The sequence below is a fragment of the Stenotrophomonas sp. genome, from assembly GCF_050737575.1.
GTDB lineage: Bacteria > Pseudomonadota > Gammaproteobacteria > Xanthomonadales > Xanthomonadaceae > Stenotrophomonas.
This window is the reverse complement of sequence record NZ_JBOHXW010000002.1, coordinates 1-115,343: the sequence shown is the minus strand read 5'-3', so window position 1 is coordinate 115,343 and position 115,343 is coordinate 1. Positions and strand designations below refer to the sequence as shown.

101 protein-coding genes, 1 pseudogene and 1 riboswitch (1 of these 103 running past the window's edge) are annotated in these 115,343 nt (G+C 62.9%); of the genes and pseudogenes, 44 read left to right on the top strand and 58 right to left on the bottom strand.

The genetic code is table 11. The features are described from left to right. Positions 1 to 154: the 5' end (the start) of a CDP-diacylglycerol--serine O-phosphatidyltransferase gene (gene pssA, locus ACREP4_RS03760; RefSeq protein ID WP_431594877.1), read on the bottom strand. The gene continues 626 nt to the left of window position 1, outside the view; the window shows 154 of its 780 coding nt (coding positions 1-154); the start codon lies at positions 152 to 154; the stop codon falls past the left edge of the window. Between the two features lie 84 nt (positions 155 to 238). On the opposite strand from pssA, the gene ACREP4_RS03755 reads away from it, so the two are divergent. From ACREP4_RS03755 to ACREP4_RS03745, 3 genes and pseudogenes are all read left to right on the top strand, one after another. Next, positions 239 to 622, top strand: a complete 384-nt coding sequence (locus tag ACREP4_RS03755; RefSeq protein ID WP_431594876.1) for a DUF4124 domain-containing protein — start codon at positions 239 to 241, stop codon at positions 620 to 622. Positions 623 to 931: 309 nt separating this feature from the next. Further along, positions 932 to 2,626, top strand: coding sequence for a proline--tRNA ligase (locus tag ACREP4_RS03750; RefSeq protein ID WP_431594875.1), 1,695 nt, complete (start codon positions 932 to 934; stop codon positions 2,624 to 2,626). Between the two features lie 152 nt (positions 2,627 to 2,778). Beyond that, a pseudogene (locus tag ACREP4_RS03745) lies at positions 2,779 to 3,153 on the top strand (H-NS family nucleoid-associated regulatory protein); the annotation flags it as partial. A 60-nt stretch (positions 3,154 to 3,213) separates the two neighbouring features. Here ACREP4_RS03745 and ACREP4_RS03740 read toward each other — a convergent pair. Further along, entirely contained in the window at positions 3,214 to 4,482 is a 1,269-nt protein-coding gene (locus ACREP4_RS03740; RefSeq protein ID WP_431594874.1) for a threonine/serine ThrE exporter family protein, read from the bottom strand. A gap of 84 nt (positions 4,483 to 4,566) precedes the next feature. On the opposite strand from ACREP4_RS03740, the gene ACREP4_RS03735 reads away from it, so the two are divergent. The 4 genes from ACREP4_RS03735 to ACREP4_RS03720 are packed head-to-tail and all read left to right on the top strand — an operon-like array spanning position 4,567 to position 8,093. After that, a complete protein-coding gene (locus ACREP4_RS03735; RefSeq protein WP_431594873.1) occupies positions 4,567 to 5,679 on the top strand; it encodes an MlaE family lipid ABC transporter permease subunit in 1,113 nt (370 codons plus the stop codon). A gap of 19 nt (positions 5,680 to 5,698) precedes the next feature. Then, positions 5,699 to 6,511 (top strand): ABC transporter ATP-binding protein, encoded by an 813-nt coding sequence (locus ACREP4_RS03730; RefSeq protein ID WP_431594872.1) that lies wholly within the window; start codon positions 5,699 to 5,701, stop codon positions 6,509 to 6,511. Positions 6,512 to 6,513: 2 nt separating this feature from the next. After that, entirely contained in the window at positions 6,514 to 7,440 is a 927-nt protein-coding gene (locus ACREP4_RS03725) for an MlaD family protein (RefSeq protein WP_431594871.1), read from the top strand. Continuing rightward, entirely contained in the window at positions 7,437 to 8,093 is a 657-nt protein-coding gene (locus ACREP4_RS03720; RefSeq protein ID WP_431594870.1) for an ABC-type transport auxiliary lipoprotein family protein, read from the top strand. The genes ACREP4_RS03725 and ACREP4_RS03720 overlap by 4 nt, the downstream gene beginning before the upstream one ends. Here ACREP4_RS03720 and ACREP4_RS03715 read toward each other — a convergent pair. After that, entirely contained in the window at positions 8,038 to 8,676 is a 639-nt protein-coding gene (locus tag ACREP4_RS03715; protein WP_431594869.1) for an alpha-ketoglutarate-dependent dioxygenase AlkB family protein, read from the bottom strand. The genes ACREP4_RS03720 and ACREP4_RS03715 overlap by 56 nt on opposite strands. Positions 8,677 to 8,757: 81 nt before the next feature. On the opposite strand from ACREP4_RS03715, the gene ACREP4_RS03710 reads away from it, so the two are divergent. After that, positions 8,758 to 10,044, top strand: coding sequence for a glycosyltransferase (locus ACREP4_RS03710; RefSeq protein WP_431594868.1), 1,287 nt, complete (start codon positions 8,758 to 8,760; stop codon positions 10,042 to 10,044). Positions 10,045 to 10,083: 39 nt separating this feature from the next. Here ACREP4_RS03710 and ACREP4_RS03705 read toward each other — a convergent pair whose 3' ends face one another. Further along, entirely contained in the window at positions 10,084 to 10,713 is a 630-nt protein-coding gene (locus ACREP4_RS03705) for a CoA transferase subunit B (protein ID WP_431594867.1), read from the bottom strand. 1 nt (position 10,714) lies between these two features. Beyond that, complete coding sequence (locus tag ACREP4_RS03700; RefSeq protein ID WP_431594866.1) at positions 10,715 to 11,449, bottom strand: CoA transferase subunit A; 735 nt, start codon at positions 11,447 to 11,449, stop codon at positions 10,715 to 10,717. Between the two features lie 142 nt (positions 11,450 to 11,591). On the opposite strand from ACREP4_RS03700, the gene ACREP4_RS03695 reads away from it, so the two are divergent. Both ACREP4_RS03695 and ACREP4_RS03690 read left to right on the top strand, forming a co-directional pair. Next, positions 11,592 to 12,938 carry a phosphomannomutase gene (locus ACREP4_RS03695; protein ID WP_431594865.1) on the top strand — a complete coding sequence of 449 codons (1,347 nt, stop codon included), beginning with the start codon at positions 11,592 to 11,594 and terminating at the stop codon, positions 12,936 to 12,938. A gap of 8 nt (positions 12,939 to 12,946) precedes the next feature. Next, positions 12,947 to 14,350, top strand: coding sequence for a mannose-1-phosphate guanylyltransferase/mannose-6-phosphate isomerase (locus tag ACREP4_RS03690; protein WP_431594864.1), 1,404 nt, complete (start codon positions 12,947 to 12,949; stop codon positions 14,348 to 14,350). A 59-nt stretch (positions 14,351 to 14,409) separates the two neighbouring features. Here ACREP4_RS03690 and rfbD read toward each other — a convergent pair whose 3' ends face one another. The 4 genes from rfbD to rfbB form a co-directional block, all read right to left on the bottom strand. Continuing rightward, positions 14,410 to 15,315 carry a dTDP-4-dehydrorhamnose reductase gene (rfbD, locus tag ACREP4_RS03685; RefSeq protein WP_431594863.1) on the bottom strand — a complete coding sequence of 302 codons (906 nt, stop codon included), beginning with the start codon at positions 15,313 to 15,315 and terminating at the stop codon, positions 14,410 to 14,412. Beyond that, a complete protein-coding gene (gene rfbC, locus ACREP4_RS03680; protein ID WP_431594862.1) occupies positions 15,312 to 15,869 on the bottom strand; it encodes a dTDP-4-dehydrorhamnose 3,5-epimerase in 558 nt (185 codons plus the stop codon). The genes rfbD and rfbC overlap by 4 nt, the downstream gene beginning before the upstream one ends. Next, positions 15,866 to 16,753, bottom strand: coding sequence for a glucose-1-phosphate thymidylyltransferase RfbA (gene rfbA / locus ACREP4_RS03675; protein ID WP_431594861.1), 888 nt, complete (start codon positions 16,751 to 16,753; stop codon positions 15,866 to 15,868). Before rfbA ends, rfbC begins: the two co-directional genes overlap by 4 nt. 77 nt (positions 16,754 to 16,830) lie before the next feature. Continuing rightward, entirely contained in the window at positions 16,831 to 17,886 is a 1,056-nt protein-coding gene (rfbB, locus tag ACREP4_RS03670; protein ID WP_431594860.1) for a dTDP-glucose 4,6-dehydratase, read from the bottom strand. A gap of 250 nt (positions 17,887 to 18,136) precedes the next feature. Between rfbB and ACREP4_RS03665 the strand changes: the two genes are divergently transcribed. The 4 genes from ACREP4_RS03665 to ACREP4_RS03650 all read left to right on the top strand — a co-directional run bounded on the left by ACREP4_RS03665 (position 18,137) and on the right by ACREP4_RS03650 (position 21,602). Further along, positions 18,137 to 18,883 carry an electron transfer flavoprotein subunit beta/FixA family protein gene (locus tag ACREP4_RS03665; protein WP_431594859.1) on the top strand — a complete coding sequence of 249 codons (747 nt, stop codon included), beginning with the start codon at positions 18,137 to 18,139 and terminating at the stop codon, positions 18,881 to 18,883. Further along, positions 18,883 to 19,821 (top strand): electron transfer flavoprotein subunit alpha/FixB family protein, encoded by a 939-nt coding sequence (locus ACREP4_RS03660; RefSeq protein ID WP_431594858.1) that lies wholly within the window; start codon positions 18,883 to 18,885, stop codon positions 19,819 to 19,821. The genes ACREP4_RS03665 and ACREP4_RS03660 overlap by 1 nt, the downstream gene beginning before the upstream one ends. Positions 19,822 to 19,956: 135 nt before the next feature. Then, on the top strand, positions 19,957 to 20,643 hold the full coding sequence (locus ACREP4_RS03655) for an NAD-dependent epimerase/dehydratase family protein (RefSeq protein WP_431594857.1): 687 nt from the start codon (positions 19,957 to 19,959) through the stop codon (positions 20,641 to 20,643). Beyond that, on the top strand, positions 20,643 to 21,602 hold the full coding sequence (locus ACREP4_RS03650; protein ID WP_431594856.1) for a glycosyltransferase: 960 nt from the start codon (positions 20,643 to 20,645) through the stop codon (positions 21,600 to 21,602). The genes ACREP4_RS03655 and ACREP4_RS03650 overlap by 1 nt, the downstream gene beginning before the upstream one ends. 12 nt (positions 21,603 to 21,614) lie before the next feature. On the opposite strand, the gene ACREP4_RS03645 is transcribed toward ACREP4_RS03650, so the two are convergent. From ACREP4_RS03645 to ACREP4_RS03635, 3 genes are read right to left on the bottom strand one after another with little or no spacing between them, the layout of a single operon-like run. Then, positions 21,615 to 22,460: a glycosyltransferase family 2 protein gene (locus ACREP4_RS03645; protein ID WP_431594855.1), complete on the bottom strand. Its 846-nt coding sequence runs from the start codon at positions 22,458 to 22,460 to the stop codon at positions 21,615 to 21,617. After that, on the bottom strand, positions 22,460 to 22,924 hold the full coding sequence (locus ACREP4_RS03640) for a GtrA family protein (protein WP_431594854.1): 465 nt from the start codon (positions 22,922 to 22,924) through the stop codon (positions 22,460 to 22,462). Before ACREP4_RS03640 ends, ACREP4_RS03645 begins: the two co-directional genes overlap by 1 nt. Then, positions 22,921 to 24,726, bottom strand: a complete 1,806-nt coding sequence (locus ACREP4_RS03635) for a hypothetical protein (RefSeq protein ID WP_431594853.1) — start codon at positions 24,724 to 24,726, stop codon at positions 22,921 to 22,923. Before ACREP4_RS03635 ends, ACREP4_RS03640 begins: the two co-directional genes overlap by 4 nt. Before the next feature lie 254 nt (positions 24,727 to 24,980). On the opposite strand from ACREP4_RS03635, the gene ACREP4_RS03630 reads away from it, so the two are divergent. Beyond that, entirely contained in the window at positions 24,981 to 25,388 is a 408-nt protein-coding gene (locus ACREP4_RS03630; protein ID WP_431594852.1) for a hypothetical protein, read from the top strand. 115 nt (positions 25,389 to 25,503) lie between these two features. Here ACREP4_RS03630 and ACREP4_RS03625 read toward each other — a convergent pair whose 3' ends face one another. From ACREP4_RS03625 to ACREP4_RS03545, 17 genes are all read right to left on the bottom strand, one after another. Continuing rightward, the gene (locus tag ACREP4_RS03625) at positions 25,504 to 25,878 is read right to left on the bottom strand and encodes a hypothetical protein (protein WP_431594851.1); all 375 of its coding nucleotides are present in this window, start codon (positions 25,876 to 25,878) and stop codon (positions 25,504 to 25,506) included. Then, complete coding sequence (locus ACREP4_RS03620; protein ID WP_431594850.1) at positions 25,868 to 27,619, bottom strand: LTA synthase family protein; 1,752 nt, start codon at positions 27,617 to 27,619, stop codon at positions 25,868 to 25,870. The genes ACREP4_RS03625 and ACREP4_RS03620 overlap by 11 nt, the downstream gene beginning before the upstream one ends. A gap of 35 nt (positions 27,620 to 27,654) precedes the next feature. Further along, entirely contained in the window at positions 27,655 to 28,680 is a 1,026-nt protein-coding gene (locus ACREP4_RS03615) for an acyltransferase family protein (RefSeq protein WP_431594849.1), read from the bottom strand. Between the two features lie 5 nt (positions 28,681 to 28,685). Continuing rightward, entirely contained in the window at positions 28,686 to 29,159 is a 474-nt protein-coding gene (locus tag ACREP4_RS03610) for a hypothetical protein (RefSeq protein ID WP_431594848.1), read from the bottom strand. An 84-nt stretch (positions 29,160 to 29,243) separates the two neighbouring features. Then, entirely contained in the window at positions 29,244 to 29,834 is a 591-nt protein-coding gene (locus ACREP4_RS03605) for a D-glycero-alpha-D-manno-heptose-1,7-bisphosphate 7-phosphatase (RefSeq protein ID WP_431594847.1), read from the bottom strand. Next, positions 29,827 to 30,543 carry a nucleotidyltransferase family protein gene (locus ACREP4_RS03600; RefSeq protein ID WP_431594846.1) on the bottom strand — a complete coding sequence of 239 codons (717 nt, stop codon included), beginning with the start codon at positions 30,541 to 30,543 and terminating at the stop codon, positions 29,827 to 29,829. The genes ACREP4_RS03605 and ACREP4_RS03600 overlap by 8 nt, the downstream gene beginning before the upstream one ends. Next, positions 30,530 to 31,129 (bottom strand): D-sedoheptulose-7-phosphate isomerase, encoded by a 600-nt coding sequence (locus ACREP4_RS03595; protein ID WP_431594845.1) that lies wholly within the window; start codon positions 31,127 to 31,129, stop codon positions 30,530 to 30,532. Before ACREP4_RS03595 ends, ACREP4_RS03600 begins: the two co-directional genes overlap by 14 nt. Beyond that, positions 31,114 to 32,049 carry a dehydrogenase gene (locus ACREP4_RS03590; RefSeq protein ID WP_431594844.1) on the bottom strand — a complete coding sequence of 312 codons (936 nt, stop codon included), beginning with the start codon at positions 32,047 to 32,049 and terminating at the stop codon, positions 31,114 to 31,116. Before ACREP4_RS03590 ends, ACREP4_RS03595 begins: the two co-directional genes overlap by 16 nt. A gap of 89 nt (positions 32,050 to 32,138) precedes the next feature. Continuing rightward, positions 32,139 to 33,092 carry a GDP-mannose 4,6-dehydratase gene (locus ACREP4_RS03585; RefSeq protein WP_431594843.1) on the bottom strand — a complete coding sequence of 318 codons (954 nt, stop codon included), beginning with the start codon at positions 33,090 to 33,092 and terminating at the stop codon, positions 32,139 to 32,141. 26 nt (positions 33,093 to 33,118) lie between these two features. Further along, the gene (locus ACREP4_RS03580; RefSeq protein ID WP_431594842.1) at positions 33,119 to 37,186 is read right to left on the bottom strand and encodes a glycosyltransferase; all 4,068 of its coding nucleotides are present in this window, start codon (positions 37,184 to 37,186) and stop codon (positions 33,119 to 33,121) included. Further along, positions 37,183 to 38,541 (bottom strand): ABC transporter ATP-binding protein, encoded by a 1,359-nt coding sequence (locus tag ACREP4_RS03575; protein WP_431594841.1) that lies wholly within the window; start codon positions 38,539 to 38,541, stop codon positions 37,183 to 37,185. The genes ACREP4_RS03580 and ACREP4_RS03575 overlap by 4 nt, the downstream gene beginning before the upstream one ends. Then, positions 38,531 to 39,325: an ABC transporter permease gene (locus tag ACREP4_RS03570; RefSeq protein WP_431594840.1), complete on the bottom strand. Its 795-nt coding sequence runs from the start codon at positions 39,323 to 39,325 to the stop codon at positions 38,531 to 38,533. The genes ACREP4_RS03575 and ACREP4_RS03570 overlap by 11 nt, the downstream gene beginning before the upstream one ends. A 1-nt stretch (position 39,326) precedes the next feature. Continuing rightward, a complete protein-coding gene (locus tag ACREP4_RS03565; protein ID WP_431594839.1) occupies positions 39,327 to 40,523 on the bottom strand; it encodes a cystathionine gamma-synthase in 1,197 nt (398 codons plus the stop codon). Between the two features lie 88 nt (positions 40,524 to 40,611). After that, complete coding sequence (locus ACREP4_RS03560; RefSeq protein WP_431594838.1) at positions 40,612 to 41,982, bottom strand: pyridoxal-phosphate dependent enzyme; 1,371 nt, start codon at positions 41,980 to 41,982, stop codon at positions 40,612 to 40,614. 203 nt (positions 41,983 to 42,185) lie between these two features. Then, complete coding sequence (locus ACREP4_RS03555; protein WP_057631703.1) at positions 42,186 to 42,404, bottom strand: YdcH family protein; 219 nt, start codon at positions 42,402 to 42,404, stop codon at positions 42,186 to 42,188. A 330-nt stretch (positions 42,405 to 42,734) separates the two neighbouring features. After that, positions 42,735 to 43,616, bottom strand: coding sequence for a hypothetical protein (locus tag ACREP4_RS03550; protein ID WP_431594837.1), 882 nt, complete (start codon positions 43,614 to 43,616; stop codon positions 42,735 to 42,737). Then, positions 43,616 to 44,002, bottom strand: coding sequence for a DUF4398 domain-containing protein (locus tag ACREP4_RS03545; RefSeq protein WP_431594836.1), 387 nt, complete (start codon positions 44,000 to 44,002; stop codon positions 43,616 to 43,618). The genes ACREP4_RS03550 and ACREP4_RS03545 overlap by 1 nt, the downstream gene beginning before the upstream one ends. A 98-nt stretch (positions 44,003 to 44,100) precedes the next feature. On the opposite strand from ACREP4_RS03545, the gene ACREP4_RS03540 reads away from it, so the two are divergent. Further along, a complete protein-coding gene (locus tag ACREP4_RS03540; protein WP_431594835.1) occupies positions 44,101 to 45,234 on the top strand; it encodes a PilT/PilU family type 4a pilus ATPase in 1,134 nt (377 codons plus the stop codon). A 230-nt stretch (positions 45,235 to 45,464) separates the two neighbouring features. Here ACREP4_RS03540 and maiA read toward each other — a convergent pair whose 3' ends face one another. Together maiA and ACREP4_RS03530 are read right to left on the bottom strand one after the other, a co-directional pair. Beyond that, entirely contained in the window at positions 45,465 to 46,121 is a 657-nt protein-coding gene (gene maiA / locus ACREP4_RS03535) for a maleylacetoacetate isomerase (RefSeq protein WP_431594834.1), read from the bottom strand. Between the two features lie 237 nt (positions 46,122 to 46,358). Next, positions 46,359 to 47,348: a fumarylacetoacetate hydrolase family protein gene (locus ACREP4_RS03530; RefSeq protein ID WP_431594833.1), complete on the bottom strand. Its 990-nt coding sequence runs from the start codon at positions 47,346 to 47,348 to the stop codon at positions 46,359 to 46,361. 373 nt (positions 47,349 to 47,721) lie between these two features. Between ACREP4_RS03530 and ACREP4_RS03525 the strand changes: the two genes are divergently transcribed. Next, complete coding sequence (locus tag ACREP4_RS03525) at positions 47,722 to 49,122, top strand: DEAD/DEAH box helicase (RefSeq protein ID WP_431594832.1); 1,401 nt, start codon at positions 47,722 to 47,724, stop codon at positions 49,120 to 49,122. A gap of 383 nt (positions 49,123 to 49,505) precedes the next feature. Here the strand turns inward: ACREP4_RS03525 and ACREP4_RS03520 are convergent, their stop codons facing one another. Continuing rightward, entirely contained in the window at positions 49,506 to 52,082 is a 2,577-nt protein-coding gene (locus tag ACREP4_RS03520; protein ID WP_431594831.1) for a M14 family zinc carboxypeptidase, read from the bottom strand. Between the two features lie 226 nt (positions 52,083 to 52,308). Continuing rightward, the gene (locus tag ACREP4_RS03515) at positions 52,309 to 54,936 is read right to left on the bottom strand and encodes a TonB-dependent receptor plug domain-containing protein (RefSeq protein ID WP_431594830.1); all 2,628 of its coding nucleotides are present in this window, start codon (positions 54,934 to 54,936) and stop codon (positions 52,309 to 52,311) included. A 197-nt stretch (positions 54,937 to 55,133) separates the two neighbouring features. On the opposite strand from ACREP4_RS03515, the gene queD reads away from it, so the two are divergent. The 4 genes from queD (at position 55,134) to ACREP4_RS03495 (ending at position 57,292) form a co-directional block, all read left to right on the top strand. Continuing rightward, positions 55,134 to 55,490: a 6-carboxytetrahydropterin synthase QueD gene (gene queD / locus ACREP4_RS03510; RefSeq protein ID WP_431594829.1), complete on the top strand. Its 357-nt coding sequence runs from the start codon at positions 55,134 to 55,136 to the stop codon at positions 55,488 to 55,490. A 239-nt stretch (positions 55,491 to 55,729) separates the two neighbouring features. Continuing rightward, entirely contained in the window at positions 55,730 to 56,092 is a 363-nt protein-coding gene (locus ACREP4_RS03505; protein ID WP_431594828.1) for a phasin family protein, read from the top strand. A gap of 358 nt (positions 56,093 to 56,450) precedes the next feature. Further along, on the top strand, positions 56,451 to 56,933 hold the full coding sequence (locus tag ACREP4_RS03500) for a GAF domain-containing protein (protein WP_431594827.1): 483 nt from the start codon (positions 56,451 to 56,453) through the stop codon (positions 56,931 to 56,933). Continuing rightward, on the top strand, positions 56,930 to 57,292 hold the full coding sequence (locus ACREP4_RS03495) for a TfoX/Sxy family protein (RefSeq protein ID WP_431594826.1): 363 nt from the start codon (positions 56,930 to 56,932) through the stop codon (positions 57,290 to 57,292). Before ACREP4_RS03500 ends, ACREP4_RS03495 begins: the two co-directional genes overlap by 4 nt. 231 nt (positions 57,293 to 57,523) lie before the next feature. Here the strand turns inward: ACREP4_RS03495 and cobS are convergent, their stop codons facing one another. The 3 genes from cobS to cobT are packed head-to-tail and all read right to left on the bottom strand — an operon-like array spanning position 57,524 to position 59,918. Beyond that, positions 57,524 to 58,267 (bottom strand): adenosylcobinamide-GDP ribazoletransferase, encoded by a 744-nt coding sequence (gene cobS, locus ACREP4_RS03490; protein ID WP_431594825.1) that lies wholly within the window; start codon positions 58,265 to 58,267, stop codon positions 57,524 to 57,526. Further along, on the bottom strand, positions 58,264 to 58,851 hold the full coding sequence (locus ACREP4_RS03485; RefSeq protein WP_431594824.1) for a histidine phosphatase family protein: 588 nt from the start codon (positions 58,849 to 58,851) through the stop codon (positions 58,264 to 58,266). The genes cobS and ACREP4_RS03485 overlap by 4 nt, the downstream gene beginning before the upstream one ends. Continuing rightward, positions 58,848 to 59,918 carry a nicotinate-nucleotide--dimethylbenzimidazole phosphoribosyltransferase gene (gene cobT / locus ACREP4_RS03480; RefSeq protein ID WP_431594823.1) on the bottom strand — a complete coding sequence of 357 codons (1,071 nt, stop codon included), beginning with the start codon at positions 59,916 to 59,918 and terminating at the stop codon, positions 58,848 to 58,850. Before cobT ends, ACREP4_RS03485 begins: the two co-directional genes overlap by 4 nt. A 265-nt stretch (positions 59,919 to 60,183) precedes the next feature. Next, positions 60,184 to 60,421: riboswitch (cobalamin riboswitch) on the top strand. Positions 60,422 to 60,536: 115 nt separating this feature from the next. On the opposite strand from cobT, the gene btuB reads away from it, so the two are divergent. Next, positions 60,537 to 62,396, top strand: coding sequence for a TonB-dependent vitamin B12 receptor (gene btuB / locus ACREP4_RS03475; RefSeq protein WP_431594822.1), 1,860 nt, complete (start codon positions 60,537 to 60,539; stop codon positions 62,394 to 62,396). A 433-nt stretch (positions 62,397 to 62,829) separates the two neighbouring features. On the opposite strand, the gene ACREP4_RS03470 is transcribed toward btuB, so the two are convergent. From ACREP4_RS03470 to dinB, 8 genes are all read right to left on the bottom strand, one after another. Beyond that, a complete protein-coding gene (locus ACREP4_RS03470) occupies positions 62,830 to 63,600 on the bottom strand; it encodes a heme ABC transporter ATP-binding protein (protein WP_431594821.1) in 771 nt (256 codons plus the stop codon). Next, positions 63,597 to 64,637 carry a FecCD family ABC transporter permease gene (locus ACREP4_RS03465; protein WP_431594820.1) on the bottom strand — a complete coding sequence of 347 codons (1,041 nt, stop codon included), beginning with the start codon at positions 64,635 to 64,637 and terminating at the stop codon, positions 63,597 to 63,599. Before ACREP4_RS03465 ends, ACREP4_RS03470 begins: the two co-directional genes overlap by 4 nt. Next, on the bottom strand, positions 64,637 to 65,674 hold the full coding sequence (locus ACREP4_RS03460) for a heme/hemin ABC transporter substrate-binding protein (protein WP_431594819.1): 1,038 nt from the start codon (positions 65,672 to 65,674) through the stop codon (positions 64,637 to 64,639). The genes ACREP4_RS03465 and ACREP4_RS03460 overlap by 1 nt, the downstream gene beginning before the upstream one ends. A 136-nt stretch (positions 65,675 to 65,810) precedes the next feature. After that, positions 65,811 to 67,211 carry a YncE family protein gene (locus ACREP4_RS03455; RefSeq protein ID WP_431594818.1) on the bottom strand — a complete coding sequence of 467 codons (1,401 nt, stop codon included), beginning with the start codon at positions 67,209 to 67,211 and terminating at the stop codon, positions 65,811 to 65,813. 125 nt (positions 67,212 to 67,336) lie between these two features. Continuing rightward, positions 67,337 to 68,323, bottom strand: coding sequence for an alpha/beta hydrolase (locus tag ACREP4_RS03450; protein ID WP_431594817.1), 987 nt, complete (start codon positions 68,321 to 68,323; stop codon positions 67,337 to 67,339). Positions 68,324 to 68,336: 13 nt separating this feature from the next. Beyond that, the gene (locus ACREP4_RS03445; protein WP_431595306.1) at positions 68,337 to 70,553 is read right to left on the bottom strand and encodes a TonB-dependent siderophore receptor; all 2,217 of its coding nucleotides are present in this window, start codon (positions 70,551 to 70,553) and stop codon (positions 68,337 to 68,339) included. Positions 70,554 to 70,907: 354 nt separating this feature from the next. Continuing rightward, on the bottom strand, positions 70,908 to 71,555 hold the full coding sequence (locus ACREP4_RS03440; RefSeq protein WP_431594816.1) for a phosphoglycolate phosphatase: 648 nt from the start codon (positions 71,553 to 71,555) through the stop codon (positions 70,908 to 70,910). Positions 71,556 to 71,653: 98 nt separating this feature from the next. Further along, entirely contained in the window at positions 71,654 to 72,742 is a 1,089-nt protein-coding gene (gene dinB, locus ACREP4_RS03435; protein ID WP_431594815.1) for a DNA polymerase IV, read from the bottom strand. Positions 72,743 to 72,953: 211 nt separating this feature from the next. Here dinB and fabA point away from each other — a divergent pair, with 211 nt between their 5' ends. Together fabA and fabB are read left to right on the top strand one after the other, a co-directional pair. Continuing rightward, positions 72,954 to 73,469, top strand: coding sequence for a 3-hydroxyacyl-[acyl-carrier-protein] dehydratase FabA (gene fabA / locus ACREP4_RS03430; protein WP_269791148.1), 516 nt, complete (start codon positions 72,954 to 72,956; stop codon positions 73,467 to 73,469). Further along, entirely contained in the window at positions 73,469 to 74,677 is a 1,209-nt protein-coding gene (fabB, locus tag ACREP4_RS03425) for a beta-ketoacyl-ACP synthase I (protein WP_431594814.1), read from the top strand. Before fabA ends, fabB begins: the two co-directional genes overlap by 1 nt. Positions 74,678 to 74,861: 184 nt before the next feature. Here fabB and ACREP4_RS03420 read toward each other — a convergent pair whose 3' ends face one another. The 3 genes from ACREP4_RS03420 to ACREP4_RS03410 form a co-directional block, all read right to left on the bottom strand. Beyond that, positions 74,862 to 75,209, bottom strand: a complete 348-nt coding sequence (locus ACREP4_RS03420; RefSeq protein ID WP_431594813.1) for an SH3 domain-containing protein — start codon at positions 75,207 to 75,209, stop codon at positions 74,862 to 74,864. Positions 75,210 to 75,287: 78 nt separating this feature from the next. Continuing rightward, positions 75,288 to 77,315 (bottom strand): M3 family metallopeptidase, encoded by a 2,028-nt coding sequence (locus tag ACREP4_RS03415; protein WP_431594812.1) that lies wholly within the window; start codon positions 77,313 to 77,315, stop codon positions 75,288 to 75,290. Positions 77,316 to 77,352: 37 nt separating this feature from the next. Next, positions 77,353 to 78,474, bottom strand: a complete 1,122-nt coding sequence (locus tag ACREP4_RS03410; RefSeq protein ID WP_431594811.1) for a PLP-dependent cysteine synthase family protein — start codon at positions 78,472 to 78,474, stop codon at positions 77,353 to 77,355. Positions 78,475 to 78,798: 324 nt separating this feature from the next. On the opposite strand from ACREP4_RS03410, the gene ACREP4_RS03405 reads away from it, so the two are divergent. From ACREP4_RS03405 to ACREP4_RS03385, 5 genes are all read left to right on the top strand, one after another. Continuing rightward, complete coding sequence (locus ACREP4_RS03405; RefSeq protein ID WP_431594810.1) at positions 78,799 to 79,161, top strand: CopL family metal-binding regulatory protein; 363 nt, start codon at positions 78,799 to 78,801, stop codon at positions 79,159 to 79,161. A gap of 126 nt (positions 79,162 to 79,287) precedes the next feature. Continuing rightward, on the top strand, positions 79,288 to 81,093 hold the full coding sequence (locus tag ACREP4_RS03400; RefSeq protein ID WP_431594809.1) for a copper resistance system multicopper oxidase: 1,806 nt from the start codon (positions 79,288 to 79,290) through the stop codon (positions 81,091 to 81,093). A gap of 125 nt (positions 81,094 to 81,218) precedes the next feature. After that, positions 81,219 to 82,298, top strand: a complete 1,080-nt coding sequence (locus ACREP4_RS03395) for a copper resistance protein B (RefSeq protein ID WP_431595305.1) — start codon at positions 81,219 to 81,221, stop codon at positions 82,296 to 82,298. Between the two features lie 60 nt (positions 82,299 to 82,358). Continuing rightward, positions 82,359 to 82,655: an EF-hand domain-containing protein gene (locus tag ACREP4_RS03390; RefSeq protein WP_431594808.1), complete on the top strand. Its 297-nt coding sequence runs from the start codon at positions 82,359 to 82,361 to the stop codon at positions 82,653 to 82,655. Positions 82,656 to 82,712: 57 nt separating this feature from the next. After that, complete coding sequence (locus ACREP4_RS03385) at positions 82,713 to 83,255, top strand: DUF411 domain-containing protein (protein ID WP_431594807.1); 543 nt, start codon at positions 82,713 to 82,715, stop codon at positions 83,253 to 83,255. Between the two features lie 543 nt (positions 83,256 to 83,798). On the opposite strand, the gene ACREP4_RS03380 is transcribed toward ACREP4_RS03385, so the two are convergent. The 4 genes from ACREP4_RS03380 to ACREP4_RS03365 form a co-directional block, all read right to left on the bottom strand. Then, positions 83,799 to 85,619, bottom strand: coding sequence for a 2Fe-2S iron-sulfur cluster-binding protein (locus ACREP4_RS03380; protein WP_431594806.1), 1,821 nt, complete (start codon positions 85,617 to 85,619; stop codon positions 83,799 to 83,801). Next, on the bottom strand, positions 85,616 to 86,308 hold the full coding sequence (locus ACREP4_RS03375) for a PepSY domain-containing protein (RefSeq protein ID WP_431594805.1): 693 nt from the start codon (positions 86,306 to 86,308) through the stop codon (positions 85,616 to 85,618). Before ACREP4_RS03375 ends, ACREP4_RS03380 begins: the two co-directional genes overlap by 4 nt. A gap of 57 nt (positions 86,309 to 86,365) precedes the next feature. Then, positions 86,366 to 89,083 (bottom strand): TonB-dependent receptor, encoded by a 2,718-nt coding sequence (locus tag ACREP4_RS03370; RefSeq protein WP_431594804.1) that lies wholly within the window; start codon positions 89,081 to 89,083, stop codon positions 86,366 to 86,368. 101 nt (positions 89,084 to 89,184) lie between these two features. Next, the gene (locus ACREP4_RS03365; protein WP_431594803.1) at positions 89,185 to 89,586 is read right to left on the bottom strand and encodes a CopL family metal-binding regulatory protein; all 402 of its coding nucleotides are present in this window, start codon (positions 89,584 to 89,586) and stop codon (positions 89,185 to 89,187) included. Between the two features lie 429 nt (positions 89,587 to 90,015). Between ACREP4_RS03365 and gloA the strand changes: the two genes are divergently transcribed. Further along, positions 90,016 to 90,543, top strand: coding sequence for a lactoylglutathione lyase (gloA, locus tag ACREP4_RS03360; RefSeq protein WP_431594802.1), 528 nt, complete (start codon positions 90,016 to 90,018; stop codon positions 90,541 to 90,543). A gap of 540 nt (positions 90,544 to 91,083) precedes the next feature. On the opposite strand, the gene ACREP4_RS03355 is transcribed toward gloA, so the two are convergent. Together ACREP4_RS03355 and glmS are read right to left on the bottom strand one after the other, a co-directional pair. Further along, a complete protein-coding gene (locus tag ACREP4_RS03355) occupies positions 91,084 to 91,515 on the bottom strand; it encodes a CBS domain-containing protein (protein WP_431594801.1) in 432 nt (143 codons plus the stop codon). A 459-nt stretch (positions 91,516 to 91,974) separates the two neighbouring features. Next, a complete protein-coding gene (gene glmS, locus ACREP4_RS03350; RefSeq protein WP_431594800.1) occupies positions 91,975 to 93,807 on the bottom strand; it encodes a glutamine--fructose-6-phosphate transaminase (isomerizing) in 1,833 nt (610 codons plus the stop codon). Between the two features lie 215 nt (positions 93,808 to 94,022). Here glmS and ACREP4_RS03345 point away from each other — a divergent pair, with 215 nt between their 5' ends. The 13 genes from ACREP4_RS03345 (at position 94,023) to ACREP4_RS03285 (ending at position 110,136) form a co-directional block, all read left to right on the top strand. Beyond that, positions 94,023 to 95,291 (top strand): efflux RND transporter periplasmic adaptor subunit, encoded by a 1,269-nt coding sequence (locus ACREP4_RS03345; protein ID WP_431594799.1) that lies wholly within the window; start codon positions 94,023 to 94,025, stop codon positions 95,289 to 95,291. Positions 95,292 to 95,454: 163 nt separating this feature from the next. After that, entirely contained in the window at positions 95,455 to 96,180 is a 726-nt protein-coding gene (locus ACREP4_RS03340) for an ABC transporter ATP-binding protein (protein WP_431594798.1), read from the top strand. 17 nt (positions 96,181 to 96,197) lie between these two features. After that, the gene (locus ACREP4_RS03335; RefSeq protein WP_431595304.1) at positions 96,198 to 97,523 is read left to right on the top strand and encodes an ABC transporter permease; all 1,326 of its coding nucleotides are present in this window, start codon (positions 96,198 to 96,200) and stop codon (positions 97,521 to 97,523) included. Between the two features lie 4 nt (positions 97,524 to 97,527). Further along, positions 97,528 to 98,745, top strand: coding sequence for an ABC transporter permease (locus tag ACREP4_RS03330; RefSeq protein ID WP_431594797.1), 1,218 nt, complete (start codon positions 97,528 to 97,530; stop codon positions 98,743 to 98,745). Between the two features lie 17 nt (positions 98,746 to 98,762). Continuing rightward, positions 98,763 to 100,067, top strand: coding sequence for an ABC transporter permease (locus tag ACREP4_RS03325; protein ID WP_431594796.1), 1,305 nt, complete (start codon positions 98,763 to 98,765; stop codon positions 100,065 to 100,067). Between the two features lie 124 nt (positions 100,068 to 100,191). Next, complete coding sequence (locus ACREP4_RS03320; RefSeq protein WP_431594795.1) at positions 100,192 to 101,415, top strand: ABC transporter permease; 1,224 nt, start codon at positions 100,192 to 100,194, stop codon at positions 101,413 to 101,415. Positions 101,416 to 101,438: 23 nt separating this feature from the next. Next, positions 101,439 to 102,752 carry an ABC transporter permease gene (locus ACREP4_RS03315; RefSeq protein ID WP_431594794.1) on the top strand — a complete coding sequence of 438 codons (1,314 nt, stop codon included), beginning with the start codon at positions 101,439 to 101,441 and terminating at the stop codon, positions 102,750 to 102,752. 301 nt (positions 102,753 to 103,053) lie between these two features. Then, entirely contained in the window at positions 103,054 to 104,277 is a 1,224-nt protein-coding gene (locus ACREP4_RS03310; RefSeq protein ID WP_431595303.1) for an ABC transporter permease, read from the top strand. Positions 104,278 to 104,315: 38 nt separating this feature from the next. Next, positions 104,316 to 104,810 carry a nuclear transport factor 2 family protein gene (locus tag ACREP4_RS03305; RefSeq protein WP_431594793.1) on the top strand — a complete coding sequence of 165 codons (495 nt, stop codon included), beginning with the start codon at positions 104,316 to 104,318 and terminating at the stop codon, positions 104,808 to 104,810. Beyond that, complete coding sequence (locus ACREP4_RS03300; RefSeq protein WP_431594792.1) at positions 104,807 to 106,138, top strand: ABC transporter permease; 1,332 nt, start codon at positions 104,807 to 104,809, stop codon at positions 106,136 to 106,138. Before ACREP4_RS03305 ends, ACREP4_RS03300 begins: the two co-directional genes overlap by 4 nt. A 13-nt stretch (positions 106,139 to 106,151) precedes the next feature. Next, complete coding sequence (locus ACREP4_RS03295; protein ID WP_431594791.1) at positions 106,152 to 107,375, top strand: ABC transporter permease; 1,224 nt, start codon at positions 106,152 to 106,154, stop codon at positions 107,373 to 107,375. Positions 107,376 to 107,429: 54 nt separating this feature from the next. Continuing rightward, entirely contained in the window at positions 107,430 to 108,773 is a 1,344-nt protein-coding gene (locus ACREP4_RS03290; RefSeq protein ID WP_431594790.1) for a sigma-54-dependent transcriptional regulator, read from the top strand. A gap of 10 nt (positions 108,774 to 108,783) precedes the next feature. Further along, positions 108,784 to 110,136, top strand: coding sequence for a sensor histidine kinase (locus tag ACREP4_RS03285; protein ID WP_431594789.1), 1,353 nt, complete (start codon positions 108,784 to 108,786; stop codon positions 110,134 to 110,136). A 143-nt stretch (positions 110,137 to 110,279) separates the two neighbouring features. On the opposite strand, the gene ACREP4_RS03280 is transcribed toward ACREP4_RS03285, so the two are convergent. Together ACREP4_RS03280 and glmU are read right to left on the bottom strand one after the other, a co-directional pair. Beyond that, complete coding sequence (locus ACREP4_RS03280; protein WP_431594788.1) at positions 110,280 to 110,813, bottom strand: GNAT family N-acetyltransferase; 534 nt, start codon at positions 110,811 to 110,813, stop codon at positions 110,280 to 110,282. Next, the gene (gene glmU, locus ACREP4_RS03275) at positions 110,782 to 112,149 is read right to left on the bottom strand and encodes a bifunctional UDP-N-acetylglucosamine diphosphorylase/glucosamine-1-phosphate N-acetyltransferase GlmU (protein ID WP_431594787.1); all 1,368 of its coding nucleotides are present in this window, start codon (positions 112,147 to 112,149) and stop codon (positions 110,782 to 110,784) included. The genes ACREP4_RS03280 and glmU overlap by 32 nt, the downstream gene beginning before the upstream one ends. A gap of 85 nt (positions 112,150 to 112,234) precedes the next feature. On the opposite strand from glmU, the gene ACREP4_RS03270 reads away from it, so the two are divergent. Next, positions 112,235 to 112,618, top strand: coding sequence for a GtrA family protein (locus ACREP4_RS03270; RefSeq protein WP_431594786.1), 384 nt, complete (start codon positions 112,235 to 112,237; stop codon positions 112,616 to 112,618). Between the two features lie 206 nt (positions 112,619 to 112,824). Here the strand turns inward: ACREP4_RS03270 and ACREP4_RS03265 are convergent, their stop codons facing one another. The 3 genes from ACREP4_RS03265 to atpG form a co-directional block, all read right to left on the bottom strand. Further along, positions 112,825 to 113,250 (bottom strand): F0F1 ATP synthase subunit epsilon, encoded by a 426-nt coding sequence (locus ACREP4_RS03265; RefSeq protein WP_269789997.1) that lies wholly within the window; start codon positions 113,248 to 113,250, stop codon positions 112,825 to 112,827. Positions 113,251 to 113,375: 125 nt separating this feature from the next. After that, complete coding sequence (gene atpD, locus ACREP4_RS03260; RefSeq protein WP_431594785.1) at positions 113,376 to 114,782, bottom strand: F0F1 ATP synthase subunit beta; 1,407 nt, start codon at positions 114,780 to 114,782, stop codon at positions 113,376 to 113,378. Between the two features lie 38 nt (positions 114,783 to 114,820). Continuing rightward, positions 114,821 to 115,343 (bottom strand): ATP synthase F1 subunit gamma (atpG, locus tag ACREP4_RS03255; RefSeq protein ID WP_431594784.1); only part of this gene is annotated, 523 nt, incomplete at its 5' end.

Genomic DNA, 115,343 nt, shown 5'->3' with positions numbered 1-115,343 from the left:
CGGCAGCCACGAACACCGCGATGCTGGCGTTGACGAAGTCCCCGTTGGATGCGGCGATGATGGCGTAGAAGCCGGCAAACAGCCCGGCGGTGGTGAACAGGTTCGGCAGCAGGTAGATGCTGCGCGAACGCGGCTTGGGTCTCATTTCGTCCATACCGGGGAGTTTAATCGACTTGCCAGCCACGTCACCGGGTGCTGCAATCACCGCCTGCCCAGTTTCACTGTCCCCGGAGACGCCATGCGTGCCCTGCCCCGCCTCTGCTGCCTGCTCGCGCTGGCCACCGCCAGCGTCTCTGCCGGCAACCTGTACAAGTGGAAAGACGCCAACGGGGTCACCCAGTACTCCGAGCGCCCGCCGACCGGCCAGCAGTACGAAACCCGCCGCATCGCCGCCAGCGGCGTCCCGGTGGCCGAGGCCCCACCGGCCGAAGCTGGCGAATCCGAGCAGTGTCTGGGCGCCCGCAAGAACCTTGAGATTCTGGCCGGCAACAACCGGGTAATGCGCGACAGCGATGGCGACGGCAAGCCGGACACCGAACTGGACGACACCCAGCGCGCCGCGCAGAAGCAGCTGGCCGAGTCGGCCGCCGCGGTCTATTGCAAGCCCGTCGACAAGACTTGAGCCTCCGCGCGGGCTTGCTTGATCTCGGACGGAATATTGGGTTCGCGGCCAAGGCCGCTCCTACAGCCATCCGTTGATTTCCACGACCGGCATTTGCAGGAGCAGCCTCGGCCGTGAGCCCAATGACGTGGACAAACGCCCCGCGACACCCTGCAATCACCAGCGCGCCAACCTAGGACAGAACCCCGGCTTCGCGGCCAAGGCCGCTCCGACAGCCGCCCGCTGATGTCGACCGGCGCCCAAACGGGCACCCCAGCGGGCGACAAGGCTGGCAAAATAGGCGATTCCGCCGTTTTGCGAAGCCCTCCCATGCGCCTGTCCCGCTTCCACCTGCACACCACCAAGGAAACTCCCGCCGACGCCGAGCTGATCAGCCACAAGCTGATGCTGCGCGCGGGCATGATCCGCAAGCTGGCCTCGGGCCTGTACACCTGGTCGCCACTGGGCCTGCGGGTGCTGCGCAAGGTGGAAGGCATCGTGCGCGAGGAAATGAACCGCGCCGGCGCAGTGGAGCTGCAGTTGCCGACCATCCAGCCCAAGGAGCTGTGGGAAGAAACCGGGCGCTGGGAGAAATTCGGCGGCCAGCTGCTGAAGATCAAGGACCGCAAGGAGCAGGAGTACTGCTACAGCCCGACCGCCGAGGAAGCGATCACCGACTTCGCGCGTCAGGAGCTGGCCAGCTACAAGCAGCTGCCGGTCAATTTCTACCAGGTGCAGACCAAGTTCCGTGACGAAATCCGCCCGCGCTTCGGCGTGATGCGTGCGCGCGAGTTCCTGATGAAGGATGCCTACTCCTTCCATCTGGACGACGCCAGCCTGGTCGCCGAATACGAAAACATGAAGGCCGCCTACACCCGCATCTTCACCCGTCTGGGCCTGGAGTTCCGCGCGGTACAGGCCGATTCGGGCGCCATCGGTGGTGACGCCTCGCAGGAATTCCACGTGATCGCCGATTCGGGCGAGGACGCGCTGGTGTTCTCCACCGGCTCGGATTACGCAGCCAATGTGGAAGCGGCCATCGCCGCCGACCCGGCACCGCGCGCGGCCGCCAGCGAGGAACTGCGCAAGATCGACACGCCCACGCAGAAGACCTGCGAAGACGTGGCCGCGCTGATGGGCGTTGCGCTGCTGCGCACGGTCAAGTCGATTGCGGTGATGACCAGCGAGAACGCATTCGTGCTGGCGCTGGTGCGCGGCGACCACGAGGTCAACGAGATCAAGCTGGGCAAGGTCACCGGTTTGGCCGATTACCGCATGGCCAGCGAAGCAGAAATTGCCGAACACCTGGGCAGCGAGCCGGGCTTCCTTGGCCCGCTCAATCCGCGCAAGGCAATCCGCGTGGTGGCTGACCGCGACGTGGCGGCAATGGCGGACTTTGTCATCGGCGCCAACGAAAAGGGCTTCCACATTGCCGGCGTCAACTGGGGCCGCGATCTGGCCGAGCCGGAAGTGGCCGATATCCGCAACGTCAAAGCCGGCGACCGCGCCCGCGATGGCGGCGAGTTGAAGATCACCCGCGGCATCGAAGTGGGCCATGTATTCCAGCTGGGCCGCCAGTACGCGCAGGCGCTCAAGGCCACCGTGCTCGACGAAAACGGCAAGGCCGCCGTGATGGCGATGGGCTGCTACGGCATTGGCGTGTCGCGCATCGTCGCCGCCGCCATCGAGCAGAACCACGACGACGCCGGCATCCTCTGGCCGGCCGCGATGGCGCCGTGGCAGGCCGTGGTGTGCATGATCAACCCGAAGCAGGATGCCAACGTCACCGCCGCCGCCGAAGCCTTGCTGGCCGACCTGCAGGCCGCCGGTGTGGACGCGGCGCTGGACGACCGTGGCCTGCGCCCGGGCGCGATGTTTGCCGATATGGAACTGATCGGCATCCCGCACCGCATCGTGGTTTCCGAGCGTGGCTTGGCTGCCGGTACGTTTGAATATCGCGCGCGCAATGCCAGCGAAGCTGAGAACCTTGACCAGTCCACGGTTTTGCAGAAAATCATCGGGTAATCTAAAAAGGCCGGGGAATATCCCGGCCTTTTCATTTGCACATAACACCTAAAACGGTATTTGGTTTGTCATCCACCCCGCGCGCCCGTATTCTTGCGGCGCTGCCACGGATCGGCTTTCCCCTGAACCCATTATCCGGAGTAGTCCATTAGATGAGTATTGATCTGAGCAACCTGTCGGCCAAAGAACTGGCCGCACTGATCCGCGACGCCCAGAAGCGCAAAACCGTTGTTGCCAAGCGCCAGCCGATCACCAAGGTTCGGGCTCAGCTGACCGCTGCAGCCAAGAAGGCGGGTTACACCATCGAAGAACTGTTCGGCGCCGGCGCTCCTGTCGCCAAGGCCGTTCGTGGCACCAAGGCTGCCAAGGGCGCTGCCAAGACCGGCCGCACGCTGCCGAAGGTGGCCCCGAAGTACCGCAACCCGGCCAACCCGGCTGAAACCTGGACCGGCCGTGGCAAGCAGCCGCGCTGGCTGGCCGAGTTCACCAAGCAGGGTGGCAAGGTTGAAGATTTCCTGATTCAAAAGTAATCAGCGTTACAAAATGAAAACGCCGGCAGATTGCCGGCGTTTTTTTATTGTCTGTCGTTACAGATTCTTGCGTGCGGGCACCAGCAGGTTGCCAAACAGCAAGCCGGCCACCAGCGCCATGACCACGTTCACCACGGTCAGCAGGGCGGACTCGCCAGCATTTACGTTCTGCTGCTGCGCCAGGTTCAATACGCCGCGCAGGCTGATGCTGCCGGGCACCAGCATGATGATGCCGGGCAGGCGGATGATCGCCCCAGGCCGCTGCACCAGCCGTCCAAACAGGTTGCCGGCCGCGGTAAGCAGCATCGCCGCCAGGAAGATCCCGGCTGGCCCGCCCCACTGCTGCCCGGCATAACGGGAAATGGCATAACCGGCCAGCGAGGCCGCCATCACCCACGGATAATCCCGCCTGCTGGCGCGGAACAGCATGGCGAACGCGAACGAGGCCACCAGCACCGAGCCCCACTCCACCCAGTCCGATTGCGGCCGCGATGCCTTTACCACCGGCTCCAGCCCAATGAAACTGGCGATGGTGACCGCGATCATCGCGCCCACGGTGAGTTTCATGATGGTGGTCAGCGCACCGGCAAACCGCGCTGTGCCCGATACCCAATGTTGGCTGGCCAGTTCGTTGACCGCATTGGTCAGCGACATACCCGGCAGCAGAATCACCAGCGAGGCGATGATGGTGGAATTCAAGTTCAGCGGCCCGATGAACGAGGCCACCAACACCGCGACAAAACCGGCCAGCAGCGCCGCCAGCGCATCGGCCGCCTCGCGTGTGGCGACCCGCCGGTCGGTATAGAACAACAGCAGGCCAATCAGCAGCCCGGTGACACCGGCCGTTGCGATATCCAGCCACGGCAACCGCCACAGCCCGGCCACGCCGGCCGAGCCGAGGGTAAAGGACAGCAGCATCTGGATCTTGCCGCGCAGGCCCGGGTCTTTATCCAACTGACGCAGCGCGGTGTGCCCTTGGGCGATACTCATGCGCGCGGTCGACACCGCATCGGCGATCTCATCGGCCATGGCCAGTTTATGCAGATCGGTATCGCCGGGCCCGAGCCGGATCACGCGGGTGATGTCGCTGGAACCGATGGCCTGGGTCGGGTCGCTGAAACTCAATATCAAACCGGTGGGGTTTGACCAGGGTTCGCAATCCAGATCCAACTGCTGCGCCAGCGCCACTACCGCCGCTTCAAGCCGCTGCGCGGTGGTGCCATAACGGTGCAGTCGCCCGGCCATTTCTGAAACAAAGGCCACGCGCTGTGCGTAAGTCGCCCGACTGGGGGCGGTGACAGGAATGGATGCGAGGTCGGCGGACATGCTCGCTAGTATCGCCCGAAGCGGAAGCAATGCATCATCCGCGCTCCACGGATGACAGGTTATTCTCGGCAACGGATGCCAACGATGACAAACACCTCCCCGCCCAGCTGCACGATGGACCCCAGCACCGAAGGCCAGCTAAGGCTTTCCGGCAGTTGGACGCTGTCCACCGCGCTGAGTGCGGTCAAAGCGCTGGATACCAGCGGCATGCCGGTCACGGCGATTGATGCGCGCGGAATCGATCAGCTCGATTCGGCCGGCGTACTGCTGCTGCTGCGCTTCGTGCACAAGGCCGGCCTGGCCGATGACACCTTGATGTTCCGTCAGGAACATCAAGCGCTGGTCTGCACCATCGAAGAAGTCGCCGACGAACGCCCCAAGCCGCAGCGCGACTACGGCGTGGCGGCAGCGTTGGAACGGCTGGGCCGCTCGGTGCAGGCGATCGGCCGCAACGTGGTGGTGCTGCTCAATTTCCTGGGCGAAAACCTTTCAAAGATGGCGCGCCTGGTGCGCGAACCACGCCGCCTGCGCCTGACCGCCACCGTCAACCAGATGGAACAGGTGGGCTTGGATGCGGTGCCGCTGGTGGCGCTGCTGTCGTATCTGGTGGGCGCGGTGATTGCCTTCCTCGGCTCGACGATCCTGCGCGACTTTGGCGCCGAAATTTACGTGGTGGAACTGGTCAACATCGCCTTCCTGCGCGAATTCGCCGTGCTGCTGACCGCCATCGTGCTGGCCGGGCGCACCGCCAGCGCTTTCACCGCGCAGATCGGTGCGATGAAGGCGCGCGAGGAAATCGACGCCATCCAGACGCTCGGTCTGGACCCCATCGACCTGCTGGTACTGCCGCGCGTGCTCGCCCTGCTGGTGATGCTGCCCTTGCTCACCTTCATCGCGATGCTGGCCGGTTTGGCCGGCGGCATCACCGTCGGCGCGTTCGACCTTGGCATCCCGCCGCAGATGTACCTGGCGCGCATGCACGACACCATGGAAGTACGTCACTTCCTCGTCGGTTTGTCGAAGGCGCCGGTGTTTGCGCTGATCATCGGCCTGATCGGCTGCCTGGAAGGCCTGAAAGTCGAAGGCACCGCGCAGTCCGTGGGCGAGCGCACCACCTCCAGCGTGGTGCAGACCATCTCGCTGGTCATCATCCTCGACGCGATGGCGGCGTTGTGGTTCATGCACATGGACTGGTAGGCGAAGCACGCAAACGATGATGGCAATCCCTTCCAACGCAAACGACAACACCGCAGCGAACATGGCCATCCGCGTGCGCGGGCTGGTCAACCGTTTCGGCAGCCAGGTCGTGCATGAAGACCTGGACCTGGACGTGCGGCGCGGCGAGATCCTCGGCGTGGTCGGCGGCTCGGGCACCGGCAAATCGGTGTTGATGCGCTCCATCCTCGGGCTGCGCAAACCCGATGCCGGGCAGATGGAAGTGCTGGGCATCGACGCGCGCTCGGACAACCCGGCCGACCGCCTGCAGATTGAACGCCACACCGGCGTGCTGTTTCAGGATGGCGCCCTGTTCTCCTCGCTCACCGTCGGCGAAAACGTGCAGGTGCCGCTCAAGGAGCATCACCCGGAATTGAACGAGCGTTGGCACTACGAGCTGGCGCTGTTGAAGGTGAAGCTGGCCGGGTTGCCGGCGGATGCCATCAACAAGCTGCCGTCACAGTTGTCCGGCGGCATGCGCAAACGCGCCGGCCTGGCCCGCGCACTCGCATTGGACCCGCCGCTGTTGTTCCTGGACGAGCCCACCGCCGGCCTGGACCCGATTGGCGCAGCGGCGTTCGACCACCTCATCAAGACCTTGCAGGAAGCACTGGGTTTGACCGTATTTCTCATCACACACGATCTGGACACGCTCTACGCCATCTGTGACCGGGTGGCGGTACTGGCCGACCGCAAGGTGGTGGCCTGCGCGCCGCTGCCGGAGATCGAACAACTCGACCATCCGTGGATACGCGACTATTTCCACGGCCCCCGCGCCCGCGCAGCGCGCGGCATTCAGTCCGAGAACGCCTGACCATGGAAACCAAAGCCAATTACGTCCTGATCGGCGCCTTCACCCTTGTTGTGGCGATGGCACTACTGGTGTTCGGCCTGTGGGCGGCCAAGTACTCTTCCGACCGCACCTGGCAGGAATACCGGGTGGTATTCAACGAAGCCGTCACCGGCCTGTCGGTGGGCAGCCCGGTGCAGTACAACGGCATCGCGGTGGGCTCGATCACCGAGCTGACGTTGGCCCCGGACGACCCGCGCAAAGTCATCGCCAAATTGCGCCTCAACTCGACCACGCCGGTGAAAACCGACACCCGCGCCAAGCTGGCCATCACCAGCCTGACCGGGCCATCCATCATCCAGCTCAGCGGCGGCACGCCAAAGGCACCGGCGTTGACAGCCTCCAGCCGTGAGGCCATTCCGACCATCATCGCCGCGCCCTCTGCGCTGCAGAACATCACCGATGTCGCGAACCGTGTGGTCGAGCGCATGGACCAGCTGCTCAGCGACAAGAACGTGGACCGCATCTCGACCACGCTCGCCAATCTGGAAACCATCAGCGGCGGTCTGGCCGACCGCGACGCCGGCACGCAGGCCTTGCTGGTCGAAGCGCGCGACGCCGCGCGCAACCTCAACGCCACGCTCAACACCGCCAATGGCGCCATCGCCCACCTGGACCAGAACGTGCTGCGGCAGCTGCCGGCCACGCTGGACAAGCTCGACACCAGCCTCAGCAAGCTCGACTCGGCTGCGGGCAATGCCGACGCCATCCTTGGCGAGAACCGCGCCGCCATCAACAGCTTCGCCAACGACGGTCTTGCCCAGCTCGGCCCAACCCTGACCGAACTGCGCGGCCTGATCCGCGACCTGCGCCGCGTCAGCGACCGGCTGGAGAACAACCCGGCCCGTTACCTGCTCGGCCGCGATGCCCCGAAGGAGTTTGACCCCAAATGAAGCGCGCCCTGTCGATCAAACTGCTCGCCCCGCTGTGCCTGCTGATGCTGTCCGGCTGCTCGGTCCTTGCCGGCGGCGACCGTCAATCCACCACCATCTATGCGCCGCAAGTGCGCGTCAGCGCCGACCCAAGCTGGCCGCAAGTGAGCTGGCAGTTGTCCATTGCCAAGCCCAGCGCCGCACGCCTGATCGACAGCCCGCGCATCAACGTGCGGCCCACGCCGGGTGAGTTGGAGGTTTACCGCGGCGCCACCTGGTCGCAGCCGGCCACCGACATGCTGGAAGACACGCTGCTACGCGGCTTCGAGGATTCAGGCCGGATCGGCGCGGTCGCGCGCATCGCCACCGGCATCCGCTCGGACTACAAACTGACCACCGACCTGCGTCGCTTCGAGGCCGACTATCGCGGCGGTGACGTACCTGCGGCCACCATCGAACTCAACGCCAAGCTGATCCACAGCGTCGATCAGCGCGTGGTTGCTTCGCGCACGTTCCTGGTCAGCGAGCCGGCAACGTCCACCGAGCTGCCCAGCGTCGCCAATGCCTTTGAAGACGCGCTGGACAAGATTGCAACCGAGTTGATCGGCTGGACGCTGGTCAGCGGCCAGCAGGATGTGGCCCCGCCGACCGGCCTGCAATCAAACGGAAAGTAAGGTTGATGCGCTCGCCCATCGGGCGGGCCGTCTTCGGCAACGAATGCTGATAGAAACGCTGGGTATCACCAGCCATCAGCAACAGATCGCCATGACCGAGCAGGAATTCAGTGCTCAACGAATGATCGTCGCGATGGCGCAGCAGGAAGCGCCGTGCCGCCCCCAGGCTCAACGACGCAATCAACGGCCGCTCGCCCAGCTCCGGCTCGTCATCGCTATGCCAGCCCATGCTGTCGCGGCCATCCCGGTAACGATTGATCAACACGCTATTGAACGGCGCCGCACAGGCCTGTTGCAGACGCTCGCGCAACGGCAGCAATGACGACGGCCAAGGCTGCGGCACGAAATCAGCACCGGAATAGCGGTAGTGCGCCTGCGGATCACCGATCCAGCAACTCAAGCGCGGCGAATCCACCCACCGCCCAAACATGCGGATACGGTGGATATCCCACGGCACCTCGTCTTGCAACGTTGAGAACAGAACGTCGGCTTCGGCGGGCGACAGCCAGCCGGGAAGGTGGTGGATGTCGGCCTGTATCGTATTTCCTCTGCCAACAGGCCACAGTCCGGTTTGCTCGTTCATGCCGCACCCCTCAGAATCGCGAATTGGCACTTGGCTCCGGAGTTTCTGAACCATGCGCTTTCGTCCGTCGTTGATAGTGCCATGACCTTCTCCCTGCACCGATTCCTCATCCAGCAACGCTGGCGTCTGGCGCGCCAAACCGCATTGGCTACGGGCCTGCTCCGCAGTCTGGGTAACCGCGGACTGACCGGCACGCTGGATGCCATCCGCAAGCGTGTGCAACCGTCGCCCGGCACACCGCAAGGCCTGCCAGCCAAACCCAAACCACGCGCCAACGGCAAACTGCTGTTGTTCATTGATACCGCCGCACCCACTCCCAGCCGCGATTCGGGATCGGTGCGTGCGCACCGCATGCTGCAATTGTGCAGCGAGCAGGGTTGGTCATTGGCGTTCATGCCGGACAACGGGCAACTGCCTGCCGAGAGTGCCCAACTACTTGCAGAACTGAACACCGAACTTGTCGGCGCGCCGGGCCATCCACGACTGGATCGCTGGTTGCAGCACAACGGCGGTGATGTGCAGGCGGTATTTTTGTGCCGGCACCCCGTTGCCCATCGCCACCTGCAGCTGCTGCGCGCTTTTACCACCGCCAAGATCATTTTCGACACCGTGGACCTGCATCATGTCCGCCTGCTGCGTGCAGCTGAGTTGCATGGCGATGCTTCGCTGTACAAGCAAGCCGAGCGTGCGCGCGCAGAAGAGTTCGAGCTGATGAACAGCACCGATGCCACCATTGTGGTCAGCCATGCGGAGCTGGACTACCTGCGCCAAACCGGTATCACGGCGCCGGTGGAAGTGCTGTCAAACGTACATGACGTGGTGGCGACGGAACGTCACTTCGACGCTACCGCAGACCTGCTGTTCGTCGGTGGTTATCAGCATCATCCGAACCAGGAAGCCATTGCCTGGCTGAGCGAAAAAATCATGCCATTGCTGCGCAAGCGCTTGCCCGGCGTCGTGCTGCATCTTGTCGGCGAAATGCCAGAACCCGATGCCGCACGCCTGCGCGCCGATGACATCGTGGTGCACGGCCATGTGCCGTCGATTGAACCATTCCTGCAACGTAGCCGCATCAACCTTGCCCCGCTTCTCAGTGGCGCAGGCGTCAAAGGCAAGATCAACCAGGCCATGAGCCACGGCTTGCCCGTGGTAGCCACGACCATTGCCGCTGAAGGCATGTTTCTGCAGCACAGGGAGAACGCGCTTATCGCCGACAGCGCGGAAGACTTCGCCACACAAGTGGTTGAGCTTTATCAAGATGCAGCGCTATGGCAGCGGCTGTCGCGCAACGGCTACCGGAACATCGAGGCGCACTTCTCCTCGAACCTGGCCCGCCGCACGCTGGAGGCATTGCTGCCTCCCGCATGACCACCGGCAGCACCTGCGCTGCCGGCTCCTGCAAACAACTCAGCGGCGAAACGCCACGCCCGTCTTTTCTTTCAACTCGTCATCACTGACGCCCGGTGCGGCCTCCACCAGCAACAAGCCATCGGCGGTGACATCGAACACCGCCAGGTCGGTGATGATGCGGTTGACCACGCCCACGCCGGTCAGCGGCAGCGTGCATTCGGGCAGGATCTTGTGCTCGCCGTTCTTGGCGGTGTGCTCCATCAGCACCACCACGCGCTGCACGCCAGCCACCAGATCCATCGCGCCGCCCATGCCCTTGACCATCTTGCCGGGCACCATCCAGTTGGCCAGGTCGCCCTTGTCGGTGACCTGCATCGCGCCGAGGATGGCCAGGTTGATGTGGCCGCCGCGAATCATCGCGAACGAATCATGGCTGCCGAAGTAGCTGGCGCCGGCACGCGCGGTGACGGTCTGCTTGCCGGCGTTGATCAGGTCAGCGTCCACTTCGTTTTCGGTCGGGAACGGTCCGATGCCGAGCAGGCCGTTTTCGGACTGCAGCCAGACATCCACGCCTTCCGGGATGTGGTTGGCGACCAGCGTCGGCAGGCCGATGCCCAGGTTCACATAGGCGCCATCGGTCAGCTCGCGGGCAGCGCGCGCGGCCATTTCGTCACGGTTCCAGGCCATTTCAGTTCCCCTCCTGACGCACGGTGCGCTGTTCGATGCGCTTCTCCGGCGTTGCGTTCAATACGATGCGGTCCACATAGATGCCCGGCAGGTGCACCTGATCCGGGTCGATGGCGCCCAGCGCCACGATCTCTTCCACTTCGACCACGCAGACTTTGCCGGCCATGGCGCAGGCCGGGTTGAAGTTGCGCGCGGTCTTGCGGAACAGCAGGTTGCCGGAGGTATCGGCTTTCCATGCCTTGACCAGCGAGACGTCGGCCTTCAGCGCGGTCTCCAGCACATAGTGCTTGCCGTCGAACTCTCGGGTTTCCTTGCCTTCGGCCACGATCGTGCCGTAGCCGGTCGCGGTGAAGAACGCCGGAATCCCCGCGCCGCCAGCACGCAGGCGCTCGGCCAGGGTGCCCTGCGGGTTGAACTCCAGCTCCAGCTCGCCGGCCAGATACTGCCGCTCGAATTCCTTGTTCTCGCCCACATAGGACGAAATCATCTTCTTGATCTGGCGGGTTTCCAGCAGTTGGCCCAAGCCGAAGCCATCGACACCGGCATTGTTGGAAATGGCGGTCAGGCCTTTGACCCCGCTGTCACGCAGCGCAGCAATCAGCGCCTCGGGAATGCCGCACAGTCCGAAACCGCCCACGGCCAAGGTCTGGCCATCGGCCACGATGCCTTCCAAGGCCTGCGCGGCGCTGGCAAATACCTTGCCGCGCTGCTTGGTCGGGTTTGAGAGATCGCTCATCGCTTCACGCCCACAGTAGTAATGATTCCCGCATTCTAGCCATTGTCTGCGGCAAGCCACCTTGGACGTTCGTCCAGTCCACAGACAGCTTCGCGCGCCCGGGCCGACTAAACTACGCATCTTTCACCTGCAGGACGCTTGCATGCCCCTTCCCGCCTTCAAGGCTTATGACATCCGCGGCCGCGTGCCCGGCGAACTCAACGAAGACATGGCCCGCAAGATCGGCAAGGCGCTTGCTGCCCAACTCGGCGCTGGTCCAGTAGTGCTGGGCCACGATGTGCGCCTGACCAGCCCGGGCCTGCAGGACGCGCTGGCGAACGGCCTGCGTGGCGAAGGCCGCGAGGTCATCGACATCGGTCTGTGCGGCACCGAGGAAGTCTATTTTCAGACTGGTCATCTGCAGGCGGCCGGCGGGGTGATGGTCACCGCCAGCCACAATCCGATGGATTACAACGGCATGAAACTGGTGCGCGAGCAGGCCAAGCCGATCAGCTCCGACACCGGCCTGTTTGCCATTTCCGACGCGGTTGCCGCAGACGACTCACAGCCGCAGCCGCTCCGCGCCGGCCAGGTCGCCGTGCACGACAAGAGCGCTTACATCCAGCATCTGCTGAGCTACGTGGACGTGTCCGCATTGAAGCCGCTGAAACTGGTGGTCAACGCTGGCAACGGTGGCGCGGGCAGCATCATCGATCTGCTGGCGCCGCACCTGCCGCTCGAATTCGTGCGCATCTGCCATGAGCCCGATGGCAACTTCCCGAACGGCATTCCGAATCCGTTGCTGCCGGAAAACCGCGCCGCCACCGCCAACGCGGTGCGCGAGCATGGTGCGGACTTCGGCATCGCGTGGGATGGCGATTTCGACCGCTGCTTCTTCTTCGACCATGAAGGCCGTTTCATCGAAGGCTATTACCTGGTCGGCCTGCTGGCCAAGGCCATTCTGTCGCGCAATCCGGGCGGCAAGGTTGTCCACGATCCGCGCCTGACCTGGAACACCCTGGAGATGGTGGAAGCGGCCGGTGGCGTGCCGGTGCTGTGCAAGAGCGGCCACGCCTTCATCAAGGAAAAAATGCGCGCCGAAAATGCCGTGTACGGCGGCGAGATGAGCGCGCACCATTACTTCCGCGAGTTCGCCTATGCCGACTCGGGCATGATTCCGTGGCTGCTGATCGCCGCGCTGGTTTCGAGCAGCGGCCAGTCGCTTGCCGAACTGGTCGAAGACCGCATCGCGCGCTTCCCCTGCAGCGGTGAAATCAACTTCAAGGTCAGCGATGCCAAGGCCGCCGTCGCGCGCGTCATGGCGCACTTCGCCGCGCAGTCGCCCGCACTGGATCACACCGATGGCATCAGCGCCGACTTCGGCCAGTGGCGCTTCAACCTGCGCAGCTCCAACACCGAGCCGCTGCTGCGCTTGAATGTGGAAACCCGGGGCGATGCCGCGTTGCTGGCTGAGCGCACCGCCGAAATCTCCCAACTGATCACTGCCTGAGAAATGCCATGAGCCCGATCCTGCCCGTCATCCTCTCTGGTGGTTCCGGCACGCGGCTGTGGCCGCTGTCGCGCGAAGCCTATCCCAAGCAGTTCCTGCAGTTGTCCGGGACGCACAGCATGTTGCAATCCACCTGGTTGCGCGTGGCCGGTGTGGCTGCGCTGCCGCCAATCGTGGTCGCCAATGAAACGCACCGCTTTGTCGCCGCCGAGCAGCTGCAACAAGTCGGCACGACGCCGTCGGCGATTCTGCTGGAACCGATCGGTCGCAACACCGCCCCGGCCATCGCTGCAGCGGCATTGGAAGCACGCCGCAATGGGGATGACCCGTTGTTGCTGGTGCTGCCGTCGGATCATTTGATTCGCGACGTCGAGCACTTCCATCAAGCCATTGTTGAAGCCGCCACGATTGCCGAACAAGGCAAGCTGGTCACGTTCGGCATTCAACCGACCGCGCCGGAAACCGGCTATGGCTACATCAAAGCGGCCTCAGGGGAAGGCGCGCGCGCTATCGAGCGTTTCGTCGAGAAGCCCGACCTGGCCACCGCCGAAGCCTATGTCGCCTCGGGCGAGTACTACTGGAACAGCGGCATGTTCCTGTTCCGTGCATCGCGCTACCTGGAAGAACTCGAACGCCTGCAGCCACAGATCCTCGCTGCCTGCCGCGCATCGTGGGACAAGGCACGCCGTGACAGCGACTTCATCCGCCTGGATGCCGAAGCATTCACCGCCAGCCCGTCCGACTCCATCGACTACGCGGTGATGGAGAAGACCAGCGATGCCGCCGTGGTGCCACTGGATGCGGGTTGGAGCGATGTCGGCTCGTGGACTGCGCTGCGTGATGTGTCCGAACAGGATGCAGACGGCAATGCGCACCGCGGCGACGTCATCGCCATCGATTGCCACAACACGTTTGCCTATGGCGAGCGCCTGATCGCGATGGTGGGGCTGGACGACATCATCGTGGTCGAAACCGATGACGCGGTGCTGGTCGGCAAATCCGACCGCATGCAGGAAGTGAAGGATGTCGTCGCACGCCTGAAGGCCGATGGCCGCAGCGAAGCCACCTGGCACCGCAAGGTCTACCGTCCGTGGGGCGCCTACGATTCCATCGACAACGGCGAGCGCTTCCAGGTCAAGCGCATCACGGTCAAGCCCGGCGGTACGCTGAGCCTGCAGATGCATCACCACCGCGCCGAGCATTGGATCGTGGTCAGCGGCACGGCCGAAGTCACCCGCGGTGATGAAGTGCTGCTGCTTGCCGAGAACCAGAGCACCTACATCCCGCTCGGCGTGACCCATCGCCTGCGCAACCCGGGCAAGCTGCCGCTGGAACTGATTGAAGTGCAGTCAGGCAGCTACCTGGGCGAAGACGATATCGTGCGCTTCGAGGACACTTACGGTCGCGCGTAAATCCGCAGCATCGTCTCCATGAAAAACCCCGGGCTTGCCCGGGGTTTTTCTTTGTCCGCTTACGCCTTGATAGAAGCCAGCTCAGCAATGACGTGGCGCAAGCCGTGCTCCCACGGCAGGAGCACGATGCCGAAGTCCTGCTGCAATTTGCGGTTGTCCAGCACAGACCACGACGGACGCTTGGCCGGCGTCGGGTACTCGGCGCTGCTGATCGCTTGCACCGTGGGCACTTTCACCAGCAATCCCGCACGCGTTGCCTCGTTGAAGATCGCCTCGGCAAAGCCGTGCCAACTTGTCTGCCCGGAAGCCGTCAGGTGCCAGGTACCAGAGAGTCCTCCCGGATGCTGCAACACCTGCGCGGTAACGTCGGCAATCAGCGCGGCCGATGTCGGTGTGCCGATCTGATCCGCCACCACGCGCAGCTCATCGCGATCCGCACCCACGCGCAACATCGTGCGCAGGAAGTTGCCGCCGTGCGAAGCGTAGACCCAGGCGGTACGGAAAATCAGGTGACGTCCACCCGCTGCACGCACCGCTTCTTCACCATCGCGCTTACTGGTGCCATATACGCCCAACGGCGCGGTGGCTTCCTCTTCGCGATACGGCGCAGTGCCTTCACCGTTGAACACATAGTCGGTGGAGTAATGCACCATCGGAACGTCATGCGCAGTGCACCAGCGCGCGATCACGCCTGGCGCCTGTGCATTGGCCAGGAACGCCGCTTCCGGCTCCTGCTCGGCACGATCCACTGCCGTGTAAGCAGCCGCATTGACGACTGCTGAGGGCTGCAGACGATCCAGCAATGCCGGCAGGCTTTCGGGCTGAGCGAAATCGGCAACTTCGCAGGCACTACCGTCCGGCAGCTTTCCGCTGCGCGTGGTTGCCACCACATTGCCCAACGGCGCCAGTGCTCGCAGCAGTTCCTGGCCGACCTGGCCGTTGCCACCGAAAACCAGAACCGTCACGGCAAGTAGACCGGCAAGCGATCTTCGGCGATGTCTTTCAGGAACGGCGCATTCTCGTCCTTGGCGGACAAGGTCGGGCCGCTGATCGGCCAATCCACGCCGATATCGGCATCGTTCCAGCGCACGCCAGCATCCACTTCCTTCAGGTACACCTCGGTGCACAGATAGCTGAACACCGCGCGCTCGGACAACACGGCAAAGCCATGCGCAAAGCCTTCCGGAATCCAGAACTGGCGCTTGTTTTCCGCGCTCAGCACGACCGCTTCCCAGCGACCAAAGGTCGGCGAGCCACGACGGATATCCACCGCCACGTCATACACCTCGCCTTCCAGCACGCTGACCAGCTTCCCCTGCGGACGCGGCCACTGATAATGCAGGCCACGCAGCACACCCTTGCTCGACGCGGACACATTGCTCTGCACGAACTTCTCGGGCAGGCCCAAGGCCTTGAAGCGCTCGGCGTTCCAGGTCTCGAAGAAAAAGCCACGCTCGTCGCCGAAAACTGCTGGCTCAATGACGACGCAGCCGGGCAATGCGGTTTCAATTACTTTCACGGAACAATTCCTCGTTCGACCAACTTCTGCAGGTATTGGCCATAACCGTTCTTGGACAAGGGTGCAGCCAATGCCAGCAACTGCTCACTATTGATCCACCCCTGACCGTAGGCAATTTCTTCCGGACAGCAGACCTGAAGGCCCTGACGCGTCTGGATGGTTTCAATGAAATTGGACGCTTCCAGCAGTGACTGATGTGTGCCGGTATCCAGCCATGCGAAACCACGGCCCAACGCCTCAAGTTGAAGGGAACCTTCGTCCAGATAGCGCTGGTTGAGATCGGTGATTTCCAACTCGCCACGCGGCGACGGTTTCAGCGCAGCCGCGTAGTCGCTGGCGTTGCCGTCATAGAAGTACAAGCCGGTCACCGCATAATTGGAGCGCGGCTTCTCCGGCTTCTCGACCAGACCGACAACCTTGCCATCCGTGTCGAACTCGGCCACGCCATAGCGCTCCGGATCATTGACCCAGTAACCAAACACGGTTGCCCCCTGTTGCTGGGTATCAGCACGTTTGAGCACTTCGCGCAGACCATGACCGTGGAAGATATTGTCGCCCAGCACCAGGCAGCTCGGCTTACCGCCCACGAAGTCACGACCGATCAGGTATGCCTGCGCCAGACCATCGGGACTGGGCTGCACGGCATACTCAATGCTCATCCCCCACTGCGAACCATCACCCAGCAGCTGCTGGAACAAGGCTTGTTCGTGCGGCGTATTGATGATCAGCACTTCACGGATACCGGCCAGCATCAACACGCTGAGCGGGTAATAGATCATCGGCTTGTCATACACCGGCAGCAGCTGCTTGCTGACGCCTTTGGTGATCGGATACAGCCGGGTGCCGGAGCCACCAGCCAGAATGATGCCTTTGCGTTGCGTCATTTTCAGATTCCTTGTTTCAAAGCGCCGCGGCGTACGCCGTCAGCCTGTAGGACAGGTGCGATGGCGCTGCGGAGAGATCAGACTGCGGTACCAATGCGTTGCAGCCGGTAGCTGCCATCCAGCACGCCCTGTACCCACGACTGGTTGTCCAAGTACCAGTCAACGGTGAAGGCGATGCCCTGATCAAAGGTGTATTTCGGCTCCCAGCCCAGTTCATTCTTCAGCTTGGACGCATCAATGGCGTAGCGACGGTCATGACCCGGGCGGTCAGTCACATATGTGATCTGACTGGCGCGCGACTGTCCATCGTCACGCGGGCGACGGGCATCCAGCAGTGCACAGATCGCCTGCACCACTTCGATATTCTGCTTTTCGGAATTGCCACCAACGTTGTAGACCTCGCCGATCTTGCCTTTGGCAAGCACGGTACGGATGGCCTCGCAATGGTCGGCGACGAACAACCAGTCACGCACCTGCTTGCCATCGCCATACACCGGCAGCGGCTCGCCAGCCAGGGCCTTGGCGATCACCAACGGGATAAGCTTTTCCGGGAAATGGTACGGACCGTAATTGTTGGAACAATTGGTGGTCAGCACCGGCAGGCCGTAAGTGTGATGGAACGCGCGTACGAGATGATCCGACGCCGCCTTTGACGCGGAGTACGGTGAGTTGGGCGCATACGGCGTGGTTTCGGTGAACTTGCCGGTCTCACCCAGCGTGCCGTAGACCTCGTCAGTGGACACATGCAGGAAACGGAACGCCTGCGCCTTGTCGGCCGGCAGTGCCTTCCAATAGTCGCGCACCGCCTCAAGCAACCCCAACGTGCCGACCACATTGGTCTGGATGAAGGCGCCCGGACCATCGATTGAGCGATCGACGTGGCTCTCAGCAGCGAAGTTCAGCACCGCATCGGGTTGATGCTCCGCCAACACACGTGCGACCAGCTCACGATCTCCGATATCGCCCTGCACGAACACATGGTCAGAATTGCCGTCCAAACCAGCCAATGTCTTCAGGTTGCCGGCATAGGTCAGCGCATCCAGATTGATGACACGGATACCCTTGCTCACCGCCTCCAAAACAAAATTTCCGCCGATAAAGCCGGCGCCGCCGGTCACAAGCCATGTGGTCACGCGAATGTTCTCCTGATGTTCGGCTGCCAAATGCAGCGTGCGATTTGTACAAGGATATAACGAGCCTCCTTTCCATAGGCTGCAACATTGACAGTCAACTTAATTTTTGCGAGAAATTGTCCGGACAAATGGCGCAACACCACACCACCATACGCATTCGCACGGAACCATCAAGCCAGCTAGAATCGCGAACAACCTTAATCCCCCGGCTTGCGTCGGCCCCCTCAGCAATCGAAGGACCCTGCAGCACATGAAAATCCTCGTCGCGTACAAGCGCGTGGTGGACTACAACGTCCGCATTCAGGTCAAGCCGGATGGTTCCGGCGTGGTCACCGATGGCGTCAAGCTCTCGCCCAATCCGTTCGATGAAATCGCATTGGAAGAAGCCCTTCGCCTGCGTGACAAGGGCATCGCCACCGAAGTCGTGGTCGCCACGATCGCACCTGCCGACGCTCAGGCGCATCTGCGTAATGGTCTGGCCATGGGCGCCAACCGCGCCATCCACGTGGTCACTGACCAGGCCATCCAGCCGCTGACCGCAGCCCGCACCCTGCTCAAGCTGGTGGAAAAGGAACAGCCGGACCTGGTGATCCTCGGCAAGCAGGCCATCGACGACGACGCCAACCAGACCGGCCAGATGCTGGCCACGCTGTGGGCGCGTCCGCAGGCCACCTTCGCCTCCAAGGTCGAGATCGCCGACGGCATGGCCACGGTCACCCGCGAAGTGGACGCCGGTTTGGAAACGCTGGAAGTCGACCTTCCGGCCGTCATCACCACCGACCTGCGCCTGAACGAGCCGCGCTTCATCAAGCTGCCGGACATCATGAAGGCCAAGGCCAAACCGCTGGAAACCCTGCAGTTGGCCGACCTCGGCGTTGAAGCCGCCGACACGTTCAAGACCACCCACTACGCCGCCCCGGCCAAGCGCAGCAAGGGTGTGATGGTGAAGGATGCTGCCGAACTGGTAGCCGCACTCAAGCAGAAGGGGTTGCTGTAATGGCCAAGATTCTCGTCATCGCCGAACACCTGGACGGCAAGCTCAACAGCGCCGTCGCCAAGACCGTCTCGGCCGCCACAGCCATCGGTGGTGACATCGACGTGCTGGTGCTGGCCGCCGACCCGGCGGCCATCGCCACCGAAGCCGCGCAGATCGCCGGCGTCAGCAAGGTGCTGACGCTCGCCAACCCGGCCAACGAACATGCACTGGCCCAGGTGCAGGCACCGCAGATCGCCAAGGCCGCTGCCGGCTACAGCCATGTGTTCGGCGCCTCGACCACCACCGGCAAGGACCTGATGCCGGCCGTGGCCGCGCTGCTGGGCGTCAACCAGGTTTCCGACCTGATGGCCGTGGATGGCGCGCATACGTTCAAGCGTCCGATCTACGCCGGCAACGCCATCATCACCGTTGAAGTGCCGGCCGATCAGGTGGTCGTGGCCACCGTCCGCGCCGCCTCGTGGCCGGAAGCGGCCAAGGGCAACAACGCGCCGGTCGAAGCCATCAGCGTCGATGCCGCCCTGCCCTCGCACACCCGCTTCGTCGGCCTGGCGGCCGGCAAGAGCGACCGCCCGGACCTGCAGAGCGCCAAGCGCGTTGTGTCTGGTGGCCGCGGCGTTGGTTCGGAAGAGAACTTCAAGGTGATCTATCAGCTGGCCGACAAGCTCGGCGCCGGCGTCGGTGCCTCGCGCGCCGCGGTGGATGCCGGTTATGTGCCCAGCGACATGCAGGTCGGCCAGACCGGCAAGATCATCGCCCCGGAGCTGTACATCGCCGTGGGCATCTCCGGCGCTATCCAGCACCTGACCGGCATCAAGGACGCCGGCACCATCGTCGCCATCAACAAGGACGGCGATGCGCCGATCTTTGAGATTGCTGACATTGGGTTGGTGGGGGATCTGTTTGCCTTGTTGCCGGAGCTTGAAGCGGCGCTGGGATGATCGTGGATTGAAACGGGGGCCTCAGCCCCCGTTTCACCTCAGGTATAAACGCTTTCGCGCTCAGCCGGTGGTTCATGGGATGATCTGCACCCTGCAGGCCATACATGCAGCCCTACCCACCCGCTTGGATCATAGATGATTGTCGGCTCCGGACTGATTGCTCGTGCATTTGCGCCCCAGTATGGCAGCGATCCGACGACGATCATCTTCGCCTCAGGCGTCTCCAATTCATCCGAAACCGATACCGCAGCGTTCGACCGCGAGCGCATGATGGTTCTGAAGCAACTCGCGTCCAACCCGGAACGCCTGTTGTACTTCGGCAGTTGTAACGTCAACAACCCAGAACAGCAGTCGCCCTATTTTGCACACAAGCGTGCAATGGAAGCCCTTGTCAGTAGCAGCGGCGTGGGCTTGGTTATCCGACTGCCACAAGTGGTAGGCGCAACGCCGAACCCGAACACACTCACCAACCATCTGCACCGGCAGATCGTCGACGGGGCAAGGGTTACGATATGGAAACGCGCCGAGCGTAATCTGATCGACATCGATGACGTTGCCGCAATTACCCATCACGTGTTGACCTCAACAGAAGCTCTGCCGCCCGTCATTTCCGTGGCTTCTCCATGGACACTGCCAATGGGCGAGATCGTCCGCATCTTCGAAAGTGTGCTCGGCCGCACAGCCAAAGTGGCCGAGCTCGAGCGCGGCGAGCGCATGCACATCGACACAAGCCTCGCCGAACGCGCCGCCGCCGAGATCGGAATCGATTTTGGCCCGGACTATCCGCAACGCGTGATCAACAAGTACTACGGTAACCGCTGATGAGCATTGAAGTCTCTATTGTCATTCCCGTTTACGGCAGCGCTGGCATCCTGCCCATGCTCGCCACGCGGCTGGAGTCGGCATTGCAGGCATGCGCACCCGATGCTTTCGAAGTGATCCTGGTACATGACCACGGCCCCGACAATGCATGGCAGGTTATCCGCTCATTGGCCGCCGACAGGCCCTGGCTGAAGGGCATAAACCTCCGCCGCAATGCCGGTCAACATAATGCAGTGATGGCTGGTTTTTCCCATGCCAGCGGTCGCTTCGTGGTCACCATGGACGACGATCTGCAACATGACCCGGATGATATCCCGCGCATCCTGCAGACCCTGCACGATGGCGCCGATCTTTGCTATGTGAGTTTCGAGGATCGCAAGCACGCTCTCTGGAAGAAGGCCGGCAGTGCCTTCAACGACTTTGTTGCCAGCAAGCTGCTCAACAAACCACGCAACCTGTACTTGTCGCCATTCCGGGGCATACGCCGCGAGATCTGTGAGTCGGCGATGGAGTATCGCGGCCCGTTCGTCTACGTCGACGGCCTGCTGCTTCAAGCCACGTCCAACTACGCCACCATCAGTGGAAAACACCACGCGCGACAGGACGGGAAATCGGGCTACAGCCTACGCAAGTCGATCTCGCTGTGGCTGCAGATGGCAACCAGCTTCTCGATCGTGCCGCTGCGTCTGGTATCACTTGCCGGAGTGTTTGCTTCGTTGCTGGCATTCCTGCTGGCGCTGGCTGTGATCTGGCGCAAACTGATCGACCCTGCCATGGCCGTCGGCTGGCCGTCACTGATCGTCGCAGTTCTGTTCATGGGCGGCTTGCAGCTGCTGGCATTGGGTGCCATTGGGGAGTACACCGGGCGTATCCTTCTCAACGTCAATCGCCGGCCACAATATGTGATTGGCCAGCGCGTAAACCTCGACCCGGAAAATAGCGCAACTCCCACGAGCTGAAGACGCTGACTGTTACATCCGTCGCCGCAACCACATGTAGGCGAAACGGCGCACGTGGGCCATCCAGCGGGCGCGCCGGTTTCCCCGGCGCAATTCGGCAGCACTCAGCAAACCAGGGTGGCTGGCTGCGAAGTCTTCATGAAACGCGGTCGCCTGCTGCGACTGCTGTTTTGTCAGACGTACGCTCCATTGCCCCGCACTGATGCGAAAACTGGCCAATACCTCAGGCAAAGCCACCACATTGCCGTGCACCATCACCCGGCTGTAAGTAGCCTGATCAATCAGGTACGGGAAGCGACTGTCCCAGCCACCTTCGGCCACAAGCAGTTCACGCCGCAGCATTACGCAGCCCGGCTCCCCAAAGATATTCGTACCGGCCAGGATGCTCGCTTTTGCTGCCACGCGTCCATCAACGCAACCGGAGAGACCGCCCAACCCACGCGCTGCCATTAACTGCTTGCCATTGGCATCGATCAGATTCCGACGCGCTGCGACCAGCACCACGTCGGGATGCGCGTCGAAAGCTCCAACCTGCCTACGCAAAGCGTCCGGCGCGATCAGGTCATCACCGCAAACCAGCTTGAGCAGTTCACCGCGCGCATGCTCGCTCACCCGATTCCAATTCGCCAACGCGCCGCCACCGGCCGGGGTCGGCGGCAACACCCGCACTTTTGGCACGTCACGATAGCGCTCCAGCAGCGCGCCTGTGCCGTCAACCGAGGCGTGGTCTGCCACGACCAATTCGAAGTCTTCGTAGTCCTGCGCAAGTACCGAGTTGATCGCCGCGTCTATGTCACGCGCATTGTTATAGGCGGGAATGACCACCGAAACACGGGGCACCCTACTTTGCTCGGTCATTACTGCTTCCTGCGGAATGAAAAGTACTTGTGGCCAAAATAGTTGAAAACCACCACGGCGATTGTGATGACAATCTGTACGGGAATGGCAGGCAGTCCTGCCACTTCCACCAGCAGGGTCAGTGCACCGACGTTGAACAGGAACGACATGAGGTTGACGCTGACGAAGCGCAGGAAGTCGCGCAGCGTGTTGCCGCTGACCCGGAACACCAGGTGCCGGTACACATTGAACACCAGCAGCAGCGACACCACCCAGGCGATCGTCAGACTCACCGCCGACGGCACAGCCGGCCCCAGCAGCAGTACAAGAGCGGCGAAAAGCGCCGTGCTGAAGGCGGTGTTGGCACCGCCCACCAGCAGGAACAACACCCGCTGATCACGGATCAGGCGTTGCAGCGGACCCGGCGGACGTGCCTGGCCGTCGGCACCGACACCGGCGAGGCCATCGTCGCGCGGTTCACTCATCCGTCAACGCCGTCGCAGGCGACCGAGATGCTGTCGACCATCACACCAAGAACGCGCTGATCTGAGCTCCCATGCAGATCGCGGCTCGGTACGGTGGACGGGGAGACCTGCATGCGCACTCCACCTTCGGCGACGCTTGGCCCCAGCTCGATGCGGGTCGATCGGCCAGGCTGTACATGGGCAACGCGTTGGACACCGTCACTACCGATAATCCGCACCTCGCGGGACGTCATCTGTGCAGGCAAATATACGTCGGCGACAAAACTGCATTCACAACGCGGAAGGAAGATTTCGGCCGCATCGGTGCTCCAGCGTCCCTGCGGCTCCTCGTTGTTCCAGCCAGCCCCGTACTTGACCTTGCTTGCCTGACAATAGCCGGCCGGAACAGCTCCATAGAGCGCCAATCGCCGCTCCCGCATCACATCGATACCACGCCGCGCATCAGCAAGGGGAGACTGAAGCAAGCGTGCCGACTCCTCATCGGGTACACCCTTCAAGCTTGCCTCATTCATCGCATCGAAGATCAACGCGCGGAAGGGCCCAGCGCGCCATTCATGCAAGTATGTCCACGCATGACCCAGCGCAACGATGGACAGTAGTCCCCCAAGGGCTACATTGGCCCATCCATGTATCGGCCGTGGCGCTGCGGCGACTTCACGGGAAGCCAGCCAGAGCACACCTACCATCAACAGGACGAAATCCATGTAGTAGCGGGAAGCAATCACCGCACCTGGCCCGTCGACACCACGGGCTACCGCTACCGCCACGGCAACCAGGCCGCCATACAGCACCAGGTAAACAGGGAGACGGGATCCAGGTGCGCCTCGACGTAGCCAGCTCCACAGCGCAATGCTACCTGCAGCAATGACGATAACGCCAAGCATCAGAAGCAGCTCATAAGGCTTTCCGCCGCGCAGAAGTGCCTCGTGACCACCAAACGTCGTCCCCAATGCGTAGAACGGAAGCAACGCGGTCGAACTGGTCAGGGAAATGCGTGCCGAGTCCATGTCGGTACTCACAACTTGCCCAGATCCCACATACAGCGCGATCGAGACCAGCAGCGCAGCAACCGGCAACAGGCCCCGCCAACGACCAGGCTGCTGCCACTGTGGCAGGAAAGCAAAGAGTTGTACCAATGCCGTGGACAGCACAAACGCGTGGTTCCAGCCCATTCCGACCAGCAGAACGATGAGCGGAGCCGCCACGGACAGGGCCAGCTGCAGAACACCTGCGCGGCTGCAGGTTCCACTCAGCAACCACGCGTGGCCGATGAAGAACAGGACAAAGCACAGGTTCTTAATCCAGAGTGGCAGCCCGAGGTCCAGGGTAAGGACCTCAACGCCCGCCCAGCTGAAGCACAGCGCAGCGAACGCCAGCGTGATCACCAGCTGAAGCATTCCGATCGGTCGCTGGGTCGACAGCGCCTGCTCGCGGGCATCACGATTCCAAGCGACCACCAGCAGTACCGAAACGACGAGTATGACCAGCGTTGTCAGACGCGTCGCGAGCATGACATCCAGGCCAAACCATTCCACATTGGCAAGCAGGAATGCCTGATTGATGAAACCACGGTGAGCAGACGCTTGGCCCCAGAACGCCAACGTCGACAGCTTTCCCTGCTCCCAGTCCTGCAACTGCGCCAGAAGCCGCAATGAGTCCATGTAGAGCGCGTCCGGCTCGGCTCGCGAAAGCAAAACCTGCTGGATGATGAAAATAACCAGAACCGCGATCAGGCCAATGGCAAGCTGGGTACGGCTGCTTCTTACATCGATTGTCTCTGCAATGTCGCCGATCCTGCCCAAGCCAAGCTCCTCGTCACGTCATGTTTATGGGGAAACGCAGATGGCGCCCCAACGGGGCGGCCCGTGTATGTTAGCAGTACGCTGACGCATGCCGGACCGGACTGGAACCGACAGGAGGCGCCCTTTTACGCCCATTCGCCCCCTGCCTGCGATGGCGTCTGTGCGGGCCATTCCGTTCGCCCCCGCACTGACTATAATGGCGCTGAAAGCAGCACCCATCAGCAGCACCCATCCCTCTAGATAATCACTGACCCATGAAGAAGATCACCCTCATTGCTGTCCCGTTTGCCTTGCTGCTGGGCGCTTGCAGCGGCCCGGCGCCTAGCGACCAGACTGACGGTAGCGCTCCGGCTCCGACGGCTGCACCGGCGACTGCCCAGGTTGAAGCGCCGGCCACCACCCTGATTCGCGCTGAACCGGCCGTCCTGCCGGACTGCAATCCTGCGGTCGTCACACTGCACTGGAACGTGTTCACCACGCATCCGGAGATCAAGACCGTGAAGGTTTACAGCGGTGATCGCGTGTTTGTCCACAGTGCCGCCACCGGCAAGCAGGCCACCGGCCCGTGGGTACGCCCGGGCGCGGTTTTCACCCTGAAGAATGGTGCCGACGACACCGAACTGGAAAAGGTCACCATCGGCGGCCCGGCCTGCAGCCCGTAATACATTCAGATCATGCTTGGTTACAGAAGAGGGAGCGTGAGAACGCTCCCTCTTCTGTTTCACACATGCGCCGACACGTCTTCGGCACATCAGGTGGACACAGTAACCTGGCTGATCAGTCGTTGCTGTCGCAGGGCACGGTGGTCAATGTACGGCGGGCAAGCTCAACACCATTCATTGCCCTCAAGGTCACCGTGAATCCGTCTTCGGCCCATGCTCCCGTCTGCTGCGAACCTTTGCTCGGTCCGGCCGTCCAAACCTTGGGCTTTAGTCCGACCCCGTTGACCTCGATCTGAGCCCAGGCCAGCCCAAGCGGCGATGCATCCCAACTGACCGTGACCGGCACCGGAACATCACAACGACGTGCCACCGCAGGTTCGATCTCAAGCGTGGCCGATGGCCGCTGGCTGCACCCTGCGAGCGCGATCAGGCAGCACAACCCGATCGTCCTGGAACAGCTTCTACGTGCTGCAACGTGTTTACTTGACATGATCGGACAACCTCTTTCCGCTGATGCGGGCATTGGCTGCGGAAGAAAGACCGTCATGTAGTCGTTGCCGCACAGCCGGATCTGCTTCACCTTCAATGCGACGCCCCAACGCAAATACCAGATCAAAGTAGTCATCACCTTTCAGGCCGGCAATGTCGAGGACTTCCGCGGGCAACTGCCAGGAATGGATTACACGCCCCTGGCCAGAAGAACGCCCATTGGAGCTGACAAGCAACCAAGGTGTGGACTGCTGCCATGCAGCCTTGCCGTCGACAAACTGCAGTTGCTCCCAGGTACTGGCCATGGCCGGCAGGTGATCGCCGAAGAATGCCAGAACATAGGGGCGCTTTCGATCATCCAGCGCATGTACCAAGCGCTGCAATTGATCATCCCCCTGTTCAAGGTGATACAGGTAGTTCTGCAATTCCACGCGACCGTTGCCAGTCAGTACCGGCGGCAGGTCAACCGCGTCACGCCGCTGAGGGTTGGCGAACGGAATTCCCGGGTCGCCGTGATTATATGGGCCATGATTCTCCATGCTGACCGCCATGACGAATGTCGGGACAGTGGCATCCTCGAGTTCTTCAATAATCGAATCGGTCATGCCCTGGTCCGAGAACCACATACCATCTTTAGGGCGATTTTTTTCGCGGAAATCGCGCGAATCCAGGAATCTGTTGATACCCATCGCCGCGTAGGTCTTGGTGCGCTCCCAGAAAGAACCCGAATTCCCGTGGATTGCCAGCGTATCGTAGCCGAGTCCCTTCAGGTAGCCCGGCAGACTCGGCAAGGGTTTAACATCCAGATCCACATACGGGAAACTCACTTCGGGGAAGGCTGCAACAGGCATGCCGGTCAGCACCTCGAACTCCGTGCGGACGGTACCACCACCATAGGTAGGTACCCTCAAGGCACCGCCTTGGCCCGACTCCAGATAACGACGCGTCGCAGGTATCGGATCCCTGACGCTACCCATCTCCGCAATGATGCGTGGGTCCATGAAGGACTCACTCAGAATCACGATGACGTCCGGCCGTTGTCCAGCAGCCGGAGCCTGCGGCTCCAGCTTGGGCGGCAGCAGCGCGACTGCCTCATTCAATGCGGCAGCATCGACCGTGAAGTGCATATTGCTCTTCTGCAGATACTTGAACACCAGCGTGCTGAACAAGCCCGAGCGAAGAACCGCAGGAACCGCAGGAGCCTTGCTCAACGGAGACGGGCGCATTTCCTCGGAGTTATACACCCTGGTCCATGGCCATCCGGCTGCATAGAGCGAAACAAGCGCAAGAAGCGATATGGCGAACAGCCCCCCCTGTCGTCGCCCGAGCCAACGCATGCGAGGACGCTCCAGGACCGCGGCGATAACCAGTCCCAGTACAACCGCAACGGCAATCGCCAATGCCGCCCCAGGCTTATCAAGGTAGACCGAGAAAAGCTCAATGGACGCTTTGTTGATGGCGGTGAGGAAATAGAAGTCCTGTAGCTCGAATGGACTCCCAAGGATGGAGAGCTTCAGCTTCGAGGCGATATAGATGACCAGCTGCAGCAAACCAACCAGCAGAATCGGGAACACGAAGCGACGGGTTATCGCCGCGATCAGCAACGCTACAGCCAAACCCGGCAATGCATTGACGAAAGCGTTGGAGAGGCTAGTGTACGTATCGGCAGCCACCATCAATGCGCCACGATCGAGCCACCACAAAACGGCCGGATACGAACACCAGAGCAGAACGGCCAACACGACCATTGACCAGGACAGGTATATGTTCCGCAGCATTACCTGCTCTCCGGTGCTGGGCCTGAGTGTCCGACCACCGCGCGGTCGCGGGGAGCCTTCAACTTCAGCTTGGCCAATGGGCGGTCAATCACGTAGACGATCACCAACGACAACACCAGTGTCACTGCGAACGCCTTGAAGAAGAAATCCAGCGGACGTGAGCTGTCGCAGGGGCAGAGGAACCAAGCTGCCACCGTCGTGTGGAACAGATAAACGGGATAGCTCATGTCACCAAGCAGCCGGTCAGCCGCACTAGAGGGCTGACGGTGTAGAGAGACCACCATCCAGACAGACAGAAGGACAGAAACGTAGAGCCCAAAGGTCCAAGGCCAGTTCGGTGCGACCAGCCAGGTCAAGCCATACAGCAGCCACACCAACACGCTGGTCAGCGGCATGCTGAAGCGCGATAGCGCTTCACGATAGTGACAGGCAAGCGCACCCGCAGCAAAGGGCAGGATGCAGGGAAGGAATGTTGCGTAGCGCTCGCCGAACGTGTCACCGACAATGCCAATACGCAGATTCAAAATGATACCTACCAGCAATGCCAACCAGGCCGTACTGCGTGCGCGCGCCATGAACGGCAGCAACATGTAGAAGCCCACCTCGATTGCCAGAGCATTCGAGACCGGCACGGGCAATCCACCGCGCTGGAAGCCTGGAAACAGGCTGACGACATGAAGCCATTGCTCGGCGCTGCCGGGCCAGTAGAACTCCGCATTGATCTGTCGTAGATCAATGCCTCGCTGAAATGAAAACCAGAGCGTCACCAGGCCGACTGCCGCAGCGATCCAGTACAGCGGGAAAATACGCATGAAACGATTGAAAGCGTATGCGCGCAGCCCCACGCCGTCGAACCCGTATCGCGTGGTAAGCACAAGGGTCATCAGGAAGCCACTGAGCACGAAAAATGCCCAGACCGCGTACGCAGCATAGCCTTGAATCATTCCGTCCCAGAGGTGGGACATGGCAACCATCGACGCCAGAATCAGGCGGCAGGTACCAAAGCCAAGTTTGGGCAGCTTCACAGCGCTCACCCTCCCTTGCAGGGCAGAGAACTGCCGATCACTTCAGCGAGCACTTCGCCGGTCTTCTGGTCTTCGAAGATAAGGCGTGATCCTTCATCGATCCATGGCCCTGTCACACCCTCGCCAGCTGCGCCCGACTCCATCCAGACTTTGGGCTCCGCGCCGGCGCTGCCGACTTTGATTCGGACCCCTGTTATCTCAGGATCAATGACCTGCCAGGTCAGCTTTACTTCCGCATTGCGCGATCTGCCACCGTGGCAACGCGCGGTCTGGACATCGCTATTGATATCGACTCGCGACCCGCCATTTACTTCGGCAAGAAATGGTGTGATTCCGGCAGCCTCCATGGCAGCGGCTTGCCGCTCCTGCTTCCGGCATTCATCAATGGCATTTTGGTCACAGCAGCCCGCGACGACCAACGCAGCGGCAATGCCAACGCTGACGTGACGTACGGCACGCCAACGGCAAAAATCACTCATAGAACCACCTCAATATGCATTGCAAAACGCCAGCTTCTGACTTGCCCCGAATCCCGGGCACGGAGCGGCCTCATGCTGGTCAATTCAGAAACAACGGCGCATCCACGCCGCTACGTCGGTAAACGAACTTTCATCAACACGGAACGCCCTTCCAAGCCCCGCACGCCGCGCCGCCTCGATATCCGTGGGCTGGTCGCCGACAAGCACAGAACCCGGCAAGTCCAACTGCCAATCCCGCGCGGCCTGCAGCAACATCCCCGGCTGCGGCTTACGATACCCGCTGTCAGTCCGGTAAACAGGCAACGTTGCATCCGGATGCTCTGGACAATAGTAGGTCGCCAGAATCGACGCACCCCGCTCCTGAAACTGCCTGTGCACCCATGTCGTGTACCCACGGAACTGTGCATCACTGTAGTAACCACGACCGATTCCGGCCTGATTGGTTACAACCACCAGAGCAAACCCCATCTCCTGTGCAGCGCGACATAGTTCAAAGATTCCCGGCACCCATTCTGTCTTTCCCGGCGTATGCACATAGCCGTGATCGGTGTTTATCACACCATCGCGGTCCAGGAACAACGCCCTGCGAAGTTCAACAACAACTCCTGACGTCACAGCGCCCGGCCCGACAACGACCCAATCCCCCGGGGCTCGAACATCCGGGGAATCAGACACGGGGCGTCTCGAACCAGGTCTGCGCCAGCGCATAATCTTCCGGCACGCCGATGTCGATGAAACCGGACGTATCCACGGTTGCGGCCAGACCACCTGCGCTGGCCAACGGATGCAAAAATGCCGTTTCCAACGAGAAAGCCCCAGCACTGGCATGTTCATGCAATGCCGCCAGACCTTCCCTGGACAGGTAATAGCTGCCAGCGTTGATGTAGCCTGGACCAACCTGTCCCTTCTCCTGGAAGGAGAGCACACGCCCTTGCTGTACCGTCACCGCGCCATAGCGCGCAGTATCTGCGACGCTGGCCAGCGCCATGCCGGCCAACGCCCCCTGGGCTTCGGTGACCTGCTGCAGGTCGCGCAACGAATAATGCAGATAGGTGTCCCCATTGCTGACGTGCACAACCTGCCCTTGCAGGTGCTTGACCGCCTGCATCAACGCCCCGCCCGTGCCCAGTGGCTCATGCTCGACGGAATAAGCGATGTCCATACCCTGCCAGTTTTTGCCGATCGCCGCTTCTATTTTTTGCGACAGATAGCCCGTGGCAAGAACGGTACGTCGTACTCCCTGCTCAGCCAGGCGATCAAGCAGCCAAGCCAAGAATGGCCGGCCGGCAACCGGCGCCAGCGGCTTGGGAACATCACTGACCACCGATCGCAGGCGGGTACCCAACCCGCCTGCGAGAATCACAGCTTCTTCAATTGGCTTCACGTGGGAACATCTCGCTTTCGATCAACGCACACAAAAGGTGGCCGATGAACTCGTGTCCTTCCTGGATGCGTGGCGTTTCATCCGACGGAATGCGGAAGCAAATGCGGGATTGAGCCAACATATCTCCGCCACCTTGGCCTGTGAAGCCAATCACGGCAATGTCACGATCGTTGGCCACCTGAATTGCACGCATGATGTTCTTGGAGCGGCCAGAGGTGGAGATGGCGACAAACACATCACCGGCCTGGCCCAAGGCCTCAATCTGGCGCGCGAACGTGTAGTCGTAACCGTAGTCGTTGCCGATCGCCGTGAGGATCGATGTATCGGTCGTCAACGCGATCGCTGCGAGACCAGGGCGGTCGTAGTAGAAACGCGACACCAGTTCGCCAGCCCAATGCTGGGCATCTGCGGCGCTGCCACCATTGCCGGCGAAAAAGATCTTCTTGCCTGCACGCAACGCGGCAACGCACAACTGAACCGCATCGACGATCTGCTGCTGCAGGGCGGCATCCTCAGCCATCCTGCGGAAATTTTCCTGTGCCTTGGCGAATTCGGTGCCAATGAATTGGTTCATCCCAGTTTCCATGATGAAGCTCCGTGGTGCGTAAAGTGAGTATCGTAGACAGTTCCGCCGGCGCCACTGAGTGCGCGTACCAGACGGAGTCGATCGGCCGGATCGCAGACAAACATCATGAAGCCACCGCCGCCGGCACCGGAAACCTTGGCTGCTCGTGCGCCGTTGGCGAATGCGAGTTCCTCGATCTCATCGATCATCGGATTGGTGATGCTCGAAGCGCTCTGCTTCTTGGCCTGCCAGCCGGACTGCATGACCTCGGCGAACCGTCCGAGATCGCCTCGCAGCAACGACTCCTTCATTTGCGTTGCCTCGACCTTCAAACGATGCATCGCATCCAGCGAGTCGCTGCGGCCTTCCTTGATGTTGCGCGACTGCTCATCAATGATCTTCGCCGAAGCCCGCGATACGCCGGTGAAGTACAGGACCAGGCTCGATTCCAGCTCTGCCCAGATCCAGTCCTTGATACGCAGTGGATTGACGATGACTCGATCCTCCGCGTAGAACTCCATGAAATTGAAACCACCAAAGGCAGCTGCGTACTGATCCTGCTTGCCGCCGGACAAACCCAGGTCGTTGCGCTCGATCTGGTAAGCCAATTGCGCAATCTCGTACTCACCAAACGGCAACGACAAGTACTCGGCAAATGCTGCAACCAATGCCACAACCATGGTCGAAGACGAGCCAAGCCCAGAACCCGGAGGGGCGTCCGAATGCGTGCGCACGCGCACAAGGGGACGCTCACCGCCCAGGTGATGCTCACACAGGTGCAGATACACACCCTTCATCAGTTGCAGCGGGCCCGGTGAAGCTACCACCTCGGAAGCCACGCAACTCTCGCTTACATCAGCATCAAGGGCCTGGAACTCGACCAGCTCTCCGCAGGAGGGATCAATCGTGGCATAGGCATACTTGTCGATCGTCACGTTCATGACGAAGCCACCATGCTGGTCACAGAATGGCGAAACGTCGGTACCACCTCCCGCCAGACCAAGCCGCAATGGTGCGCGCGAGCGGACGATCACGAAGCCTGCTCCTGTGCTACGCCAAGGGTTCTGCGCCAGTAAGCCAGCATGTCGGCAAGAGTTTCATCCAGCCCCACCTGCTGAGACCAGCCAGTACGCTCCACCAGACGACTGGAATCACCGAAGATCACCTTCTCGTCGCTGGGTCGCAGCAGTGCCTGGTCGGTTTCGACACTGACCGGCACGCGGGCTGCACCCACCACGCGCTCCACGATGTCGCGGATCTGGTAAGTACGCGCACCACTGATGTTGTAGACCTCACCCGGCTCGCCCTTGGCGGCAAGCAATTCCAACGCTGTCGCCAAATCGCGAACATCGGTGATCGCGCGCCACGTATCCTGGTTACCGACTTTGAGCACCGGCGCGATCTGACCTGCTTCGATCCGCGCCACGCGCTGGGTAAGATCAGCACAGACATCACCGGACTTGCGTGCACCCGTCGTATTGAAGATACGGGCACAGACACTACGAATACGCCAGTTGGCCCAGTACTGCAGGGCAAGCATCTCGGTAGCCACCTTGCTGATGCCATAGGGATGCAAGGGGCGCAGCGGATGCGATTCCTTGACCGGAATATCCTCGGCAGCAACTTCGCCATATTGCGCGCTGGAACAGGCAACAACGACCACCGGGTCAATCCCTGCGGCACGGATCGACTCGAATACATTGGTGGTACCCACCACATTGGTATCCAGCGTCTCGGCCGGCGCTGTCCAGGACAAGGCCGGATAGCTCTGTGCCGACAACAGGTACACCACGTCCGGCCGGAACGATTCAATCACTTGCGAAGTCTGCTCGCGATAGCGGATATCACAGCGGACAACGCGGTCCTGGAAGGCGGCCCAATCACGCGGCTCGATCGTTGGGTTGTAGCTGGTACCCAGGACCTCATGACCTTCGGCGATGGCGCGTTCCATCAGGTAGCTACCGACGAATCCGGTTGCACCCATCACAAGTATTTTCACTACTTACCCCCTCAACTTCCGTTTGACTGGTTTTGGCGCACGCGCTCTCGGCGTGCCTCCACATCTTGGTACTGACTGGCATCGACGTCTTCGGCGACCACGCGCCACAGAGCATCCTCGGAGAAATTGTCGCGCGCGAACTGCTGGGCACTACTGGAGACCCGTGCCCAATGGGCATCGTCCTCCATCAGCCTGAGCACCTCGTCGGCAAATGCCTGCGCGTCATCGCATACGGCTATGAAATCCGATGCTGCTGCCAACCCCTGCGCGCCTGCCGCGGAAGTAACCACCGGCAAACCGAACCGCATTGCCTCGACCACTTTCCCCTTCATGCCACCACCGTAGCGCAGCGGCGCTACCACCACACGGCTGTGGCTATAGTGCGAGGCCAACTCTTCATCGGTGACATAACCTGTCACGTGAACCGAAGGTGCCTCCAAAGCCAACACTTCCGGTTTCGGATTTGAACCAACCAGATTGATGTGCGCAGTTGGTTCCTTGGCATGAATCAGCGGCAGCACTTCATTTACGAACCATACCGCTGCGTCAGCATTGGGGCCGTGGTTGAAACCGGCGACGAACAGCAGCTCACGCCGGTGGGATATCTCACTACGCTCGATCTTCGGGAAGGTATCGAAAGCATAGACCGGAATGGTGAATGCCTTTTTCTGCACGCCATGATCGCCGAGCCACTGCACCACCCTTGAGGTTTCAAGGTCCGATGGGTAGTAGATGGTGTCCACTTCCTTCCACAGCCTTTCCTCGAAGGAACGCATCGACTCCATTTCTGCCTGTACACCCGCATCAGGAGCCAGCTTGAGCTGATCGGCCAAGCGCTGATGATGAATGTCGTGTCCGTAATAAAGCAGCGGCGCGCGAGTATGGCGACGCAGCGCCTCGATGTACTTCACCGAAACGTGAGGGCGACTCAACAGCACATAATCAACGCAGGCTCCATTTTCCTGGATCCAACGCTCGAAGCCATCGACATACTCCGCCCCATAGATGACTTCAACGCCGCGCTGCTGAAGACGTGGTGTGTATATGGGGTCATACCACAGGTTGTCGGGCCAGAATTTGACTGACATTCCCTGCTTCTGGAACAGGTTCATGAACTGCCACATGGTCCGCGAACCCGCGTCGCGATCAGCCTGCGGGACGTAATGATCGATGACGAGTACAGTTTTACGCAGTTGGGAACGGTCACGCGCAAGGAAAGGCAGCTCGGCATTGGCAAAGTGGCCTTCCGACAACGTGCGCTCCCAACGCACACGGAGCTTTTCCTGGTTGGCCACCTGATAGGCCTTGATGCCCGATGAGGTATCCGTACCGTGGGAAATGCCCTCATGGTGTACCACCGTAGCCTGAGGCTGGTAATAGACCTTGTAGCCGGCCTGGCGCACTCTGAACGCCAGATCCGTATCTTCGCAGTAGGCCGGCAGATAATGCGGATCGAAACACCCCAGCCTGGCCAGCAAATCCGTGGGCAGCATGATGGCCGCACCGGAAATGTAGTCGGCCTCATGCAGATAGTTGAACGGGGCCAGCGATGGATCCTGAAGGCGGCCGCAGTTCCACGCCGTCGCGTCGCTCCAGACAATTCCGCCGGCTTCCTGCAGCCGTCCGTCCGGATACACCAGTTTGGCACCGACCATTCCTGCGTCGGGAACATCACGGAACACTCGAAGCAGTGCTTCCAGCCAACCCGCAGTGACTTCAGTATCGTTGTTCAGGAAGCAGGTATAGCGACCACGGGCCATTGTCGATGCGTTATTGCACGACATCAGGAATCCGAGGTTTTTATCGTTCTCGTGGTAACGGAGACCCGGTACCTGGGCGAGCCTGCCGATCTCTGGATCGCCAGAGGCGTCCTCCACCACAAGCACTTCAAATGGCACCTGGCTACCTGCAACTGCAATCGAATTCAGGCAGGCCAGACTATAGGGATAGTTGCCATAGGTCGGCACAATGATGGTGACCAACGGCGACTCAAAGTGCTCAAACGACAGGCCAGCAAGAACATTGCCGCTGTCCTCGATCACCTGTGGCAACGATAGCTCTTCCACCGGCCGGACGGGAACACGGCTGCGCTGCATCAACCAACGCTTGACCGGTACAACCAGCGGCGCGACCAACGGCCACTGCGCCACGCCCGAGGCACGCAGCGAAGCGGTGACACCGGCCCAATCCCCACGCAGCAACCGTGATCCGAAGCGCAAAGGCCGGGTCATCACCCATGAATTGGATGCCAGCAATTGGTCGACCAGTTTCCGATTGGTCAGCAGTTCCTGTCGGCACGCCTCCAGCTGGCTTTCCAGCTCGACACGTGCTGCGCCGATCACCCTCAGCCGCGAAACCTCGGCATGACTTTGACCGAGTTTGCCTTTGAGCTCAGCCACATCCAGCTCACTCGCCAGCAGGCTTCGGCCCATGCTTTCCTGACGCTGCAACGCCGCTGCAGCATCATCTCTTGCTGCGAGTACCTGGCTGGCGCGCAACTGCTCGCTGGCGTCAGATGCCAGTTGCAGTTGCTCCCTTTCAGCCTCAAGCCTCGTCTGGCCTTCCTGCAGCTGTGCCACTACCTCGGCACGTTGCGCGGCATTCTCTTCCTCCGCCTCGTGCAAAGTCTCTCGTAGCTGCTCCCGTTCGGCGGCCATCTTCAGCTGGGCCTCCTGCAGAGTGGTTGCCATCTGCTCCCGTTCGGCGGCCATCTTCAGCTGGGCCTCCTGCAGAGTGGCTGCCATCTGCTCCCGTTCGGCGGCCATCTTCAGCTGGGCCTCCTGCAGAGCGGCTGCCATCTGCTCCCGTTCGGCCACCACTTTCAACTCAGCGTCGCGAAGCTCGGCCAAGGCTTGCTCGCGCGCAGCCACCAGTTCTTCAGACTTCACGAAAGCAGCGTCGCGTGCGGTATCGGCGTTCCGCACCATCTCATGCGTCTGGGCCAACTCCGCACGTACCGCGTCCAACGTCCGCACCAGCGTCGCACTGATCAGATTGCCTGCACGCAGGGCTTCCGTGGACGCTTCAATATCTGTTCGCAGCGAATCTGCAGTTGCGGTCAGCGACAGGTTGGTCTCCTGACTGGCCTTCAAAGCAACGCGTGAAAGATCCAATTCCTGACGGATTGCTTCCAAGCTGGTAATCAGGCTCGCGTTGGCCTGACCACAAACTTCCAGTGCATGACGTGAGGACTCAAGTTCGCCACGCAGCATCCCTACACTTTCTTCGGACGCACGCGGAGTACTTTCCAGTTCCTGCTGCAGACTGGAAACATGACGCCGCAGTGAGGCGATCTCGTCGTCCTGGGCTTTTGCCCAGCGCGCCACCTCACTATGTCGCTCGTACAGGTCTTCAGCCTCGGCCAACATCACGGACGGCGCTTCGTCTGGCAGCAAGGCTTCCTCTGCTGCGGCCACGGCAATGAAATACACGGCCTCAGGCAACACCGCCACACGGGGCTCGACGCCAACGGCCGTCTCGGTTACGGCCTGATATTCCGAGTGCATGCGCACATTGTCGATGGGGGTGATTGTCGAAGCTACCGACATGCGGTGCCCGATAATGCGCACGGCAGGAAACTGCTCGTGCAGCAGTTCCCGAAACTCGCCAAGGTACAACTCCTTGACGTGAAAATCGTTGTGGTAACCGGCCTTGTCCGAGTAAACCTCCTTATTCGGAGAAGACATCACCAGAATGCCTTGAGGGCGCAGCACGCGGCGAATCTCGACCATCATCTCGCGCTGTTCCAGCAAATGCTCGATTGTCTCGAAAGAGACCACCAGATCGAAACTATTGTCGGCAAAGGGAATCGCTGCCGCCGAGCCCTGTACGTAACCCAGGTCCTTGCCGCCCACATACAGGTCGGTTGCGTGTTTGACCGCCTCCCGTGAGATGTCCACACCACGCACTGACTTCGCACGCGCCGAGAGCATTGCGCTGCCATAGCCTTCGCCGCTGGCCACGTCCAGCACATCCTTCCCTTCCGCCAGCGGTAAGCACCAGGCATAACGATGCAGGTGCTCCTGCCGGATCACTCCGTGCTCGGTAGGAACGAAGCGCTCTCCCGTAAACTCGATCATTCCTGCTCCTTGCAGACTTCAATTTCCAACATTGGAATTCCAACGAGGCCGAAGCGCATGGTTTCATCCATTGCCCTGAACTCCAGCGCATCGTGGATCCAATGCTGTTGCGTGTGATCGTGTTGATCGCCCGAAGCTACGGCGGCGTCGATCATGTATGAGCCAGATGGCATCACCGGCATACGGAACACGAAGCTTGCTGACAACCGCTCCCCGGCGTCGCCACCCACAGGGCTTTCCCTGCAGGCAATATAACTGTTGTCACCAAACAAACGCTGGCCAAGGCGGTCTTTCACATAGAAACCAACGATGACGTTACCCAAAGATTGTTTGAGTTCCACGCGGACCTGCAGGCGCACAATCTCACCACCCTCGAGGATGGATACGCGCTCACCGCGCTCATTCTGCAACTGCACGTCAAAAATACTCGCGCCCTGCGCACCAAACTCCTGGCCTACGTTGTCAGGATTGAATTCGAACACTGCCAAGCGGTTCTCGACCCCACCCTCACGCATCACCTGACGGCGAAAATCCGGCAGGTCCTCGGCGCGACTGCGCACCTTGCGTGTAACCACTACGTCCTGCTCACCGGAACCCTTGCGGTCCAGAACGTGCTGCTCGGTCATATAGGCTTCCACCACTTCCTGTGAAGTGCCGGATAGCCGCATGCGCCCATTTTCCAACCACACCGCCCGCTCGCACAGGTTGGTCACCGCAGCGGCATCGTGACTAACGAACAGCAACGTACCTTTTTTCTGAAAGTCGCGCAGGAAACGCATGCACTTCTGCGAGAAAAACGCATCACCCACGGCCAATGCTTCGTCGATGATCAGAATGTCGGCGTCCACATGGACGATAACGGCAAACGCCAAGCGCACGGACATACCACTGGAATAGCTGCGTACCGGCTGATCGATGAACTCACCGATGTCAGCAAACTCCAGGATGCTCTGCATCCGCTGTTCGATCTGGCTTCGGCTCAAGCCAAGGATCGTCGCATTCAGATAAACGTTCTCACGGCCTGTGAATTCGGGATTGAAGCCGCTCCCCAGCTCAAGCAATGCTGCGACACGGCCACGTACTTTTATGTCGCCTTCGCTCGGCGCCAAAGTGCCGGCGATCATCTGCAGCAAGGTCGACTTACCAGAACCATTGCGTCCGACGATACCCATCGTCTGCCCACGCTGGACCGAAAAATCAACGTCACGCAGCGCCCAGAAATCCTTGTAGAACGAGGTACGCTTGCCAAGCAGTGCTTGCCACAGACGGTGCGAGGGGCGCTCGTACATGTGGTACGACTTGCCAACCCCGTTGACCTCGATTACTGCCTCAGTGGTAGTCAACTCAGAGGACATCCGCGAACCCCCTGCGCAACTTCTTGAAAACCGCATAGCCCAGAACAGCGATGGTGCAGGCGATGACGGTGTAAACACCCAAACCCACCCAGTCCGGCATGCGCCCCCAGATCACCACTTCGCGGACCTGGTTGATGATGAAGGTCAACGGATTGAGCTCGAACACAATGCGGTAACTCGCTGGAACCGACTCCACGGGGATGATTGCCGAAGACAGGAACAACATGGCCGCTGCGATGACGCCTGCAATCTGGCCAACATCACGCAGGTAAACACCCAGCGCGGAAACCATCCAACATACCCCCACCGTGAGAATCACCAGCGGAACAAGTATTAATGGCAACAACGCCGCCGTCGGGTATATGACGCCCTTCACGAGAAAGAACAGCAGCAACAGCACCATCATGTTCATCAAGAGATGAAACAACGCTGAGAAGGTCATGCTCCAGACCAGAATGTCCAGCGGAAAGACCACACGCTTGACGTAACCCGTATTGCTGATGATCAGTTGCGGCGCACGGGTAAAACACTCCGCAAAGAAGCCATGCACAGTCAGGCCAGCAAACAGAATAAGAGCGAAGTCCGTAGTCGAACCGGAAGAGCCCGGCCACCGGCCTTTCATAATAAAGCCGAACGCAAGGGTATAGACCAACAGCATCAGGAATGGGCTGATCAGTGACCAGAGCAGACCGAAACTCGCCCCTCGATACCGACCAAGCACTTCACGCTGGGTCAATTCATATGCAAGCGAACGATTGCTGCCAAAAACAGAGAGGATTCCCATCTCAGCCCACCGCTCGTGCAAGTGCACCTTCCAGATCCGCACGCAGATCCTCCACATCCTCAACCCCCACACTCAGCCGCACCAGCGCATCGCTGATACCCAATTGCGCGCGGCGTTCGACGGGAATCGAGGCGTGGGTCATCACCGCCGGGTGATTGACCAGGCTTTCAACGCCGCCGAGTGACTCGGCCAGCGTGAACAGTTCGGTCTTTTCGCAGAAGCGCTTGGCTGCGGCGAAACCACCCTTGAGCACAATGGAGACGATGCCGCCGTAGCCGGCCATCTGCTTGCCCGCCAGTTCGTGCTGGGGGTGCGAAGCCAAGCCCGGGTAAATCACTTTTTCAATTGCCGGATGCGTTTCCAGCCACTGGGCCAGTTCCATTGCATTGGCGCAATGCGCCTTCATGCGCAGCGGCAGCGTCTTCAGGCCGCGCAGGGCCAGGAAGCTGTCGAACGGGCCTTGCACGCCGCCAATGGAGTTCTGCAGGAACGCCATCTGCTCGGCCAACTCGGTGTTGCCACCGACCACGACCATGCCGCCGACCATGTCCGAGTGACCATTGAGGTACTTGGTGGCCGAATGCAGCACGAGGTCTGCGCCCAGCTCCAGCGGGCGCTGCAACATCGGCGAGGCGAAGGTGTTGTCCACCACCACGATCAGGCCGTGACGCTTGGCAACCGCGGCCACCGCGGCGATGTCCACGATCTTCAGCATCGGGTTGGTGGGGGTTTCGATCCACACCATTTTGGTCTTCGGCGTGATCGCCGCTTCAAACGCAGCCAGGTCGGTCAGGTCAATGAAGCTGAAATCCAGTGCAGCGGTGCGGCGACGCACACGCTCGAACAGGCGGAAGCTGCCGCCGTAGATATCGTCCATCGCCACGACATGACTGCCAGCGTCCAGCAGCTCAATGACAGTGGAACTTGCGGCCATACCCGAAGCAAAAGCGAAACCACGCGAACCGCCCTCCAACGACGCCACACACCGCTCGTAGGCGAAGCGGGTCGGGTTGTGGGTGCGCGAATACTCAAAACCCTGATGCTCGCCCGGGCTGGACTGTGCATAGGTCGAGGTGGCGTAGATCGGCGGCATCACAGCGCCGGTGCTGGGGTCAGGCGACTGCCCACCATGAATAGCCAAGGTGGCAAGCGACAAGCTGCGCTCGCCATCCTGGCTGCGTGAATGCTGATCCGTCATATAGGGCTCCAGCTTATGAAGGGGCGGAATTCTATCAGCCTGGGCTGAATCCGACCGGGTTGGCGCCCCTCGGGGCGCCACGGGAAACTCACTGAACCCTGCGACGCAGGTAGTTCAGCAGATCGATGCGGGTGATCAAACCGAGAAACGCGTCACCATCGGTGATGATCGCCACTTGGCCGCGGTCAAATACCGGCAGCAGCGCCTCGATCGGCGACTTGACGTCCAGCCGGTCCAGCTTGCTGACCATCGCCACCGACACCGGGTCGCGGAAACGGGCTTCGTCGCCATAGACATGCAGCAGCACGTCGCTTTCGTCGATGATGCCGACCAACTGGCTGCCTTCCATCACCGGCAGCTGCGACACGTCGTACAGCTTCATGCGCTGATACGCGGTGGTCAGCAGGTCGTTCGGGCCGACCACCACGGTGTCGCGCTGGCTGTACGGGCGCAGGATCAAGTCACGCAGATCGCCGTACTGCGGGCGCTCCAGGAAGCCGTTGTCCAGCATCCAGTAGTCGTTGTACATCTTGGACAGGTACTTGTTGCCTGTATCCGGCACCAACACCAACACCTTCTTCGGCGTGGTCTGCTCCTGGCAGTACTTCAATGCCGCTGCCAGCAAGGTGCCGGTGGACGAGCCACCGAGGATGCCTTCTTTGGCCAGCAGTTCGCGCGCGGTGTGGAAGCTCTCGGCATCGCTGATGGAATACGCCTTCTTGACCCGGCTGAAGTCGGAAATGCCCGGCAGGAAATCCTCGCCGATGCCTTCCACCAGCCAGCTGCCGGACTTCTCGCTCAGCGTGCCTTCGTTGATGTACTGGGTCAGGATCGAACCCACCGGGTCGGCCAACACCAGCTCGGTTTTCGGCGACAGCTTGGCGAAGGCGCGCGACAGACCGGTCATGGTGCCGGAGCTGCCGCAACCGAACACGATGGCATCCAGGTCGCCGCCCATCTGCTCGATGATCTCCGGACCGGTGCCGAACTCATGCGCGGCCGGGTTGTCCGGATTGCCGAACTGGTTGATGAAGTACGCGCCCGGGGTCCGCTCGGCCACGGCCTGCGCCAGATCCTGGTAATACTCCGGATGGCCCTTGGCGACGTCCGAGCGGGTCAGCACCACTTCGGCGCCCATCGCCTTCAGGTTGAAGATCTTCTCCCGGCTCATCTTGTCCGGCACCACCAGGATCAGCTTGTAACCCTTCTGCTGCGCCACCAGCGCAAGGCCCAGGCCGGTATTGCCGGCGGTGCCTTCCACCAGCGTCGCGCCGGGCTTGAGATCGCCGCGCTTTTCGGCAGCCTCGATCATCGACAAACCGATGCGATCCTTGATCGACCCGCCCGGGTTGGCGCTTTCGAGCTTCAAGTACAGCTCGCACACACCGGCATCCAGGCGCTGTGCCTTGACGATGGGCGTGTTGCCAATGAGTTCGAGGACGGAGGAGTGGATTGACATGGTCAGATTCGGATCACGCCGCAAAGCGGCTGGACTTCCGATTATCCGACGGATGCTGCCGAAAGTCAGGCGCGCACCTCTTATTGCATCAGTACTGATCAGCATCAGTGCGGGCGCATCGGCCCGCAATGGCGCGGACAATGACGGCCGACGAGGGGACCGTCACCGTCCGCGACGGTAACTTCAACGCGTGGGGAAGGATTTTAGTTGATCGTGCTTTCGTACATTCGCAGGAGCCGCTGTTTGGCCAGCAATTTCTCCCGCTTCATCTGTCCCAGAGTGACATCGTCAATAGGGAGCACCCCAAGCTGGGCATCCATGCATTTCTTGTTCAACTTCCGGTGCTGCTGGTACAGCAGCCTGAACTCGGGATTGGCCTTCATCAAGGCGTCGATTTCACTCTGCGGCTGCCCTTCAAACATGACTGAACCTCCTTCATGCAGAAACAAGAACGCCCCGGCCGGTTGGCACGGGGCGTTGCAGGATGGAACGCCGGAACCGTGAACGACGGAACCCACCGGCCTTCTCCCGACGAACCTGCCGGGAGCCTTCGGAAACTGGTTCGCGCCTCTGTTGCACTGGCTCGGCCTCCTCTGTCCGGATGGCGAATTTGCCACCCGGACAATTGACCCTACGCCTGCAAAAAGGTTCCGGCAAGTGCTCCCCACAAGCAATTTTCAGAAGCCAGTTTAAAGCCGCATTCAGTCGTTCAAAACAAACAAAAACATAACGGCATCAGCCATTTAAGAAGATCAAGGCGCGATGATGACTTCCGCCGAACGCGCACGGGTGGAGGCCGCCTTCTTGCCGGCAATCTGGATACGGCTGGCGCCGACACCAGCAGCGACCAGCGCATCCTTCAATGCCTGCGCGCGGCGTTGACCCACGCCAGTGGCGCTGTCGTATGCCTCGATGGTCACCCGCCCCTTCTTGCCGATGTTCAGGTACTCGGCCAGTGCCTTGGCCTGATTGGCCGCACCGGCCGACAGGCTGGCCTGGCCGGCAGCGAACGCATCGGCGGTCAGGGTGAACACTTCGCCACGATTGTCGAACTTCGAGGCCGGCAAGCGGTGACCGGAAACCAGCTCGGCTTCCTCACGGGCCAACTTGGCGGCGTTCTGCTGGGCAGCACTCAAGCGCTGCTGTTGACGGCCAGCCACGCTGGTCAGCGCGGTCTCGGCATCCTGGCGGGCCAGCGTTTCGGTTTCGGCCGCCAGACGCAGGCGCTCGGCTTCCTCGGCCTGGATCTGCGATTGCATCCGCAGGCGTTCGGCTTCCTGACGGGCCTTGGCGACTTCGCGGCGGCTGGCTTCGATCAGCAACTCGCTGCGGGTGCGCTCCAACTGATCAACTTCCCGAGCGGCCACGGCAGTACGTGCAGCGGTCTCGGCGATGGCGACCCGGCGCTCGGCCAGGTAGCGCGCATTGTCCAGTTCCTTGCGTTTGGCCTTGGCCAGCGCGGCAATCGCCTGCTGGGCCTGCAGTTTCTCGAACGAGGCCGCATCGGCGGTCTGCACGTCTGCCTGCAAGGCAACCAGACGCTGGCTCAATGACGCCACTGCAGGGTCTTCTGCGGCAACAGCCATCAACGGCAGCGCAAGCAGACCCACCATCACTAGATTCCTGACCAACATCAGCGGCCCTCCCCTGTCGCCAATTGGCGTTGCAATTGCTCAACCTCAGCGCGGCGCTGGGCCAGCTGGGCTTGTGCCACGGATTCCTCGCTCTGCGCGCGCGCCAGGTCGGCGTCGGCCGCGGCACGCTGGGCCAGCGCCGGCGCCTGCTTGCGCTGGCTGCGGTCGGCAGCGGCACGCTGGGCCTGTTCCAGCTGCTGGCGCGCCATCGCCATCATGTCCGGGGCGTATTGGTCGGCGTCGGCGCGGTCGGCGCGCTCCACTGCCTGTTGTGCGACGAGCAGGTCGGCGGCGGCTGGATCTTGCGCAAAAGCGCTACCAGACAGCGCTGTTGCGCACGCCGTCACATACAGGAGACGTCGTAATTGTGCGAAGCTTGCTTTCATTGGGGAGCCGTTGCCTGAGTGACTGAGCGCGGCCATTGTGGTCAAGGCTATGGCGTGCTTGCAACGGCAAGTCGCCGTCTGTTGGGGAAATATTGCGTATGGATATCGGCTACTTCCTGAAGCTGATGACCGAAAAGAACGCTTCGGACATGTTTTTGACCACCGGAGCGCCGGTCTATATCAAGATCGAGGGCAAGCTGTATCCGCTGGGGAGCACCGGCCTGCCACCGGGGATGGTCAAGAAAATCGCGTACTCGCTGATGGACGAAGGCCAGGTGCCGCAGTTCGAGCGCGACCTGGAACTCAACATGGCCATCGCGCTGACCGATGCCGGGCGTTTCCGCGTCAACGTGTTCAAGCAGCGCGGTGAAGTGGGCATGGTGATCCGTGCGATCAAGAGCCACATCCCGAGCATCGAAGAGCTGCATCTGCCGCAGGTGCTGAAGGACGTCATCATGACCCCGCGTGGGCTGGTGCTGGTGGTGGGCTCGACCGGCTCGGGCAAGTCCACCTCGCTGGCGTCGATGATCGACCACCGCAACAGCACCTCGACCGGGCACATCCTCACCATCGAGGACCCGATCGAGTTCCTGCACAAGCACAAGATGTCCATCGTCAACCAGCGTGAGGTTGGCCTGGATACACACGCCTTCCACAACGCGCTGAAGAACGCGATGCGTGAGGCGCCGGACGTGATCCTGATCGGCGAGATCCTGGACGCCGAGACGATGGAGGCCGCCATTGCCTTCGCCGAAACCGGCCACCTGTGCCTGGCCACGCTGCACTCCAACAATGCCGACCAGACCATCGAGCGCATCCTCAACTTCTTCCCGGAAAGCGCGCATAAGAACGTGTTGATGAACCTGTCGTTGAACCTGCGTGCAGTGGTTTCGCAGCGTTTGGTCAAGGGTGTGGATGGCCGTCGCCGGCCGGCCAGCGAAGTGTTGATCAACACACCGATGATCCGCGACCTGCTGCGTCGTGGTGAAGTGCATTCAATCAAGCAGGCGATGGAAGAGTCGCTGGAAGAAGGCATGCAGACGTTCGACCAATGCCTGTTCCGCATGGTCAAGGAAGGTCTCATCGAGCAGGAGGAAGCGCTGCGCGCAGCCGATTCACGCGATGGCCTTGCGCTGAAATTCCGGCTGTCGGAAGGCTCCAGCGGCGAGCATGATCCGTACGGTGATTTCTCCGCGACGACTGCGCCGGCGACGATCAGCCACGGATTTTAAGTGCAGGGAGCCGGGAACGGGGGCTGGGGAATGACAGTTCGGTGCGAGCGAGTGGCTCTGCGTGCTGTCGATTTCCGCCCCTTCTTCTGCGCTTGCATGCGTGATGTTTGGGCGATGAAGTAATTCACTGTCACAGGGCTTGCCTCACGCATCGTTCCCACTGGCATCGCTGATAGCTGCTTGACCTACACAAACCATCATTCCCTGCTCCCTATTCCCTGCTTCCCGCCTCAAATTGCGTCCGGCTGATTTTCCGGGCGGGCGGCGTCGAAGGCTGGCAGGGCGAGGCAGGCGTCTTCGATCCGGCACAAGGTTGGGTACGGGGCGAGATCCAGGTGGAAACGGCGGGCGTTGTATAGCTGCGGGACGAGGCAGCAATCGGCCAGACCGGGTTCGGCGCCGTGGCAGAAGCGGCCGGTGTCGAAGGAGCCGACCAGCATGGCTTCCAGTGCGGCAAAGCCGGTGCGCATCCAGTGCAGCACCCACTCGTCGCGCTCAGGTTGCGGCACGTTCCACTCACGGTCGAAGAACTGCAGCACGCGCAGATTGTTGAGCGGGTGGATATCGCAGGCCACCAGTTGCGACAGCGCGCGCACGCGCGCACGGCCACCGGCGTCGGCCGGCAACAGCGGCGACTGCGGATACACGTCGTCCAGGTATTCCAGAATGGCCAACGATTGGGTCAGCACACGCTCGCCGTGACGCAGCGTTGGCACCAACTCCTGCGGGTTGAGCGCGGCATAGTCCGGCGCATGTTGCTGGCCGCCGTCGCGCACCAGGTGCACGGGCACGATGCTGTACTCCAAACCCTTCAGGTTCAGGCCGATACGCACGCGATACGCCGCGCTGGATCGCCAGTAACTATAGAGTTTCAGGCCATCTTCCATGGGGGAACTTCTCCTGTCGCCTGGACGACACAGTAACCGGTGGCGGTGAGGATTCCTTCACCATCGGTCAGACAAGCAGGCCGTTAGTCGGACGATGCAGTCGCGCTGATTTGGCAGCTGGAAAACCGTGATGTTGTGCGCATATCGCGCGCCTCCAGCGCGCGGCAAAACCGCGCTGGGGCGCTATCGACTACCCCGACGCGGCTCCGCCTCGGCGCTGCGCTGCAGCGCCCTGTTTCAGGGACGCTGCGCTTGCTCGATGCGCTGTTCGATGGCGCCGAAAATGCTGTTGCCGTCGCGGTCGAACATCTCGATCCGCACCACGTCGCCGAAGCTCATGAACGGCGTGGACGGCTTGCCGTCACGCAGGGCTTCCACGGTGCGCTGCTCGGCAAAGCACGATGCGCCCAACGAGGTGTCTTCGTTGGCGATGGTGCCCGAGCCAACAATGGCGCCGGCCGACAGCGGACGGGTCTTGGCCGCGTGCGCCACCAGTTGGGCGAAGTCGAACTGCATGTCCACGCCGGCTTCGGGGGCGCCGAACCACTTGTCGTTGATGTGGGTCACCAGCGGCAGGTGCACCTTGCTGCCCTGCCAGGCATCGCCGAGTTCATCCGGGGTCACGAACACCGGGCTCAGCGCCGAACGCGGCTTGGACTGCAGGAAGCCGAAGCCCTTGGCCAGCTCGCCGGGAATCAGGTTACGCAGGCTGACATCGTTGACCAGGCCAACCAGCTGGATATGGCCGGCGGCCTGTTCCGGCGTCGGCGCCATCGGCACGTCGTCGGTGATGACCACGATTTCGGCTTCCAGATCGATGCCGTAGTCCTCGCTGATCACCTTCACCGCGTCGCGCGGGCCGTAGAAGCCGGCGCTGGTGGCTTGGTACATCAGCGGATCGGTGTAGAACGATTCGGGCACTTCGGCACCACGCGCCTTGCGCACACGGGCCACGTGCGGCAGATAGGCGCTGCCATCGACGAATTCGTAGGCGCGCGGCAACGGCGCGGCCAGTTCTTCCATTTCCAGCACAAAGCTGCCTTCGACGTCACCGGCATTGAGCTGCTCGGACAGGGCGTTCAGGCGCGGGGCCAGGTTGGACCAGTCCTCCAGCGCCAGCTGCAGGGTGGCGGCAATGCCGCTGGCACGCACGGCGCGGGTCAGGTCACGCGAAACCACGATAAGGGTGCCGTCGCGGCCGCCTTCCTTCAGGGAACCAAGCTTCATGGGAACGTCCAGTCTGCAGAAGAAACAAGTTTCAATTGTAATGAATATGCCGGCTACGAGCAGCTTTCCCGTCGGAATGCTGAACGGGCGTTTTTGTACCGATCCGGACAATCCCCTAGACTAGCGCGGTCTGCCAGCGGCCGTCCGTTTCCCTCAGGGACCGCCGGCGGTGCAGGACACCGGCCTTTCAGGCCTGTCCGCCCGCCCGCCCCCACTCCGACAGCTATCGTTACGCATACCGACCAGCGCACCGCTCTGGTTGCATCCAGATCTTGCAGCGCGGTTTACGGGAACGCTCCGAGATCAGCTGGTCTTCAATGACCAGCAACGCATGCCCTGTCGGGCGCGCGTTATTCATGTTTCGGAGTACTCCATGTCGTTTGAAAACCTGGGCCTTGCGCCCTTCCTGCTGCGCGCGCTCGCCGAGCAGGGCTACGAAAACCCGACCCCGATCCAGGAGCAGGCCATTCCGCTTGCGCTGGCAGGTCACGACCTGCTGGCCGGCGCTCAGACCGGTACCGGCAAAACCGCCGCGTTCGGCCTGCCGCTGCTGCAGCACCTGGGCACCGCACCGCAGAGCGTGGGCAATGGCCCGCGCAAGCCGCGTGCGCTGATCCTGGCCCCGACCCGCGAGCTGGCCACCCAGGTGCATGACAGCCTGCGCGGCTACAGCAAGTACCTGCGCATCCCCAGCGCCTGCATCTATGGCGGTGTCGGCATGGGCAACCAGCTGGACGTGCTGCGCCGTGGCGTGGACCTGCTGGTGGCCTGCCCGGGCCGTCTGATCGATCACCTGGAGCGTCGCAGCGTCGACCTGTCCGGCGTTGAGATCCTGGTGCTGGACGAAGCCGACCGCATGCTCGACATGGGCTTCCTGCCGTCGATCAACCGCATCCTGGCCAAGTTGCCGCGCCAGAACCGTCAGACGCTGCTGTTCTCGGCCACGTTCGAGGAAAGCATCAAGCAGCTGGCGCTGGAGTTCATGCGCGATCCCAAGCAGATCCAGGTCACGCCGAAGAACACCGTGGCGGAGACCATCACCCACCGCGTGCACCCGGTGGATGGCGCCCGCAAGCGCGAACTGCTGCTGCACCTGCTGGCCGAAGATTCCCGCGTGCAGACGCTGGTGTTCGGCCGCACCAAGCATGGTTGCGACAAGCTGGCGATGTTCCTGGAAAAGTCCGGCATCAAGACCGCGGCGATCCACGGCAACAAGAGCCAGGGCCAGCGCCTGCGTGCACTGGCTGACTTCAAGGCCGGCCGCGTGACCGTGCTGGTGGCTACCGATATCGCCGCGCGCGGCATTGATATCAACGAGCTGCCGAAGGTCATCAACTACGACCTGCCGATGGTGCCGGAAGACTACGTGCATCGTATCGGCCGTACCGGCCGTAACGGTTCCACCGGTGAGGCCGTCTCGCTGGTGGCACAGGACGAAGCCAAGCTGCTGCGTCAGATCGTGCGCCTGCTCGACCGCGACATGGACATCCGTGACGTGCCGGGCTTCGAGCCGCAGACCCCCATCCGTTGGGGCAACAGCGCGCCGGGTAAGGCGGAGCATCCGGGCGGCCACAAGGCCCCGCGTCGCGGCAACGGCGGTCATCCCGCACGTCGCCCGAACAGCGATGCGCCGCGTGGTGGCCGTGGTGGCCAGCCGCAGAAGCCGGGTGGTCAGCGCAGTGCCGGCAACGGACAGCAGCGTCGTGATGCACACCCGGGTGGTGGTCAGCGTCGTGGCGGTGGCGGTCGTAGCCAGAGCCGTACCAGCGCGTAATTGATGCTGGTGGTTTGAGGTAACAAAAAGGCCGACGCATTGCGTCGGCCTTTTTGGTTTTTTTGGGGGGGGCTTTTGGGGTTTGGCTTTGGGCTTTGGCTTGAACTTTGGCTTGAGCTTTGCTTGAGTCCTTTATCCCTTCTCCCGCTTGCGGGAGAAGGTGCCCCGCAAGGGGCGGATGAGGGGGCTTTTGCTTTGGCTTCGGGTGGATATTGCAGCGACCATTCTCGCCGCTCTGTTCTGCCCTCACCCCAACCCCCGCTCCGCGCCCCGGCCCTTGCGCTGGCGCAAGGGCGTTCGATGGGCAGCGAACCGGTGGTTCGCAAACTGCCCCTCTCACCCCGCTTGCGGGAGAGGGGCTTTTTCATCATTGGGGCTCTGTTTTATTCCCCGCGTTGCCGTGGTGTGTTCAGGTGGTTGGACTGCAGCAGTGCGTTGAGCAGCAGGCGCTCGGTGCCGTGCCAGTATTTGCGGTGTGCTGGGTCGTCGGCGAATAGCACCACGTTGCCGCTGCCGGTCGGCACTACTTGCAGGTAACTGGAACCGGCGACGCGTGCACGGTTGGCATCGGAGAGGTAGCCGTTCACGACCGGCTCGCGATCAATGCTGACTACGTTGAGGAACGCATTCTTCACCGGTTCAAATACCAGCCCGCCTTCCTTGTTCACCCAGATGCGGCGTTGTTGCACACCGAAGCCCAGCGGGTGGGTCGGGTCGATGTCGGCGCTGAGGATGTTGCCGCTGACACGCCCCAGCGCGAACACGTCACGCACGGTGCCGAAGTCCTGGCGCTCGTTGTCGTCCTTCTTGTCGCCGTCACGCAGCTTGGCCTCGGCCAGGCCCTTGTCGATGGCCCAGCGCGCGCCACCGCCGTACACCACCAATGAACCACCAGCGGCAATCCAGCGCTTGAGCGCGGCCACGCCGGCATCGTTCACCGTGCCGTAGGTGCCGCCGGACAGCACGATGGAGGTGTAGCGCGACAGATCCACCGTGGCCAGCTGCGCCGGATCGAGCTTGGTTGATGGCAGGCCGAGTGAGGTATCCAGCGCGAACCAGGTCGAGCCGATTTCGGTAGCGGATACGCCCTCGCCCATTACCAAGGCGATGCTCGGAACGCGCAGCACACGCACGTTGTCGCTGCCCAGGTCGATGCCGCTGGCGGCGCGGCCACTGGCCAACGCATGCACGGTGACACCGGCCTCCTGTGCGCGTGCCAATACTTTGGCCTGCAATGCCTCCGCGTCCAGCGTCTGCCCGGCCACCGGAATCACCACTGCGCCGTGACCGAAGCTCACATCGCCAGCAGTCGTTGCCGCCGTGAACGGCTGGTGTGCGGTGCGGATGCGCACACCATCTCGCAGCAGACCGCCGAGCAAGCGGTAACTGCCGAAGTCGCGCGCATCGGCGACATAGGCAAAACCCGCACGTCCGCCGCTGATACCGCCCTGCGTGGCCGGCACTGCGCTCACCTGAGTGCCACTGGGCAAGGCGCTGCGACTGCCTGCATAACGCAGGCCATACGCCGGTGCCACCGCGTAGGAGGTGCCGCTGTAGAACACATCGCCCTTTACCGGCGGGGTGAATTCGAAGATGGAATGCGCCAGCCGGAACTGCGGCTGCCGCGCCGGCACCACATAGGCGGAACCGGCGAGGAAGCGCTTGCCATCCACCTCGACATCACGCGTCAGCGCATGTACTTCGATGCGATGGTGCAGCAACACGGCCAACAATTTGTGGGTGAGCGTGGCATCGGCGGCGTCGCCGAATACCCAGTCGTGTACCGGATACGCCGCCGCCTGCTTCAAGGCACTGCGGAAGAAATCCTTCTGCAGCGCAAGCAGGCGCACGCGGTCTTCCACCGCGCCACGCACGCTGGCCAGACCGGTCGCCACCTGGTTGCGGATTGTGAAGTTGAAATGCAGCGGACCGTTGACCGACTCCTGCACCAAGCCGCGCGAACTGGCCTGCTCCACGGTCACGCCAACCGCACCGTGGAAGTCCGGATACGTGGAGCCATAGATCGGCGAGAAATTGTCGAAGTTCTCACCGGTGTAATACAGCGAGCCCAGCGCATCCAATGCCTGTGCATGAAAGCGCGCCAGCCATTGGTTGGCTTCATACGATGACTTGGGCAACAGCGGGCTTTCCATGCTCTTCGGCGAGGGCTCGAAGTAGTAGGTGCTGTCCTTGCCCATCTCGTGGAAATCGATCTGGATGTTGGGATACCAGCGATGGAACTGCGCCACCTTTGGCCAGCTGTCGGCCTGCGCCAACGCGAGCCAATCGCGATTGAGATCGGTGAAGTAGTGATTGACGCGGCCACTGGGGAACGGCTCGACATGCTCCTTGTCGGCGGGATCAGCCGATGGCGGGCGCGAGCCCCAACCGTTGTGCCAATTGGCGACGCGGTCGCGGCCATCCGGGTTCTGCGCGGGGTCGATGACGACGACAGATTGATCCAGCCAGCGCGTGGTTTCCGCGTCCTGGTTGGCGGCCAGATAGTAGGCCGTCAGCATTGCCGCTTCGCCGCTGGACGTTTCATTGCCGTGCACGCTGTAACCGAGCCAGACCACCGCTGGTGCGTCGTCTTCTGGTGCAGGTTGTGCAGGATCGACCAGCGCCTGCCGTTGCGCGGCGATCTCCGCGCTGCGTGCGTGATTGCGTGGAGACGTGATGGTTACCAACAGCAGCGGACGATGCTCGTAGCTCTGGCCGATGACTTCGACCTTGACCCGATCCGACACGCGCGCCAGTTCATTGAAGTACGCCACCAGTTGATCGTGGCGCGTGTAGCGGCTGCCGATGTCGTAACCGAGAAATTGCTGCGGCGATGGCACCTTCGCATCGAACTGCTGCGCGGCGGGGAAGTAGTAGCTGTTCTGGGCGTGGGCCGGTGACAGGCTTGCGAGCAGTGCCAGCAGCAGGACTGGCAGCAGCCGCGATATGCGAAACGACATGGGTGTAGCTCTCCCCCGGCCGTGAGGCCTTTGTTGCGGAATTCAGTGATGAAAAGCGGGACGGCGGTAGTGCTGAGCCATGCTCGGCAGAGGCGTTACCGGGAATGCTTCAGCGCAGCTGCGGTAATGCCCCAGTGCAGCTTGGCTGCGCTCTACAGGAGCTGCCCTCACCCCAACCCCTCTCCCGCAGGCGGGAGAGGGGCTTTGATTGCTGCGCGCCGGGTGGTCAGAAGCGATAGTCGAAGCCGACCGTGTAATAGCGACCGCGCAGGTCGTACTGGCTGAAGTCATACGGTGCGCGCACACCCGGGAAGGTAGCGTCGTACGGCGGCTGGCGGTCGCCGATGTTCTGCACCTTGGCGTAGACGGTGAGCTTATCGATGCCGGTGTATCCCAGGTACAGATCGAACTGGCTGAAACTGGCGACCTCCGACTGCACGGCCTTGGCCGCGACGCTGCCCTGCTGGTCGTAGCTGCTGGTGTAGTACCAGGTCAGCGCGGTGCGCCAATCACCCAGCGCCCAGTCCAGCGTGGTGGTGGCCTTGGTGTCGGGCAGTGACGGGCCGAGGTTTGAGCCGGCGTAATCCACCAGCGGGCCGTTGGTCACCTGCGGACGCTTGTAGTCGATGACGTAGGTCAACGCACTCGACAGACCGAAGTCACCGGCGCGTGCGGTGGACCAGCGCTGGCGCAGTTCCACATCGATGCCCGAGGTCTGCAGCTCGCTCAGGTTCTGGTAGCGGTTGTAGACCGCCAGCAGCTTGCCGCGTGAATCACGCACGACGTTGGCCGGGTCGTTCTCCTGAACCAACGTGGTGGTGTTGCCGCTGCCGATCAGGTTGTCCAGTTTGATGCGGTAGTAATCGACGCTCAGGCTGGTGTTTTCCCACGGCGACAGCACGAAGCCGGCGTTGACGCTGCGGGTGCGTTCCGGGTCCAGATTGTTATTGCCGACGGTGAAGAAGGTCGGGTTCTGGCGCGAGCCCGGCACGTCCGGATCGTGCGGGTCCACCACCGAGCCGTAGGCGATGCTGGTGGACGCCGAATTCTCCGACAACGACGGCGCACGGAAGCCACGCGACGCCGATGCGCGCACCAGCAGCCAATCCTGCGGCTGCCAGCGCAGGCCCAACTTGGGCGAGAACGCATCACCGAAGTCGCTGTAATGATCCGCGCGCGCCGCCGCCTGCAGTTCCAGCGTACTGTGCAGCGGCACGTTTACTTCCGCATACGCTGCCGTGACCTGACGTTGACCGTGCACCTCGGCGATGGCCGGGCGCACCTGCAGACCGGCATCGATCTGCCACGGGTTGTTGGAGTCGAGCTTTTCCTGGCGCCACTCAACACCGCCGGCGAAACCAATCGCGCCGGCCCAGGTTTCACCCAGCGTGCCGGATACCTTGGCATCCAGCCCCTTGAGCACCGAGTTTGCCGGGCGCAGCGTACTCAGGCCGATTGCGGCCAACACGGCGGGATCGGTCGCGGATGGATTGAGCAGGTTGTAGCTGCCCGAAGCCAATGCGTCATACAGCGTCCAACGATTGGCGAAGCCACCGGCGACGGTTTCGCGCTGCTTGCTGGCCGCCTGGAATGCGCCCACTTCCCAATCCCACTTCTCGCCCTGCCCGCGCAGGCCAAGCACGCCGCGATAGGAACGCGAACGGTTGGTCTTGATGGTGCCGCCCAGGTTGAAGAACGTGTACTCGATCGGCACGTCCACGCCATACGGGTTGTACGGATTGCCGGCCGGCAGGTTGGAGCTGACCGGCTCGGCCAGACCGGTGTCGGCGTTGAGCGCGAAACGGCCGCTCTCCAGCGTGAAGAACGGGCTGGAACCAAACCACGACACGCCCTTGATGTCGCTGTAGATCACCTCAGCAAAGGCCTCCACCGAGTCGCTCACCCGCAGCGTGCCGTTGACGTAGGCCTGCCAGCGTTTGGTCGAGGGAATCAGCGTGGTGTACGGCGCCTGGTTGAAGGCGCAGGTGTCGCCGGCCAGGCCGTCGATGGGGCCGCTGGCGGTGAGCACAGTGCCTTCCGGGCAGTTGCCGGCAGCATCAAGCATCGGCACCGACTTTCCGCCGATCAGGAAACGCGCGCCTTTGGCCGACCACCCATTCCAGCGGCCACCGGCCTTGTCGGTGTAGATGCCCGAGCGGGTGAGATCGCGTTCGTCCTGGTCCAACCGATCACGGTTGTAGCCCTCCAGCGACACCAGGATGTTGTAGCCATCGCTGGCCAGATCACCGATGCCACCGACGAACTTGAGGTTCTGCTGGTCCAGCCCGCCTGCATCGGCGGTGCCGCCACTGACGCCGACTTCCGCGCCTTCAAACCCTTGGCGGGTGATGACGTTGACCACGCCAGCCACCGCATCGGAGCCGTACACCGCCGACGCACCGTCCTTCAGTACTTCGATGCGTTCCACCGCCACCAGCGGCAAGGCGTTGAGGTCGACGAAGGTGTCCGACAACCCACCCGACGGGAAGCCATAGTTGGCCAGGCGGCGGCCGTTGAGCAGCACCAGCGTGTTCTTCTGCGACAAGCCACGCAGGCCGATACCTGCCGAGCCCGAGGCCCAACCGCTGTTGCTGGTTTCGTTGGCGGCATTGCCGGTGTTGGCCGAGATGGAGCGCAGCAGATCGGCGACGGTGGCCTTGCCGGATTGCTCCAGCTGCTGGCGTTCGATCACCTGCACCGGGTTGGCGGTTTCGGTATCGGTGCGCTTGATGTTGGAGCCGGTCACGCGCACCGCATCCAGCGTTTTGCTGTCGTTGGCGGCTTCGGCCGAGGCGAGGGACGGCGTGGCGACGATGGCCGCGACGGCCAACGCAAGCAAGGAGCGATTGAGCATGGAATTCTTGGGGGAGAGTGGGAGCGACTGCGGCAGTAGCGCATGCACGGCAAATGTCCGGCCAATAACATCCCTTCATGCGGACATAACAAGTTGTTACATCTCTCTATCAAGATGAATGAATATATGAAACCCATCCTTCCGCCTTGCGCTGCAATCCAGCCGCTTCACGCCATGCGCGCCCTACAATTGCGCCCATGGATATTTTCAAGGTTTTCACCCTCGAGGCCGCCCACCGGCTGCCCAACGTCCCGCCCGGCCACAAGTGCGCACGGCTGCACGGCCATTCGTTCCGGATCGAGCTGAAGGTCAGCGGCGAGCCGGGCGAAGACACCGGCTGGATCATGGATTTCAGCGATCTGAAGGCCGCCTTCCAGCCGCTGTACGACCAGCTCGACCACAACTACCTCAACGACATCGCCGGCCTGGAGAACCCCACCAGCGAGCGCCTGTCGATGTGGATCTGGGAACGCCTGAAGCCCACCCTGCCGCTGTTGAGCGAAGTGGTGGTGCACGAAACCTGCACGTCGGGCTGCAGCTACCGCGGGCCGTAACGGCGCGGACGGCATCTTCTGCACCCGCCCTTGGGCGTGCGCCCAGGGGAGGGTTGAGGAGGGGGGGCTCTTGCAAGTCCGCTCAAAAGGCACCCCTCCCCGGCCCTCTCCACTACCAGCGCCGAAAGGGAGGCGCGACGTTTGAAATCTGAACGACCATCAGAATTTGCCAGCGGATGCTTGCACCTCGCCACAATCGAGCTATGCTGCATCGCAACAAACGTGCTCCGGAATTTCTGATGTCCGCCCAAGCCAACGATTTCAGCAGCTATACCCAGCAGCTCGCCGCAGCGGCCAATCGCGCCAACCGGCTGACGCTGGAGAATGCTGAAAGCGTGTTCGGCGTGCAGCTGCGCACCTTGGAACGCAACACCAACGCTGCAGCCAGCTTCTTCGGTGAACTGACCCAAGGCGGCGCACAGGTGGATCTGCAGGCGCTGTTGCCCAAGGGGCTGCAGGTGGCGCGCGACAACCTTGAGCGTCTGGCCACGGCCAACCAGGAAACCATTGGGCTGAGCTTGAAGACCGGCGAGGCACTCGGCGCGTTGGTACGCCAACCATTTGCGGCCAGCCAAACCTCGGCAGGCCGCAAGCCGCGTTGATCACCTAACGAATTTGCGCGGTCCCTCCCCCGCGCAATCCGGACCCGGCAGCTCCCTCCCGCTGCCGGGTCTTTTTTTGTCCGAAATTCGCCAACGGGTAATCGCTGCGCAGACGCATCGTCCTCTGCAAACGCAGCCCATTGCTGCTGCGCTCCCGTGCCCGGCCAAGCGGTCAGCGCGACCGGGTTCGGATCGCCAAGAACACGCACCGTCGCTCGATGTGAGCGTTCCCATGCGGGTGTCGCAGGACCTTGCACACCGCCGCGGCTGCGCTTGCGCATAGCCGGGCTACAGGTGTTGGCGGAACCCCGCTGGATCTGGCAGATTCGGCAGCCCCGGCAAGCGGTAGACTCTTACGATGTTCAATGCCAATACGCTCACCGGCAGCAAGCCGGAACAGTACGCCCAGCTGCTGGCCCAAGCCCGCGCATTGGTGCATGGCGAAGTCGATCGCATTGCCAATGCCGCCAACCTGTCCGCGCTGGTCTATCACGCACTGCCGCAGCTCAACTGGGTGGGTTTCTATTTCTACGACGGTAAAGAACTCGTCGTCGGCCCGTTCCAGGGCTTGCCCGCGTGCGTGCGCATTCCGTTGCACAAGGGCGTTTGCGGCGCGGCGGCAAGCAGCCGCCAGACGCAACGGATCGAAGATGTGGATGCTTTCCCCGGCCACATCGCCTGTGATTCGGCATCGCGTTCAGAGCTGGTTGTGCCGCTGCTGCGCGACGGCGAATTGATCGGCGTGTTCGATATCGACAGCCCGGTGGTTGCGCGCTTTGATGCCGACGATCAAGCCGGGCTGGAAGCGATTGCCCAGGTGTTCGTCGAGGCGCTGCGGTGAGCACCACCAAGCTGCGCAATATCGGCCCCAAGAGTGCGGCCTGGCTGCGTCAGGTTGGCCTGCGCAGCGAGCAGGATTTGATCATGGTCGGTGCGGTGGGCGCTTTCATGAAAGTGAAGCGCGCGGGCTTCAAGCCCAGCCTCAACCTGCTGTATTCGCTGGAAGGCGCGCTGGTCGGCTGCCATTGGCAGGAAGTACCCGAAGCACGTCGGCAGCAGTTGGTCAGTGAGTACGAAACCGCCGTGGGCGAACTGCCTGCCGCGCGTGGTGCGCAGGTCGCCGGGCCGGTGCATGAAACCCGCATGCAGCAGGATGCGGACGACGAAGAAACCGACGAGATCCGCTTCAGCGAAGATTGATGCGGAGCGTATTGCAGGGCTTCGCTCGCACCCTCATCCGCCCCTTCGGGGCACCTTCTCCCGGTGGGAGAAGGAAGATTGCGTGCACTTCGCAGTTCTAGGAGCGGCGTTCGCCGCGAAGCTATGGATGCGGATCGTACTGCGAGGCTTTGTCCATGCCCTCATCCGCCCCTGCGGGGCACCTTCTCCCATACATGGGAGAAGGGACAGCGGGCAAGGCAGTGCCTTCGCTCAGCCAAGCGGCAACTCAATCCCACCCAACAACACCAGCGCCAACAGCAGCAGGCTCTCGCTGACCTCAACGCTTGCACCCAGGCAGTCGCCGGAAATGCCGCCGAGCGTACGCCGCCAATACATCGCAACCAGCGGCACCAGCAACAACGCCAGCAACAGCGGCCAGGCGACGAAGGCGGTGATCAGCGTCAACGCCGCGGCCCACAGCCACATCGACCGCAGGCTCAACTGCCAGGAAAAACGCTCGGCCATGCCGGCGCCATGCAATGACGGCAGCAGGCGGCTCCACCACAACGTGCCCCAGCGCGCCCACACCGGCACCAGCACGATGCCGTACCAGAGCGGGCTCACTGCCAACTCGGTGAGCAGCACGAATTTCAGCAGCAACTGCATGATCAGCGTGACCACGCCGAACACGCCCATGTGCGGGTCTTTCAACACTTCAAGGAAGCGTTGTGGATCGCGATGCGCGGCACCGAATGCGTCGGCCACATCGCCCAGTCCGTCCAGGTGCAGCGCGCCAGTCACCCACACCCACACCAGCAACGTCAGCACGCCGGCCAGCCACGGGCGTTCGCCAAAACCGTACAGCGGCAACGCCAGCAACACGCCGATGATCGCGCCCACCAGCGGGTAATACACCGCCGAGCGACTGAGATCGTCCTGACGGAACTCCTTCACCTGCGGTGTCGGCAGGCGGGTCAGGAACTGGATGGCGAGGATCAGCCGGCGCGCGATCATGGTTGCCGCAACTCCAGCAGCTCGCCCCACAGGCGTCCGTCTTCATCGCGCTCGACACGCAGGCGCACGCGGGTGCCGTAATCAATGCGTATTGCCCACAACATCGACAACGGCATGCCGCAGATGCGTGAGATGGCCATGCGCAACACGCCGGCATGGCTGACCACCAACACCGGCAGACCATCGCCGTCGTCTTCGTCCACCAAGCGGTGCAGTTGTTCTTCCACGCGCGCCTGGAACTGTTGCCACGATTCGCCGTTGGGCGGCACCACGTCATGCGGTTCTTCGTAGAACGCGGCCAATTGTTCGGCCGGCAGTTCGTCGAAATGCAGGCCGTCCCAATCGCCGAAATCCAGTTCGGCCCAATCCGGATGGATCTCGCAGAACTGATTGCTGCCTGCCACCAGCGCGTGCGCGGTATCCAGCGCGCGACGACGTGGCGAGGTGATCACGCGGCTCCAGCCAATGCCGGCGTGGCAGCGGTACAGCGCGTCCATCGCGCCGTCGATCAATGGTGGATCGGTGCGGCCATCCAGATGCCCCTGGCGACCGGTGGATGCGTGACGCATCAAATCCAGAATCATTGCAGGCCACCGCGATCAGCCACCGATGCTTCGGCAAAGGTCGCCATCTGGTTGTGCAAGGCGCAGGCCATGCGCACCAGCGGCAATGCCAACGCAGCGCCCGAACCTTCCCCCAGGCGCAGATCCAGCGAAAGCAGCGGCTGCGCCTGCAGCGCTTCCAGCAAACGGACATGGCCGCGCTCGGCCGACTGATGCGAAAACAGCAACCATGGCCGCACGCCGGGATTGATGCGCACTGCGGCAAGTGCGGCAGCGCTGACGATGAAGCCATCCACCAGCACCGGCACCTTGCGTTGCGCGACTGCGATCATGGCCGCGCTGATTGCGGCGATTTCCAGACCACCGACGCGCTGCAGGGCTTCGCAGCCGGGCAACGCCGCGCGGTTGATCGCATCACCATGCAGCGTCAACGCGCGGGCAATGATGTTTTTCTTCTGCACCATGCGCACCGCATCCAAGCCGGTGCCGGCGCCGACCAGTTCGTCCAGCGGCAACGGACCAAGCACGGCGGCGAGCGCGCTGGCAGCCGTGGTATTGCCGATGCCCATTTCGCCGAACACCAACAGCTCGGCGCCATCGACACAGGCCGCTTCCACCGCGCGACGACCGGCGGCGAATGCGGCGTCCAGATCGGTGGCCGACATCGCCGGGCCGGTGCTGAAGTCATCCGTGCCTGCGCGGGCTTTATCGCTGACCACGCCGGTGATGGGCGCGCTGGCACGACTGCCGACATCCCACACATGCAGCGGCAGGCCCAGTTCGCGCGCCAGCACGGCAATGGCGGCGCCGCCACCGGCGAAGTTGCGCAACATCTGCACGGTGACTTCGGCCGGGTACGCCGACACACCCTGCCCGGTCACGCCATGGTCAGCGGCAAACACCACCACCGGCACGCGTTGCGCCTGTGGCGTATCGGTGGCCTGCAAGGCGGCCAACTCGATGGCCAGCGTTTCCAATCGACCCAGCGCACCTTCGGGCTTGGTCAGCTGGCGCTGGCGGACGATGGCACGCTGGCGGTGTTCCTGCGACGGCAGCCCACAGGCTTGCTCGAACCATGTTTCTGTCACGACTGTTCCAAATACTGCGACTGCGGTGCGCATTCTAGCCGGACGGCCGGAAACAGGACGGCGGACGCGCGCAGGAACGACCGTGGCCGCGAAGCTGACGATGCAACCGCTACAGACAACATGCCTGCAATTGCGGATTGGTCCGCAGGTGGTGGCTCTGTTTGCTTCGCGGCCAAGCCCGCTCCCACGGCTCGGGTGCTGGGTCTCCGGCACTTGATCGTGCGGCTCCTGACATTCGTTCAGTACCGTCCCTGCGTCATGGCATAGAATGCGCGCACTTTCGGGTGACCGACCGGCATACGCCGGCCGGTTGAAACGGGAAGCCGGTGCCGCACACGGTTGGAATTCCAGCCGCTCGCCATTCCGGCACTGCCCCCGCAACGGTAAGCAGGACAAGATCAGGCAATACCGCCACTGTGCAAGGCACGGGAAGGCGCCTGGTCGGAAGCAGCCACGCTGCTTCGCCTGCGAGTCCGGAGACCGGCCCGAAAGCCGACTGGTTGCGATGCGGAGGGCATGGCGGCGGCTGTGGCGCCGTGTGCGCGACCTCCGTCACTTCCCTCTCATGGCAGCCCAACCCATCCGCCTGCGCGGGAGCGTGCAGGTCCAGGAGCCTCCATGAAACTGCATTACCACACCCTTTCCCTCGCCCTGGCGCTGGCATTGCCGGCCGTTGCCGCTGCCCAGAACGCACCGACCGAGCTGGACGACGTCACCGTCACCGCTACCCGTACCCCGGTTGTCCTCAAGGACAGCGTGGTGCCGGTACAGCTGATCAACCGTGACCAGATCGACCGCAGCCAGGCCAACACCGTGCTGGAACTGCTGCGCGGCCGCGCCGGTCTGGATTTCGTCAACCAGGGCGGCACCGGCAAGATCACCTCGCTGTTCCTGCGTGGCAGCAACTCCAACCAGGTGCTGGTGCTGGTGGACGGCGTGCGCGTGGGCTCGGCCACCAGCGGCATGGCTGCGCTGCAGGACCTGCCGGTCGACCAGATCGAGCGCGTTGAGATCGTGCGCGGCCCGCGTTCCAGCCTGTACGGCTCTGAAGCCATTGGCGGCGTGATCCAGATCTTCACCCGCACCGCTGGCAAGGGCCTGCAGCAGAACCTGTCGCTGACCGCAGGCAGCAACAACCTGCGCCAGGCCAGCGCCGGCTTCAGCAATCGTGGTGAGCGCGGCTGGATCTCGGCCCAGGGCGGCTACCAGAAGACCGATGGCATCAATGCCTGCAACGGCTCGTCCGCCCTGTTCCAGGGCTGCTATGTGGAAGAGCCCGACCGCGATGGCTACCGCAACACCTCCATCAACGTGCGCGCCGGCTATGCGTTGACCGACACGCTGAGCCTGGAAGGCCACGTACTCAACGCCGACAGCTTCAACGAATACGACGGCAGCATCTTCGGTGGCAATGAAGCCGAGAATCTGCAGCAGGTTTACGGCGGCAAGCTGGCATGGGCGGCATCCGATGCGTTCCAGTTGATCGCACAGGTCGGCCGCAACCGTGACCAGGCCGACAACTACTTTGCTGCCGACGGCAGCCGCACCTTCGCCAGCAACTTCGACACGCGTCGCGATACCGCCAGCGTGCAGGGCGACATCCAGCTCGCTGAAGGCCAGCAGCTGACCGCCGGTGTCGATTGGCAGAACGACAAGGTCACCAGCTCCACCGCATTCAACATCAACGACCGCGACAACACCGGCGTGTTCGTCGAGTACCAGGGCCAGTTCGGCGCGCACTCGCTGCAGGCCAGCGTGCGCAATGACGACAACGAACAGTTCGGCAACCACACCACCGGCAGCCTGGGTTACGGCTTCGCCTTCGGCAACGGCTTCCGCCTGACCGCCAGCGCCGGCACCGGCTTCAAGGCACCGACCTTCAACGACCTGTACTACCCGGGCTTCAGCAACCCGGACCTGAAGCCGGAAGAATCCAAGAGCCTGAACCTCGGCATCGCGCAGTACGCCGACAACTGGAACTGGACCTTCAACGCCTACGAAACCCGCATCGATCAGCTGATCGGCTACGACAGCAACTTCGATCTGGTCAACGTGGCCGAAGCCCGCATCCGTGGTGCCGAGCTGACCGGTTACCTGTCGCTGGCAGGGTTCGACATCAACGCGCAGGCCAGCTTCACCGACCCGCGTGACCACACCTCCGGTGCTGCTACCTACGACAACCTGCTGGCTCGCCGCGCGCGCACCAGCGGTCGTCTGGATGTGGACAAGCGCTTCGGCCCGCTGCGTCTTGGCGTGACCGCTGCGGGCAGCGGCCACCGCTTCGACAACGCCGCCAACACGGTGCGTCTGGCCGGTTACGGCACCCTGGATGTGCGCGTTGAGTACGCCATCAACGATGCATGGAGCGTGCAGGCCAAGGCCGCCAACGTGTTCGACCGCGAGTACGAAACCATTGCCTGGTACAACCAGCCGGGCCGTGAGTACCAGCTGACCCTGCGTTACCGCTCCGCCAACTGAGCCCAAGGGGTTCGATGGTGAGGCAATGCCCCGGTGTGATCGCCGGGGCATTTTTTTGGGCGCACGAATGTCGGTGGAGCGGAGTCGTGCTCCGCTGGGGCGTTATCGGTGGAGCATCTGCCGAGCATGGCTCGGCACTACGGTGATTCCTTTTGAACGGCCAGGCGTCGCGCGACCCCTCTCCCCAACCCCTCTCCCGCAAGGGGAGAGGGGCTTGAATGCTGCGATCTGTGCAAACCGGCGCAGAGCGGAGCTATGGTCCGTCGGAGCTTTGCTTGAAGCCCCTCTCCCCTCGCGGGGCGACGGAGAGCAGCTTGCGAATCACTGATTCGCTGCGCTCCTAGCGCCTTCGCGTCTAGCGAAGGCTGGGGCGCGGAGCGGGGGTTGGGGAGAGGGGGCAGCGCGAACACTGATTCACCACGCGTGGTGCCGCTCACTCGTCGCAAGGCACCACCAGCGGCACGCCGCGTGTGGGGTGCTCGATCACCTGCACCGGCTGTGCGTAGACCTGTGCGATGGTCTCGCGGGTGAGTACCTCGCGTGGCGTGCCATCGGCGGCGATGCGGCCTTCGCACAGCATCACGATGCGGTCTGCGTAGGCCGAGGCGAGATTGAGGTCATGCAGCACCACCACCACACAACGCCCTTGCCGGGCGAATTCGCGAGCGCTGTGCAGGGTGCGTTCCTGATGGCGCAGGTCGAGCGCGGCGGTGGGTTCGTCCAGCAGCAGTACCGGCGTGCGCTGCACCAGCGCGCGGGCCAGCGAGGTGCGGGCCGCTTCGCCGCCGGACAAGGTCTGCACGTCGCGCGCAGCCAATGCGCTGACATCCACTTCAGTCAGTGCTTCGTCAACGATGCGGGTGTCTTCCGCAGGATCGGCCGGATGCGGCAAGCGCCCCATCGCCACCACTTCGCGCACGCTGAAGGCAAAATGTACGGCGTGATCCTGCGCCATCACCGCACGCTGCAATGCCAGCTCGCGCACCGGCCATTCGGCTAACGCGCGACCGTGCAGCAGCGCATCGCCGTGATCCGGCGCGATGTCACCGGCAAGCACGGCCAACAGCGTGGATTTTCCGGCACCGTTGGGGCCAACCAGCGCGATAAGGCTGCCCGCCTGCAGGTGGAGGCTGACATCGGCAAGCACGTGCCGGTTGCCACGTCGCACGCTGGCATTGCGCAGCGCCAGCAAGGGTGTGCTCATGCCTGCCCCCTGCCACGCTTGCGCAGCACCAGCCACAGGAAGAACGGTGCGCCCAGCGCGGCGGAAAACAGCCCCAGTGGAATTTCCGACGGCGGATCCAGCGTGCGTGCCGCCGTGTCGGCCACCACGATCAGCAAGGCACCGGTCACGCCCGACAACGGCAATAGCCAGCGATGGCCCGGGCCCGCCAGCATGCGCACCAGGTGCGGCACCACCAGACCCACAAAACTGACGCTGCCGGCGAAGGCCACTGCCGCGCCTACCAGCAACGCACTGAAGGCCACCAACAACAGTCGCGTGCGGGCGACGTCCAGACCAATGTGGCGCGCTTGTCGCTCGCCCAGCGCCAGCATGTCCAGCGCCGTCGCCAACCGGCACAGCGCCAACAGGCCGATGACGAACACCGGCGCGGCGGCCACCACATCACTCCAGCTGGCCTGGGCCAGCGAGCCCATCTGCCAGAACACCAGCGACTGCAACTCGCTCTCGCTGGCGATGTAGGTCAAAAAGCCCACCGCCGCCGAACAGCCTGCGCCAATGGCGATGCCGACCAGCAGCAAGGTGGCGGTGCCCTCGCCGCGCCCGGGCCGCGCCAACAGATAAATCAACGTGGTGGCCGCTGCGCCGCCGGCAAACGCCGCCAACGGAATCAGCCACACGCCGAGCGCACCGGCACCCAGCACGATGGCAGCGACCGCGCCCAGCGCTGCGCCCTGACTGACGCCGACAATGCCGGGGTCCGCCAGCGGATTACCAAACAGGCCTTGCAAGGCAACGCCGGCCATCGCCAGCGATGCGCCCACCAGCGCACCCAGCAGCGCGCGCGGAATACGCAACTGCCAGACCACGCCCATGTCGCGCGCACCCACCGCGTGCGGATCGGCCAAACCAAACTTTGCCGCGATGGCCTGCAGCACATCGGCCGGCGGCAACTTCAATGGCCCAGTGCCGAACGACAACAGCACCGCGCCCAGCAGCACCGCCAGCACTATCCACAACAACAGCGCGCCGTTGGGCCGCCGGACCTGCCCGGACATCATCCGCGCGAGAGTTCCGCCAAGGCCTGCGCCAACGCCAGCGCACCGGCACCGGAACCCACACTGGTGGACTTCAGTTCAACATCGGGCATCACCCAGACACGATTGGCGGCGCCAGCCGGTGTGTGCTTCAAGGTTGGATACGCCTTCCACAGACCGGCTTCGCCACCGAACAGACGCAGATCGTTCTCCGTCACCAGAATCACCTCCGGTGCCGCCGCAACAACACCCTCGTTGCTGAGCTGCGAATAGTTGGCCACGCCGGCCTCCTCGCCAATGTTGATGCCGCCGGCAATGGTGATCAGCTGATTGGCCGCGCTGTCGGCACCGGCAACCGTTGGCAACCCGCCCGCGCCACTGGCCGACAAGGCAATCACGCGTGGACGCGTTGCATTACCCGCTGCGATGGCCACTGCCTGATCGAGTTGTGCCTGCACCTTGTCGGCCAACTCACGGCCCGGCTGCGACAGGCCCAGTGCATCGGCCACCTTGCGCACTTTGTCGGCCGGCGGCTGCAGATCATCAATCACCACGGCGGCATGATCGGTCGCACGCAGGCGCTCGGCCAACACGGCGTGACGACGCAGACTGTTGCCAAGGAACACGCTGCCGCCCAGGCTCAACACGCCTTCCACGCCGGTGGTGCGGTTGAACAGGAAGTGCTTCTCCGCCGCGATGCCCGCGGCCGTTGCCGAGCGCTCCGGCGCGGCATAGACATTGGCACCAAGGCCCAGCGCTTCGATCACTGCGATCACATCATCGCCACCGGCAACAATCCGGCGGATGTCGCTGACCTCGACCTCAGCGCCATCATCCGAACGCACCTTGGTCGGCAACTGCGGTGCAACGGCGGCGACGTGCGGCACATCCTTGCCGGCGACGCGCTTCCAGCCCTGCGGCAATGCGTCGGCTTCAGCGCTTTCATTCGCAGGCACGATGACGCCAGCGTCAGGCGGTGTCGGGCTGCGGTCGCAACCGGCAAGCAACACGGCAAGCAACAGGCCAAGGGCCGTCGGCACTGCAGTAGATGTCTTCATCTTCGTATCCTCGGCGATTGTGCTGGCGCACGTTCCATCAAGCCGCCAGCCAATCCTTGATGACAATGCGGGAGATGCCGCTGCTGGCATCTCCCGCGTACGTACTGCGCGGCCACGCACGCGGCGTGGCCGTTGTTCAGCGCTGCTGCGGCACGAAGCGGGTGATGCGATCACCCTTTGCGTCGTCCGCGCCCTTGGACTTGTTGACCGCGAACATCACCGTCTCCGGCCCTTTGCTGACGTGGTTCGGATAGGTGCCGCCGTCGAGATTGGCAACGATCTTGCCGGCCTCATCCACCACGGTCACGGTGCCGGCGGCGCGGTTGCTCACGTAGGCCAGGCGCGTGCTCGGGCTGTAGGACACATTCAACGAACCGGCGCCGACGTAGACGTCGTGCTCGACCTTGGCAGTGGCCGGGTCAACGATCAGCAGGTTGTCACTGCCCTGCGATACCACCAGCAGGCGCTTGGCAACCGGGTTCCATGCAACGCCGATCGCATCACGCGCGCCAACCAACGGGAACACTTTCTCGACCTTGCCGCTTGCGCCGTCGATGATGGCCGCTTCGGCCGCGGCCAGGCTGACGGTGTAGACCTTGCCGGTCGCCGGATCGATATCCAGGCTGCCCGGGGTGAAGGTTTCGCCGCGCTTGCCGGAAGCGATGGTGATGTGGTCCAACTGCTGCAGCGTGCGCGTGTCGAACACGCTGATGTAGTCCGCGCCAGTGGCCGACACATACGCGCGGTTGCGCTGTGCATCCACCACCACGTCTCGCGCATGCGTCACCGCACCAACCGGGAATTGCTTGACCAGCGCCAGATCCGACTGGCGATACACCGCCACCGTGTCCTGGCGGGTGTTGGTCACCCACACCGTGCCGTTGGCGTCGTCCACGCCCACGCCGTACACGGCGTAGAGATTGCCGTCATTGCCGGGTGCCGCCTGCGGCGATACGCGGGCGATGACCTGCAGCGTTTCCGGATCGACCTTGAGCAGCTCGGACTGCTTCACCGGCGGGCGGCCGACCGCGCTGGTCACGAACGCAGCCTTGCTGGCCGGGCTGTAGGCCACTTGATACAAACCCTGCGCCAGTTTGTTGCTGACCGCCTGGATGCGTTCCTGACCAGACAACGGCACCTCGCGCGATACCTGCAATGCGAACACCGACGCCGCATCCGGGCCGGCAGCACGCACCACGATGGGTTGCGCGCCGGCCACGGCGTCGGCCGGAATCGCCAGCGTGCCACTGAACTTGCCTTCGCCATCGACGATGTAAGGCTGCGGATTGAGCACGGTGTCACCGCGCAGCAACGTTACCTTTTGTCCCGGCGTGAAGTCCTTGCCTTCGATACCGGTTTCGCCGCCCGGCAATACCACCGGTGCGGTGGCACGCACGCTCCCGGTGAAATGTTTGTCCGGCTGCGCGAACACCTGGGCACCGGCCACGCCGGTTGCCAGCATCAGAGCCAACCCAAGCAACTGCGGACGCGCAGCGCGGGCGGTGTGTGGAAGAGCATGTGAGCGAACGTTTGCCATGGGGCAGTACCTATTGGGTTGCTGCATGCGTTGCATGCGACGGGGTTTCTGCCTGGGCTATCACGCTGCCTGGGTAATGGATTGTTCCGCGGCCCGCGCCGATTGGCGGCTACAGGCCGATCAGGTCACGGGCGCGGCTCACCACTGCGATCACGCACACCGGTAATTTCATGCAGCGCGCGCATCAACGAGGCGCGGAACATCGGGCCGTGGCCCAGTCCTTCAAACTGGTGATACTCGACATTCAAACCGGGCACCTGCCGCAGTCGCGCCGACAGCTGCTCGGCCGCGTCGGACGGCGCACCGGAAACGCGTTTGAGATGCGCCAGCACACGCGGGTTGTTCATGTCGCGTTTGCTGGTGTCGCGGTCACGCTCACCGCCGCCGAGCATCATCAAGACGCGCGCACGGTGGCCGGCGTTGTTGCCGATGAACTGCTGCTCCGGCGCGCCCAACATCATTCCCTGCTGCCACCACAGCGACGGACTGGCCGGTACGTAGGTCTGGAACGCGCCACCGCGTGTGTACAAGGCATGCAGCACGAACAGGCCGCCGAGCGAATGGCCCCACAGCGCTTGCTGATCGGCGTCCACCGCCACCCGCTGTGCCACCTGCGGACGAATGCGACGCTCCAGCACTTCCAGGAACGCATCGGCGCCGCCGCCAACTGCCGCGCCGCCTTCGTCCGGTGCTTCGGCCGACGGCGTGTAGTCACGGGTACGCGCAGGAGAATCGATGCGCTGCTGATTGTCGTAGCCGACAAACACCAGCACCGTCGGCTGGGTCTGCGCCAGCTCTTCCAACAACGGCGCATCGAACTCCATCAACGCACCGTTGCCGTCCAGCATCCACAGCGCCGGGAAGCCCGCCTTGGGCACCTTGCCGGCCGGGATGCCGAGGTTGACCCGCCACGTCCGCAGGCCGTCATCACTGCACACCACAAACCGCTCGAAGCGATAGTGCGCCGAGCCGGTATCGGCCACGGTCTGGCCGATCAACTGTGCCGGGTTGCGCTGCTGTGCCATTGCCGGCGGGCAGAACAGCGATGCCAGCAGCAGCGCCGGCAAGGCAATGAGCAGGAAGTGGATGCGCGAGCGTATGCGGTTGTTCATCGCAGTGCCTGGGTCAGAAACCAACGGTCAGGTTGACCCAGTAGCTGCGACCGGGCTCGTTGTAGGTATCGGCGCCGGCACCGGTTGCACTGGTGCTGGTGGTGCCTTCGCGGAACAGCTGCTTGTCGAACAGATTGTTGATGCCGGCCCCCACACGCACCTTCGGCGTGATCCGGTACTGGCCGCCCAGGCTCCACAGGTCATACGCCGCACGCGTGTCCGGCGGCAGCAACGCACCGGTGGTGCTCGCCTGCGTGGCCGACTCCTGCTTGCCGTAGAAGGTGCCGATCAACATGAACGACAACTGCGCGTTGACCTGCCAATCCAGGAAGGTATTGACGGTGTATTCGGGAATGATCGACAGCGGCTGATCGGTGGTCTTGTCGACGTTCTCGATCATCCAGGTGACGTTGGTATTCCACGACAACACATCGCCGCCACCGATCAGCGGCACCTTCACGTTGCCTTCGACGCCACGGATGATCGCCTCCGGCGCGTTGGTCCACTGGAACACCTGGCCCTTGGTGTCGTTGGTGATGCCGATGCGCTCCTGGCCAGCAACGATCTTGTTCTTGTAGTCGTTGTGGAAATAGGTGACAGACGCATGCCAGCCATTGTCCGGCGCCCACTCGATGCCGATTTCCTTGTTGATGCTGGTTTCCGGATCAAGATCGGCGTTGCCCATCACATAGCACCCCGAGCCCATGTTCGGGCTCAGCACCGGGCAGCCATTGCCGCGCGTGTAGTACAGGTAATCCGGGTTGGCCTGGTACAGATTCGGCGCCTTGAACGCACGCGCGATGCCGCCCTTGATCGCCCAGTCCTGCGCCAGCTTGAACTGCACGTTGAGGCTGGGGCTGACGTTGTTGCCGAACTGCGAGTGGTGGTCGAAGCGCACGCCCGGTGTCACCGTCCAGCGGTCGCCGATGTACAGGTTGTCTTCGACGAACACGGCCGCGAACTGCTGGTCGGTCTTGCCGGTACGGGTGCCGGTGTAACCCGGGATGCCGCCGCCGGTGCTGGAACTCTGCGTGACCGAGTACGGGTCATCCAACTGCAGGTCACGGTACTCAAAACCGAGCGTCGCCACCTGGTCGATACCGCCCCAGTTCAACGGAACGTTGATTTCGCCATCCACACGCGCCGAGGTCAGCTCGGAGGTGGAGAACGTCGCGCCTTCGTTGATCGAACCTTCCGGGCCGCCGGCCAGGCCTTCGTTGAGACGCGTGTTGTCGGTGTCTTCGTAAGCCGCGGTGATGCGTGAGGTGCCCCAGTCGTAGCTGCCGCGATGGGTCAGACCGAACGAGCGACGCAGCATCACGTTGGTTTCGGCGCCGAACAGATCATTCAAACGCTGGAAGCCGTCGCCACTGACGCCGCGCTCGCCGGAATAGATATTGCCCTGACGGCTGACGCTGGCATCCAGCTCCAGCACATGGTTGTCGTTGATGTCGTAACGCAGCAGGCCGCTGATGTCGCGGTTACGCACGCCTTCACGGCCGGCCGGCGGGGTGACGCCGGTTGCGAAATCCTGGTTGAGTTCCAGCGAATCGGGCTCGGTCTTGTTGACGTTGCCGAACAGGCGGAACGACAGCTGGTCGCTCAACGGGCCGGACAACTGGAAGCCGACGCGCTCGCTGTCGCCTTCGGCGCTGTGCTCGGCCTGGCTGCCATACAGCGTGAGCGAGCCGGTGAGATCGCCGGTCGGCTTCTTGGTGATGATGTTGACCACGCCGCCGGATGCACCGGAGCCGTAACGCGCCGCCGCCGGGCCGCGCAGCACTTCGATGCGTTCCACCGCTTCGGCCGGCACCCAGTTGCTGTCGCCACGGCTGTTGCGCTCACCGCTGCGGCCCATGCGCACCGAATCGCGCGAGCTCACCGGACGGCCGTCGATCAGGATCAAGGTGTTTTCCGGGCCCATGCCACGGATGTCGATCTGGCGGAAATTGCCGTAGGAACCCGATGCGGTATTGCCGGTGAGATTGATGCCCGGCATGCGGCGGATCACGTCAGACAGATCGTTGGCCGGCGGCATGCGCTCCAGATCCACCGAGGTGATGACCGACGTACCCAATGCCTGTCGCGCGATCTGCTCCGCGGTGACGTGCACCGTGTCGATATCGGTGGCATCCGGCGCGCCTTCGGCAGCAGCGGAGCCAGCAACCAATACGGACAGGGTCAGCGCAACGGCAAGCGGACGACGGGGCAACAGAGCACGCGCGGACAACCGCGACGAAGAACGACGGGACATGGGGGAAGCCTCTCGACAGTGGGGTGCGAACCTCTGGCGAACGGCTTGAGGTACGGCAGGATCGATTGCAGCTGCCGGAAAAAGACGCCAGGCGACTGCGTGATGGCCGTCATTCTACATCAAATGATAATGATTATTACTAACTTTAAGGAATGACATTCCACTCCTTCGATAGAGCGCAGCTATGCGCCACACGGGTGCCCACACCGAGAAAAGCTTAACGCCCCGTTTCCCGCCACTCCGCAACAGGGCGGTGACGCAAGACCGTGCACCGCTGCGGCTTCCCGTGAAAGCCTGCTGCGGCGCATGGCCCGGCGTTACCGGAGTGGCTCAGATGATCTGCAGCAACGCCGGCATGTCATCGATCACCGCGATTGCATCGGCCGCGTCCAGATCCAGATCGCGCGTATAGCCATAGCGCACCAGCACGATGGGCATGCCAGCATTGTTGGCCGCATGCAGGTCGGTCGCCGAATCGCCCACCATCACGCAGTGCGGAACCGGCTGGCCCAACAGCTGCGCCACATGCTGCAACGGCTCCGGCGCCGGCTTGCGCTGCGGCAGCGAATCGCCGCCGATGATGTGCGCGAAGAATCCATCAATCCCCAGGTGCTTCAACAACGGCGGCACCAAGGCCACCGGCTTGTTGGTGCAGATAGCCATCGGCAAGCCGCGTTGCTGCAGGGCTTCCAGCGTTTCGGTCACACCGTCATACAGACGCGGGCTGCGCAACAGACACGCGTGGTAATGACGCATGAAGCCGGGCATCACCTCATCCAGCGCGCGATCACACCCGGCATCGCGCAATGCAGTCGTCACAAGCTTGCGCACGCCTTCCCCGATCCAACTGCGCACCGTGGCTTCACTCACACGCGGCAACGACAGGTCCTCAAGCATGCGGTTCACCGCTTCAGCGATATCACTCGCGCTGTCCACCAGCGTGCCATCCAGATCAAACACCACCGCCGACGTTGCCACGTGCACGCACTCCACTACGGAAAGCGGGTGATTGTAGCGGCGGCGGACGAAATGGCCTGGGCGTTATGCGACGCCCCCTCTCCCCAACACAGCGCCACTCAATCATCCAACTCCACATCCCGGAACAAATCCCCCTGCACCACCACGTCCTCGCGATCACGAAAACCCGACAAGCCCACGCCCACCAACCGATACAAGGTGTCCGCCGGCAGCTGCACGCGCTGGCACAGCGCCAGGGCGATATCGCGCAGCTCTTCCACTGACATCGGCGGCGTGTCCGGGGTGAAGCTGCGGGTCAGGATGCGGAACTGTGCGGTCTTGAGCTTGAGCACCACCGTGTGCCCTACCCGTTCGGTGCGTCCGGTGGCGCGCCAGGTTTTTTCTGCCAGCTGGGTGATCACTTCATCGAAGCTGCCCAGCGGCACATCTTCGGCGAAGGTGTCTTCCGAGGAGATCGATTGCACCGGCTGATCCGGTTCCACCGGTCGCTCATCAATGCCACGCGCACGGCGATACAAACTGCCGCCGAAGCTGCCGAACAACGCTTCCAACTGTTCCAGCGGCAGTTCTCTGAGATCGCCGACGGTGGCAATGCCCAATGCCGACAACTTGCCCGCCATCACTTTGCCCACGCCCGGGATGCGGTTGACCGGCAGCGGCGTCAGGAACTGTTCGACGCGTGATGGCGGCACCACGAACTGGCCGTCAGGCTTGCGCCAGTCCGAGGCGACCTTGGCCAGGAACTTGTTCGGCGCGATGCCCGCCGATGCGGTGAGCCCGGTCACTTCACGGATCTGCGCGCGGATGGTGCGGGCAATTTCGGTGGCGATGCCGCCGCAGGTCGGCGACGCGGTCACATCCAAATAGGCCTCGTCCAGTGACAGCGGCTCCACCAGCGGCGTGTGCTGCAGGAAGATTTCCCGGATCTGCCGGGACACCGCCTTGTAGCGGGCGAAGTCCGGCGGCACGAACACCGCGTCCGGGCACAGCCGCTCGGCACGCAGCGCCGGCATCGCCGAGCGCACCCCGAAAGTGCGGGCTTCATAGGAGGCGGCGCAGACCACCGATCGGGCGCCTTTCCAGGCCACCACCACCGGCCGTCCGCGCAAATTGGGGTCATCACGCTGCTCCACGGACGCGTAGAAGGCGTCCATGTCGACATGGATGATCTTGCGAAGCTGGGCCACGACAACAGTCCGAAACGGTCGTCAACATGATAGCTGTTGTCGCTAAATGCACACTTGTCCTCACAATTGTGCAATTCAATATCGTCGATAACAGCCGCCGAACGGCTGCTAACTGCGGCGAACATACGCAACCGTCCAGTTAAAACATTTGATTGAACGCAGGGGCTGCCGCATGCTCGGCGGCTCGTTCCTGGCTTTGGATTACCCCCGGATGACCCGTCTGCATACGTTCTCGCGTGACCAGTTGCTGGCCAGTGCGCGCGGCGAACTCTTCGGCCCCAACAAGGGCCGCCTGCCCAACGACCCGATGCTGATGTTCGACCGCATCACCGATATCCGCGAGGACGGTGGCGCGCACGGCAAGGGCCTGATCCGGGCCGAGCTCGACATCAAACCGGACCTGTGGTTCTTCGGCTGCCACTTCATCGGCGACCCGGTGATGCCCGGCTGCCTGGGCCTGGATGCCATGTGGCAGCTGACCGGCTTCTTCCTCACCTGGCTGGGCGCCGAAGGCCGTGGCCGTGCGCTGGGCTGTGGCGAGGTCAAGTTCACCGGCCAGGTGCTGCCCAGCGCCAAGCTGGTGCAGTACGAAATCGATGTCTCCCGCGTCATCAACCGCAAGCTGGTGATGGCACAGACCGACGCCCGCATGCTGGTCGACGGCCGCGAGATCTATTCCGCCAAGGACCTGCGCGTGGGCCTGTTCACTTCAACCGAGAGCTTCTGATGCGTCGTGTCGTCATTACCGGCATGGGCATCACGTCCTGCCTTGGCAACGATCTGGATACCGTTTCCAGCGCCCTGCGCGATGGCCGTCCCGGCATCGTCGCTGCACCGGACCACGCCGAAGCCGGCCTGCGTAGCCACGTCACCGGCAAGGTCGATATCGACCTGGACGCCCAGGTGGACCGCAAGCTCAAGCGCTTCATGAGCGATGCGGCGGCGTACAGCTATGTCGCCATGCGCGACGCCATCGCCGATGCCGGCCTGGAAGAAACGCAGGTGAGCAATCCGCGTACCGGCCTGATCGCCGGCTCCGGCGGCGGTTCCAGCGAATGGCAGGTGGAAGCGGCCGATCTGCTGCGCAACCGCGGCGTGCGCAAAGTGGGCCCGTACATGGTGCCGCGCACGATGTGCTCGACGGTGTCGGCCAACCTGGCTACCGCCTTCAGCATCAAGGGCCTGAGCTACTCGCTGTCGGCCGCATGTGCCACCTCGGCGCATTGCATCGGCGCGGCGGCGGATTTGATCCGTCACGGCGCGCAGGACGTCATGTTCGCCGGCGGCGGTGAAGACCTGCATTGGTCGATGAGCGTGATGTTCGACGCCATGGGCGCGTTGTCCACCAGCTTCAACGAAACCCCGGCCAGCGCTTCGCGTCCGTACGACGCCAACCGCGATGGCTTCGTCATCGCTGGCGGCGGCGGCATGCTGGTGCTGGAAGATTACGACCATGCCGTTGCACGCGGTGCCAAGATCTATGCCGAACTGGTGGGTTACGGCGTGACCTCCGACGGCGCCGACATGGTTGCCCCGTCCGGTGAAGGCGCGGTGCGTTGCATGAAGATGGCCATGGCCACCGTGGATCGCCCGATCGATTACCTCAACACCCACGGCACCTCCACGCCGCTGGGCGATGTGACCGAACTGGGTGCGGTGCGTGCGGTGTTCGGCGACGCGGTGCCGCCGCTGTCTTCGACCAAGGCGCTGTCCGGCCACTCGCTGGGTGCCGCCAGCGTGCATGAAGCGATCTTCTGCCTGCTGATGATGCGCGATGGTTTCATGGCCGGCTCGGCCAACATCGAAACGCTGGACGAACGCGCAGAAGGCTTCCCGATCCTGCGCCAGACGCAGGACGCCAAGCTGGACACCGTGATGTCCAACAGCTTCGGTTTCGGCGGCACCAACGCCACGCTGATCTTCGGCCGGGTGTAATGCCCCGATTGAACTGATGCAAAGAAAAACAGCCGCGAAAGCGGCTGTTTTTTTGTGGGCCCTCGTTACGGCAAATGCGTAGGAGCGACCTCGGCCGCGAAGCGCCTGCCTCGTCTGATCGCCGAAAAGCTTACCCCTCCCCAGCCCTCCCTTGCCTGCGGCAAAGGGAGGGAGCAATCACTGCTCAACCACCCGGTCGTGCGGTCTCGATCACCACACCAAGTTCCTTGCCGGCATCGGCCAGGCGCACGCGCTTGCCGTCGCTCTTGGCGATCAGGTAGTCGGCGGACACCCAGCCGTTCTTGCCGCCGGCGCGGACGTTGCACCATTGCAGGTCGTCCAGGCAACGCTGTACTTCCACCGTGGTGCCCACCGGCAACACCGCCAGGCGCTCGGCGCGCTGGTCGGGTGCACTGCGGAGGTTCAAGCCATTGCTGACCTGTGCGGCGGGCTCGTTGATGCGCGGCTGAAACCACAACACCGCACCGACAATCGCCACACAGGCTGCAACGCGGGTAATAAGCCGGGGCATCGCGTCAACGCCAGGAGAAATCGCTGCCTAGCTTGACCCTGTCCACCCCGGCTTACCAGCCCTGCGCGCCGCTGGCGTTCAGGCGGCCATGCCGTTGTGGCGCAGCAAGGCGTCGATCTGCGGATCGCGGCCACGGAAGGCTCGGAAATTCTCCGCAGCGCTGCGGCTGCCGCCACGCGACAGCACTTCGTTGCGGAAACGTGCGCCGGTTTCCTGCAGCTTGTCCGGCGCTTCCTCGAAGGCGGCGTAAGCATCGGCGCTCAGCACTTCAGCCCATTTGTAGCTGTAGTAACCGGCTGCATAACCACCGGCAAAAATATGACTGAACTGATGGGGGAAGCGGTTCCAGACCGGCGGAATGTTCACCGCCACTTCGTCTCGCACGCGCTCCAGCACCTGCAACACGCCCTCCTGCTGCGGCTGGTACTGGCTGTGCAGCAGCATGTCGAACAGGCCGAATTCCAGCTGACGCACGGTGAACATGCCGCTCTGGTAATTCTTGGCGGCCAGCATCTTGTCGAACAACGGGCGCGGCAACGCGGCGCCGGTGCTGACGTGCGCGGTCATCGCCTGCACCTGCTCCCACTCCCAGCAGAAGTTCTCCATGAACTGGCTGGGCAGCTCCACCGCGTCCCATTCCACGCCATTGATGCCGGCCACCGCCAACTCGCCGATGCGGGTCAGCAGCTGGTGCAGGCCGTGGCCCATTTCGTGGAAAATCGTGGTGACTTCGTCGTGACTGAAGGTCGCCGGCTTGCCGTCGCTGCCGCGACCGAAGTTGCAGACCAGATACACCAGCGGTGTCTGCACACCGGCCGCGGTGACGCGACGGTTGCGGCAGTCGTCCATCCACGCACCGCCACGCTTGCCCTCGCGTGCGTACAGATCCATGTAGAACTGGCCAACCAGCGCGCCGTCAGCGTCCACCAGTCGATAGAAGCGCACGTCTTCGTGCCACACCGGTGCGCTGTCGGGCAGCACCTTCAAGCCGTACAGCCGCTCGATCACGCCGAACAGACCGGCCAGCACATTCGGCTCGGTGAAGTACTGCTTCACTTCCTGCTCGGAGTAGCTGTAACGCGCCTGCTTGAGCTTCTCGCCGACATACGAAAGATCCCACGCCTGCAGGTCTTGCAGGCCCAGCTCGTCGCGGGCGAAGGCTTCCAGTTCGACGCGGTCACGCTGTGCATACGGCTTGGCGCGTGCGGCAAGATCGCGCAGGAAACCCAGCACCTGCGGCGCGTCGGCAGCCATCTTGGTGGCGATGGAATACTCGCCGTAATTGGCGAAACCGAGCAGCGCAGCCAACTCGCCGCGCACCGCAAGAATGCGGTCGATGTTGCCGCTGTTGTCCAACGCGGCATCGCCAAACTCGGACGCGCGCACGGCATTGGCGTGATACAGCTGCTCGCGCAACGCACGGTTGTCGGCGTAGGTCAGCACCGGCAGATAACACGGCATCTGCAGGGTCAGCTTCCAGCCTTCCTTTTCATCTTTCTGTGCAGCCGCACGCGCGTTGGCAATCACATCGGCCGGCAAACCGGCCAGCTCGCTTTCGTTGTCCACGTACAGCGCGAACGCGTCGGTGGCATCCAGCACGTTCTGCGAGAACTTCGCCTGCAGGCCGGACAGTTCTTCCTGCAGCTGCGCCAAGCGCGCCTTGTCAGCGTCGTTCAACTCGGCGCCGCCCAGACGGAAATCACGCAGCGCATTGGCCAGCACCTTGGCGCGCACCTCGTCATACGCCGACGCTTCCGGCGATGCGGCCAGCGCCTTGTACTGCGCGTACAGCGCCGGGTTCTGTGCGAGCGCGCTGCCGAAGCGGCTGATCTTCGGCAGGTTGGCGTTGTAGACCTCACGCAGCTCCGGCGTGTTGACCACCGACTGCAGGTGCGACACCTGGCCCCACGCGCGGTACAGGCGCTCGGTGGCGTCGTCCAGCGGCGTCACGAACGTTTCCCAGCTGATCGGCGTCACCGTCTCGGCGGTCTTCACCGCGGCTTCGGCTTCGGCCAGCAGCGCATCGATGGCCGGGGTGACGTGCTCCGGGCGGATCTCGTCAAAACGCGGCAGGCCGGAGAAATCGAGCAGGGGATTGGTGTTCATGGGGGTCCTGGAAAAACGAGCGCCGGCCAGGCCGGCATCACACCTGATATGGCGACGCTTCCAGCCAGGCACAAGGCAGCGTCAACGCGCCCTGCCCTGCGACCGCAGCGGCAAGCATGGCATCGGCATTGATCACATCGATGCCCTGCTGTTCATACCAGGCCGGGTTGTAATAGCTGTGCGCGTAACGCTCGCCGGCATCGCACAGGATGGTGACGATGGAACCGCTGCGGCCGGCATCACGCATCTGCTGTGCGGCGTACAGCACGCCAATGAAGTTGGTGCCGGTGGAACCACCGACGCGGCGACCGAGCGTGGCGCTGACGTGACGCATCGCGGCCAGGCTCAGTGCATCGGGCACCTTGACCATCGCATCGACACTGGTCGGGATGAAGCTGCGCTCCACGCGCGGTCGGCCAATGCCTTCCACGCGCGAGCCGCCTTCGCAGGTCATCTCGCGCCAATCGGTGCCGGCCAGTGCCGCGCAGTAACCGTCGTAGAAAATCGACACTTCCGGATCGGCACACAGGATCAGTGTGTCGTGCTGGCGATAGCTGACGTAGCGGCCCAGCGTGGCGGCGGTGCCGCCGGTGCCCGGGCTGCAGACGATCCACTCCGGCACCGGATGCGGCTCTTCGGCCATCTGCTTGAAGATGGATTCGGCGATGTTGTTGTTGGCACGCCAATCGGTGGCGCGCTCGGCGTAGGTGAACTGATCCATGAAGTGGCCGCCGGTTTCGCTGGCCAACCGTTCGGATTCGCAGTTCAGGTCGCAGGCACGTTGCACCAGATGGCAGCGGCCACCGTGGAATTCGATGGCGGCGATTTTTTCCGGCGAGGTGCTGGCCGGCATCACCGCGATGAACGGCAGGCCGAGCAGCCGCGCGAAGTAGGCTTCGGACACCGCCGTTGAACCGCTGGATGCCTCGATCACCGGGCCACCTTCACGCAGCCAGCCATTGGCCAGCGCGTACAGGAACAGCGAACGCGCCAAACGGTGCTTGAGGCTGCCGGTGGGATGGCTGGATTCGTCCTTCAGGTACAGATCAATACCGGGGAAGCCCGGCAGATCCATCGGAATCAGGTGAGTGTCAGCCGAACGGTTGTAGTCGGCCTCGATCTTGCGGATGGCTGCCGCCACCCAAGCACGCTGGGACATGGAACGCCACTTCAGTGAAGAGTGGTGTGGATTCTACTGGGTGGGCGACAGGAAGGCGCTGAGAGCCCCCCTTCCCTTCGCTGCGCGAAAGGGAGGGGGTGGTTGATGCGATCTGTACGCTCGCGGCAATGCTGCCTTGGCCCCTCCCTTTGCCCCAGGCAAGGGGAGGGTTGGGGAGGGGTGCATTTACGCGTTTACGCCGTTGTGCCTTCCCACCGTGGCAACCCACCTCCCACCCTCTCCCATCCCAAAAAACAACAAACCGTTCAGTTCTTCCCCTACCCGGGAATGCTATGGTTCAGCCCTGTTTATGGACGCCAATCTGTGCCGCGCATTCTGTTGCCCCTGCTGCTGTGCCTGTCCCTGATCGCCGGTGCGGTCGGGTCGGTATGGTCTGCGACGGTGATGGCCATGCCGATGCAGGCGATGGCGATGGATGCCGCTGACAGCGCGCACGATTGTTGCCATGAACAAGCAAGCATGCAGTGCGACGCGGACAGTGCCGACAAGGCACCTTCGGCCTGTGCCGATGGCAACCACTGCGACTGCAAACAGCACTGCAACATGCTGCCGGCCACGGCGATGACCCGCCTGGGCACGACACGCCACGCGCTTGCACCGATACCGCCGGTGCCATCACACGATGACGTTGCACCGGGCCAGCTCAACCGGCCTCCCATCGCCTGATCTCCCGCGGCGCGCTCCTGCGCCGCACAGATGCCTGTGCCCTGGCCTCCGGCCTGGGTGCTTCCTTGATCTGTTCAGGATATGCCGCGGCGCATTGTGTCGCCCGTGCATGACCGGGAGTTCCACATGTCATCCGATTTCCTTTCCGATTCGCGCTCGGTGCTGTCGCGACGTCGCTTCGTGCAGGGCATGGCCCTGGGCGGCGTTGTCGCCGGTGCCGGGCTCGGGCGCATTCCCAGCGCCTTTGCATCAACCGCGGCGATGGCCGTGCCCGGCGCTGAATTGCGCGGCACCGACCTGAGCCTTGCCATCGGCCGTTCGGCGGTCAATTTCACCGGCCGCACGCGCGGTGCGATCACCGTCAACGGCTCGCTGCCGGCACCGATCCTGCGGCTGCGCGAAGGCGATCTGGTCAATCTGCGCGTGGCCAACACGCTCACCGACGAGATCACCTCCATCCATTGGCACGGCATCCTGCTGCCGGCCAACATGGACGGCGTGCCGGGCATGAGCTTCAACGGCATCGCGCCGGGTGAGGCCTACCAGTACCGGTTCCAGCTCAAACAGTCGGGCACCTACTGGTATCACAGCCATTCCTTGTTCCAGGAACAGGCGGGCCTGTACGGCGCACTGATCGTCGATCCGCTGACGCCACCGCCGTATCACTTCGACCGCGAGCATGTGGTCATGCTGTCGGACTGGACGGACATGGACGTCAATGCGCTGCACCGGCGCATGAAGAAGATGCCGATGCACGACAACACCTACCTGCGCACGGTCGGTGATTTCCTGCGCGATGCACGCAAGGACGGCCTGCGCGACACGCTGTCCGACCGTGGCATGTGGGGCCGGATGCGGATGACGCCTTCGGACATCTCCGACATCAACGCCCACACCTACACGTACCTGATGAACGGCACCGCGCCGGCCGGCAACTGGACCGGGCTGTTCCGCAGTGGCGAAAAGGTGCTGCTGCGTTTCATCAACGGCGCGTCGATGACGTACTTCGATATCCGCATCCCCGGTTTGAAAATGACCGTGGTGGCGGCCGACGGCCAGTACATCCATCCGGTCAGCATCGACGAGTTCCGCATTGCGCCGGCCGAAACCTTTGACGTGATCGTCGAACCCACCGGCCAGGATGCATTCACCCTGTTCGCCCAGGATATGGGCCGCACCGGTTACGCCTGCGGCACGCTGGCGGTGCAGCACGGCCTGCAGGCGCCAATTCCGCCTCTGGATCCGCGCCCGCTGCTGACCATGAGCGACATGGGCCACGACATGGGCGGCCACGCCGGAATGGAAGGTGGCTGCGGCGCCAACATGGGCAAGGGCATGGAAGGCGGTTGCGGTGCGGCCATGGGCCACGATGCACACGCAGGTCACGGTGCAGCGGCGGGTGACAAATCACCGAAGCACAAGCCCAGCGAAACCGGCAACCCGCTGGTGGACATGCAAAGCTCGGCCAGCGAGCCGAAGCTGGACGACCCGGGCATCGGCCTGCGCGGCAACGGCCGCAACGTGCTCACGTATGGCGCGATGCGTTCGCTGTTCGACGATCCCGATGGTCGCGAACCCGGCCGCGAGATCGAGTTGCACCTCACCGGGCACATGGAAAAATTCGCCTGGAATTTCGACGGCATTCCGTTTGGCGGTGCCGAGCCGATCCGTCTGAACTACGGCGAGCGCATGCGCATCGTGCTGGTCAACGACACGATGATGCAGCACCCGATCCATCTGCACGGCGTGTGGAGCGATCTGGAAGATGCCAACGGCGACTTCCAGCTGCGCAAGCACACCATCGACATGCCGCCGGGCACCCGCCGCACCTATCGCGTGCGTGCCGACGCACTCGGCCGCTGGGCGTTCCACTGCCACCTGCTGTACCACATGGAAGCGGGCATGATGCGCGAAGTGAGGATCGAAGCATGAAGACCCTTTCCCACTCCCTGCTGTTCATCGCCCTGGCCGCCAGCAGCGCCGTCTATGCGCAGGATCCACACGCAGGCCACGGCGCGACCGCCAAGCCGGCGGTTGATCCGCATGCCGGCCACATCATGCCGAAGACCACGCCCGCCGCGCAGACGCATGACGCGCATACAGGCCATGCAATGCCGGCAGCTGCGAAAGATGATCCACACGCCGGCCACGACATGAAGGCGATGGATCACAGCGCACACGGCGCTGATCCGCATGCGGGTCATCACATGCCGCCTGCAGCTGCGAAAGATGATCCGCATGCCGGTCACGACATGAAGGCGATGGATCACAGCGCGCATGGCGCTGATCCGCATGCGGGCCACCACATGCCTGCACCTGCGAAAGACGATCCGCATGCCGGTCACGACATGTCGGGCATGAATCACGGCACCGACCCGCACGCCGGTCATGCCATGCCCAGGAAAGCAGCAAGTGACACGCCACGCGAACCGATCCCGGTGCCGACGGCCGAAGACTTCGCCGCTGCGTTCCCGCCGTTGAAGCCGCATGCGATGGAACACGCGCCTTCGCTCAACAGCTTGGTGGTGTTCGACCATCTGGAGGCGTGGGACAACGACCACGGCAGCGGACAGGCGTGGGGCATCGATGCCTGGTTCGGCAACGACATCGACCGTCTGTGGATACGCAGCGAGGGCGAGCGCAGCGACAGCAAGCTCGGTGATTGGTCGGTGGACGCGCTGTACGGGCGTTCGATCACCCCGTGGTGGGATGTGGTTGGCGGCGTGCGCCATGACAACAGTCGGCAGACCCCGGATCTCACCCGTGCGGCCATCGGTTTTCAGGGCATGTCGCCGTACAAATTCGAGGTGTCGGCCATGGCCTATCTCGGCGGCACACGCAAAGCGGAGTTGGCGTTTGAAGTCGAGTACGACGTACTGCTGACCAATCGCCTGATCCTGCAGCCGGTGGTCGAAGCCAGCATTGCCGCCGATGACGATCCGCGCCGCGGCGTGGGCAGTGGGCTGGGCCATATCGAAACCGGGCTGCGCCTGCGCTACGAAATCACCCGACGTTTCGCGCCGTATGTGGGCTTCCTGCACGAGCGCAAGTTTGGCCGCACGGCCGACCTGCACCGCGATGCGGGCGAAGGCGTGAGCGATTCACGCTGGGTCGCCGGCCTACGCTTCTGGTTCTGATGCTACGGGCGGCACGTCGCTTGGCGTGCCCGCCCCTCTCTCTTGAATATGGAGAACACCATGAAAATTCTGCACACCCTGCTGCTCGGTGTCGCCGCTGCATTCATCCCGGTCGCACTGGCCAACGCGCAACACGCCGGCCACGGCGCGCACGACCACAGCGCACACCAGCCCAAACCGGCAGCCACTGACAGCGATGCCATCTTCAAGCGCTTTGACGCCAACAACGACGGCTTCATCACCCGCCAGGAACTGCCGGCCAAGCACCCGCTGCTGCCGCACTTCGACATGAGCGATGCCAACCGTGACGGCAAGCTCGACCTCAACGAATTCAAGCGCGGCCTGTCCATGCTTTGACCCATTGCGTCGCGCCGGGATGACCCTGGCTCGACACGTTGCAAGGAAAAAAACACCATGAAAATTCAATCGAAGATGTCGTTCTACGGCCTGGCACTGGCCGCCAGCACATTGCTGATCAGCGCCTGCAACGCAACGCCGGCGGCTTCGGCCGTGGTTGCGAGCACCGGCGCGGCAACGGCTGCGGTGGCAGAAGTCGCCGTCGCCGCCGTAAAGCAGAACCTGCCGCTGGTGAAAGTGCACAAAGACCCGAACTGCGGTTGCTGCGGCGGCTGGGCCGAACACATGCAGGCGGCCGGCTTCCCGGTGCAGATCAACGACACCACCGACATGGGCGCGGTGAAGGAACGACTGGGTATCGCCGACAACATGATGTCCTGCCACACCGCTGAGATAGACGGCTATGTGGTTGAAGGCCACGTGCCGGCCAGCGCCATCCAGAAGCTGCTGGCCGAGCGCCCGAAGGCACGCGGCCTGGTGCTGCCGGGCATGCCGATCGGTTCACCGGGCATGGAATCCCCGGATGGCTACAGCCAGCCGTTCACCGTTTCCCTGTTGGCCGAAGATGGCAGCTTGAGTGAGTTCACGAAGCACGAGTGATGCAAGTGCCGCGAGCGGACTTGCAACGCTAGCCCCTCTCCCGCATGCGAGAGAGGGGTTGGGGTGAGGGCGCTTTTAAAAGCACGTAGAGCAAAAGCTCCCCTCATCCGTCCCTTCGGGACACCTTCTCCCGCATGCGGGAGAAGGGAAGCAAGCACCGCGTGCAACTGCAGCTTTAGCCCCTCTCCCGCAAGCGGGAGAGGGGTTGGGGTGAGGGCGCTTTTAATAGCACGTAGAGCAAAAGCTCCCCTCATCCGCCCTCCGGGCACCTTCTCCCGCTCGCGGGAGAAGGGACACATGCACCACGAGCAGCCAGGCAGCGCGAGCCCCTCTCCTGCATGCGGGAGAGGGGTTGGGGTGAGGGCGCCTTTAAAAGCACGTAGAGCAAAAGCTCCCCTCATCGCCCTCCGGGCACCTTCTCCCGCTCGCGGGAGAAGGGACACGTGCACCACGAGCAGCCAGGCAGCGCGAGCCCCTCTCCCGCGTGCGGGAGAGGGGTTGGGGTGAGGGCAGCCTCAAACACGAAATACAAGAACACTTACCTCAAATCTTGAAGTCGTCATACGCAATCCTCGCGTCTTCAACACCCAGCGTACGCAGCAACTGCCGCGTCGCTGCCAGCATCGCCGGTGGCCCGCACAGGTAGAACTCGCACCCGGCCAGATCCGGATGCTGCCGCAACAGATCCTCGTGGATCGCGTCATGCACGCGACGCGGTGAAGTCCCTTCCGCGCCACCTGACCACACCGGATGCCAACTGAAGTTGGAATGCTGCTTGGCCAGCACCTGCATCTGCGCGGCATACGGGCAATCACGCGCGTTGCGGGCGCCGTACCAGAAGTGGATGCGCTCATTGCCGCCCTCTTCCAGGCGCTGCTGGATCATCGCGCGCAATGGCGCCATGCCTGCACCCGCACCGATGAATACCTTCTCCCGCTCAACACCGCTCAACGCGAAATCACCAAACGGCCCGCTGTAGCGCACGCGGTCACCTTCGCGCAGCGTGTACAGATAGGTGGAACCCTTGCCCGGTGGATGGCGCTTGCTTTCCTGCCAACCCGGACTGAAGCGCGCCAGCAACACCAACTGTCCTTCCGCCGCGCTGACCGGCATCGCCAGCGAGTACGAGCGACGCACTGCCGCCTTGTTCTGCAGCGTTGCCGGCAATGGCAGCGGCTTCCAGTCGTCGCGATGATCGTCCGGATGCCACAGCGCACTGCGCGGCAACTGGTACTCGGGTACATGCAACTGCAGGTAGCACCCCGGTTGGAACTGCGCGTCAGCCGCGTGCTCGGGTTGCAGATGGATTTCACGCAGGAACGGCGTTACCGCCTCCACCTTCACCACCGTGGCCCAATGTTCGGTCCACAGACTTGCGCCGCCGGCCACTTCTATCTCCAGGTCCTCGTTCACCGGCAGATTGCAGGCCAGGCGACAACCCACTTTCAACTTGGCATCCGGCAGGTGCGAGCGATCGGCAGCGGTCGCTTTACCGGCACCGCCACGCACACGTACTTCGCATAGGCCGCAACTCTGCCCACCGCCGCAATTTGAAGGCAGGTTCACGCCTTCGCGCGCCAACGCCACATAGACGTTGTCGCCGTTGGCTGCGGTCACCGTGCGCAGGTGTGCGCCGCCAGGTGCAAACACCATCAACTGCCGCTGCCTGCGCCAGCGACGCGGGACGAACTCCTGCAGGTGGAAGCTGGTCACCAACAACCAGAAGCCGGTCAACGCCAGCCACAAACCACCAATGCCTACCCCAATCACCAGCGGATTATTGAAGTTGGCCCGCTCGGTGTAATCCATGATGTGCAACATCCAGAAGATATCGAACAACCGCCACGTCGCGTTGCGGTGTTCCATCACCTGGCCGCTGTGTGCGGACACATAGATCGTGCTGTCATGCGCATCACTGAAATCCACGCGCCACACCGGATCGGGATTGGCGCGCGTTTCCAGCGTCCTGCTCAGGTACTGCGGCGTAGCAGGTACGCCATCACCACGATACGCAGCCTGCGCTACACGCGACGCCAATGCGGCGTCGACGGCAACGCGCCGGCCGTTGCGCGCATCGATCACCTCGGTGCCTTCCGGCGACTGCAGGCGATACACCGGCTGCTGCAACAGCCAGCCGCTGTCCAAGGTCGCCGCCGGGTGTTTGGCCACGCGCAGCGCTTCGGCCGGCGAGACGGTGTCCGCAGGCCACGCCGGCATTTCCAAGGTCGGCGCACGTTGTGCGCTGCCTTCAATCTTGTCCGGGTCGAGCAGGCTCATCATCAAGCCACTGCCCAGCCACACCACGAACTGCAGGCCGATCAACAAGCCGACCCATTTGTGCAGGGTTCGCATCCAGGGCGTCATGCGGACCTCCGCGTGCGGAAACTGTAGAACAGCAGCCAGATGCCACTGAGCGCGAAGCCCAACCCCAGCACCGATGCCACGCGCAACAAGGTGTTGTTGACGTCGCTGCGGTTCTCGTAATCCATGATGTGGAACATCCACAGGAAGTCGAACCAGCGCCACAAACTATGACGACGCGCGAGCAGTTCGCCGTTGTCGGGTGACAGGTACAACGTGGTGTCGCCGCTGTCAGCGAAATGCACCGCCCACATCGGCACCGGCCGCGTCTTAACTTCCGAGGGTGCCTGGGTGATCCATTCCACCCGCGTCACGTCGCCCTTGCCCTGATACAGCGAGCGCGCCAGGGCGATGGCCGCATCCCGGTCCAGCGGCGGCAGGCGTTCACCACTGGCCGCATCGACCAGAAACTTCGCCCCGCCCTGCCCCACTTCGTATACCTCGCGCTCCAGCACATGCTTGAGCCGGAACGATTGCAGCTGCGGGTAGCGTTCCACCAGCACATCCGCACCCACACGCGCTGCCTGCGGTGGCAGCGGTTCACCGTGCACATGCGCCAGGTGATCGCCGTGGATCACGTCCAGCGGCACCACGGTCATGTACACACCACTGAGCATCCACAACAGCGCCTGCACGCCGATGATCAGGCCAATCCATTTGTGAGCGCGACGCGCCCAGAAAGCGGGTTTCATCTACATCATCCTCAGTCTGCGATGCACCCCGCCGGCTGCCCGACGGGGTGCCTGCGGTCACCAGCGATAGCCGATGCGTGCGTACCAGCGACGACCCAGCAAATCGTAGGTCATGGTGTCGGTGTTGGCATCGGTGTAGCTCTGGATGAAAGGCGCCTTCTTGTCGAAGACGTTGTCCAGGCCCAACGACACATCCAGCGCCTTGCTCACCGCGTACTTGAGCTGCAGGTTGTGATAGAACACCGACGGCGCGTGGTCACCGATGTCACCGCGCCCCGCATTGATGTCTTCGGCACGGCCGATGTACTGCGTGGACCAGGTACCCGACCACTGGTCGCGCGATGCGTTCAACGCCACAAGCCCACGCCATTTGGTATAGCTGCCGCGGCCGCCGGTGATCTTGCCGGCATACTCGATCATCTCCGCGCCGTCATACGGGCGCACATCGTAGCGCTGCAGGTAGGAGACATCGGCGCTGACGCTGGCATCGAAACCGGCCACGTCGAATTCATACAACGCACCGAGATCAACGCCGGTGACACGCTCGTTGGCCGCATTCACTGGCTGCGAAGACAGGAAGTCCACTTCGCCGGTGCGCGGGTTTCGGGTGAAGTTGCTGGCGTCGCAGAACGGATGCGCCAAGCCCGGCGTGTTGTAGCAGATGGCCAGTTTGGTGGAACCGTCGATGCGTTGGATCGCGTGTTTGATGCGGATGTTGTAGTAGTCCAGCGTCAGCGTGAGGCCTGACAGGAACGACGGCGTCCACACCACACCGGCGGTGAACGAGGTGGCGTCCTCCGGCTTCAGCTCGGCATTGCCGCCTGCGGTGGTGAGGATGGTGTTGCCCGGCTGCACGTAGCCGGCCGGCACACCGTATGCCTGACAGTTGTTACGCACTACCGAATCGGCCGGCAACTTGCTCCAGTTGCTGCACGGGTCAGTGGTGGTGAGATTGCCTTCAGACACGCCACCAAACAGTTCCGGAATATTGGGAATGCGGAATGCAGTGGCGTAGGTGCTGCGCAGCTTCAGCGATTCATTGACCTGCCAGTCCAGGCCCACTTTGTAGTTGTAATCGCGGCCAAACAGGTCGTAGTCCGACGCACGTCCGGCCAGATTGAGGTACAGCGAATCCGCGATGACGCTGTCCTGCAGCAGTGGGATCGCCAGTTCGGCGAATACTTCCTTGGCGGTGTATTCGCCGGAGATCGGGTCCTGCTGGTTGGTGTTGCCGATGCCCATCACGGTCAGCGGATCGGGATCACGCCAGCCGCGCTCCTTGCGCACTTCCACACCCGTTGCGAAGCCCACCCAACCGGCCGGCAACTCGAAAATCTGTCCGCTCAGGTTGGCAGTGAAGCTCTTCTGCTCGTTGCCGCCGGTATCGCGCGAGCTGTACAGGATGTAGTCCAGCACTTCCTGACTCAGGTCACCGTGGCCGAGATAGTCACCACAGGGAATGGCCGCACCCGGCACCGGACTGCAGATACTGCGGTTCAAGGTCTGGTCGACGCGATCAAGATTGGCGACGTTGTCCGAGCCATCCACACCGGTGTTGCGCCCCCAGTTGAAGGCGGCCGACCAATCCCAACCGGTGCCGAACTGTCCCTTGATTCCGAGCAGGCCACGGAAGGTATTCACCTCCTGCGAAAAATGCCGCGGGCCCGCTTCTTCCAGGCGACGGCGCTGCAGCAGCAGATCCTGCCCGGTCGGATTGGTCGGGTGATCGGCAGCGATGTTGATCGGCCGGTACACGCCCAGCCCGCCGGGCGCGGCCAACTGGTCGGACTGGCGGTTGGTGTACATCAGCTCGGTGAACACGGTGGTGTTCTCGCTGAGCTGGCTGTCGCCAAACACGCTCATGCTGATGCGCTTGATCGGGTTGACCGCGTTGAGCGTGGGGTTGCCGTTGTAGTTGTGTTTGGCGGCCGAGTACGGCTCGTAGAAATCGCCGTTGCCGCCGGCCACCTGGTTGAAGTTGACCCGGCTGCCGTCGGCCAGCAGCGCGCGGCCACCGACGGTGGTGGAACTGCCCGAACACACCAGCTTGCCGTCTACTTCGGCCAAGCCACACGGTGCGCGGGAGCCCATGTTGACCGTGCCGCCTTCGGCATAGTTGATGCCGGCCATCAACGAGCCGCGATCGCTGGTAACGCCCCAGGCGAAATCCACCGCGGTCTCGTCGCCATCGCCCTGGGTGGTCTGGCCGTAGCGGACCGCCGCCTCGGCACCGTCGAAGCCCTGCTTGGTGATGATGTTGACCACGCCGGCCACCGCATCGGCACCATAGATGGCTGATGCGCCGTCCTTGAGCACTTCCACGCGCTCGATCAGCGCCACCGGGATCATGTTCAGATCGACGGAGCTGTTGGCGCCGGTGCCGCCATTGACGATGCGGCGACCATTGAGCAGCACCAACGTGCGGTTGATGCCCAGTCCACGCAGATTGACCTGGGTGGTGCCGTAGCCGTTTTCGGCCCAGTAGGCATTGCTCTGGCTGCCGGCGAAACCGGCCGATGCCGGCAGACGCTGCAGCAAGGTTTCCACCGAGGTGGCGCCGGAGCGCTCGATGGCTTCTGCATCGACCACGCTCACCGGGCCGACGCCGGACAACTGTGCGCGTTTGATATGGCTGCCGGTGACCTGCACCGCATCAAGCGTGCGTGCGCTTTCGGGTTTATCTGGATTCTGCTGTGCGTACGCGGCCTGGCTGGTAGCGGCCACACACAACACGCTGCCAATGGCCACGGCCAAGGCATGGGACTTCAAATACATTTCTCTCTCCCGCTGGGAAAACCTGTCTCTGGGCGATGTCCGCGTGCACAAAGCGCACACGCAGGGGCACTGCAACGTCGTAAGGACGCAGGGACGACAGGTCAAACGATGGGAGGACGGAACACCCGCGAAAGTTTGCTGGCTGGCAGCTCAAGCACGGGCAGCGCGGTATCGGGCGATACCAGCGGATGGGCGCCGGCAAACAGCTTCACCGACGTAGGCGGATACAAGGCCAACACGCAGACGCATTCGCAGCTGGCGCTGTCCACGCAGGTGCAATCGTCATGGTGCGGCGGCATCTTGCCGCGGCCGTGGTCGCCGTGGGCGTTGGTCAGCACGGGCTTGGCCGGCTCGCAATCGGGATCTACCGCGCCCGCGTCGGTGGTGACGGCCACGCTGGCCACCGTCTCCATCGCCATCCGCGCGCCGACCCACGCCCCGAGCACGCCTTCGGCTGCAAGCACGCAGATCAGCAGCAGTGGCAGCCAGAGGCGATACGGCATGGGTTTCCCGACGACCTTTTATTTGTATATACAAACAATGAATAACGCGACAGGAGAAGGCCTGTCAACTGCTCCGGCCTCTCGACGGCATTGCTCCCTAGGGGCGCGCCCTGCGCATCTACCGGTACAGCCCTTGTACCGGCGTCGTCTCCGCCCCATTCAAGTGTCGTGTGCCGACACTTCAGTTCCTGGCAGAGGATCAACCACTATCCTGCGACGCAGCATAGCCAGCGCGTCTGTCACCGCCAAGGTACGCAAGTCACGGCATTGATGATTTTTTCTACTGACGCAAGCAAGCTGCCGTGTTTGCCGGACTGCTGATTTCAGCTGCAACTTTTCACCTTCGGCACTGCTTGCAGATGCAACTTTCACTGCATCAGAAAACGCCGCGCTTCACCCTCCCCTTTTCACTGCAACAGGATGTCACCAATGAGCCTCCCAACCTCGATTCAAGCGCCCGGCGTCGCCGCACACGTGCCCGCCGAAACCAGCGGCTTCGTGTTCAACCACACCATGCTGCGGGTCAAGGACATCACCCGTTCGCTGGATTTCTACACGCGCGTGCTGGGCTTCCAGTTGATTGACCAGCGTGATTTCCCGGAAGCCGAATTCAGCCTGTACTTCCTGGCTTACGTGCCGGCAGGTACACAGATCCCCGCTGATGACGGCGAACGCCGCCTGTGGATGGCCGGCATCCCCGGCGTGCTGGAGCTCACCCACAACCACGGCACCGAGCAGCAGGAAGGTGCGATCTATCACGACGGCAACAGTGACCCGCGCGGCTTCGGCCACCTCTGCGTGTCGGTGCCGGATATCGAAACCGCCTGCGCGCGCTTTGAAGCACTGAACGTGCCGTTCCAGAAGCGCCTGACCGACGGCCGCATGAAGAACCTGGCCTTCATCAAGGACCCGGACGGCTATTGGGTGGAAGTGATTTCCAACACCGTGCGGCCGTGAGTTGACGGTGGTGCGATAACAAAAAACGCCGGCAATGCCGGCGTTTTCTACTTCTGTGAGCGAGAGACAACGCACTGCAATCCCCGCAAGGCGACGTTCCCGCGAAAAACCCTGGATATTCATCCCAACCGGCCCCGGAGTACTTCGCTACCCGTAGCCCGATGGCTGCGAATCAGTGACACCTGGAAAAGAAAAGCCCGGCTCAGGGCCGGGCTTCTTCACAGCGTCGGGGGAGAGAGAGAACCGGGCTGCTGTAGGGGATTATCCGCAACCTCGGTTACGCTTTCGTTACACCGATTATTCCGCCGTCACACTTCTGATAAAGCCATGCCGCTCGGCCGCTTCCATCACCGGTTCCAGGGCCGGAAATGCCATCCAAGTGAGGCACTTGGATCAGGCGACCCCCGCGCATCGGCACTGCTGCGATCCACCGAAGATTACTTTCCAATCCATCGCATATCGCACACGGCATGAACGAAAACGGCCCACTGCCTCAGCAGCCGGACCGTCTTCATTTCAGCGGGCCATCAAGCCACGTCGTCAATGCGCCGCGAGGTAGATGTCCTGCAGCACCGCTTTCTCCAGTTCCAGCTCGCTCAGCAGATTTTTCACGATATCGCCCAGGCTCAGAATGCCGACCAGCTTCTCGTTCTCGGTGACCATCAAATGGCGATGACGCGAGTAGGTCATCAGCGCCATGGCCTGCTTGAGCGTCGCATCCGGCGCAATGTTCTCCAGGCCGGCCGAGGACAGGCTGGAAATGACCCTTCTGCCCGCCTGTGGGCCATCTTCGGCCAGGCTGCGCACGATGTCCTTTTCGGAAATGATGCCTACCGGCGCATCGTCTTTCATCACCACCAACGCAGCAATTTTGTGCGCGCTCATCTTGTGTGCGGCGCCACCGATCGTGTCTTCCACATCAATGGTGACGATTGCCTCTTTCTTCGATTGCAGGACTTCACGGACGTTCATTCTTGTTTCCTGTTACCGGCTACTGAAGTGAAAATGCGCCCTTCCGACCTGCTGCCATACTCGGCCGGCAGATCGACCAGCACACGTCTGGTGCATGTCGCCGACCGTTGCGGTGCATCGGCAGACGAGGTGCTTCATCACGAACGGGATCAGTTGCAATACATCGATCATGCCCTTGACCCTTCCGAGTCTACGACCGCGTCCGCACGATCAACGTCAGCATTTTTGGAATGATTCATCGTGCAAACCGGTCGCTGATCGGAGCATGGCACTGCGAATTAAATCGCTGCTGAATCCAGCCACCAGCGTGCACGGAAGGCACGTCCAGAACCCGCCAAGGTTCACACCCGCCGTGGATGCGGGGCGCGAGGCGCATACGTTGCCCCAACAAAAAGGGGACCCGGTCGCTTGCGTGGCCGAGTCCCCTTGCATGCAACATAGTGCCGCTGCGCGAGCGGCTTATTCCACCGTCACACTCTTGGCGAGGTTGCGCGGCTTGTCCACGTCGGTGCCGCGTGCCAGCGCCGTGTGATACGCCAGCAGCTGCACCGGGATGGTGTGCACGATCGCGCTCAACACACCGGCATGACGCGGGGTGCGGATCACATGCACGCCTTCGGAGGCGTTGAAGTTGCTATCCTGGTCGGTGAACACAAACAGTTCACCGCCACGCGCGCGCACTTCCTGCATGTTGGATTTCACCTTCTCCAGCAGGCTGTCGTTGGGGGCGATCACCACCACCGGCATTTCCGCGTCCACCAGCGCCAGCGGGCCATGCTTGAGCTCGCCTGCCGGGTAAGCCTCGGCGTGGATGTAGGAGATTTCCTTGAGCTTGAGTGCGCCTTCCAATGCGATCGGATAGTGCAGGCCACGACCCAGGAACAGCGCGTTGGACTTGCTGGCAAAACGCTCGGCCCAGGCGATGATCTGCGGCTCCAGGTTCAGCGCGTGCTGCACGCTGCCCGGCAGGTGACGCAACTGCTCCAGGTAGTCCGCTTCCTGCTCGGCGCTGACCTTGCCGTGCAGCTTGCCCAGCACCACGGTCAGCTGGAACAACGCGGCCAGCTGGGTGGTGAAGGCCTTGGTCGAGGCGACGCCGATTTCGGCACCGGCGCGGGTATAGCAGACCAGTTCGCTGGCACGCGGGATGGCGCTTTCCGGCACGTTGCAGATGGACAGCGTGTGCAGGTGGCCGAGCGACTTGGCGTATTTCAGCGCCTCCATCGTGTCCAGGGTTTCGCCGGATTGGGAGATGGTGACGATCAGGTGCTTCGGGTTGGCGTAGGCGGCGCGATAGCGGTACTCGCTGGCGATCTCCACGCTGCACGGCAGGCCGGCGATGGCTTCGATCCAGTAACGCGCGGTGAGGCCGGCGTAGTAGCTGGTGCCACAGGCCAGAATCTGCACGCCTTCCACGTCTTTCAACACCGTCTCGGCATCCTGACCGAACAGCGTGGCCGGGAAACCACCCGCGTCGATCGCGGCTTCCAGCGTGTCGCCAAGCGCGCGCGGCTGCTCGTGGATTTCCTTCTGCATGAAGTGGCGGTACGGGCCCAGCTCCAGCGAGGCCAGCGACACATCGGACATGCGCTGCTCGCGCTGCACCGGTGCGTTGTTGCCGTCGAATACGCGCACGCCCTGCCGGGTCAGTTCGGCAGTGTCGCCCTCTTCCAGGAACATCACCCGACGGGTGGCCTGCAGGATGGCCGACACATCCGAGGCAACGAAGTTTTCACCGTCACCCAGGCCCACCAGCAGCGGGCAACCCATGCGCGCGACCACCATGCGCTCGGGTTCCTTGCGGCTGATCACGGCCAGCGCGTAGGCGCCGGTCAGCTCCTTCACCGTGCGCTGCAACGCGCTGAGCAGGTCGTCGTGATCGGCCTTCAGGTGATGGTGGATCAGGTGCGCGATGACCTCGGTATCGGTCTGCGACTCGAACACATAGCCCAGCGCGGTCAATTTCTCGCGCTGTTCTTCGTGGTTCTCGATGATGCCGTTGTGTACCAGCGCCACGCCTTCACTGATGTGCGGGTGCGCATTGGACTCGGTGACGCCGCCATGGGTCGCCCAACGCGTGTGGCCGATGCCCACGCTGGACTGGAAGTGTTCGGTAGCGGCGGCGCCTTCCATTTCGGCGACGCGGCCGGTGCGGCGCACGCGGCGTACCTGATCACCATTCAACACCGCGATACCCGACGAATCGTAGCCGCGGTATTCCAGCCGCTTGAGTCCTTCAATCAGTACTGGAACCACATCGCGATCCGCGATCGCTCCCACAATGCCGCACATAGCCCATCCGTCCGCGCTGGTGATCGGACATTCTAAGTCAGCGATTCAGCCATGCAGCGGACATCTGCGGCCAAGTGGCCGGCGGACACTGTCCGCGAAAGTGTCCGCGGACACCCGGACACCCGAATCGCATTATAAATATTCAATAAATTCAATTAATTAAAGTTGGCACGCTGCCTGCTTAATCGTTACCAACCCTTGCAGCGAAGCCACAGATGATCCGCGACACTTCCGCCCAGGACCAGGTTTCCACCCAGCGCCCGCAGCCCACATGGCGGCGGTGGCTGTGGCCCGCCGTTGCCACCGTTGTTGTCGTCGGTGGCATCGGCTACGTCGCCAGCAGTTGGCTCGGCGCCAGCCGCTCTTTCGATGGCGGGCGCTTGCGCATCGCTGAAGTCAGCCGCGGCGATCTGGTACGCGACATCGCCGCCGATGGCCGCGTCATCGCCGCCAACAGCCCGGTGCTGTATGCCATCTCCGCCGGCACGGTCACCTTGAAGGTGGTCGCCGGTGACGTGGTCAAGCAGGGCCAGGAGCTGGCGGTGATCGACAGCCCGGAGCTGCGCAGCAAGCTGGCGCAGGAACAGTCCACCCTGGCCGGTCTGGAAGCCGAAGCCAGCCGCGCCGCACTGGATGCCACCCTCGCCCGTGCCACCGGCGCCAAGATGTCCGACCAGGCCGGCCTGCTGCGCACCGCCGCACAGCGCGACCTGGACCGCTACCAGCGCGGTTTTGATGGTGGCGCGGTGCCGCAGGTCGATCTTGCCAAGGCCCAGGACGAACTGAAGAAGGCCCAGATCGAACTGCAGCACGCCCAGCAGGACGCCGCTCTGCAGAGCCGCGGCGCTGACCTGGACGCCCGCAACAAGCACCTGATGGCCGAACGCCAGAAGGCCGTGGTGAATGAAGTACAGCGCCAGGTGGATGCACTGACCCTGCGCGCGCCGTTCGACGGCCAGGTCGGCCAGGTGCAGGCCACCCAGCACACGCAGGTGATTGCCAACGCGCCGGTGCTGGGCGTGGTTGACCTGTCGCGCTTCGAGGTCGAGATCAAGGTGCCGGAAAGTTTCGCCCGCGAGTTGGCCATCGGCATGCCGGCCCAGCTCACCAGTGGCTCGGGCCAGCCGTTCCCGGGTGAAATCTCGGCCGTGTCGCCGGAAGTGGTGAACGGCGAAGTCGTCGCCCGCATCCGCTTCTCCGACAAGCAGCCCGAAGGCCTGCGCCAGAGCCAGCGCATGAGCTCGCGGATCCTGCTGGACACCCGCAAGAACGTGCTCAAGGTCGAGCGCGGCCCGTTCGTCGAGCAGTCCGGCGGTCGCTACGCCTATGTGGTCAACGGCAGCAACGCCACCCGTCGCCCGGTCAAGCTGGGCGTGAGCAGCCTGGGCGAAGTCGAAGTGATGTCCGGCCTGCAACCCGGCGACAAGATTGTTGTGTCCGGTGCCGACCTGTTCGGCGACAACGAAAGCGTTTCGATCAATTGATTGCGTGTGGGGATCGGGGAGTGGGGAACAGGGAATGAAAGAAACGGAAGTTGTCGGTATCCACTGATGCCAATCAACTGAAGCCCTATCAAGAATCCTTCATTCCCTGTTCCCCGCTCTCCCCCCACTCCTGCCCTCACTCCCTGCCTCAAAAGGAAAAACCATGCTCCAGATGCAATCCGTCTCCAAGGTCTTCCGTACCGAACAGGTTGAAACCCACGCGCTGCGTTCGCTGGACCTGCACGTCCGCGAGGGCGAGTTCGTCGCCGTCACCGGTCCGTCCGGTTCGGGCAAGACCACCTTCCTCAACATCGCCGGCCTGCTGGAAACCTTCACCAGCGGCCAGTACCTGCTCGATGGCCAGGACGTGAGCCACCTGGGTGACGACGCGCGTTCGCGTCTGCGCAACCAGAAAATCGGCTTCATCTTCCAGGGATTCAACCTGATTCCCGACCTCAACCTGTTCGACAACGTCGATGTGCCGCTGCGTTACCGCGGCATGCCCGCCTCCGAGCGCCGCGAGCGCATCGAGAAGGCACTGAGCAGCGTGGGTCTGGGTTCGCGCATGAAGCATTACCCGGCCGAACTGTCCGGCGGTCAGCAGCAGCGTGCGGCCATCGCACGTGCCCTGGCCGGCAGCCCACGTCTGTTGCTGGCCGATGAACCGACCGGCAACCTGGACACGCAGATGGCACGCGGCGTGATGGAACTGCTGGAAGAGATCAACAGCCAGGGCACCACCATCGTCATGGTCACCCATGATCCGGAACTGGCTGCCCGTGCACAGCGCAACGTGCATATCGTCGATGGCCAGGCCACTGATCTGCTGCGTGAGCCGGTGTTGGCGCACGCCGCCAAGCTCGCCGCCGCCGCTTCCACCCAGGGCTGAGGCAGCCTCGCATGTCCTTGTTCCCTTACTACCTGCAGCAAGGCCTGCGCAGTCTTCGCCGTACACCGGTGCTGACTGCGTTGATGGTGCTGTCCATCGCCATGGGCATCGGTGCATCGATGACCACGCTCACGGTGATGCACCTGCTCTCGGGCGATCCCCTGCCCGGCCGCAGCGAGCACATTTTCTACCCGCAGCTGGATGCTTCGCCGCGCGGTGAAAGTGCACGCAAGGAACCGATGGACATGCTCGACTACACCTCCGCCGTGGACCTGTGGCGCGATGGCCCGGCCGACCGCAAGGCGCTGGTGGTGGACAGCAGCGTCAAGCTGTCCGCTTCCAGCAGCAGCGAGCCGCCAAGCATCGCGACGATGCTGTCGACCACGGCCGATTTCTTCCCGATGTTCCAGGTGCCGATGGCGTTTGGTGCGGGCTGGTCGCAGGACGACGATGAACGCCGCGCGCGGGTCGCGGTGATCTCGTGGGATTTGAATCAGCGTCTGTTCGGTGGCAAGGACAGCACTGGTCAGATGCTGCGCATCCGCGATGGCGAAGTACGCATCGTCGGCGTGCTCAAGCCGTGGCGTCCGTCGCCGCGCTTCTACACGGTGGCTGGCGGCCGCTTTGCACAGGGCGACACCGCCGATTACTACACCCGCATCGAAGACGTGATGGTGCCGTTCTTCACCGGCCTGCAGCTCAATGCCGGCAACTTCCAGCAATTCACCTGCTGGAACCTGCCCAGCAATCCAGGGCATCTGGAGAACTCCGATTGCGTATGGCTGCAGTTGTGGGTGCAGCTGGACGATGCGACCAAGGTCGCTGCATACCGCCAGTTCGTGGACGGTTACGCACAGCAGCAGCACCAGCTCGGCCGTATCAGCCAACCGGAGCTGACGCGCGTGCGCAGCCTGATGGAATGGATGGATTACAACGGCGTGGTGCCGCGTGACGTGCGCCTGCAGGCGTGGATGGCACTGGCCTTCCTCGGCATCTGCCTGTTCAACACGGTCGGCCTGTTGTTGGCCAAGTTCCTGCGTCGCACCGGAGAGATCGGCGTACTGCGTGCATTGGGCGCCACTCGCACGATGGTGTTTCAGCAATGTCTGGTCGAGGCCGCACTGGTCGGTCTTGCCGGTGGATTCGGTGGCTTGCTGCTGACTCTGTTCGGCCTGTGGAGCGTGCGCCAGCAGCCCCTGGCCTACGCCGACATGATGCAGCTGGACATGCAGATGCTGGCCATCACTTTTGCGGTGTCGGTGATGACCACCGTTGCTGCGGGCATGTTGCCGGCGCTGCGCGCCAGCCGCATCGATCCTGCCCTCCAGATCAAGGCCCTGTAAGGATATGGATATCAAGCCCATCCTCAGCACGCTCTCGCGCCACCGCGTTGCCGCCTCGCTGATCGTGCTGGAAATCGCACTGGCCTGCGCCGTGCTGTGCAACGCCCTGTTCCTGGCCGCCTCGCGCATGGAACTGATGCGCATGGACAGCGGCGTCGACGAAACCGCCATCGCCACCATCACTCTCAATGACTGCGACAGCTGCAACGCGGTCGACCTCAACAGCCGCTGGCTGCAGCAGCTGCGCGGCCAGGCCGGTGTGCAGGCCGCAGGGGTCGCCAACGCCGTGCCGTTCGGCCAGCGTGCGGGCACCTTCGGCATCACGCTGGATGCCGAAGGCAAGCATCACGGCGGCGTGCCGCACTTCTACACGCTCGATGCCGACGCCGTCGCCACGCTGCAGCTCAAGCCGGTGCAGGGCCGCATGTTCGAGGCGGCCGACTACCAGCCGATCGAGAACTACCTGCCGGAGAACGCACAGGTATGGATCACCCAGGCGTTCGCCGAACACCTGTGGCCGGGTGAATCCGCACTGGGCAAGTCGTTCTGGATGGGCAGTTACCACTACGCCGTGGCCGGCGTCCTGGCGAGCTTCTCGCGCCCTGATCCGGGCCGCAGCGAGAACGGCATCGCCGGTGCGCAGTGGTCGGTGATCGTGCCGGTCACCACCAACGCGCAGAGCGGCACCTACGTACTGCGCGCCAACCCGGCAGACCTGCCCGGCATCCTCCGTGACGCTATTGCCGCCGCACCCAAAGTAACGCCCGAAGCCATCCTTGCCGGCGACTACAGCATGCCGCTGCAGCAGCTGCGCGACACCTACTTCCGCCAGGACCGCGCCATGACCCGGCTGCTGCTTGGCGTGTGCGTGACCATGTTGCTGGTCACCGCACTGGGCATCATCGGCCTGGCCAGTTTCTGGGTGCAGCAGCGCACCAAGCAGATCGGCATCCGCCGTGCACTGGGTGCGACGCGGCGGCAGATCGTCGGCTACTTCCAGACCGAGAACTTCCTGTTGACCAGCATCGGTATCGCCATCGGCATGTTGCTGGCCTACGCCGGCAATCAACTGTTGATGCATTACTTCGAGATCCCACGGCTGCCGCTGTACTACCTGCCAGTTGGCGCCGTCCTGTTGTGGTTGCTCGGCCAAGCGGCGGTCATCGGCCCCGCACTCCGCGCCGCCGCCATCCCACCCATCGTCGCCACACGCAGCGCCTGACCCGCCAAGGAACGCTCATGTTCAGCTACTACTTCAAACTTGCCTTACGCAGTTTTGGCCGCAACAAGGTCCTCACCGCACTGATGGTGCTCGCCATCGCCCTGGGCATCGGCGCGTCCATGACCACGTTGACCGTGTTCAAGGTGCTGTCCGGCAACCCCATCCCGCACAAGAGCGAAAAGCTGTTCTACGTACAGCTGGACCCGGGCATGCGCGAAGGCTACAAGGCCGGCGAAGAACCCGAGACGCAGATGACCCGCTTCGATGCCGAAGAACTGCTGCGCCAGAAGAAGGCCCCCAGGCAGGCGATGATGACCGGCGGTGGCGGAATCGTTGATCCGCGTGTGGATGCACTCAAGCCCTTCAGTATCCAGATGCGCTACACCTCGGCGGACTTCTTCCCGATGTTCGAGCCGCCCTTCCTGTACGGCCAGGGCTGGAGCGCCCGCGAGGATGAAGGCCGTGGCCGTGTGGCCGTAATCACCAAGGTGCTCAACGAAAAACTGTTCAAGGGCGAAAACAGCGTCGGCAAGGATGTGCTGGTGGAAGGCCATGCACTGCGCATCGTCGGTGTGCTCAACGAATGGGCACCCAAGCCCAAGTTCTACGACATCACCACCGACCGTTATGACGGCGACGAAGACGTGATCCTGCCGTTCAGCACCTTCATCGACCTGAAGCTGGACCGCAACGGCAACATGAACTGCTTCGGTCGCGAGATCGTCAGCGATGCACAGGCACTCAACGTTCCCTGTGCCTGGATCCAGTACTGGGTGGAACTGGAGTCGCCCAGCAAGGCCGGTGATTTCAAGGCCTACCTGGACAACTACTCCGAACAGCAGCGCGCCGCCGGCCGTTTCGAGCGCCCTGCCAACACCCGCCTGCGTGACGTGATGGAGTGGATGGAATTCAGCAACGTAGTGCCGGGCGACGTGCGCCTGCAGATGTGGCTGGCGTTCGGCTTCCTGCTGGTGTGCCTGGTCAACACCATTGGCCTGCTGCTGGCCAAGTTCCTGCGCCGCAGTGGCGAAATCGGCGTGCGCCGCGCACTGGGTGCCAGCCGTCGGGAGATCTTCAAGCAATGCCTGGTAGAGGCGGGCACCATCGGCCTGGCCGGCGGCCTGCTCGGTCTGGTGTTCGCACTGCTCGGCCTGTGGGCAGTACGCCAGCGCCCGGCCAGCTATGCCGAACTCGCCCATCTGGACGGTTCGATGCTGCTGCTGACCTTCGTCATGGCCATCGTCGCCAGCCTGTTGGCCGGTGCATTGCCTGCATGGCGTGCGATGCAGGTCGCACCCGCATTGCAGCTCAAGAGCCAATAAAACCACTGCGTCCTCCCTTGCGTATCGCGCAAGGGAGGACTGGAGAGAGGCTTCCGCTTTCAACGCTGTTGCTCTCCCACTCCTCACTCTTCTATTTCACTCCCAGGCTCCACGGAGAACCACAATGGATATCCGCCCGATTCTTTCCACACTGACACGGCACAAAACAGCTGCCGCATTGATCGTGCTGGAAATCGCCCTGAGCTGCGCCATCATCTGCAACGCCTTGTTCATTGTGTCCCAGCGCATCGAGACCATGAACCTTGCCAGCGGCATCGATGACATGAACCTGATGGAGATCGGCTTGAGCGGCATCGGCAAGCAGGTCGATGGCGATGCGCGTACCGTCGAGGACATCGCATCGCTGCGGGCCATCCCCGGCGTCGAGAACGTCACCATCGTCAACCAGCTGCCTTATCAGGGCGGCTCTTGGAACACCTCGCTGTCCGTCAGCCCCGACCCGGACGCGCAGTCAGTCAACGGCGCCCAGTACCAGATTGGCGAGAACGCGCTGAAGACCTTGGGCATCAAGCTGATCGCAGGCCGCGACTTCAACGCCGACGAGTACCAGAGCAACGACGTGCTGGAAAAGGTGGAAGACCTCAGCACCCTGCGCACCTCGACGATCCTGTCCGAAGCGATGGCCAAACAGCTGTTCCCGGACGGCGACGCCATCGGCAAGACTCTGTATATGGCCAACATCCCGGTGACGGTTGTCGGCGTCGCACAGACCCTGCTGCGCCCGAACATGCAGAACAACAACCGAACCTACACGCTGATGTTCCCGATCCGGATGAACTTCTCCAACGGCGGGCGCTACATCATCCGCGTTGCCGATCCGAGCCGTCGCGACGAGGTGATGAAGCAGGCGCTGGCGGCACTGGAAAAGAACGATCCCAATCGCCTGGTGTGGAGCAAGCTCACCATCGAAGAGAAGCGCGCCAAGTACTTCGCCAACGACCGCGACATGATCGGCCTGTTGATCATCATCAGCGGCCTGCTGTTGCTGGTGACCGCACTGGGCATCATCGGCCTGGCCAGCTTCTGGGTGCAGCAGCGCACCAAGCAGATCGGCATCCGTCGTGCACTTGGCGCCACCCGCAGCCAGATCCTGCGCTATTTCCAGACCGAAAACTTCCTGCTGGCCGGCATTGGCATCGTGGTCGGCATGCTGCTGGCCTACCTGCTCAACCAGTGGCTGATGGGCCGCTATGAGTTGCCGCGTCTGCCGCTGCTCTACCTGCCGGTTGGCGCGGTGCTGCTGTGGATACTGGGACAAGTCGCCGTGTTCGGCCCGGCCCGCAAGGCCGCCGCCATTCCACCGGCCGTTGCCACCCGCAGCACCTGATCACGGACGAACAAAGGGGACTCATGTTCGGCTACTACCTGCAACTGGCACTGCGCAGCTTCGCCCGCAACAAGGTACTGACCACCTTGATGGTGCTGACCATCGCGGTCGGCATCGGCGCGACGATGACCACGCTGGCCCTGTACTTCGTGCTCTCGGGCGATCCCATTCCGCACAAGAGCGCGCAGTTGTTCTACCCGCAGTTGGAGCCGCGCAGCCTCGGCAAGGACGCCACGCTGGACAGGGAGCCGCTGAAACAGATGAGCCGCTACGACGCCGAGGAACTGCTGCGGCAGAAGCGCGGCGACCGGCAAGCGGTGATGAGCGGCGGCTCGGTGACGTTGCAACCCGGTGGAAACATCGCGCAACCGTTCCGCGTATCAGCCCGCTACACCTCGGCCGATTTCTTCCCCATGTTTGATGTGCCGCTGCTCAGCGGCACCGCATGGAGCAACAAGGACGATGACGAACGCGCGCGCGTGGCCGTCATCCATCGCACGCTGGCTTCCAGGCTGTTTGGCACGGAAGAGGCTGTCGGCCGGGAACTGCGCTTGCCGCAAGGCACCTTCCGGGTCGTCGGTGTGTCGGCAGACTGGAAGCCAGCCCCACGTTTCTATGACTTGAGCAACCAGCGCTATGGCGCGGTTGAGCAGGTATTCCTGCCGTTCTCCAGCTCGCGCGACCTGCGCCTGGACACGCAGGGCAGTGTGAGCTGCTGGGGCAACAGCAATGACGAAACCGAAGGCAACTACGGCCTCAATGCACCCTGCGCCTGGCTGCAGTATTGGGTGGAGCTGGATACACCGCAGAAGGCCGTCGACTATCTGAAGTACCTGGCCGATTACTCCGATGCGCAGCGTAGCAGCGGACGCTTCGAACGCCCCAACAACGTGCGTCTGCGCAGCGTGATGGACTGGCTGGATTTCAACCGCATCGTGCCCAACGATGTGCGCCTGCAGATGTGGCTGGCGTTCGGCTTCCTGCTGGTGTGCATGATCAACACCGTGAGCCTGTTGTTGGCCAAGTTCCTGCGCCGCAGTGGCGAGATTGGCGTGCGCCGTTCGCTGGGCGCATCGCGCAGGGACATCTTCAAACAATGTCTGGTCGAGGCCGGCACCATCGGTCTGCTCGGCGGCGTGCTCGGCTTGGGCTTCGCCGCCATCGGCTTGTGGCTGATTCGTCAGCAACCGGACGAGTACGCGCGCCTGGCACACCTGGATCTCACCACGCTGTGGCTCACGTTTGCCCTGGCCTTGCTGGTCAGCCTGCTTTCCGGCCTGTTGCCGGCCTGGCGTGCGATGCGCATTCCGCCTGCATTGCAGCTCAAAAGTCAGTGAGGTGGGGAACGTGATCAGGAATGGCGGTACGGAAATGCTGGAGTTCGAGCTGACCCAGGCGCATGCACCAACAGCACGACTCCCCAGCCCTCGCCCGCTTCCGCTGACCCACAGGAACCAACGGAGAGGAACCACCAACCCGCGGACGCAGAGCCAAGCTGCAACCGCTGCGGTTGCTGGTTCCTCCCCACTGTTTCCTCGCATAACCGCTAAGCGCCGAATCACGCGTTCGTACGCATCTGTATCTGGCTTCTGAGCAGTAGGCGCAGCGCTGCAGCCCAACGGTCCAAGGAGAACGACCATCGACATCCGCCCCATTCTCGTCACGCTGTTGCGGCACAAGACCGCCGCGTTGCTGATCGTGCTTGAGATCGCATTGAGCTGCGCCATCATCTGCAATGCGGTGTTCATCATCAGCAACCGCATCGCCGAGCTGCAGCTCGACAGCGGCGTCGCCAATGACGAGCTGGTCTATCTGGCAACCAGCAGCCTGCTGCCCGACGTCAACATGGATGCGCTGCGCAAACAGGACCTCCGGGCGCTTTCCGCCCTGCCCGGCGTGAAGGCCGCCAGCAGCGTCAACCAGATCCCGTATGGCAGCAATGTCTGGGGCTCGGACGTTCGGCTCGATCTGAGCCAGATCCGGCCGAGCGTGCATGCCACGCTCTACATGGACGACGGCCAGTTGCTGCAGACTTTCGGCATGCAGGTCATCGAAGGACGCGCCTTCAATGCCGATGAGTATCTGGAGAACAGCGCGTTCGATCCCAACAAGATCGGCCCGTCGGTTCCTGCGATCCTCCTGAGCAGATCATTGGCCCAGACGCTGTTCCCGGATCAAAGCGCCATCGGCAAACATGTTTACGTCTGGGGCGAAGATCAGCCGCCCTCGCCGGTGGTCGGCGTCATCAGCGACCTGATGGCGCCCGGCGAACAAGGCACCTTCGCCAATCGCTATCACTCGATGGTGTTTCCGATCCGCGTATCCAATGGCGCCTATGCATTGCGCACCACAACCGACCAACGCGATGCCGTACTCACCGCCGCCGTGGCCGCGCTCAACCGCACCGATCCCAACCGCATCATCGAGCAGAAGGACACGCTGGAACAGATGCGCACCAGCTTCCATCGCCGCGACCGGGCGGTGATCTGGCTGCTGCTCGCCGTGTGTGTGGCACTGCTGGCGGTGACCGCGTTCGGCATCATCGGCCTGGCCAGTTTCTGGGTGCAGCAACGCACCAAACAAATCGGCATCCGTCGTGCGCTGGGCGCCACGCAACGGCACATCCTGCGCTACTTCCAGCTGGAGAATTTCATTCTCAGCAGCGCCGGCATCGTGCTCGGCCTGCTGCTCGCCTACAGCTTGAACATGCTGTTGATGAGCCGCTACGAACTGCCGCGCCTGCCACTGAGCTATCTGCCAGCCAGCGCCGTATTGCTTTGGATTCTGGGGCAGATCGCCGTGTTCGGCCCGGCACGTCGTGCGGCCGCCATTCCTCCGGCTGTCGCGACGCGCAGCGCATGACCTATCGCCTCCCCTCGCCTTCTGATCGGACCGTTCCCATGAACAAAGCACTGCTCGTCCTGCTGTTCGCCTTGGCACCATTGTCCGCATCACCGGCGATGGCTGACGAGCCGATGACGCCTTCGCTGCAGGACACCATCGCCGCGTTGGACTTCCAGGTATTCGACAGCTTCAACCGCTGCACCGATCCGGCACAGCTGCAGAAACACGCGGGCTATTTTGATCCGGCGGTGGAGTTCTACCACGACACCGGCAGCGTCACCTGGACCCGCGACGCCATGCTGGCCAACACCCGCAAGCATGTCTGTGGCAACTTCACCCGCGAACTGATTCCCGGTTCACTTGAAGTATTTGAGATCAAGGATTTCGGCGCACTCAGCCGCGGGCAGCACCGCTTCTGCGACAGCAAAACCCACGCATGCGATGGTCTGGCCGATTTCACCATTCTCTGGCGCCTGCAGGATGGCCACTGGCAGATCACCCGCGTGATGAGCTACGCACACCGTGCCAATACCCAGGAGGCGAACCATTGAATTACACGTTGGAAACCGGCCTGCGCGGCTGTCTCCGCCATCCACGCACGATGGCATTGGTGGTACTGACGCTCGGTCTCGGGCTGGCCTCGGTGATGACCATGCTGACCCTGCTTTCGGTGCTGGGCGCTGATCCGCTGCCCGGCATCAGTCACAAACTGCACATCGCCTGGGCCGATTCCCGCGCCGCCGCCAAGAGCGGCGAGACCGACAGTTATGGCGACGGCTCGCCCATTCCACCGCTGTGGAAACTGTCCGATGCACGCGCCATGCAGCAGCTGCGCCCGGACATCCGCCAAGTAGCGCTGGTCACCGCGCCGGTGACCGTCAGCAACACCGACGGCAGCAAACAGAAGCATGTTTCGGCGGCGATGGCACTCGGCCCGATGCTGCCGATGTTCGGCGTGCCGCTGCGTCACGGGCGTTTCTGGACACCGGAGGAAGAAGCCTCGCGCGTACCGGTGGTGGTCATCAGCCGCGCCTTGAGCGAACGCCTGCTCGGCCGCGAAGACGGCACCGGCGGCGAAGTACGCCTGGGCAATCACAGCTTCCGCGTCATCGGCATCAGCGAGCGCTGGGCGCCGCGACCGCGACCACACTTCCTGCCTTCCAACGACGCAGGGTGGCGCGGTGATGGTGATGAAGTGTTCGTACCGGCCGAAGCCGCACTGGCGTCCGGCATTGAAATCAGCAGTACCCGCGTCTGCGACGGCACTGGCTTTGGTGGTTTCCGCTTCGATCAGGTCAACGTCGAGCAGTGCCGCTGGCTGGTGTTGTGGGCCGAGTTGGAAGATGCGTCGCAACAACGCAGCTACGCGCAAAGCCTGCAGGCCTTCGCCACCGACCGCCACGCGGCTGGCGTGTTCGCGCGCCCGGCGTCCACGCAGCTGTTGTCGATGCCGCAATGGCTGCATCACAACCGCGTCGTGCCGGACAGCGTGCGCCTGAACCTGTGGCTGGCCATCAGCTTGTTGGTGTTGTGCCTGGTCAACGTGGCCGGCCTGCTCGCCGCACGCTTTCTGCGCCGCTCCAGTGAGTACGGCGTGCGCCGCGTCCTGGGTGCACCACGTCAGGCCATCATCGCGGCGTGCATGGTGGAATCCACGCTTGCGGGCCTGTTTGGCGGGCTGATGGCGCTACCGCTCACCCTGGCCGGGTTGTGGTTGATACGGCAACAAGGCGAGTCGTATGCACCGCTGGCGCGGCTCAGTCCCAGCCTGTTCGCCGTGCTGTTGCTGTTGGCCTTGCTTACTGGCGTGTTGGTTGGCCTGCTGCCGGCCATCCGCGCCGCGCGCCAGGAGCCTGCGCTGCAGGTCAAAACGCTATGAACGGAGCCGTCGCATGAACCATCTCATTTCTCCGTTGCGGCGCCAGCCGATGATGCCGTGGCTGATCGTCCTGCAGATTGCCGTGGCCTGCGCCATCCTCTGCAACACGCTGTTCCTGCTCGTGCAGCAGGCTGGCCCACTGCTGACCGACGACGGCATCGCCCGCAATGAAGTCATCATCGTTGACCAACTGGTCAGTGGCGGCGGCAACTGGTCGGCATCGCAGGCCCGCGCCGGTGCCGACGCGCTGGCCGCCATTCCCGGCGTGAAGCGTGCTTCGGCAGTAGTGGGCGCACCGATGCGGCAGACGCTGACCATGGTGTACGACATCAAGTCGGCCGACGGCCCCACCGTGCTGGTCAGCGGCTTCATCGGCGACAAGCTCATCGACACGCTGGGCCTGCAACTCAGCCGTGGCCGCGATTTCCTCGACAACGAATACAGCGACCTGCAATTGGGTGATGGTGACAACAGCGCAACCACGCCGGTCATCCTCACCGAGTCGTTGGCGCGCACGCTGTTCGGCGATCACAACCCGGTCGGCCAAGCGCTCACTGCCGGCGATGGCAACGGCCATTACGTGGTGGTCGGCGTGGTGGCGCACTTGATGCGCTATCAACTGGCCGAGCTGGACGACGGCAAGGCCGAGTACGCCATTCTGCTACCGCACCGTGCGGCCGGTCTGCCGATGCTCAGCTTCGTGATCCGTGCCGATGCAACCCAACGCGATGCGGTACTCAAGGCCGTTCCCGGCGTGCTTCAAACCAGCTTTGCCGGGCAGATGGCCAAGGGCTTCGCGCCGGTCGTCGCGGACTACGAACAACTGCGTGCAGATGGCCTGCGCACCCGCCGCGCGGCGGTGTGGTTGTTGGTCACGGTCAACGCCGTGGTCGCCACCATCACACTTATCGGCATCGCCAGCCTGAGCGGCTATTGGATCCAGCAACGCACGCGCCAGATCGGCATTCGACGGGCACTGGGCGCCACCCGCGGGCAGATCCTGCGTCACTTCCTGGCCGAGAACCTGCTGCTCAGCGGCGCGGGACTGTTCGTCGGGCTGCTGCTGGCGGTATTGATCAACCAATGGCTGATGCAGCATTACGAATTGCCGCGTCTGCCGCTGGCGTATCTCCCCGTCGCAGCACTGCTGCTGGTGCTGCTGGGCCAGTTGGCGGTGCTCCTGCCTGCGCGCCGTGCCGCACGGCTGCCACCTGCCAGCGCCGCCCGCAGCGTGTAATGTGCTGACTTCGCCGTCACAACGGCCGCCACCCACCGCTTCCTACGACCCCTGATGCCGCAGATTCTGATCATCGACGACAACACCGCCGTGGCCACCGCGTTGGACGTGTTGTTCTCCCTGCACGACATCGAGACCCGCCACGCCACCTCGCCCGAGCAGGGCCTGGCGATGCTGGCCGAGCAGGAGTTCGACCTGGTCCTGCAGGACATGAACTTCACCGCCGACACCACCTCCGGCGAAGAAGGCCAAGCGCTGTTCCGCCGCATCCGCGACGCGCACCCGGATCTGCCGGTGATCCTGCTCACCGCGTGGACGCATCTGGACAGCGCGGTGGAGCTGGTCAAGGCCGGCGCCGCCGATTACCTGGCCAAACCGTGGGACGACAAGCGCCTGCTGACCACCGTCAACAACCTGATGGAACTGGCCGAAACCCGCCGCGAACTCGCCCGCCGCCGGCAACGTGAACTGGCCCAGCGCGAAAGCCTGCACGAGCGCTACGACCTGCGTTCGCTGGTGTTCGCCGATCCCGCCAGCGAGCGCGTGATCGCACTGGCCTGCCAGGTGGCACGTTCGGAATTGCCGGTGCTGATCACCGGGCCCAATGGCGCCGGCAAGGAAAAGATCGCCGAAATCATCCAGGCCAACTCGGCCAATCGCAAAGGCCCGTTCGTGGCGCTCAACTGCGGCGCCATTCCCTCCGAGTTGATCGAGGCCGAGTTGTTTGGTGCGGAAGCCGGCGCCTATACCGGCGCCAACAAGGCGCGCGAAGGCAAGTTTGAAGCGGCCGACGGCGGCACCTTGTTCCTGGACGAAATCGGCAACCTCTCGCTCACCGGCCAGATGAAACTGTTGCGCGTGCTGGAAACCGGCCGCTTTGAACGGCTGGGTTCCAATCGCGAGCGTCAGGTGAAAGTGCGCGTGGTCAGCGCCACCAATGCCGACCTGCCCGCGATGATCCGCGACGGCAGCTTCCGCGAAGACCTGTATTACCGCCTCAACACCGTGGAGCTGGCATTGCCGGCGCTGGCCGAACGTCGCGAAGACATCCTGCCGCTGGCCCGCCACTTCCTCGGCGACGGTGGCAAGGCCTTGTCGCCACAAGCCGCGCAGGCGCTGCAGCGGCACAACTGGCCAGGCAACGTGCGCGAGCTGCGCAATGTGATCCAGCGCGCCAGCCTGCTCGCGCAGGGGCCACGTCTGGAAGTCGCTGACCTCAACCTGCCGCGTGCGCCCTCGCGGCCAGTCACGCAAGGCGCCGAAGAACCGGACCGCGCCCGGATCATGGCTGCACTGGAACATGCCGGCGGCGTCATCGCCCAGGCAGCGGCCGAACTGGGCTTGAGCCGGCAGGCGCTGTACCGCCGCATGGACCGTCACGGCATCCCGCGCGAATGAGAACGTCCCGGTGAAAATACGTTCCTTCACCTTCAGCCTGTTCCTGCGCCTGCTGCCGGTACTGGCCCTGGCGGCCGCTTTGCCGTGGATGCTCGCGTACTGGATGGACCACGGCTGGACCGTGGTGGCCGCCTCCGCCGTCATCCTGCTGGCATTGATGTGGTACGCACTGCATCGCGCAACTTCACCCATCCGTTCCTTGCTGCGCGCCCTGTCCGGCACCACCAGCAGCTACCGCGATGGCGAGTACAACTTCGGCGTGCATTGGAGCAGCAACGATGAGTTCGCACAGCTGGTCAAAGCCCACGCCGAACTCGGCGAAGTGCTGCGCGAACAACGCCAGTCACTGGTGCAACGCGAACTGCTGCTGGACACCATGGTGCAGAACACGCCGGTAGCGATGCTGCTGCTCACCGATGGAGGCGACGGCATCCAGCGCGTGGCGTTCTCCAACACGGCGGCACGAAAATTGCTGCACGGCGGCTGGAAGCTGGAAGGCAAACGCGTGCAGGAACTGCTGGAAAACATGCCGATCGAGCTGCGCAACGCCATCGCGCGCGGTGGCGACAGCCTGTTCGCCGTGCGCGAGCCCGACGCAGAGGAAGGCGACGACGAAGACGAGCAGATATATCACCTGTCGCGCCGCAATTTCCATCTCAACGGCCGCCCGCACGAGCTGTTGTTGCTGCGCCTGCTCACCGCCGAACTGCGCCGGCAGGAAGTGCAGACCTGGAAGAAAGTCATCCGTGTGATCAGCCACGAGTTGAACAATTCGCTGGCACCGATTGCGTCGTTGGCACACTCCGGCGCCGAGCTGGTGCGTCGCAATCGGTTTGATCGTCTGGAAGACATCTTCGCCACCGTCGAAGAACGTGCCCGTCATCTGGAAGGCTTCATTCGCGGCTACGCACGCTTCGCAAAGCTGCCACAACCGCAGCTGCAGACCGTGGTCTGGCGCAACTTCCTGCATGGCCTGCAGCAGCAGATTCCCTTCCGCATGGAACCGCCGCCGGAAGAACTGAGCAGCCGCATCGACCAGGCACAGTTCTCGCAAGCCCTGTTGAACCTGCTCAAAAACGCACACGAAGCCGGCGGCGACAACGGCGCCCCGGACGACGCCGTCGAACTGCGTGTCGCGCGTCTACCGCATTGGCTGCGTATCGAAGTATTGGATCGCGGCAGCGGCATGAACGAGGCCGTGCTGCAGAACGCGCTGATGCCGTTCTATTCCACCAAGCGCAACGGCACCGGCCTGGGTCTGGCATTGACCCGCGAAATCATCGAAGCCCACGGCGGCCGCATCTCGCTGCAGAACCGCAACGAAGGCGGGCTCTGCGTCGCCATCCTGCTGCCGCACGATTGAGAACATTCGCCGCGACTCAATGCCCCTCTCTCGTTTACGGGAGAGGGGTTGGGGTGAGGGCAGCTTTGCTCTTCTGAAATGCCGGCCACGCCATGGCCTCACCGACAACGCCTGCCGAGCCTGGCTCGGCACTACAGGCTCTTTCAAAGCTCGCGCAGCATCGCCACGCGCAACGCCATCGGAAAGCCCGCCGACGCCTCTTCCGCCATCACCCGGCGCATGCCGGCACTCCACGCCTCGCGCGGCCACACACGAAAACCTTCGCTCGCATAGAAGCCTGCGTTCCACGGTGCATCTTTCAACGTCGTCAACACCGCACGGCGATGTCCGCGCTCGACCGCCTGCCGCAATGCATATCGCAGCAGCGCTCGCCCATGACCTTTACCGCCATGTTCCGGCAGCACATCCATCTGTTGAACATGGAAATCGTCTTCCAGCACGCCCGCCAACAGATAGCCGACAACGTCGCCGGCATCACTTTCAGTCACCCACAACGACTGCTGCAGCATGCCCTGCTCAAACGCAGCGATGGGTGTCGGTGAAGCAGCGAACACCGCGTCCGCAGGATGGCCCTGCAGACGTTCGCCGGCCCGCTGCTCGATGATCGGCAGCAGCGCCAGCTCCTCCCGCCTTGCCAGGCGCGGCTCAGCCTTTTTTGATGGGCCGGACCCAGCCATCAATCGTCTGCTGGCGGCTACGCGCCACGGTGAGCTTGCCGGACGGCGCGGTGCGGGTGATCACCGATCCCGCCGCAATGGTCGCGCCATCTTCCAGCGTCACCGGTGCCACCAGCGAGCTGTTGGAGCCTACGAACACCTTGTCGCCAATGACGGTCTGGAACTTGTTCACGCCATCGTAGTTGCAGGTGATGGTGCCGGCGCCGATGTTGGTGCCGCTGCCAATCACCGCATCACCCAGGTAGGTCAGGTGGTTGGCCTTGCTGCCCTTGCCCAAGCTGACCTTCTTGGTCTCCACGAAGTTGCCCACATGCACGCCGTCGGCCAACACCGTGCCCTGGCGCAAGCGTGCGAACGGGCCGATGTGCGCCGCACCTTCGGCGATCACACCTTCCAGATCACAATGCGCTCGCACGTCCGTACCAGCGCCCAACGTGACGTCCTTCAAGCGTACGAACGGACCAATGCGAACACCGTCGCCCAACTCGACGTGACCTTCCAGCACCACGTTGGCATCAATCTGCACATCGCGGCCCACCTGCACCGTGCCGCGCTGATCGAAGCGCGACGGATCCAGCAAGCGCGCGCCCTGCTCGCACAGGGCTTTGGCTGCACGCAGTTGCCAGGCGCGTTCCAGCTGCGACAGCTGCCACGGATCATTGGCACCTTCGGCTTCCTGTGCATCGGCCACATACACCAGCTCGGCCGGCGTGTACTCGGCTGCAGCGGAAGCGAACACATCGGTCAGGTAGTACTCGCCCTGCGCATTGGCATTGGACAGCGAGCCCAACCAGCGCCGCAGCGCCGTCGATTCGGCAGTGATGATGCCGGTGTTGATCGTGCGGATGCGCAGCTGTTCATCGTTGGCATCCTTCTGCTCGACGATGGCCGCCACCCTGCCCTCGGCATCGCGCACGATGCGCCCATAGCCGTTGGGATTGTCCAGCTCTGCCACCAGCACGCCCAGGCGCGGCGCATCCTGCAGCAATGCCTTCAGCGTGTCGGCACGCATCAACGGCACATCGCCATACAGCACCAGCACCTGCGCCGTATCGGGCACATCCGGCATCGCCTGCTGCACCGCATGACCGGTGCCCAACTGTTCCTTCTGTTCGGCCCAGGTCAGGTCCTGCTGCTCGGCAAACGCCGCCCGCACCGCCTCACCACCGTGCCCATACACCAGATGGATCCCCGCCGGCTGCAACTGCCGAGCCACCGCGATCACATGCGCCAACATCGGCTGCCCCGCGATGGGCTGCAGCACCTTCGGCAGCGCCGACTTCATGCGCTTGCCCGCGCCAGCGGCGAGGATGATTACGTGTAGGGGCTGGTTCATGGACAACGACTTCCGGGAATTGATGGTCGGATTCTAAGCCTGACAGCCGTAGCATTGCAGGTCTGCATACATGACGTGAGCACTGATGACGCTGTTTCGCCAAGGGAGCCAGTACCTCGCCGTCGGCTTGCTGCAACTGCTGCTGGATTGGGCGGTGCTCGTCACCAGCACCGCAGCAGGACTGCCGATCGCCCCCGGCAATCTGCTTGGCCGCATCTGCGGTGCAAGCCTTGGCTTCTGGCTAAACGGCCGCTACACGTTTGCTCAGGACGGCGAGCAAAGGCACGGCTGGAAGCGCCTGCTCCGCTTCGTTGCCTGGTGGTTGGCGATGACCTTGCTTAGCACTTGGCTGATCACGTGGATCGCTCACTCGGTAGGGCTCCACTATGCGTGGCTGGCCAAACCGCTGGTCGAAGGCATGTTGGCCGTCATGTCGTTCTTCTTGCTGCGACATCTGGTATTTCGCTGAGTTTCTCCTGCGCGGAACTGGCCTACGTACGCTCACAAGGCTCTGTCGCAACACAACCATGGCCGCACTTCACTGAGCACCGCCGCCAAAACTCAACGTGAGACCAGCGCCGAACCCCTGGGCGATAGCAGATCGCCTCTCGCCTAAATCACACAAACAAAAACGCCGGCACATGGCCGGCGTTTCTGCGTGCACTGTTTGCAACCTCAGTGCTTGAGGGTGCGACGCAGCCGCTCCAGCGCTTGCAGCTGCGCGGTGACTTCGGCCAGGCGCTGCTGTGCTTCGGCCAGTTCCATGGCTTCGCCACGGTTGGCGAGCACGCGCTCGGCTTCTTCCTTGGCCTTGCGGACAGCCGCTTCGTCGATGTCGGTGGCGCGGATGGCGGTGTCGGCCAGCACGGTCACGACCTGCGGCTGAACTTCCAGGATGCCGCCGGAAATGGCGAAATCCAGGTGCTCGCCCGCAGCGGTGGTTACCACCACCTTGCCCGGCTTCAAGCGGGTGATCAGCGGTGCGTGCTTGGGCGCGATGCCCAGTTCGCCCAGCTCACCGGTAGCCACGACCAGGGTCGCTTCGCCGCTGAAGATCTGCTGCTCGGCACTGACGATGTCGCAACGGATGGTGCTAGTCATGGTTCATTTCTCAAAAGCGGGAATGGGGATACGGAAACGGGGAATGGACGTCACTACACGGTTCCGTCAGAGCAGGGAGCACTGCATTCCCGGCTCCCTGTTCCCAGTTCCCGCTCCAATCTTCCTTAGGCCTTTTCGGCCATCTTCTTGGCCTTTTCGACCGCTTCTTCGATGCTGCCGACCATGTAGAACGCCTGCTCCGGCAGGTGGTCGTACTCGCCATCGACGATGGCCTTGAAGCCACGGATGGTGTCCTTCAGCGACACGTACTTGCCCGGCGAGCCGGTGAACACTTCGGCCACGTGGAACGGCTGGCTGAAGAACCGCTCGATCTTGCGGGCGCGGGTCACGGCCTGCTTGTCTTCTTCGGACAGTTCGTCCATGCCCAGGATGGCGATGATGTCCTTCAGTTCCTTGTACTTCTGCAAGGTCTGCTGGACGCGCTGCGCGGTTTCGTAATGCTCGGTGCCGATGACCTGCGGGTCCATCTGACGCGAGGTCGAATCCAGCGGATCCACAGCCGGGTAGATACCCAGCGAGGCGATCGAACGCGACAGGGTCACGGTCGAATCCAAGTGGGCGAACGTGGTGGCCGGCGACGGATCGGTCAAGTCATCGGCGGGCACGTACACGGCCTGGATGGAGGTGATCGAGCCGGTCTTGGTCGAGGTGATGCGCTCCTGCAGGACGCCCATTTCCTCAGCCAGGGTCGGCTGGTAACCCACGGCCGACGGCATACGGCCGAGCAGTGCCGACACTTCGGTACCGGCCAGCGTGTAGCGGTAGATGTTGTCCACGAACAGCAGCACGTCCTTGCCCTTGCCGCTGGCGTCCTTCTCGTCGCGGAAGTATTCCGCCATGGTCAGGCCGGTCAGGGCGACGCGCAGACGGTTGCCCGGCGGCTCGTTCATCTGGCCGTACACCATCGCGACCTTGTCCAGGACGTTGGAGTCCTTCATCTCGTGGTAGAAGTCGTTGCCCTCACGGGTACGCTCACCCACGCCGGCGAACACGGACAGACCGCTGTGCGCCTTGGCGATGTTGTTGATCAGCTCCATCATGTTGACGGTCTTGCCGACGCCGGCGCCGCCGAACAGGCCGACCTTGCCGCCCTTGGCGAACGGGCACATCAGGTCGATCACCTTGATGCCGGTTTCCAGCAGCTCGGTGGAGGAAGACTGGTCTTCGTACGACGGAGCAGCACGGTGGATTTCCCACGTGTCCGAAGCGGCAACCGGGCCGGCTTCGTCGATCGGGCGACCCAGCACGTCCATGATGCGGCCCAGGGTGCCTGCGCCGACCGGCACGGAGATGCCGCGACCGGTGTTGTTGGCGACCAGGCCACGCTTCAGGCCGTCGGTGGAGCCCAGCGCAATCGCGCGGACGATGCCGTCACCGAGCTGCTGCTGCACTTCCAGCGTGATTTCGGTGCCTTCCACGTGCAACGCGTCGTACACGCGCGGCACGTCACTGCGCGGAAACTCGATGTCGACGACCGCGCCGATGATCTGAACGATCTTGCCCTGACTCATTGCTGCATCCTCTAAATGTGTGCTTTGAACGAACGCGATCAGACTGCTGCCGCGCCGCTGACGATTTCGGAAATTTCCTGGGTGATCGCTGCCTGGCGGGCCTTGTTGTAGACCAACTGCAGGGTTCCGATCAGCTTGTTCGCGTTGTCGCTCGCCGCCTTCATCGCCACCATGCGTGCCGCATGCTCGGAAGCAACGTTCTCCAGCACGGCCTGGTACACCAGCGACTCGATGTAACGCGTGATCACGTGCTCGAGCACGGTCGCGGCATCGGGTTCGTACAGGTAATCCCAGTCGTGCGAAGCCACCTGCGTTTCGCTGGCCGGCAACGGCAGCAGCTGATCGAAGCTGGCCTTCTGCGTCATCGTGTTGATGAAGCGGTTGTAGACCAGATACACGCGGTCGACCTTGCCTTCGGTGTAGGCATCAAGCATGACCTTGATCACGCCGATCAACGTTTCCAGCTGCGGGTTGTCACCGATGTGGGTGACGCTGCCGACCATGTTCACGTTGACGCGACGGAAGAACACGCTGGCCTTCTGGCCCACGGTCACCATGTCG

Bases quoted from the DNA above. Each gene is read 5' to 3' on its own strand.
- ACREP4_RS03755 (WP_431594876.1), top strand. From the start codon at position 239: ATGCGTGCCCTGCCCCGCCTCTGCTGCCTGCTCGCGCTGGCCACCGCC.
- ACREP4_RS03750 (WP_431594875.1), top strand. From the start codon at position 932: ATGCGCCTGTCCCGCTTCCACCTGCACACCACCAAGGAAACTCCCGCC.
- ACREP4_RS03740 (WP_431594874.1), bottom strand. From the start codon at position 4,482: ATGTCCGCCGACCTCGCATCCATTCCTGTCACCGCCCCCAGTCGGGCG.
- ACREP4_RS03735 (WP_431594873.1), top strand. From the start codon at position 4,567: ATGACAAACACCTCCCCGCCCAGCTGCACGATGGACCCCAGCACCGAA.
- ACREP4_RS03730 (WP_431594872.1), top strand. From the start codon at position 5,699: ATGGCAATCCCTTCCAACGCAAACGACAACACCGCAGCGAACATGGCC.
- ACREP4_RS03725 (WP_431594871.1), top strand. From the start codon at position 6,514: ATGGAAACCAAAGCCAATTACGTCCTGATCGGCGCCTTCACCCTTGTT.
- ACREP4_RS03720 (WP_431594870.1), top strand. From the start codon at position 7,437: ATGAAGCGCGCCCTGTCGATCAAACTGCTCGCCCCGCTGTGCCTGCTG.
- ACREP4_RS03715 (WP_431594869.1), bottom strand. From the start codon at position 8,676: ATGAACGAGCAAACCGGACTGTGGCCTGTTGGCAGAGGAAATACGATA.
- ACREP4_RS03710 (WP_431594868.1), top strand. From the start codon at position 8,758: ATGACCTTCTCCCTGCACCGATTCCTCATCCAGCAACGCTGGCGTCTG.
- ACREP4_RS03705 (WP_431594867.1), bottom strand. From the start codon at position 10,713: ATGGCCTGGAACCGTGACGAAATGGCCGCGCGCGCTGCCCGCGAGCTG.
- ACREP4_RS03700 (WP_431594866.1), bottom strand. From the start codon at position 11,449: ATGAGCGATCTCTCAAACCCGACCAAGCAGCGCGGCAAGGTATTTGCC.
- ACREP4_RS03695 (WP_431594865.1), top strand. From the start codon at position 11,592: ATGCCCCTTCCCGCCTTCAAGGCTTATGACATCCGCGGCCGCGTGCCC.
- ACREP4_RS03690 (WP_431594864.1), top strand. From the start codon at position 12,947: ATGAGCCCGATCCTGCCCGTCATCCTCTCTGGTGGTTCCGGCACGCGG.
- rfbA (WP_431594861.1), bottom strand. From the start codon at position 16,753: ATGACGCAACGCAAAGGCATCATTCTGGCTGGTGGCTCCGGCACCCGG.
- ACREP4_RS03665 (WP_431594859.1), top strand. From the start codon at position 18,137: ATGAAAATCCTCGTCGCGTACAAGCGCGTGGTGGACTACAACGTCCGC.
- ACREP4_RS03660 (WP_431594858.1), top strand. From the start codon at position 18,883: ATGGCCAAGATTCTCGTCATCGCCGAACACCTGGACGGCAAGCTCAAC.
- ACREP4_RS03655 (WP_431594857.1), top strand. From the start codon at position 19,957: ATGATTGTCGGCTCCGGACTGATTGCTCGTGCATTTGCGCCCCAGTAT.
- ACREP4_RS03650 (WP_431594856.1), top strand. From the start codon at position 20,643: ATGAGCATTGAAGTCTCTATTGTCATTCCCGTTTACGGCAGCGCTGGC.
- ACREP4_RS03645 (WP_431594855.1), bottom strand. From the start codon at position 22,460: ATGACCGAGCAAAGTAGGGTGCCCCGTGTTTCGGTGGTCATTCCCGCC.
- ACREP4_RS03640 (WP_431594854.1), bottom strand. From the start codon at position 22,924: ATGAGTGAACCGCGCGACGATGGCCTCGCCGGTGTCGGTGCCGACGGC.
- ACREP4_RS03630 (WP_431594852.1), top strand. From the start codon at position 24,981: ATGAAGAAGATCACCCTCATTGCTGTCCCGTTTGCCTTGCTGCTGGGC.
- ACREP4_RS03625 (WP_431594851.1), bottom strand. From the start codon at position 25,878: ATGTCAAGTAAACACGTTGCAGCACGTAGAAGCTGTTCCAGGACGATC.
- ACREP4_RS03610 (WP_431594848.1), bottom strand. From the start codon at position 29,159: ATGAGTGATTTTTGCCGTTGGCGTGCCGTACGTCACGTCAGCGTTGGC.
- ACREP4_RS03595 (WP_431594845.1), bottom strand. From the start codon at position 31,129: ATGGAAACTGGGATGAACCAATTCATTGGCACCGAATTCGCCAAGGCA.
- ACREP4_RS03590 (WP_431594844.1), bottom strand. From the start codon at position 32,049: ATGAACGTGACGATCGACAAGTATGCCTATGCCACGATTGATCCCTCC.
- ACREP4_RS03585 (WP_431594843.1), bottom strand. From the start codon at position 33,092: ATGGGTGCAACCGGATTCGTCGGTAGCTACCTGATGGAACGCGCCATC.
- ACREP4_RS03580 (WP_431594842.1), bottom strand. From the start codon at position 37,186: ATGATCGAGTTTACGGGAGAGCGCTTCGTTCCTACCGAGCACGGAGTG.
- ACREP4_RS03575 (WP_431594841.1), bottom strand. From the start codon at position 38,541: ATGTCCTCTGAGTTGACTACCACTGAGGCAGTAATCGAGGTCAACGGG.
- ACREP4_RS03570 (WP_431594840.1), bottom strand. From the start codon at position 39,325: ATGGGAATCCTCTCTGTTTTTGGCAGCAATCGTTCGCTTGCATATGAA.
- ACREP4_RS03565 (WP_431594839.1), bottom strand. From the start codon at position 40,523: ATGACGGATCAGCATTCACGCAGCCAGGATGGCGAGCGCAGCTTGTCG.
- ACREP4_RS03560 (WP_431594838.1), bottom strand. From the start codon at position 41,982: ATGTCAATCCACTCCTCCGTCCTCGAACTCATTGGCAACACGCCCATC.
- ACREP4_RS03555 (WP_057631703.1), bottom strand. From the start codon at position 42,404: ATGTTTGAAGGGCAGCCGCAGAGTGAAATCGACGCCTTGATGAAGGCC.
- ACREP4_RS03550 (WP_431594837.1), bottom strand. From the start codon at position 43,616: ATGTTGGTCAGGAATCTAGTGATGGTGGGTCTGCTTGCGCTGCCGTTG.
- ACREP4_RS03545 (WP_431594836.1), bottom strand. From the start codon at position 44,002: ATGAAAGCAAGCTTCGCACAATTACGACGTCTCCTGTATGTGACGGCG.
- ACREP4_RS03540 (WP_431594835.1), top strand. From the start codon at position 44,101: ATGGATATCGGCTACTTCCTGAAGCTGATGACCGAAAAGAACGCTTCG.
- maiA (WP_431594834.1), bottom strand. From the start codon at position 46,121: ATGGAAGATGGCCTGAAACTCTATAGTTACTGGCGATCCAGCGCGGCG.
- ACREP4_RS03530 (WP_431594833.1), bottom strand. From the start codon at position 47,348: ATGAAGCTTGGTTCCCTGAAGGAAGGCGGCCGCGACGGCACCCTTATC.
- ACREP4_RS03525 (WP_431594832.1), top strand. From the start codon at position 47,722: ATGTCGTTTGAAAACCTGGGCCTTGCGCCCTTCCTGCTGCGCGCGCTC.
- ACREP4_RS03520 (WP_431594831.1), bottom strand. From the start codon at position 52,082: ATGTCGTTTCGCATATCGCGGCTGCTGCCAGTCCTGCTGCTGGCACTG.
- ACREP4_RS03515 (WP_431594830.1), bottom strand. From the start codon at position 54,936: ATGCTCAATCGCTCCTTGCTTGCGTTGGCCGTCGCGGCCATCGTCGCC.
- queD (WP_431594829.1), top strand. From the start codon at position 55,134: ATGGATATTTTCAAGGTTTTCACCCTCGAGGCCGCCCACCGGCTGCCC.
- ACREP4_RS03505 (WP_431594828.1), top strand. From the start codon at position 55,730: ATGTCCGCCCAAGCCAACGATTTCAGCAGCTATACCCAGCAGCTCGCC.
- ACREP4_RS03500 (WP_431594827.1), top strand. From the start codon at position 56,451: ATGTTCAATGCCAATACGCTCACCGGCAGCAAGCCGGAACAGTACGCC.
- cobS (WP_431594825.1), bottom strand. From the start codon at position 58,267: ATGATCGCGCGCCGGCTGATCCTCGCCATCCAGTTCCTGACCCGCCTG.
- ACREP4_RS03485 (WP_431594824.1), bottom strand. From the start codon at position 58,851: ATGATTCTGGATTTGATGCGTCACGCATCCACCGGTCGCCAGGGGCAT.
- btuB (WP_431594822.1), top strand. From the start codon at position 60,537: ATGAAACTGCATTACCACACCCTTTCCCTCGCCCTGGCGCTGGCATTG.
- ACREP4_RS03470 (WP_431594821.1), bottom strand. From the start codon at position 63,600: ATGAGCACACCCTTGCTGGCGCTGCGCAATGCCAGCGTGCGACGTGGC.
- ACREP4_RS03465 (WP_431594820.1), bottom strand. From the start codon at position 64,637: ATGTCCGGGCAGGTCCGGCGGCCCAACGGCGCGCTGTTGTTGTGGATA.
- ACREP4_RS03460 (WP_431594819.1), bottom strand. From the start codon at position 65,674: ATGAAGACATCTACTGCAGTGCCGACGGCCCTTGGCCTGTTGCTTGCC.
- ACREP4_RS03455 (WP_431594818.1), bottom strand. From the start codon at position 67,211: ATGGCAAACGTTCGCTCACATGCTCTTCCACACACCGCCCGCGCTGCG.
- ACREP4_RS03450 (WP_431594817.1), bottom strand. From the start codon at position 68,323: ATGAACAACCGCATACGCTCGCGCATCCACTTCCTGCTCATTGCCTTG.
- fabA (WP_269791148.1), top strand. From the start codon at position 72,954: ATGACCCGTCTGCATACGTTCTCGCGTGACCAGTTGCTGGCCAGTGCG.
- fabB (WP_431594814.1), top strand. From the start codon at position 73,469: ATGCGTCGTGTCGTCATTACCGGCATGGGCATCACGTCCTGCCTTGGC.
- ACREP4_RS03420 (WP_431594813.1), bottom strand. From the start codon at position 75,209: ATGCCCCGGCTTATTACCCGCGTTGCAGCCTGTGTGGCGATTGTCGGT.
- ACREP4_RS03415 (WP_431594812.1), bottom strand. From the start codon at position 77,315: ATGAACACCAATCCCCTGCTCGATTTCTCCGGCCTGCCGCGTTTTGAC.
- ACREP4_RS03410 (WP_431594811.1), bottom strand. From the start codon at position 78,474: ATGTCCCAGCGTGCTTGGGTGGCGGCAGCCATCCGCAAGATCGAGGCC.
- ACREP4_RS03400 (WP_431594809.1), top strand. From the start codon at position 79,288: ATGTCATCCGATTTCCTTTCCGATTCGCGCTCGGTGCTGTCGCGACGT.
- ACREP4_RS03395 (WP_431595305.1), top strand. From the start codon at position 81,219: ATGCCGAAGACCACGCCCGCCGCGCAGACGCATGACGCGCATACAGGC.
- ACREP4_RS03390 (WP_431594808.1), top strand. From the start codon at position 82,359: ATGAAAATTCTGCACACCCTGCTGCTCGGTGTCGCCGCTGCATTCATC.
- ACREP4_RS03385 (WP_431594807.1), top strand. From the start codon at position 82,713: ATGAAAATTCAATCGAAGATGTCGTTCTACGGCCTGGCACTGGCCGCC.
- ACREP4_RS03380 (WP_431594806.1), bottom strand. From the start codon at position 85,619: ATGACGCCCTGGATGCGAACCCTGCACAAATGGGTCGGCTTGTTGATC.
- ACREP4_RS03375 (WP_431594805.1), bottom strand. From the start codon at position 86,308: ATGAAACCCGCTTTCTGGGCGCGTCGCGCTCACAAATGGATTGGCCTG.
- ACREP4_RS03370 (WP_431594804.1), bottom strand. From the start codon at position 89,083: ATGTATTTGAAGTCCCATGCCTTGGCCGTGGCCATTGGCAGCGTGTTG.
- ACREP4_RS03365 (WP_431594803.1), bottom strand. From the start codon at position 89,586: ATGCCGTATCGCCTCTGGCTGCCACTGCTGCTGATCTGCGTGCTTGCA.
- gloA (WP_431594802.1), top strand. From the start codon at position 90,016: ATGAGCCTCCCAACCTCGATTCAAGCGCCCGGCGTCGCCGCACACGTG.
- ACREP4_RS03355 (WP_431594801.1), bottom strand. From the start codon at position 91,515: ATGAACGTCCGTGAAGTCCTGCAATCGAAGAAAGAGGCAATCGTCACC.
- glmS (WP_431594800.1), bottom strand. From the start codon at position 93,807: ATGTGCGGCATTGTGGGAGCGATCGCGGATCGCGATGTGGTTCCAGTA.
- ACREP4_RS03345 (WP_431594799.1), top strand. From the start codon at position 94,023: ATGATCCGCGACACTTCCGCCCAGGACCAGGTTTCCACCCAGCGCCCG.
- ACREP4_RS03340 (WP_431594798.1), top strand. From the start codon at position 95,455: ATGCTCCAGATGCAATCCGTCTCCAAGGTCTTCCGTACCGAACAGGTT.
- ACREP4_RS03330 (WP_431594797.1), top strand. From the start codon at position 97,528: ATGGATATCAAGCCCATCCTCAGCACGCTCTCGCGCCACCGCGTTGCC.
- ACREP4_RS03325 (WP_431594796.1), top strand. From the start codon at position 98,763: ATGTTCAGCTACTACTTCAAACTTGCCTTACGCAGTTTTGGCCGCAAC.
- ACREP4_RS03320 (WP_431594795.1), top strand. From the start codon at position 100,192: ATGGATATCCGCCCGATTCTTTCCACACTGACACGGCACAAAACAGCT.
- ACREP4_RS03315 (WP_431594794.1), top strand. From the start codon at position 101,439: ATGTTCGGCTACTACCTGCAACTGGCACTGCGCAGCTTCGCCCGCAAC.
- ACREP4_RS03305 (WP_431594793.1), top strand. From the start codon at position 104,316: ATGAACAAAGCACTGCTCGTCCTGCTGTTCGCCTTGGCACCATTGTCC.
- ACREP4_RS03295 (WP_431594791.1), top strand. From the start codon at position 106,152: ATGAACCATCTCATTTCTCCGTTGCGGCGCCAGCCGATGATGCCGTGG.
- ACREP4_RS03290 (WP_431594790.1), top strand. From the start codon at position 107,430: ATGCCGCAGATTCTGATCATCGACGACAACACCGCCGTGGCCACCGCG.
- ACREP4_RS03280 (WP_431594788.1), bottom strand. From the start codon at position 110,813: ATGGCTGGGTCCGGCCCATCAAAAAAGGCTGAGCCGCGCCTGGCAAGG.
- glmU (WP_431594787.1), bottom strand. From the start codon at position 112,149: ATGAACCAGCCCCTACACGTAATCATCCTCGCCGCTGGCGCGGGCAAG.
- ACREP4_RS03270 (WP_431594786.1), top strand. From the start codon at position 112,235: ATGACGCTGTTTCGCCAAGGGAGCCAGTACCTCGCCGTCGGCTTGCTG.
- ACREP4_RS03265 (WP_269789997.1), bottom strand. From the start codon at position 113,250: ATGACTAGCACCATCCGTTGCGACATCGTCAGTGCCGAGCAGCAGATC.
- atpD (WP_431594785.1), bottom strand. From the start codon at position 114,782: ATGAGTCAGGGCAAGATCGTTCAGATCATCGGCGCGGTCGTCGACATC.